At 70.1% G+C, this 110,831-nt stretch carries 111 protein-coding genes, 3 tRNA genes and 1 pseudogene (1 of these 115 only partly in view); 55 read left to right on the forward strand and 60 right to left on the reverse strand.

Features of this window, described 5'->3' with window-relative positions:
• Positions 1-82 precede the first annotated feature (82 nt).
• The 3 genes from LCN96_RS02845 to LCN96_RS02855 form a co-directional block, all read right to left on the reverse strand.
• The gene (locus tag LCN96_RS02845; protein ID WP_225271028.1) at positions 83-466 is read right to left on the reverse strand and encodes an RRQRL motif-containing zinc-binding protein; all 384 of its coding nucleotides are present in this window, start codon (positions 464-466) and stop codon (positions 83-85) included.
• 32 nt (positions 467-498) lie between these two features.
• Positions 499-894 carry a WhiB family transcriptional regulator gene (locus LCN96_RS02850; RefSeq protein WP_225271029.1) on the reverse strand — a complete coding sequence of 132 codons (396 nt, stop codon included), beginning with the start codon at positions 892-894 and terminating at the stop codon, positions 499-501.
• 256 nt (positions 895-1,150) lie between these two features.
• Positions 1,151-1,933 carry a GntR family transcriptional regulator gene (locus LCN96_RS02855; RefSeq protein WP_225271030.1) on the reverse strand — a complete coding sequence of 261 codons (783 nt, stop codon included), beginning with the start codon at positions 1,931-1,933 and terminating at the stop codon, positions 1,151-1,153.
• 77 nt (positions 1,934-2,010) lie between these two features.
• On the opposite strand from LCN96_RS02855, the gene LCN96_RS02860 reads away from it, so the two are divergent.
• From LCN96_RS02860 to LCN96_RS02870, 3 genes are all read left to right on the forward strand, one after another.
• Positions 2,011-2,451, forward strand: a complete 441-nt coding sequence (locus tag LCN96_RS02860; protein ID WP_225271031.1) for an NUDIX hydrolase — start codon at positions 2,011-2,013, stop codon at positions 2,449-2,451.
• A gap of 288 nt (positions 2,452-2,739) precedes the next feature.
• The gene (locus LCN96_RS02865) at positions 2,740-3,825 is read left to right on the forward strand and encodes an MrcB family domain-containing protein (protein WP_225271032.1); all 1,086 of its coding nucleotides are present in this window, start codon (positions 2,740-2,742) and stop codon (positions 3,823-3,825) included.
• Positions 3,826-4,168: 343 nt separating this feature from the next.
• A complete protein-coding gene (locus LCN96_RS02870; protein WP_225271033.1) occupies positions 4,169-5,953 on the forward strand; it encodes a DUF262 domain-containing protein in 1,785 nt (594 codons plus the stop codon).
• 660 nt (positions 5,954-6,613) lie between these two features.
• Here the strand turns inward: LCN96_RS02870 and LCN96_RS02875 are convergent.
• A complete protein-coding gene (locus tag LCN96_RS02875) occupies positions 6,614-7,672 on the reverse strand; it encodes a helix-turn-helix domain-containing protein (RefSeq protein ID WP_225271034.1) in 1,059 nt (352 codons plus the stop codon).
• Between the two features lie 95 nt (positions 7,673-7,767).
• Complete coding sequence (locus tag LCN96_RS02880; protein WP_225271035.1) at positions 7,768-8,499, reverse strand: hypothetical protein; 732 nt, start codon at positions 8,497-8,499, stop codon at positions 7,768-7,770.
• Between the two features lie 339 nt (positions 8,500-8,838).
• Here LCN96_RS02880 and LCN96_RS02885 point away from each other — a divergent pair, with 339 nt between their 5' ends.
• Positions 8,839-9,942: an IS5 family transposase gene (locus LCN96_RS02885; RefSeq protein ID WP_225275909.1), complete on the forward strand. Its 1,104-nt coding sequence runs from the start codon at positions 8,839-8,841 to the stop codon at positions 9,940-9,942.
• Between the two features lie 377 nt (positions 9,943-10,319).
• Here LCN96_RS02885 and LCN96_RS02890 read toward each other — a convergent pair whose 3' ends face one another.
• Positions 10,320-11,444, reverse strand: a complete 1,125-nt coding sequence (locus LCN96_RS02890; protein WP_225268164.1) for an IS5 family transposase — start codon at positions 11,442-11,444, stop codon at positions 10,320-10,322.
• A 616-nt stretch (positions 11,445-12,060) separates the two neighbouring features.
• On the opposite strand from LCN96_RS02890, the gene LCN96_RS02895 reads away from it, so the two are divergent.
• The 3 genes from LCN96_RS02895 to LCN96_RS02905 all read left to right on the forward strand — a co-directional run bounded on the left by LCN96_RS02895 (position 12,061) and on the right by LCN96_RS02905 (position 14,539).
• On the forward strand, positions 12,061-12,936 hold the full coding sequence (locus tag LCN96_RS02895; RefSeq protein WP_225271036.1) for an alpha/beta fold hydrolase: 876 nt from the start codon (positions 12,061-12,063) through the stop codon (positions 12,934-12,936).
• Between the two features lie 98 nt (positions 12,937-13,034).
• On the forward strand, positions 13,035-13,331 hold the full coding sequence (locus LCN96_RS02900) for a CsbD family protein (RefSeq protein ID WP_225271037.1): 297 nt from the start codon (positions 13,035-13,037) through the stop codon (positions 13,329-13,331).
• A gap of 200 nt (positions 13,332-13,531) precedes the next feature.
• On the forward strand, positions 13,532-14,539 hold the full coding sequence (locus LCN96_RS02905) for an RNA polymerase subunit sigma-70 (protein ID WP_225271038.1): 1,008 nt from the start codon (positions 13,532-13,534) through the stop codon (positions 14,537-14,539).
• A gap of 20 nt (positions 14,540-14,559) precedes the next feature.
• Here the strand turns inward: LCN96_RS02905 and LCN96_RS02910 are convergent, their stop codons facing one another.
• A complete protein-coding gene (locus LCN96_RS02910; RefSeq protein ID WP_225271039.1) occupies positions 14,560-15,144 on the reverse strand; it encodes a dihydrofolate reductase family protein in 585 nt (194 codons plus the stop codon).
• Positions 15,145-15,355: 211 nt separating this feature from the next.
• A pseudogene (locus LCN96_RS02915) lies at positions 15,356-15,535 on the reverse strand (DNA-3-methyladenine glycosylase I); the annotation flags it as partial.
• Positions 15,536-15,609: 74 nt separating this feature from the next.
• Between LCN96_RS02915 and LCN96_RS56415 the strand changes: the two are divergent.
• Entirely contained in the window at positions 15,610-15,744 is a 135-nt protein-coding gene (locus LCN96_RS56415) for a hypothetical protein (protein ID WP_263657433.1), read from the forward strand.
• A gap of 107 nt (positions 15,745-15,851) precedes the next feature.
• Entirely contained in the window at positions 15,852-16,250 is a 399-nt protein-coding gene (locus tag LCN96_RS02920; RefSeq protein ID WP_225271040.1) for a helix-turn-helix domain-containing protein, read from the forward strand.
• A gap of 11 nt (positions 16,251-16,261) precedes the next feature.
• On the opposite strand, the gene LCN96_RS02925 is transcribed toward LCN96_RS02920, so the two are convergent.
• The 9 genes from LCN96_RS02925 to LCN96_RS02965 all read right to left on the reverse strand — a co-directional run bounded on the left by LCN96_RS02925 (position 16,262) and on the right by LCN96_RS02965 (position 23,989).
• Entirely contained in the window at positions 16,262-17,365 is a 1,104-nt protein-coding gene (locus tag LCN96_RS02925; RefSeq protein WP_225271041.1) for a 2-oxo acid dehydrogenase subunit E2, read from the reverse strand.
• The gene (locus tag LCN96_RS02930; protein ID WP_225271042.1) at positions 17,362-18,363 is read right to left on the reverse strand and encodes an alpha-ketoacid dehydrogenase subunit beta; all 1,002 of its coding nucleotides are present in this window, start codon (positions 18,361-18,363) and stop codon (positions 17,362-17,364) included. The genes LCN96_RS02925 and LCN96_RS02930 overlap by 4 nt, the downstream gene beginning before the upstream one ends.
• Positions 18,360-19,277: a thiamine pyrophosphate-dependent dehydrogenase E1 component subunit alpha gene (locus LCN96_RS02935; protein ID WP_225271043.1), complete on the reverse strand. Its 918-nt coding sequence runs from the start codon at positions 19,275-19,277 to the stop codon at positions 18,360-18,362. The genes LCN96_RS02930 and LCN96_RS02935 overlap by 4 nt, the downstream gene beginning before the upstream one ends.
• Complete coding sequence (locus tag LCN96_RS02940) at positions 19,274-19,510, reverse strand: acyl carrier protein (RefSeq protein WP_225271044.1); 237 nt, start codon at positions 19,508-19,510, stop codon at positions 19,274-19,276. The genes LCN96_RS02935 and LCN96_RS02940 overlap by 4 nt, the downstream gene beginning before the upstream one ends.
• Before the next feature lie 26 nt (positions 19,511-19,536).
• Complete coding sequence (locus LCN96_RS02945) at positions 19,537-20,643, reverse strand: thioester reductase domain-containing protein (protein WP_225271045.1); 1,107 nt, start codon at positions 20,641-20,643, stop codon at positions 19,537-19,539.
• Positions 20,644-20,670: 27 nt separating this feature from the next.
• Positions 20,671-21,966, reverse strand: a complete 1,296-nt coding sequence (locus LCN96_RS02950) for a M28 family metallopeptidase (RefSeq protein WP_225271046.1) — start codon at positions 21,964-21,966, stop codon at positions 20,671-20,673.
• Positions 21,963-22,154 (reverse strand): hypothetical protein, encoded by a 192-nt coding sequence (locus LCN96_RS02955; protein WP_225271047.1) that lies wholly within the window; start codon positions 22,152-22,154, stop codon positions 21,963-21,965. The genes LCN96_RS02950 and LCN96_RS02955 overlap by 4 nt, the downstream gene beginning before the upstream one ends.
• Positions 22,155-22,231: 77 nt before the next feature.
• Positions 22,232-22,600, reverse strand: a complete 369-nt coding sequence (locus tag LCN96_RS02960) for an ArsR/SmtB family transcription factor (protein ID WP_225271048.1) — start codon at positions 22,598-22,600, stop codon at positions 22,232-22,234.
• Between the two features lie 45 nt (positions 22,601-22,645).
• On the reverse strand, positions 22,646-23,989 hold the full coding sequence (locus tag LCN96_RS02965; protein WP_225271049.1) for an FAD-dependent oxidoreductase: 1,344 nt from the start codon (positions 23,987-23,989) through the stop codon (positions 22,646-22,648).
• A 293-nt stretch (positions 23,990-24,282) separates the two neighbouring features.
• On the opposite strand from LCN96_RS02965, the gene sigZ reads away from it, so the two are divergent.
• The gene (gene sigZ / locus LCN96_RS02970) at positions 24,283-24,849 is read left to right on the forward strand and encodes an RNA polymerase sigma factor SigZ (RefSeq protein WP_225275911.1); all 567 of its coding nucleotides are present in this window, start codon (positions 24,283-24,285) and stop codon (positions 24,847-24,849) included.
• 10 nt (positions 24,850-24,859) lie between these two features.
• On the opposite strand, the gene LCN96_RS02975 is transcribed toward sigZ, so the two are convergent.
• Entirely contained in the window at positions 24,860-25,183 is a 324-nt protein-coding gene (locus tag LCN96_RS02975; RefSeq protein WP_225271050.1) for an ArsR/SmtB family transcription factor, read from the reverse strand.
• Positions 25,184-25,248: 65 nt separating this feature from the next.
• Between LCN96_RS02975 and LCN96_RS02980 the strand changes: the two genes are divergently transcribed.
• The 3 genes from LCN96_RS02980 (at position 25,249) to LCN96_RS02990 (ending at position 27,544) form a co-directional block, all read left to right on the forward strand.
• Positions 25,249-26,316 (forward strand): flavin-containing monooxygenase, encoded by a 1,068-nt coding sequence (locus LCN96_RS02980; RefSeq protein WP_225271051.1) that lies wholly within the window; start codon positions 25,249-25,251, stop codon positions 26,314-26,316.
• A gap of 71 nt (positions 26,317-26,387) precedes the next feature.
• Positions 26,388-26,981 (forward strand): TetR/AcrR family transcriptional regulator, encoded by a 594-nt coding sequence (locus tag LCN96_RS02985; RefSeq protein WP_225271052.1) that lies wholly within the window; start codon positions 26,388-26,390, stop codon positions 26,979-26,981.
• Positions 26,981-27,544, forward strand: a complete 564-nt coding sequence (locus tag LCN96_RS02990) for a carboxymuconolactone decarboxylase family protein (RefSeq protein WP_225271053.1) — start codon at positions 26,981-26,983, stop codon at positions 27,542-27,544. Before LCN96_RS02985 ends, LCN96_RS02990 begins: the two co-directional genes overlap by 1 nt.
• A gap of 55 nt (positions 27,545-27,599) precedes the next feature.
• On the opposite strand, the gene LCN96_RS02995 is transcribed toward LCN96_RS02990, so the two are convergent.
• From LCN96_RS02995 to LCN96_RS03015, 5 genes are all read right to left on the reverse strand, one after another.
• Positions 27,600-27,914 carry an SCO4225 family membrane protein gene (locus LCN96_RS02995; RefSeq protein WP_225271054.1) on the reverse strand — a complete coding sequence of 105 codons (315 nt, stop codon included), beginning with the start codon at positions 27,912-27,914 and terminating at the stop codon, positions 27,600-27,602.
• A 21-nt stretch (positions 27,915-27,935) separates the two neighbouring features.
• Positions 27,936-30,083, reverse strand: coding sequence for an RNA polymerase recycling motor ATPase HelR (gene helR / locus LCN96_RS03000; RefSeq protein ID WP_225271055.1), 2,148 nt, complete (start codon positions 30,081-30,083; stop codon positions 27,936-27,938).
• A gap of 154 nt (positions 30,084-30,237) precedes the next feature.
• A complete protein-coding gene (locus LCN96_RS03005) occupies positions 30,238-31,152 on the reverse strand; it encodes a COG1470 family protein (protein ID WP_225271056.1) in 915 nt (304 codons plus the stop codon).
• Positions 31,153-31,218: 66 nt separating this feature from the next.
• Entirely contained in the window at positions 31,219-32,745 is a 1,527-nt protein-coding gene (locus LCN96_RS03010) for a purple acid phosphatase family protein (RefSeq protein ID WP_225271057.1), read from the reverse strand.
• Between the two features lie 105 nt (positions 32,746-32,850).
• Entirely contained in the window at positions 32,851-34,053 is a 1,203-nt protein-coding gene (locus tag LCN96_RS03015; RefSeq protein ID WP_225271058.1) for a HupE/UreJ family protein, read from the reverse strand.
• Positions 34,054-34,252: 199 nt separating this feature from the next.
• Here LCN96_RS03015 and LCN96_RS03020 point away from each other — a divergent pair, with 199 nt between their 5' ends.
• Positions 34,253-34,912, forward strand: a complete 660-nt coding sequence (locus LCN96_RS03020) for a type 1 periplasmic-binding domain-containing protein (RefSeq protein ID WP_225271059.1) — start codon at positions 34,253-34,255, stop codon at positions 34,910-34,912.
• Positions 34,913-35,036: 124 nt separating this feature from the next.
• Here the strand turns inward: LCN96_RS03020 and LCN96_RS03025 are convergent, their stop codons facing one another.
• Genes LCN96_RS03025 through LCN96_RS03035 form a run of 3 tightly spaced genes read right to left on the reverse strand, consistent with a single transcriptional unit; the run spans position 35,037 to position 37,248 of the window.
• A complete protein-coding gene (locus LCN96_RS03025; protein WP_225271060.1) occupies positions 35,037-35,540 on the reverse strand; it encodes an NUDIX hydrolase in 504 nt (167 codons plus the stop codon).
• A 42-nt stretch (positions 35,541-35,582) separates the two neighbouring features.
• Positions 35,583-36,326: an ABC transporter permease gene (locus tag LCN96_RS03030; protein WP_225271061.1), complete on the reverse strand. Its 744-nt coding sequence runs from the start codon at positions 36,324-36,326 to the stop codon at positions 35,583-35,585.
• The gene (locus tag LCN96_RS03035; RefSeq protein ID WP_225271062.1) at positions 36,307-37,248 is read right to left on the reverse strand and encodes an ATP-binding cassette domain-containing protein; all 942 of its coding nucleotides are present in this window, start codon (positions 37,246-37,248) and stop codon (positions 36,307-36,309) included. Before LCN96_RS03035 ends, LCN96_RS03030 begins: the two co-directional genes overlap by 20 nt.
• 415 nt (positions 37,249-37,663) lie before the next feature.
• On the opposite strand from LCN96_RS03035, the gene LCN96_RS03040 reads away from it, so the two are divergent.
• From LCN96_RS03040 to LCN96_RS03055, 4 genes are all read left to right on the forward strand, one after another.
• Positions 37,664-38,626: a GH25 family lysozyme gene (locus LCN96_RS03040; RefSeq protein ID WP_225271063.1), complete on the forward strand. Its 963-nt coding sequence runs from the start codon at positions 37,664-37,666 to the stop codon at positions 38,624-38,626.
• Between the two features lie 45 nt (positions 38,627-38,671).
• Positions 38,672-39,193 (forward strand): C40 family peptidase, encoded by a 522-nt coding sequence (locus LCN96_RS03045; protein WP_225271064.1) that lies wholly within the window; start codon positions 38,672-38,674, stop codon positions 39,191-39,193.
• Positions 39,194-39,277: 84 nt separating this feature from the next.
• A complete protein-coding gene (locus LCN96_RS03050; RefSeq protein ID WP_225271065.1) occupies positions 39,278-39,508 on the forward strand; it encodes a transposase in 231 nt (76 codons plus the stop codon).
• A gap of 39 nt (positions 39,509-39,547) precedes the next feature.
• Positions 39,548-39,620: transfer RNA gene (locus tag LCN96_RS03055), tRNA-Thr, on the forward strand.
• Between the two features lie 25 nt (positions 39,621-39,645).
• On the opposite strand, the gene LCN96_RS03060 is transcribed toward LCN96_RS03055, so the two are convergent.
• Positions 39,646-39,867, reverse strand: a complete 222-nt coding sequence (locus LCN96_RS03060; protein ID WP_225271066.1) for a hypothetical protein — start codon at positions 39,865-39,867, stop codon at positions 39,646-39,648.
• 160 nt (positions 39,868-40,027) lie between these two features.
• Between LCN96_RS03060 and pstS the strand changes: the two genes are divergently transcribed.
• The 10 genes from pstS to LCN96_RS03110 all read left to right on the forward strand — a co-directional run bounded on the left by pstS (position 40,028) and on the right by LCN96_RS03110 (position 49,368).
• On the forward strand, positions 40,028-41,062 hold the full coding sequence (gene pstS, locus LCN96_RS03065) for a phosphate ABC transporter substrate-binding protein PstS (RefSeq protein ID WP_225271067.1): 1,035 nt from the start codon (positions 40,028-40,030) through the stop codon (positions 41,060-41,062).
• Positions 41,063-41,195: 133 nt separating this feature from the next.
• Complete coding sequence (locus tag LCN96_RS03070) at positions 41,196-43,841, forward strand: hypothetical protein (RefSeq protein ID WP_225271068.1); 2,646 nt, start codon at positions 41,196-41,198, stop codon at positions 43,839-43,841.
• Positions 43,838-44,728, forward strand: coding sequence for a DUF2778 domain-containing protein (locus tag LCN96_RS03075; RefSeq protein WP_225271069.1), 891 nt, complete (start codon positions 43,838-43,840; stop codon positions 44,726-44,728). The genes LCN96_RS03070 and LCN96_RS03075 overlap by 4 nt, the downstream gene beginning before the upstream one ends.
• A 199-nt stretch (positions 44,729-44,927) precedes the next feature.
• Positions 44,928-45,001: transfer RNA gene (locus LCN96_RS03080), tRNA-Met, on the forward strand.
• A gap of 71 nt (positions 45,002-45,072) precedes the next feature.
• Complete coding sequence (gene rpmG / locus LCN96_RS03085) at positions 45,073-45,237, forward strand: 50S ribosomal protein L33 (RefSeq protein ID WP_019632658.1); 165 nt, start codon at positions 45,073-45,075, stop codon at positions 45,235-45,237.
• 205 nt (positions 45,238-45,442) lie between these two features.
• The gene (locus LCN96_RS03090) at positions 45,443-45,892 is read left to right on the forward strand and encodes a MaoC family dehydratase N-terminal domain-containing protein (RefSeq protein ID WP_225271070.1); all 450 of its coding nucleotides are present in this window, start codon (positions 45,443-45,445) and stop codon (positions 45,890-45,892) included.
• A gap of 1 nt (position 45,893) precedes the next feature.
• Positions 45,894-46,322 carry a MaoC family dehydratase gene (locus LCN96_RS03095; protein ID WP_225271071.1) on the forward strand — a complete coding sequence of 143 codons (429 nt, stop codon included), beginning with the start codon at positions 45,894-45,896 and terminating at the stop codon, positions 46,320-46,322.
• 91 nt (positions 46,323-46,413) lie between these two features.
• Positions 46,414-47,484 (forward strand): glycosyltransferase family 2 protein, encoded by a 1,071-nt coding sequence (locus tag LCN96_RS03100; RefSeq protein ID WP_225271072.1) that lies wholly within the window; start codon positions 46,414-46,416, stop codon positions 47,482-47,484.
• Positions 47,485-47,532: 48 nt separating this feature from the next.
• Positions 47,533-48,570 (forward strand): UDP-N-acetylmuramate dehydrogenase, encoded by a 1,038-nt coding sequence (locus LCN96_RS03105; RefSeq protein WP_225271073.1) that lies wholly within the window; start codon positions 47,533-47,535, stop codon positions 48,568-48,570.
• Between the two features lie 228 nt (positions 48,571-48,798).
• A complete protein-coding gene (locus LCN96_RS03110; protein WP_225271074.1) occupies positions 48,799-49,368 on the forward strand; it encodes a TMEM165/GDT1 family protein in 570 nt (189 codons plus the stop codon).
• Here the strand turns inward: LCN96_RS03110 and LCN96_RS57065 are convergent, their stop codons facing one another.
• Positions 49,369-52,224, reverse strand: a complete 2,856-nt coding sequence (locus tag LCN96_RS57065) for an ATP-binding protein (RefSeq protein WP_311132200.1) — start codon at positions 52,222-52,224, stop codon at positions 49,369-49,371.
• A 101-nt stretch (positions 52,225-52,325) separates the two neighbouring features.
• Positions 52,326-52,472: a hypothetical protein gene (locus LCN96_RS03125; protein ID WP_225271075.1), complete on the reverse strand. Its 147-nt coding sequence runs from the start codon at positions 52,470-52,472 to the stop codon at positions 52,326-52,328.
• A 200-nt stretch (positions 52,473-52,672) separates the two neighbouring features.
• On the opposite strand from LCN96_RS03125, the gene deoC reads away from it, so the two are divergent.
• From deoC to LCN96_RS03140, 3 genes are all read left to right on the forward strand, one after another.
• Entirely contained in the window at positions 52,673-53,602 is a 930-nt protein-coding gene (deoC, locus tag LCN96_RS03130; RefSeq protein ID WP_225275913.1) for a deoxyribose-phosphate aldolase, read from the forward strand.
• A 3-nt stretch (positions 53,603-53,605) separates the two neighbouring features.
• Positions 53,606-55,024: an aldehyde dehydrogenase family protein gene (locus LCN96_RS03135; RefSeq protein WP_225271076.1), complete on the forward strand. Its 1,419-nt coding sequence runs from the start codon at positions 53,606-53,608 to the stop codon at positions 55,022-55,024.
• A 179-nt stretch (positions 55,025-55,203) separates the two neighbouring features.
• Positions 55,204-56,049, forward strand: a complete 846-nt coding sequence (locus LCN96_RS03140; protein ID WP_225271077.1) for an aldehyde dehydrogenase family protein — start codon at positions 55,204-55,206, stop codon at positions 56,047-56,049.
• Between the two features lie 15 nt (positions 56,050-56,064).
• Here LCN96_RS03140 and LCN96_RS03145 read toward each other — a convergent pair whose 3' ends face one another.
• Together LCN96_RS03145 and LCN96_RS03150 are read right to left on the reverse strand one after the other, a co-directional pair.
• Positions 56,065-57,414, reverse strand: coding sequence for a leucine-rich repeat domain-containing protein (locus tag LCN96_RS03145; RefSeq protein WP_225271078.1), 1,350 nt, complete (start codon positions 57,412-57,414; stop codon positions 56,065-56,067).
• 27 nt (positions 57,415-57,441) lie between these two features.
• Positions 57,442-58,905, reverse strand: coding sequence for an amidase (locus tag LCN96_RS03150; protein ID WP_225271079.1), 1,464 nt, complete (start codon positions 58,903-58,905; stop codon positions 57,442-57,444).
• 29 nt (positions 58,906-58,934) lie between these two features.
• On the opposite strand from LCN96_RS03150, the gene LCN96_RS03155 reads away from it, so the two are divergent.
• Positions 58,935-60,113 carry a threonine synthase gene (locus LCN96_RS03155; protein ID WP_225271080.1) on the forward strand — a complete coding sequence of 393 codons (1,179 nt, stop codon included), beginning with the start codon at positions 58,935-58,937 and terminating at the stop codon, positions 60,111-60,113.
• Here LCN96_RS03155 and LCN96_RS03160 read toward each other — a convergent pair.
• From LCN96_RS03160 to LCN96_RS03170, 3 genes are read right to left on the reverse strand one after another with little or no spacing between them, the layout of a single operon-like run.
• Positions 60,103-60,726: a hypothetical protein gene (locus LCN96_RS03160; RefSeq protein WP_225271081.1), complete on the reverse strand. Its 624-nt coding sequence runs from the start codon at positions 60,724-60,726 to the stop codon at positions 60,103-60,105. The two genes, LCN96_RS03155 and LCN96_RS03160, sit on opposite strands and share 11 nt — an antisense overlap.
• Positions 60,723-63,200, reverse strand: coding sequence for an ATP-dependent helicase HrpB (gene hrpB / locus LCN96_RS03165; RefSeq protein ID WP_225271082.1), 2,478 nt, complete (start codon positions 63,198-63,200; stop codon positions 60,723-60,725). Before hrpB ends, LCN96_RS03160 begins: the two co-directional genes overlap by 4 nt.
• 1 nt (position 63,201) lies before the next feature.
• Positions 63,202-63,534, reverse strand: coding sequence for an ArsR/SmtB family transcription factor (locus LCN96_RS03170; protein WP_225271083.1), 333 nt, complete (start codon positions 63,532-63,534; stop codon positions 63,202-63,204).
• Positions 63,535-63,622: 88 nt separating this feature from the next.
• On the opposite strand from LCN96_RS03170, the gene LCN96_RS03175 reads away from it, so the two are divergent.
• A complete protein-coding gene (locus LCN96_RS03175; protein ID WP_225271084.1) occupies positions 63,623-64,762 on the forward strand; it encodes an MFS transporter in 1,140 nt (379 codons plus the stop codon).
• Positions 64,763-64,804: 42 nt separating this feature from the next.
• Positions 64,805-65,230, forward strand: a complete 426-nt coding sequence (locus LCN96_RS03180; protein WP_225271085.1) for a hypothetical protein — start codon at positions 64,805-64,807, stop codon at positions 65,228-65,230.
• Here the strand turns inward: LCN96_RS03180 and LCN96_RS03185 are convergent.
• Entirely contained in the window at positions 65,227-65,418 is a 192-nt protein-coding gene (locus LCN96_RS03185; protein WP_225271086.1) for a hypothetical protein, read from the reverse strand. The two genes, LCN96_RS03180 and LCN96_RS03185, sit on opposite strands and share 4 nt — an antisense overlap.
• Before the next feature lie 243 nt (positions 65,419-65,661).
• On the opposite strand from LCN96_RS03185, the gene LCN96_RS03190 reads away from it, so the two are divergent.
• Positions 65,662-66,345, forward strand: coding sequence for a hypothetical protein (locus LCN96_RS03190; RefSeq protein WP_225271087.1), 684 nt, complete (start codon positions 65,662-65,664; stop codon positions 66,343-66,345).
• On the opposite strand, the gene LCN96_RS03195 is transcribed toward LCN96_RS03190, so the two are convergent.
• Together LCN96_RS03195 and LCN96_RS03200 are read right to left on the reverse strand one after the other, a co-directional pair.
• On the reverse strand, positions 66,314-67,144 hold the full coding sequence (locus LCN96_RS03195; protein ID WP_225271088.1) for an undecaprenyl-diphosphate phosphatase: 831 nt from the start codon (positions 67,142-67,144) through the stop codon (positions 66,314-66,316). The genes LCN96_RS03190 and LCN96_RS03195 overlap by 32 nt on opposite strands.
• Positions 67,145-67,559: 415 nt before the next feature.
• Entirely contained in the window at positions 67,560-68,369 is an 810-nt protein-coding gene (locus LCN96_RS03200; protein WP_225271089.1) for an NmrA family NAD(P)-binding protein, read from the reverse strand.
• 75 nt (positions 68,370-68,444) lie between these two features.
• Between LCN96_RS03200 and LCN96_RS03205 the strand changes: the two genes are divergently transcribed.
• The 6 genes from LCN96_RS03205 to LCN96_RS03230 all read left to right on the forward strand — a co-directional run bounded on the left by LCN96_RS03205 (position 68,445) and on the right by LCN96_RS03230 (position 73,133).
• Complete coding sequence (locus tag LCN96_RS03205; protein ID WP_225271090.1) at positions 68,445-69,362, forward strand: AraC family transcriptional regulator; 918 nt, start codon at positions 68,445-68,447, stop codon at positions 69,360-69,362.
• A complete protein-coding gene (locus LCN96_RS03210; RefSeq protein ID WP_225271091.1) occupies positions 69,359-69,874 on the forward strand; it encodes an HAD domain-containing protein in 516 nt (171 codons plus the stop codon). Before LCN96_RS03205 ends, LCN96_RS03210 begins: the two co-directional genes overlap by 4 nt.
• Before the next feature lie 65 nt (positions 69,875-69,939).
• Entirely contained in the window at positions 69,940-70,134 is a 195-nt protein-coding gene (locus tag LCN96_RS03215; protein WP_185110550.1) for a PspC domain-containing protein, read from the forward strand.
• A gap of 100 nt (positions 70,135-70,234) precedes the next feature.
• On the forward strand, positions 70,235-70,816 hold the full coding sequence (locus tag LCN96_RS03220) for a DinB family protein (protein WP_225271092.1): 582 nt from the start codon (positions 70,235-70,237) through the stop codon (positions 70,814-70,816).
• Positions 70,817-70,860: 44 nt separating this feature from the next.
• The gene (gene lipB, locus LCN96_RS03225; RefSeq protein WP_225271093.1) at positions 70,861-71,496 is read left to right on the forward strand and encodes a lipoyl(octanoyl) transferase LipB; all 636 of its coding nucleotides are present in this window, start codon (positions 70,861-70,863) and stop codon (positions 71,494-71,496) included.
• A 164-nt stretch (positions 71,497-71,660) separates the two neighbouring features.
• Positions 71,661-73,133, forward strand: coding sequence for an alpha/beta fold hydrolase (locus tag LCN96_RS03230; protein ID WP_225271094.1), 1,473 nt, complete (start codon positions 71,661-71,663; stop codon positions 73,131-73,133).
• A 40-nt stretch (positions 73,134-73,173) separates the two neighbouring features.
• Here LCN96_RS03230 and LCN96_RS03235 read toward each other — a convergent pair whose 3' ends face one another.
• Positions 73,174-74,703: an amino acid permease gene (locus LCN96_RS03235; RefSeq protein ID WP_225271095.1), complete on the reverse strand. Its 1,530-nt coding sequence runs from the start codon at positions 74,701-74,703 to the stop codon at positions 73,174-73,176.
• 150 nt (positions 74,704-74,853) lie between these two features.
• A complete protein-coding gene (locus LCN96_RS03240; RefSeq protein ID WP_225271096.1) occupies positions 74,854-75,390 on the reverse strand; it encodes a type 1 glutamine amidotransferase domain-containing protein in 537 nt (178 codons plus the stop codon).
• A gap of 112 nt (positions 75,391-75,502) precedes the next feature.
• Here LCN96_RS03240 and LCN96_RS03245 point away from each other — a divergent pair, with 112 nt between their 5' ends.
• Positions 75,503-75,766 (forward strand): heavy-metal-associated domain-containing protein, encoded by a 264-nt coding sequence (locus LCN96_RS03245; RefSeq protein ID WP_225271097.1) that lies wholly within the window; start codon positions 75,503-75,505, stop codon positions 75,764-75,766.
• A gap of 273 nt (positions 75,767-76,039) precedes the next feature.
• Here LCN96_RS03245 and LCN96_RS03250 read toward each other — a convergent pair whose 3' ends face one another.
• A complete protein-coding gene (locus LCN96_RS03250) occupies positions 76,040-76,387 on the reverse strand; it encodes a ribosomal maturation YjgA family protein (RefSeq protein WP_225271098.1) in 348 nt (115 codons plus the stop codon).
• A gap of 289 nt (positions 76,388-76,676) precedes the next feature.
• Between LCN96_RS03250 and LCN96_RS03255 the strand changes: the two genes are divergently transcribed.
• The 5 genes from LCN96_RS03255 to LCN96_RS03275 are packed head-to-tail and all read left to right on the forward strand — an operon-like array spanning position 76,677 to position 82,387.
• Positions 76,677-78,350 carry an ABC transporter substrate-binding protein gene (locus tag LCN96_RS03255; protein WP_225271099.1) on the forward strand — a complete coding sequence of 558 codons (1,674 nt, stop codon included), beginning with the start codon at positions 76,677-76,679 and terminating at the stop codon, positions 78,348-78,350.
• Positions 78,347-79,402: an ABC transporter permease gene (locus LCN96_RS03260; protein WP_225271100.1), complete on the forward strand. Its 1,056-nt coding sequence runs from the start codon at positions 78,347-78,349 to the stop codon at positions 79,400-79,402. Before LCN96_RS03255 ends, LCN96_RS03260 begins: the two co-directional genes overlap by 4 nt.
• Positions 79,399-80,280, forward strand: coding sequence for an ABC transporter permease (locus tag LCN96_RS03265; RefSeq protein ID WP_225271101.1), 882 nt, complete (start codon positions 79,399-79,401; stop codon positions 80,278-80,280). Before LCN96_RS03260 ends, LCN96_RS03265 begins: the two co-directional genes overlap by 4 nt.
• Complete coding sequence (locus LCN96_RS03270; RefSeq protein WP_225271102.1) at positions 80,277-81,383, forward strand: ABC transporter ATP-binding protein; 1,107 nt, start codon at positions 80,277-80,279, stop codon at positions 81,381-81,383. The genes LCN96_RS03265 and LCN96_RS03270 overlap by 4 nt, the downstream gene beginning before the upstream one ends.
• Positions 81,380-82,387 (forward strand): ABC transporter ATP-binding protein, encoded by a 1,008-nt coding sequence (locus LCN96_RS03275; RefSeq protein ID WP_311132201.1) that lies wholly within the window; start codon positions 81,380-81,382, stop codon positions 82,385-82,387. The genes LCN96_RS03270 and LCN96_RS03275 overlap by 4 nt, the downstream gene beginning before the upstream one ends.
• Before the next feature lie 320 nt (positions 82,388-82,707).
• On the opposite strand, the gene LCN96_RS03280 is transcribed toward LCN96_RS03275, so the two are convergent.
• Positions 82,708-83,355 (reverse strand): response regulator, encoded by a 648-nt coding sequence (locus LCN96_RS03280; RefSeq protein WP_225271103.1) that lies wholly within the window; start codon positions 83,353-83,355, stop codon positions 82,708-82,710.
• Positions 83,356-83,581: 226 nt separating this feature from the next.
• A complete protein-coding gene (locus LCN96_RS03285; protein WP_225271104.1) occupies positions 83,582-85,138 on the reverse strand; it encodes a sensor histidine kinase in 1,557 nt (518 codons plus the stop codon).
• A gap of 269 nt (positions 85,139-85,407) precedes the next feature.
• Between LCN96_RS03285 and LCN96_RS03290 the strand changes: the two genes are divergently transcribed.
• Positions 85,408-86,406 (forward strand): alpha/beta hydrolase family protein, encoded by a 999-nt coding sequence (locus LCN96_RS03290; protein ID WP_225271105.1) that lies wholly within the window; start codon positions 85,408-85,410, stop codon positions 86,404-86,406.
• Here LCN96_RS03290 and LCN96_RS03295 read toward each other — a convergent pair.
• Positions 86,387-87,562 carry an FAD-dependent monooxygenase gene (locus LCN96_RS03295; protein WP_225271106.1) on the reverse strand — a complete coding sequence of 392 codons (1,176 nt, stop codon included), beginning with the start codon at positions 87,560-87,562 and terminating at the stop codon, positions 86,387-86,389. The genes LCN96_RS03290 and LCN96_RS03295 overlap by 20 nt on opposite strands.
• Before the next feature lie 60 nt (positions 87,563-87,622).
• Here LCN96_RS03295 and LCN96_RS03300 point away from each other — a divergent pair, with 60 nt between their 5' ends.
• The gene (locus LCN96_RS03300) at positions 87,623-88,192 is read left to right on the forward strand and encodes a TetR/AcrR family transcriptional regulator (protein WP_225271107.1); all 570 of its coding nucleotides are present in this window, start codon (positions 87,623-87,625) and stop codon (positions 88,190-88,192) included.
• A 187-nt stretch (positions 88,193-88,379) separates the two neighbouring features.
• Here the strand turns inward: LCN96_RS03300 and LCN96_RS03305 are convergent, their stop codons facing one another.
• The 4 genes from LCN96_RS03305 to LCN96_RS03320 form a co-directional block, all read right to left on the reverse strand.
• Positions 88,380-89,018, reverse strand: a complete 639-nt coding sequence (locus LCN96_RS03305) for a maleylpyruvate isomerase N-terminal domain-containing protein (RefSeq protein ID WP_225271108.1) — start codon at positions 89,016-89,018, stop codon at positions 88,380-88,382.
• 101 nt (positions 89,019-89,119) lie between these two features.
• Positions 89,120-89,848, reverse strand: coding sequence for a nucleotidyltransferase domain-containing protein (locus tag LCN96_RS03310; RefSeq protein ID WP_225271109.1), 729 nt, complete (start codon positions 89,846-89,848; stop codon positions 89,120-89,122).
• A gap of 178 nt (positions 89,849-90,026) precedes the next feature.
• Positions 90,027-91,091 carry a ribose-phosphate diphosphokinase gene (locus LCN96_RS03315; protein WP_225271110.1) on the reverse strand — a complete coding sequence of 355 codons (1,065 nt, stop codon included), beginning with the start codon at positions 91,089-91,091 and terminating at the stop codon, positions 90,027-90,029.
• Positions 91,092-91,095: 4 nt separating this feature from the next.
• Positions 91,096-91,722 (reverse strand): HAD family hydrolase, encoded by a 627-nt coding sequence (locus LCN96_RS03320; RefSeq protein WP_263657434.1) that lies wholly within the window; start codon positions 91,720-91,722, stop codon positions 91,096-91,098.
• A gap of 129 nt (positions 91,723-91,851) precedes the next feature.
• Here LCN96_RS03320 and LCN96_RS03325 point away from each other — a divergent pair, with 129 nt between their 5' ends.
• Positions 91,852-93,651 (forward strand): alkyl/aryl-sulfatase, encoded by a 1,800-nt coding sequence (locus LCN96_RS03325; RefSeq protein ID WP_225271112.1) that lies wholly within the window; start codon positions 91,852-91,854, stop codon positions 93,649-93,651.
• A gap of 60 nt (positions 93,652-93,711) precedes the next feature.
• Here the strand turns inward: LCN96_RS03325 and LCN96_RS03330 are convergent, their stop codons facing one another.
• Together LCN96_RS03330 and LCN96_RS03335 are read right to left on the reverse strand one after the other, a co-directional pair.
• Positions 93,712-94,179, reverse strand: a complete 468-nt coding sequence (locus LCN96_RS03330; protein ID WP_225271113.1) for a hypothetical protein — start codon at positions 94,177-94,179, stop codon at positions 93,712-93,714.
• The gene (locus tag LCN96_RS03335) at positions 94,179-95,633 is read right to left on the reverse strand and encodes a purine-cytosine permease family protein (protein WP_225271114.1); all 1,455 of its coding nucleotides are present in this window, start codon (positions 95,631-95,633) and stop codon (positions 94,179-94,181) included. Before LCN96_RS03335 ends, LCN96_RS03330 begins: the two co-directional genes overlap by 1 nt.
• Positions 95,634-95,743: 110 nt before the next feature.
• Here LCN96_RS03335 and LCN96_RS03340 point away from each other — a divergent pair, with 110 nt between their 5' ends.
• The gene (locus tag LCN96_RS03340) at positions 95,744-97,153 is read left to right on the forward strand and encodes an MFS transporter (protein ID WP_225271115.1); all 1,410 of its coding nucleotides are present in this window, start codon (positions 95,744-95,746) and stop codon (positions 97,151-97,153) included.
• Between the two features lie 92 nt (positions 97,154-97,245).
• Here the strand turns inward: LCN96_RS03340 and LCN96_RS03345 are convergent, their stop codons facing one another.
• A complete protein-coding gene (locus LCN96_RS03345) occupies positions 97,246-98,229 on the reverse strand; it encodes an NAD-dependent epimerase/dehydratase family protein (protein ID WP_225271116.1) in 984 nt (327 codons plus the stop codon).
• Positions 98,230-98,391: 162 nt separating this feature from the next.
• On the opposite strand from LCN96_RS03345, the gene LCN96_RS03350 reads away from it, so the two are divergent.
• Together LCN96_RS03350 and LCN96_RS03355 are read left to right on the forward strand one after the other, a co-directional pair.
• A complete protein-coding gene (locus LCN96_RS03350) occupies positions 98,392-99,828 on the forward strand; it encodes a sensor histidine kinase (protein ID WP_225271117.1) in 1,437 nt (478 codons plus the stop codon).
• A gap of 22 nt (positions 99,829-99,850) precedes the next feature.
• Positions 99,851-100,156, forward strand: coding sequence for a nucleoside triphosphate pyrophosphohydrolase family protein (locus LCN96_RS03355; RefSeq protein WP_225271118.1), 306 nt, complete (start codon positions 99,851-99,853; stop codon positions 100,154-100,156).
• Positions 100,157-100,202: 46 nt separating this feature from the next.
• Here LCN96_RS03355 and LCN96_RS03360 read toward each other — a convergent pair whose 3' ends face one another.
• Positions 100,203-102,008, reverse strand: a complete 1,806-nt coding sequence (locus tag LCN96_RS03360) for a bifunctional metallophosphatase/5'-nucleotidase (RefSeq protein WP_225271119.1) — start codon at positions 102,006-102,008, stop codon at positions 100,203-100,205.
• Positions 102,009-102,115: 107 nt separating this feature from the next.
• Between LCN96_RS03360 and mshD the strand changes: the two genes are divergently transcribed.
• Positions 102,116-103,024 carry a mycothiol synthase gene (gene mshD / locus LCN96_RS03365; RefSeq protein ID WP_225271120.1) on the forward strand — a complete coding sequence of 303 codons (909 nt, stop codon included), beginning with the start codon at positions 102,116-102,118 and terminating at the stop codon, positions 103,022-103,024.
• On the opposite strand, the gene LCN96_RS03370 is transcribed toward mshD, so the two are convergent.
• The 3 genes from LCN96_RS03370 to dcd all read right to left on the reverse strand — a co-directional run bounded on the left by LCN96_RS03370 (position 103,025) and on the right by dcd (position 105,483).
• On the reverse strand, positions 103,025-104,029 hold the full coding sequence (locus LCN96_RS03370; RefSeq protein WP_225271121.1) for an inorganic phosphate transporter: 1,005 nt from the start codon (positions 104,027-104,029) through the stop codon (positions 103,025-103,027).
• An 8-nt stretch (positions 104,030-104,037) separates the two neighbouring features.
• Complete coding sequence (locus tag LCN96_RS03375) at positions 104,038-104,655, reverse strand: DUF47 domain-containing protein (RefSeq protein WP_043625094.1); 618 nt, start codon at positions 104,653-104,655, stop codon at positions 104,038-104,040.
• 252 nt (positions 104,656-104,907) lie between these two features.
• Entirely contained in the window at positions 104,908-105,483 is a 576-nt protein-coding gene (dcd, locus tag LCN96_RS03380; protein ID WP_225271122.1) for a dCTP deaminase, read from the reverse strand.
• A gap of 100 nt (positions 105,484-105,583) precedes the next feature.
• Here dcd and LCN96_RS03385 point away from each other — a divergent pair.
• Positions 105,584-105,657, forward strand: a tRNA-Gly gene (locus tag LCN96_RS03385).
• A gap of 101 nt (positions 105,658-105,758) precedes the next feature.
• On the opposite strand, the gene LCN96_RS03390 is transcribed toward LCN96_RS03385, so the two are convergent.
• The 6 genes from LCN96_RS03390 to LCN96_RS03415 all read right to left on the reverse strand — a co-directional run.
• Positions 105,759-107,087, reverse strand: coding sequence for a tyrosine-type recombinase/integrase (locus LCN96_RS03390; protein ID WP_225271123.1), 1,329 nt, complete (start codon positions 107,085-107,087; stop codon positions 105,759-105,761).
• Entirely contained in the window at positions 107,087-107,293 is a 207-nt protein-coding gene (locus tag LCN96_RS03395) for a helix-turn-helix domain-containing protein (protein ID WP_225271124.1), read from the reverse strand. The genes LCN96_RS03390 and LCN96_RS03395 overlap by 1 nt, the downstream gene beginning before the upstream one ends.
• Positions 107,294-107,305: 12 nt before the next feature.
• Complete coding sequence (locus tag LCN96_RS03400; protein ID WP_225275915.1) at positions 107,306-108,835, reverse strand: helitron helicase-like domain-containing protein; 1,530 nt, start codon at positions 108,833-108,835, stop codon at positions 107,306-107,308.
• 178 nt (positions 108,836-109,013) lie between these two features.
• Positions 109,014-110,423 carry an FtsK/SpoIIIE domain-containing protein gene (locus LCN96_RS03405; RefSeq protein WP_372513647.1) on the reverse strand — a complete coding sequence of 470 codons (1,410 nt, stop codon included), beginning with the start codon at positions 110,421-110,423 and terminating at the stop codon, positions 109,014-109,016.
• Positions 110,424-110,511: 88 nt separating this feature from the next.
• A complete protein-coding gene (locus LCN96_RS03410; protein ID WP_225271126.1) occupies positions 110,512-110,814 on the reverse strand; it encodes a hypothetical protein in 303 nt (100 codons plus the stop codon).
• A protein-coding gene (locus LCN96_RS03415; protein WP_225271127.1) for a hypothetical protein crosses the window boundary here: on the reverse strand, positions 110,811-110,831 show its 3' portion. Its footprint extends 258 nt past the window's final position; 21 of the gene's 279 nt are visible here — the last part of the coding sequence; the start codon falls outside the window, past its right edge; the stop codon is at positions 110,811-110,813. The genes LCN96_RS03410 and LCN96_RS03415 overlap by 4 nt, the downstream gene beginning before the upstream one ends.

Genomic DNA, 110,831 nt, shown 5'->3' on the forward strand with positions numbered 1-110,831 from the left:
TGAATGCGGGGACGGATTGAGGTCCCCGACCGGTGTTGCGACCACTGGCCGGGGACCGCTGACGAGGTGGACGGCGGCGCGGTCAGGCGGCGGCCTGCTCGGCGCAGTCGTTACAGGTGCCGAGCCGGCCAGACAGCACGTAGCCGACATCGCGCAGGCACTCAGGGCAGGTCCGGCGGGCGGCATTCGCCTTGGCCAGCGCGGCACGCTGCCGGACGGTCGGGACGCGCTTCGGCAGTGCCAGGCGCACGTCATACAGGAAGGCGACCCGAACGCCACCGCGGGCGCGGTAGCGGCGCGAGCTCCACAACACCTGGCCTTGCACGTCCTGTCCGCCGGGCCGAAGCCCAGCGGTGGTGAGCTGTCGCCGGGTGAGCAGGTGCGGCGGCGCCATCCGCCACGGCCACGTAGGCAGTGCGTAGCGCTGGCCGGTCGGGTCCCAGAAACGGGCACGAATGCGGCTCACGAGTCCATCACCGACTTCGCGACGGGGAGCCGTCAGGCCGCTTCGCGCGGCGTGGGCGTCGAGGCGCCCTGCCCGCCGGCCAGCGTCGCGAGCTCGTCAGGCGTCAGGCCCGCCCACACACCCGCCTCGGGGCGCGCGTCGAGGGCGTAGAACAGGCACGAGGCCCACACTGGGCACTCAGCACAAACCTCGCGAGCAACCTGCTCGCGGGCGGCTTTGGCGTCGGCGGGCTCGTCGATGAAGGCATCGGGGCCGGCGTGCAGGTCGGGGTCGAACCGGCATGCCCCCTCTTCCGCCAGCTGGCGTGGCATGCCCTCGGTGACCGAGGCCAGCAATGCCTGATAACCGCGGGCACAGTCCCGAACCAGTCGGGACTGTGCCCTGTCGTAAGCGTGATCTTGCACGGTGAACGTTCCGGGCGGCTTCATTGCGATCCCTTCGGATTGGTGCGCCTGGGGCAGTTGGACTGCAAAGCGTGGGATCGACCCACACGAACCGCCTTTTCGGTGGGAGGCGGTGACCCGATGAAGTTGTCGCAAGCAGCAGGCGCTACAGCCCTCGGCGCGCGGCCTGAGCCGCCTTCCTAGGGATCTTTCGGGCTGTCGCATCGATCTCGCCTAGGCGACTACTCGACTAGAGGAGTTCTGATTCATGTATCGCAGACTCGTCTAGAGGAGTCAAGCGTTATCGCGCAGGAAGTTGGTAAGCGAGAACGTAGGCGTCACTGGACATCACGGTGTCGCAGACCTCCACCGCCCTACCGTCCTCGGTGAAGGCTGTTCGAATGAGGTGGAAAACCGGCGTTCCGGGCGCGAGCTTGAGGGCCTTGGCCTCTTCACGCAGGGGCATGCGCGCCTTGATCTCTTCGTCGAAGTGGTCCAGTCGGTAACCCATCTCCTCCAGTCGGGCATAGATGCCCCCCGGCCCTGTATCGGGCTCGGCGATCCGCGTTCCTGAAGCGATAGCAGCAGGCAGGTATGAGACTGCCGTCTCTACGGGGTGGCCGTTGATCAGATAACGACGGGAGCGTACGAGAATCTTGTCCTGGACGGTCAGGCCTAGTCGCTTCGCCACGTCGGCCGAAGCATCCACCTCGGTGATTCGAATGGAATCGACCGAAGGCTTGCCCCCGGACTCCTCCGTCTCCACGATGAAAGCTGCCTTCCCCCTCTGCCGATGGCGTCGAGCGAAGCGGTCAGACGCGAGTCGGCGAACTGGCGGCCGCGAACGCACGAACACTCCCCGCCCATGCTCTGCAACAGTCAACCCTTCACTCTGGAGGAGTTGGAGGGCGCTCCTGACGGTCATGCGGGCCACACCGTAGTGCGCCATGAGTGTGGCTTCAGACGGCACCTTTGCTCCGGGCGCGAGACGTCCATGCTCGATAGCCTCGCGAAGGTGATCGGCCATCTGTTTGAACACGGGACGATCTGACTCCGGATCCAGGCCCGGCAAGATGAGGTCCATTGCGAGTCAACTCCTCCACTCGTACATACGTGTACTAGCTTGGGAGTCTAGCTAGAGGCAAACCGCGAGAGGCTGCTATGGATCAAGACTCGCGTCATTCGGTAAGCGTCGCGGGCGTCATCGTAGACGACCAGGACAGGGCCCTGCTCATTCAGCGTCGGGACAACAGCCACTGGGAAGCCCCAGGAGGCGTCCTTGAGCTGGACGAGGACATCGTCAGCGGACTGCGGCGGGAGGTTAGGGAGGAGACGGGTCTCGAAGTCGAGCCGGAACTACTTACTGGTGTGTACAAGAACATGAAACGCGGGATCATCGCGCTCGTCTTCCGTTGTCGCGCCATAGGTGGATCTCTGACAGTCACCGATGAGTCACGAGCTTTCCGCTGGATGGCTGCCGACGAAGTGCGTGCATTGGCAGTCGAAGCATTTGCTGTCCGTGTGCTGGACGCTCTGTGCAACGACGGCAAGCCTGCTGTCCGAGGGCACGATGGCGTTCACAACGTCGGACCGAGTTTCTAGGGGACTGATATACCCTCCCTGGACTAGTGCGACGGGTACCCCTTCCCTGCCAGCTGGCGGCGACAGGCTAGCGTCACGTCCTCAGCGGCGTCGCCAGCTCAAGAACCATGTGGCCGGTACGTGATTGGCGCTGGGGTTCGCTTTGCCGTGTGTCAGGGCGGCCGGCGTGCCGCTGGAGTGGGGAACATTCCGCATGCCAAGACGAGAAACGGAAGACCGCATCTGTCAGTGCGCCGTCCTACAGTTGTGGCCTACAGGTCCCCCCAGCCCTCTCAGGAGGCTCTAGCCATGGAACTCAGATCACTCATCGAACGCATCGGCACCAGCTACGACCGGACCATGGGCATGTCCAGCGAAGCGCAGCGCTTGCTACGGCAGGCTGGGACGGAACTACTGCAGTGGCTTCCTGCCGGGTACTTGCCGGTTGGTAGTGGGGGGAAGGGTGCTCCCGCCTTCGTTCCATGGATTTCCGTGTTCGATCCGGATGAAACAGAGACGGCGCGGCACGGGATGTACGTCGTCTATCTCTTCGCTGAGGATATGCAGACGGTCGCGCTCAGCTTGAACCAGGGAGTTACCGAGCTTATCGACCGGTTCAAGACCTCTCGCGGGCGTCAATTGCTGAGGCAACAAGCGGATAGCATCAGGACGGCTCTGCCTCCTGAACTGACGGGCGGGCTGGAGGTAGCCATCGATCTCCGCACCAAGGCGCCCCTGCCAGTCCACTACGAGTTCGGCAACATTCTCGCTACCACGTATAAAATCGCCGATCTGCCGGACGAAGCGACAATGGTGGGTGACCTACAGCGTTTCATTCGGCTCTACCAAGAGGCTCTTGCTGTACGTGAGGAGCTTCGGCAAACGACGCCAGACGCTATCGTCACAACTGTTAAAAGGCAAACCGCCTCCACCTCTGTCAGAACAGGCGAGTTCAAGCCTAAGAACTCCTCTGACTACGTTGCAGAAATCAAGGCACGGACCCTCATAAAAAGCCGTACTCACGAACGCATCGTTGAAGAGTACGGCAAGTATCTGATCTCTCTGGGCTTGGACCCTAAGACTACTGTGGTACACCCGCGGGATATGACCGTTCAGTGCGACGGCATCGAGTGGCTGATCGAAGTAAAAATGGTCAGGCGTGGGAACGCGGTCAGCGCAACTCGCGAGGCAATCGGGCAGCTACTGCAATACCGCCACTTCCTCTATCCAGGAGAACGGGAGTCAGTGCGAATGCTGGCGGTTTTTAATGAGGAGGTCGGCGCGGCATGCGTAGACCTCCTGGAGAGCCTGCATATTGGGAGTGTCTGGCGAGAGCATGGTCAATGGCTAGGCTCGCCACTCGCGCAGCGAGCTAAGCTCTGCCGCTACACGTAACGGTGTGGGCTGAAGGTCGCCGGCCCGCCTCAAACATCAGTTAGACACCTGTGTGGAACAGGCAGCCTCTCGTTCTGGAACCCCGCGTGTCCTGCCATCGCCCCGACCCGTCCCCGGGGCAACATGGTTGTATCGCGGCACCGCGACTTAGAACGCTGCGCCGGAAATGACCGGTTCCCACGCGTTGAGCGGCCAGCTGCTGGCAGTGGGGATTGCTTGCCCCGACTCTAGGCGCGCTGCTCAACAGCATGGCACCCAGGGGGTAGTTGAGAACCCCCTGGGTGCCCCATTCCATGGCGGAGAGCATCGGAGTATGCTTGCTATCCCCTCCGAAGGACGAAATATGGCCATCATCAAGCATGCCGCTCGCCAGACCCTCGGGCAACTAATTGGGGCAAATAACCCGGTCGTAACCGTACCGGATGACAGTCAACGCCAATTCGCATGGACAAAGAAGGAAGTGGACACCTTCTGGACCGATGTCGAGAAGTTCTCTAAGTTGCGAGCAACTGGAAGCGAGGCGTCTTCAGAGTACTTTATTGGGCCGATTGTCACCATCACGGACGAGCAAGGCAAAACTAGGGCGCTTCTGGATGGCCAGCAACGCTTGACGACCTCCACCATTCTACTATCAGCCTTGCGTGACGCGCTATGGGGAATTGGAACGGCGGAGTCCAGATTTCAAGCAACGAACCTTCAGAGAGACTATATCGCGAGGAAAGCAAGTCGCCGTCAGCCGATGGAATATTTTCTGACCCTATCGAGATTCGACAAAGCGTTCTTCCGCGACTACATTCAGAATTGGGATGAAGCCCAAGGGCGCCCCGAAAGAGTAGAGAACCCCATCAATCCATCACACCAACTCATTATACAAGCGCGCTCAAATTTTGATCTCAAGGTAGCCCAGAAGCTCACCGAAATAGATGGAATTGAGAATCAGCTTGATTGGGTTGAGGACTTTTCCAACTGCTTGATCGATGGGCTCGTGTTCGTCGAAATACAGACTCCGACATCCAGCGATGCCAACGAGGTCTTCGAGACTATTAACTCTCGCGGCAAAGACCTATCGACGGTCGATCTCGTGAGAAACTTTCTTATGGCAAAGAGCCGAAATGTAGACGAGAAAGAGCGCGTGAATCAAGCCTGGGATTTCCTTCTGCAAGGCTTCGATAAGCGGGAGGAAATCGAGCGTTTCCTGCGCCACTCATGGGTTGCTCGACATGGAGATGTAAAAGCTCACAGCCTATATTCCACAATCCGAGCCAATCTAGAGAAGAGGTTCGAGAAGAAGGCCCAGTCATATTCTGCTCAAAGCTTTGCCGCCGAGTTACAGTCCGACTCAGAGCGTTACATGGATCTAATCGCCTGCACAACAGGTCACACAGGTTTGGATTCGTATCTCGCAGAAGTTAAGGCTTTAGGCGCAGACGCCCTGTACCCGCTCCTCCTCGCAGCGTCTCAAAATAACCAGTATGGCGATCTACAGCAGCTAGCACAAGTCGCCCTGACCTACTACGTAAGGTGGACGGTAGTGGGCCGACGGGAGTCCACCATTCTCGAAGAGGTCATATTCGAGGCAGCAAAGGAGCTTTCTAGCGGATCGCGCGTGGAGTCTGCCTTGGCGCGCATCAGTGATGCACTTCCGAACGATGAAGCCTTTCAGGCGGACTTCAGTAACGTGTCCATATCAAAAAGCTCTCAGGCTCGCTACTTGCTGACGAAAATCGAACGATTCATGCGGCAAGAGAAGGGTGTTGATGAAGTGGAGGTTGCCGGGAGTAAAATAGTGCACGTTGATCATATCTATCCTCAGCATCCTCCTTACGAATGGATTCTCAAGGATCAACCGGGCGACCGACCGGGGGAGCAGCACAGTAAATGGGTCGCGCGCCTAGGTAATCAGACTTTGCTTCACGGAAAGAAGAATGTAGAGGCTTCCAATCGCCCATATCCAGAGAAAAGTGATCTTTATGAAGAGTCGCTTTTCCAGATAACGAGGTCAACTGGCATTCCGAGGGTATGGGATTCAGCGGCGAACTTCTGGCGCACTGAAGGGATTCGGGAACGTCAAGCATTCCTGGCCACCTTGGCCGTGAAGGTCTGGCCAAACGGCGACTCGTTTAGCTAGGGAGCATCAAGAGCGGAGCTTACGGGGGGCTTGGTGTTGACGACCTGGTTACAAATGCTCACCAGTCTGGTGGCTGCCGTTATAGGAGGCGTGATCGCTCCACAGATCACGCAGGCGAGAGAACGTCGTGCTGCACGTGCCTTGGTGCGCGAGCGCGTAGCTGACGTGGAATCGCTACGATGGCTGGAATATCCATATCCTGAGTACAGGCGCGCGTTGGCGGCGCTGGAGGCTGCTGCGCTCATAGCGAGGGTTCCACGCATTGCGGTACGACGTTACGTGCAGGCCGCTTATGCGGCCCGCAGTGCCATGAGGGAAGCCCCAGGCGCAGGGCCGAATGGCGAAGATGCTAGCTACCTGCCCGAGGGCCCCGAAGCCCGCGCCCATGCCGCAGCTCTAGATCAGCTAAGCGCCAGCCTGTGGCATCCGTGGCTTGTCCGGCTGCCGGGAGCCGCTCGCCGCTTTAAAGATGATTAAGTCATCTGGCCGCTTTACCATCGTCCATCATGCGGCGGTCCCCGTAGTAGGGGGATCGATAGCCGGAATACCTTCGCCGGCTTCCGCCTTCCGGCGAGTCTGACGACCGATCTAAGTGGCGGCTTCGGGAGGACAGCGACAGTGCCGCTGCCCCCCGGGAACCTTTTAGACTTCTGAGGTGACCTAATCTAGGTGCTTGTTATCGATCAACAGATTTATTTTAGGGCGTTCATCGATACCTACGGCCAAGATTTGTTCAACAAGAGCACTCGGCAATCTTGCCGTCTCGGTCAGCATTTCTTTCGAAATGCCGATATCGCGGCACACTTCCATTGCCTTGGTCATGAGTACCGGAGTTTCGCGTGATCCAATGTCGAACGGTTCAGGATCACCCCATTGACTCAAAGTGATCATCGCCCGTCGATAAGTGGTGTCGCGAAATATGCCTAGCGAGTGCGCTCGATAAACGAGGGCTTTTAGCGATATTCCCCATCGTCTCTTAAGTATTGCAAGATGTTCCCAATCTAGAGTTCTTGGGAATTCTTGCACGATTTCCTCCGCGGGGGCAAGAAATTCGGCAGCGAAGTCGTGAGCTTGGTTCTCTATGATGCGACTGCCTGGTTCCAAGTCGCGATGCATGATGAGATGGCCGGCTTCGTGTGCAGCGTCGAAGCGCGATCTAGGCTTATCGTTCTTTAGGGGGTTCATGAACACAGTGGCACGTGATCCGTGCCAATGAGAGAAGGCATCAACTCGGCGCGATGCGTTCGGCAGTTGCAATACCACAACGCCGTACGACTCAAGCAGCCGAATAACGTGCGGTATAGGCCCCGATTCTACTCCTAGCGCCCTCCGGGCACTTTGTGCAATAGCTGCCACATCGGCCTTGGTGGGCTCGTGCGGCAAGTCCTCGCGGGGTAGGTTGACTGCAGGTAGATCCACATAGCGCTCGATCGCCGAAACAAATCGCATGGCAAGTTTGCCGAATGCTATTACCTCATCCCGCTCCAATTGTGTGGTTGCCCGAAGACTTCTAAAATGCGCCGGACTTATTGCTTCCTCAGGATGCCCGATGCGGAAGAAGTCCGCGGGCATTGCCAGAGCTAGGGCAAGCTTACTAACGACACCGGGTGACGGCTTAGCTTGCCCTAGCTCATATTGCGTAATTGCAGCTGGAGTTACTCCTACCTCACGCGCAAGTTCGTTCTTGCGGCGGCGGCGCAACTGGCGTGCAATTGTCAAGGCATGAGGATCAAACGCTTGGGCTGCTAGCACCGAAGAGTTGACTCCACGCCGGGAAATGGTGACCTCCCAAACTTACGACAGGGCCTGCCCCCTTATCGGGTGCCGCTCTGTCCCTCTTTCTCCGTTCGACGAGGGGTGACCTGCGGCTCGGGCGCCGGTAGATCGGAGTGCGCAGGTCCCGACGCGGGCGGCCGCACCGGACGTGGCCCGGGAGCGACAGGAACATCGCTTCCTCTACCGAAGTCTTCGACGTCGCCCCCATCACTCCAGATGCAGCGCACCTCCAACCATGGACTACCGCCCTCGCGATGGTCGCGAGGAATCCCCGCAGAGATCGTTGCCTGGCCGGTCTCGGAACTCCCGCTGTGAACGAAACGAATGTGCCTGAACGGCGGGATGATGGCGGCGAACGCCGGCCCGAGGTTTTCGTCATCGTCGAGAAGGAGTTGAGCGTCGGTGTGGCTGTTCTCTACAGCCCCCCGCAGTTTGGCCTCACTCGTTGTCCAGTCGATCAGCTCGACGCTAACGTTGACCGCTGACCCCGGGAGCTTGTACTGCCGCATGACCAGGCCGTCGCAGCTCACCTCCAGCGCGTTGTTGATCAGCCTGGCGTCCACGGCAGGCAGATCGCGGAGTTCGGCGACGGCACGATTGGCGATGTTGCGCGAGATCGCCATCCCGAACAACGTGGCGTCATCGCCGAGCTCCGGTTCGAACCGGTCGGCGTTGACTCGATAGACCTCCCGTATGAGGCGGACCATCACGTCCAGGACCCCTCTACGGTGAAGGTGCCTCAGCACCTCATCAAGGAAGCTCGTCGTCACGCGAGCAAAGTTAGCAGATAGCCCCTATGTTGTGCGCGAGAATCAAGTGAACCTGTTGTTCTATACGTTCAACATCAAGGTCATCGGAACGCAGGGCTGCTAGAGGGGCGCGGGGACAGGCTTCCATGCCCACTTAAGTCGATCACGGAGGTGATGGCCCCCTCTGAGAGCCTGCTGACAAAGGGATTTGGTGTTGGGGCTCGGGTCAGAAGAGCGCCGTGCTGTGGTCATGATTGGGCTGTTGACCCGTGAACGCGAGCGGGCTCCCGGTAGCTGAGGTGTTGTCTAAGCAGCTCAGCGGCCAGGAGCCCGTGGTTGTCTGTCTACACGCCCGTGGCCGTGAACGCCAGCGGTTGCGCCTCACCGGGGTGCGGATGTCGCGGCCGGAAACCGGCATATCCGTCGGATCTGACCGATGCCGAGTGGTTGGTGCTGGAGGGCGAGGCGCGGGGTGTGATGGCCGAGCTGGTCGCGGTCGCGGGCCGGCCGATGGTGCACGACCTGCGAGCTGTGCTGGACGGGATCGGTTATGTGACCCGGTACGGGATCGAGTGGCGGGCCCTGCCGGTCGACTTCCCGCCGCACGAGGCGGTGTATGCGTTCTTCCTGCGCTGGTCGCGGCGTGGTCTGCCGGAACAGCTGGCCGCGCGGCTGCGCGGGCGGCTGCGTGTCCTGGCCGGCCGGCGTGAGCTGCCGACGGCTGGGTGTGTCGACTCCCAGACCGTCCGGGCGGCCGAGACCATCGGGGCGGCGGCCTGCGGGTACGACGCGGGCAAGAAGCTGAAGGGGCAGAAACGGCACGTCGTGGTAGACACCCTCGGGCTGCTGTTGTGCGTGATCGTCACCGCCGCGTCCGTGCAGGACCGCGACGGCGCGCATCCGGTCCTGGCGCTGCTGCGCGAGAAGTTCTCCACCATCGGCCTGGTCTGGGCCGACGGCGGCTACGCCGGACGGCTGCAGGTCTGGGCCCGGCAGGTCCTCGGCCTGGCGGTCACGATCGTCAAGCGCAGCGACGACCTGCGCGGCTTCGTGGTGCTGCCCCGCAGGTGGGTGGTGGAAAGAACGTTCGCCTGGCTGGTCCGCTACCGCCGCCTGGCGCGGATCTACGAACGCAAGCCTGCCCATCACGAGGCCATGATCTGGTGGGCCACCGTGCACCAGATGACCCGCCGCCTGACACGCGAGCTGGCAGGCCTGCCCTCCCCAAGCCGCTGGAGCGGCCCGCCGCCGCTACCGGTCTTGTCCAGCCCCGACCGGCGCGGCAAGGTCCTGCAACTCCTGGCCGCTCAGCCGTGGCGAGTCTGGCGAGGCAGCGAGCTGGCCGCCATCCTCAAGATCGAGAACGTCAACAGCTTCCGCGTTCAGCTATCCCAATGGTCCCACCAGGGCTACATCAACAAGCTCGGACCGGCTCTCTACGGGCCCACGCCCGCCAGCACTTAAGCCTTTGTCAGCAGGCTCTGAGTGCCCCGCAGACAGGCGTTCGCAGCGAGGTTGGATACCTAAGACCCGCGGCAAGATGGTCTTGTCTACAGGGTTCTCAGTCTTGATCGCTTCCATCTGCGCCGAATACGTGCGGAGTCAGCGGGTTCTTAGGACAAAAGACCAGGTGAGGGCCGATCTCGGAAGTGCCCTGTAAAACCGTCGGCTCAGCCTACGCAAGTTCGAACCTTGCACCTGCCACACCAGCGGGAAGAGGCCCGTCACCAGCGGAAACGCGGTGGCGGGCCTCTCGCGTTGTGCCCGACGTCCACGGGTGGCACCCGCGCCCCACGGCTGATCGTTCTCGGGGCATTCTCTAAGAGCCTGTTGGCAGAGGCTTAAGCCGCTGTCGGCACTGGCCCGTAGAGGGCTGGTCCGATCTTGTTGATGTGGCCCTGGTGGGACCATTGGGACAGTTGGACGCGGAAGCTGTTGACGTTGTCGATGGCGAGGATGGCGGCCAGTTCGGTGCCTTTCCAGGCGCGCCAGGGCTGGGCTGCCAGGAGCTCCAGGACCTTGCCTCGCCTGTCGGGGCTGGTCAAGCACGGGAGCGGTGGCGGGCCGCCCCAACGGCGATTGGGCGGTTGACCTGCGAGTTCTCGGGTGAGGCGGCGGGTCATCTGATGAACGGCCGCCCACCAGATCATCGCTTCGTGATGGGCGGGCCGCCGTTCGTAGCACCGCACCAGGCGGCGGTGCCGCATCAGCCAGGCCAGACTCCGCTCGACGACCCATCTGCGGGGCAGGACGACGAAGCCTTTCATGTCGTCGGTGCGCCTGACGACGGCCACGGTGATCTTCAGGGCCTTGGCTGCCCAGGTCACGAGTCGTCCGGCATAGCCGCCGTCGGCCCACACCAGCGTGATGGTGGAGAACTTCCCCCGCAGGAGGGCCAGGAGCGGGTGAGCGCCATCGCGGTCCTGGACCGAGGCGGCAGTCACCAGCACGGTCAGCAGTAGCCCGAGCGTGTCGACCGCGACGTGCCGCTTCTGCCCCTTGATCTTTTTCCCGCCATCGAAACCGCTGTCGGCGGCACCGATGGTCTCGCTCGCTTTCACACTCTGCGCGTCGATGATCGCGGCCGTCGGTGTCTCCTTCCGTCCCGCGGCGACGCGGATCCGACCGCGGAGCCGATCGGCCAGCCGTGCCGGCAGTCCCCGCTCCGACCAGCGCTCGAAGAACGCATAGACCGCCGTCCAGGGCGGGAAGTCCACCGGCAGCGCCCGCCATTCGATCCCGTACCTGGTCACATAGCCGATCGCATCCACCACCGCCCGAAGATCATGTTTCATCGGGCCGCCTGGACCCTTGCGCAGCTCGGCCATGACAGCCTCGGCCTCGGGCAGCAACACCTCCCACTGCGCATCAGACAGATCAGACGGATAGGGACACGAACGGCTCCAGCAGCCACAACCGGGCACGGCGCAACTGGCGGAGCCCGGCGGAAACCGGTAGACAGTCATCCAAGGGCTTCTGATGGGCGAGAGACGTAGACACTCCCTCAACTATCAGAAGCCCTCTTCCGTCCCCGAAATCGCCACGCATCACACCAAACCCTCTGCTAACAGGCTCTAACGATCATGGCCGGTGAACCACAGCCCTGGGATAGGTCGGTGGCGCAACCCCCACAACGCGCGTCTACCCCCGGGAAGGGACATCACCGACCCCTCCTAAAAACATTCAAGCGCCCTGGGGCGGCAACGCAGCTACTCCGACAGCACCCTCGCCGATCTTCACGCGCTTGGCAGGCGTGTGCCGGCTGGGGAGGCTGCCAGACTGGACAGCAGCTTGAGGCGCTCTACTGGGATGCTGCCAGGTTCGGCGGTGTAGGCGGCGAGGTCCCACCTCTGCGCGGAGGCCCACCCCGCGCGGAGGCCCACGCTTGCCCGATGACCTCCTGCACCGCCCCCACGGGCTCGCCCTGCCGGACCGACAGGGGCAAGGTCGCCGTCCCGAACCACGCCACAGGCGGGCTGCCTGACGTGAGGCCGGATCCTCCTGCGTGCCCTGGCGCCCTGGTCGTCCTCACCCGAGCTGGGTGGTGCTGCCGGAACCGACTTCGAAGGAGGCCCGATAAGCATGCCTGCACTGCCCGCGCCGCTGGCGCACCGCACGATCGACGTCGACGGAGTGGAGATCTTCTATCGGGAGGCCGGGCCGCCGGATGCGCCGGTGTTCCTGCTGCCGCACGGCTACCCCTGCTCCTCCTACGAGTTCCGCAACCTCATGCCCGCCCTCGGTGACCGCTGGCGGCTGCTCGCCCCGGACCTGCCGGGCTTCGGTTACAGCGCCACCCCCGAGGACTTCTCCTACACCTTCGACGGCTATGCCACCTTTCTCGAACGCTTCACCCAGGTGATGAACCTGCCGCGCTACGCCCTCTACCTGCACGACTACGGCTCCCAGTTCGGCTTGCGCCTGGCCCTGCGCGCCCCGGAGAAGGTCACCGCGCTCGTCATCCAGAACGGTGACATCTACGAGGACGAGCTGGGCCCGAAGTACGCCTGGCTCAAGGAGTTCTGGGCCGACCCCACCGACGAGGGCCGGGCCAAGCTGGCGCAGAACGTCTCCGAGGACGGTTTCCGCAGCGAGTTCGTCGGCGAACTACCCGCGCACCTGGCCGAACGCGTCAGCCCGGACCTGTGGAAACTCCACTGGGCCCTGATGGACACCCCCGAGCGCCGCCGCAACATCGCGGGCCTGTTCGAAGATCAGGCGACGACCCTGGGCTGGTTCCCCGCAGAACAGGCGTACCTGCGCGAACACCAGCCTCCCACCCTGATCGTCTGGGGGCCGCACGACGGCTACATGTCCGGAGGATCGGCGCGGGCCTACCTGCGCGACCTGCCGGACGCCGAACTGCACCTGCTCGACGCCGGTCACTGGGCGCTGGAGACCAGCCTCGCGGAGATGGTCCCCCTGATCCGCGACTTCCTCGGCCGCGTCCCGTCCTGAGCGGGCCCCGCGATGGCGGGCGCGCCGTTGATCGTCCTTTCGGCATCAGCTTGACCTGACCGCCGACGGCACACTACTCAAGGTGGTCGACTTCGGCCTTGCCCACCTGCACCAGCCCCGACCCGGCCGACAAGGCACGCAAGAAGATCCGGGACGCCGCCGGCAAGCTCGCCGAAGGGAGAGTCCAGGAAGCCCGCGGGAAGCTGCAGGAACTCGGTGAGGACCTCGCCGAAGCCCGCAGGGGAGGCGAACTCGCCGACGGTCCGCTGACTGCCCTCCTGGCCGGGGCGGGTTTCCGATGGAGGCGTCGCCGGCTCACGAACATCACGGTGCGGATCGCCGTACTGAAGCGGTTCTGGCAGAAGGCCTCCGCGCACTCGGCCCAGCTGCCTTGATCCGTCCACCCGGTTGCGACCACCAGAGCCCGGTGAACGACTGATCGAGGTCGTGCCCGACCCCGAACATGTCCTCTGTATCGACCCGGCCCATCCGGCCCTGGCGAACGCCCCGGTGTCCGTGGCTGCACCGCTCAGAAAATCCCCGCCGCGTCGTCAGTTCTGGCAGTCCCTCGTCACCCGCGGAAGGATGGACGACCATGACCGAGGCCAGACAGCCAGGCGACGACGAGGCCGCGTTCATCGCGGCGGCCCGCTCGAACGATGCGGCCCGGTTCGCGCTCATCACGGAGCGCTACCGGCGTGAGCTGCAGGTGCACTGCTATCGGATGCTCGCCAACTACGACGACGCCCAGGACCTGACGCAGGAGACGTTCCTGCGGGTGTGGCACAGGCGGGAGTCGTTCCAGGGCCGTGCCGCGCTGCGGACCTGGCTGTACCGGATCGCGACGAACGCCTGCCTGGACTTCCTGGACAAGCGCAACGACCGCACGCCCGTGCCCGCCGAGCTGCCGGGTGCGGGCTGGGAGGTGCACTACCTGCAGCCCTATCCGGATCGGATGCTGCCGGAGGATCCGCAGGAGTCGGTGGTGGCGCGGGAGACGATCGAGCTGGCGTTCATCGTCGCCGTCCAGCACCTGCCGGCGCGGCAGCGGGCGGTGTTCATCCTGCGCGACGTCCTGGGCTGGCCGGCGGCGCAGGCCGCCGGCGCCCTCGGGCTGAGCGTCGCCTCGGTGACCAGCGCTCTGCAGCGGGCGCGCGTGACGGTGCGCGGGCAGCTGCCCGGCCGTCGCCTGGACTGGCGCGGCGCTGCCACGTACGAGCTGTCGGACGAGGAGCGCGTCGTGGTGAAGTCGTACATCGACGCCCATGAGCGTAACGATCTCGACGGGTTGATGGCCCTGTTGCGCGCCGACCTGCGCTTCACGATGCTGCCCGAGCCGGGTGCCTTGGTCGTCACGGCCGAGGACGCGGTGGACGGCTGGGTCTCCAGCGGGCTCTTCCGGCGCGGTTACGACGACTGGCGGTGCATCGCCACGACGGTCAACCGCATGCCCGCCGCCGCGCTGTACCTGCGCGGTCCCGGCGATCGGGAGCACCGGTTGTTCAACATCGCGGTCCTGCACATCGTCGAGGGGAAGATCGCCGAGCTCACCGGGTTCGACGCCACCGGCAAGCCCTGGCTGGGCCTGCCCGCGACGTTGTGATCAGAGCAACCGTGGCCTGCTCATCGTCTCGTCTCGTATCGGGTCAGCACCACGCCGCCGGGGAAGGTCCGCGTCTCGATCAGGTTCAGGTTCACCCAGTTGTCCAGGGCGGTGAAGAACGGCGTGCCGCCGCCCACCAGGACCGGCTGGGTGACCAGTGCGTACTCGTCGATCAGGCCGGCCCGCATGGCCGCCCCGGCGAGTGTCGCGCCGGCGATGTCCATCGGGCCGCCGTCCTCTGCCTTGAGCCGGGCGATCTCGGTGATCGCGTCGCCGGTGACCAGGCGGGTGTTCCAGTCGACCTTGTCGATCGTGGAGGAGAACACCACCTTCGGCATGTCCCGCCACAGGCGCGCGTAGGCGATCTCCGCCGGGGTGGCGCCGGGCCGCTGGTCGCCGGTCGGCCAGTGGGAGCTCATCGCCTCCCACAGCTTGCGTCCGTACAGGGTCAGCTCGCTCGCCCGCATCTGGTCGTACCAATACTGGAACAGCTCGGCGCTCGGCGAGGAGTCCGGTCCCTCCCCTCCGCTCCAGCTGATGTCGTCGCCGGGGGCGGCGATGTAGCCGTCCAGGGTCACGTTCATGGCGAAGATCAGTTTGCGCATCGGGCCAGCCTTCCGTGAGTCGGATCTCACAAGTACAGACGGGTGAGGCGCGGAACCCTAATCGGTGCGTGATCTGCGCCGTGGGCGGTCCTCGCGTTCCGGAACCAGCGTCGGCGTAGTCCGTGGGATCGAGCACCATCGGCCGGACCTCGATCTCACCCTCGCGAACGCCTGGATCACGAGAATGCCGCTCGCCCTGCGCCCATGAGGGTCAGGGGCGGACGAACGCTTCGCGGGCCGAGTGGGCCTCCGCCCGGATGACGCACTCCTTGACGTGATCGTTGATCAGCCCCATCGCCTGCAGGAACGCGTACACGGTGGTCGGGCCGACGAACTTCCAGCCCTGCTTACGCAGATCCTTCGACAGCGCGACCGAGGCAGACGACGTCGAGACAGTCTGCGGCCGGGAGGGGCGCGGTGGGCGGCGAACGACGCCGGGGCCGGACCGGGCACTACGCTCGCAGGATGGACGACGATGAGCGCATCATCCGGCTGTGGAGTGACGCCGAGCTCGCTGTCGCGACTGGTCTCATCGTTGTGTTGATCCTCCTGCCCACCGTCATCTGGCTCGCCGTGGTGATGCTGCGCCGCCGCAGATGACCGGCGTCGGGTCCGCTCGCGCCCGTCAGGTGAGACGAGCGGGCCGGGCGGACGGCCGTCGTGGCACCATCGTGCTCCCGGCGGATCAGCATCGTGGAGGTAGGCGAGTGGCTGAGCGAGAGTTCGGCTCCCTGCTGCGGGAGTTGCGCGTGGGTGCGCAGCTGACGATCGAGGAGCTGTCGGAGTCCTCGGGGGTGAGCGTCCGGGCGATCGGCGACATGGAGCGCGGCAAGGTCAGCTCCCCGCAGCGCCGCACCGCGGAGGCTCTGGCGGACGGGCTGCGGCTGGTGGCCGAGGAGCGGGCGAGGTTCCTGGCTACGGTGAAGACCCGGCCGCGAGCAGGGGCGCTGGCGCAGCTGCCGGCCGATCTGCCGGTGTTCACCGGGCGCCGGGACGAGTTGCGGCAGGCTCTGGCGTTCCTGGAGCAGGAGGGGCAGGATGCCCGTGCCGTGGTCATCGCGATCGTCGGGGCTGCCGAGGGCGGGGCGCGTCCAGGTGGTCGCTGATCCGGTCGTGCTCATGGGCGCTGAACCTCCGGTGCGGGCTCCCCGGCGAGGGCGGCGGGTGATTCGAGGACGGTCTTGAGGTCGGTGAGCAGGGCCATCGCGGCCCGGCCTGTGACGGTGCGGTGGTCGTAGACGATGCTGATCGTGGCCACCTTGCGGGCACGTACCTGACCGGTGCTGGTGAGCGTCAGCTCCTGGCGGGTGCCCGCCAGGGTCAGCGCGCAGGTGGTGCCGGGCAGCACGATCGGGCCGGCCAGGACGATGTCCGGGACGTTGTGCAGGGACAACAGGATGTTCGGGTGCCGGAGGTCGGCCTCGGTGAAGCTGCCGTCCATGGCCTTGGCCTTGTGGCGGGTCAGGGCGCGGGCGATGTCCGCGCACGTCAGAGCCTCGGCGTCGGTGATCACCGGGATGTAGAGCCCCTGGCCGAGGTCGAGGGTGACGCCCACGTCGGAGGTCGTCGGCAGGGTCGCGGTGCGTTCGTCGAGGCGCGTGGCGAAGCAGAGCGGGTGTGCCGTGCGGAGCCCGGCGATGGCCTTGATGACCAGCTCGGGCAGCCCGATGTGTCGTTTGCTCACCCTGGAAAGGCGGTGCGCCGTGCTGAGGGCGTCGCCGACGCGGACGGTGATCGCGGCGAACGCCGCCGGGATGTCCCGGTGGGAGAGCGCCACCACGGAGGCCACGGCCTGCTGGTTCCTGGAGAAGCGGTGCACGGGCTGATCGGCCGCGAGCGCTTCGACGTCCCTGCGCTGGATCAGCGGCTTGTCGAGACAGAGCAGGTCGGCTTCCGGGATGCCCAGTTCGAGGGCCAGCGCCCTGGCCGGCTCGGTGATCACGGCGAGCTGCCGGGGCGCCGGCACGGGCGTGACCGGCGGCGACACCGCCGCCGCGAGGACCTGGCCGATGACGTCGCCGCAGCAGCACTCGCCGCCCGCCGCGACGCTCTGGTGCAGGACGCCGTCGCCGGGGCTGAGCAGCTCCTGGGTGGCCTTGGACGTCTCGATCTCGGCGATCGGGTCGCCGGCGGCGACCTCGCTCCCCGGCGGGACGAGCCAGCAGGCCAGCGTGTACGAGCTGTCGTTGTCGTTGAGTTTCGGCACCACGATGTCGCTCATCCGGCGGTCACCTCTTTGACGGCTCTGGCGATGTCGGTGTCCTGGACGAGGACCTCGCGTTCGAGATGGGGCGCGGCGGCGATGACCGCGTCGGCCGAGTGGACCAGGCGGACGGGGGCGCGCAGGTCGTCCCAGAGGGCGGTGTGCAGCTGCTGGGCCAGCTCGCTGCCCCAGGTGCCCCCGGCGGTGCTCTCCTCCACGACGCACACGCGCCCCGCGGCGGCCAGGACGGGCAGCAACGGCTGGAGGTCGAACGGGTACAGGCGCGAGGGGACGAGAACCTCACAGGTGATCTCGTCGGTGAGCAGCACGGAACGGGTGGCGGCCAGGGCCCGCTCGGCGACGCCGCCCGGCGCGACGAGCACGCAGTCGGCCCTGCCCGCCCCCTCGACGGTGAAGCGGGCGCACGGGTCGAGGGTGCCGAGGCCGGTGCGGTGGAAGAGGGTGTCGTGGGCGTGCATGCGCCGCCCGTACAGGACCTTGTCCTCGAAGAGGATGGCGGGGTGGCCGAGTGACAGCATGCGGCGCAGCAGGGTGGTGTGGTCGTGGAACGCGGACGTCTCGAACAACGACAGGCCCGGCACGCCGACGAAGTGCTTCTGCGGGCTGCCGCTGTGGGTCGGGCCGTAACCGCGCCCGCCGCCGACGGGGCAGCGGATCACCAGGTGCAGGGGGACGCGGCGGCCGTACATGGACACGGACCGGCCGGCGAAGCTGACGATCTGGTCGAAGGCCAGGGCGATGAAGTCGCCGAACATGATCTCGACGATCGCCTTGCCGCCCGCCAGCGCGAGCCCGGCGCCGGCGCCCACGATCGCGCCCTCGCTGATCGGGGTGGCGCGGACCCGTCCGGGAAAGGCGCCGCTCAGGCCGCGGGTCGCCTTGAAGGCGCCGCCGTATGGGTCGGCGACGTCCTCACCCAGGAGGTGGAGGTGCTCGTCGGCGGCCATCACCGAGTGCAGCGCCGCGTTGAGGTCCGCCACGACGCGAGCCGTCATCGGCACCCCCGATCCGCCCACACCGACCGCGGCCGGGCGGCCACCTCGCGGGCCACGGCCGCCACCTGCTCGCGGATGCGCTCGTCGGCCTGGCGGAAACGCTCGTCCTGGACGGCGGGGTACCAGTCGTGCTCGGCCGCCGCCGCCAGCACCTCGGCCGGCCGGGTGTCGTCGCCCTTGCTGTGCGGCCCGAGGCGGTGTGTCACGAACTCCACCACCAGCGGCGCCGGCCCGGACCGGGCGGCGGCCAGGAGCGGTTCGAGCAGGGCGCGGATCTCGCCGAGGTCCTGGGAGGTGACGCGCGCGTGCTCGATGCCGAACGCCGCCGCGCGGCCCGCCACCGAGCCGGCCAGCTGCAGCTCGGTGGGCGTGGACTGGGCGATGCCGTTGTGCTCGGCCACCACCAGGAGCGGCAGCCGCCACAGGGCCGCCAGGTTGAGCGCCTCGTAGACCGCGCCCTCCCCCCACGTGCCGTCGCCGATGTGGGCGACGGCCAGCGCGCCCGCCTCGGCACGCGACAGGTGCAGGGCCACGCCGGCCGCCACCGGCAGGCTCTGGCCCTGCACGCCGGTGGACAGGAAGCCGTCGCGCAGGATGTGCTGGCTGCCGCCCACCCCGTTGCACACCGCGCCCTCGCGGCCCATGATCTCCGCCAGCAGCCCCGCCGGGTCCGCGAAGCGGGCCAGGTAGTGGCCGTGGCCGCGGTGGTTGGAGAAGACGAAGTCGTCGGGGCGCAGCAGGGTGCGCAGGGCGACCGGGATGTACTCCTGGCCCAGGCAGGTGTGCGTGGTGCCGCTCAGCTCGCCGGCCGCGAACAGCTCCAGCAGTTGCTGCTCGAAGTGCCGGATGAGGAGCAGCAGCTCCAGGTCCGCCTCGCTCGCGCCGAGCGGGGGCCGCTCCTGGACGGTGGTCACCTGGCCTGCTCGATCGCGGTGGCGAACGCGCCCAGGTGCGGCCCGATCAGCAGCAGCTGCCTGGGCAGGGTGCAGCCGAAGGCGTGCTCGATGGCGCCGAACAACCGCACCTGGGCCAGCGAGTCCCAGCTCTCGGTGTCCTCCGGCAAGGTGTCGAGACCGTTGGCCGGCGGGACGCCCATGACCTTGGCGAAGATCGTGGTGACGCGTTCGGCTGTTGCGGTGTGTTCCATGTGCGTGGTCCTCGGATGTGGATGGGTCATCCCGTGCTCGTCCGGATCGGGGCCGGGAGGAAGCCGGTTGACCGTAGCTGTCGTACGTACTTGCCGAGGAGGGGTGTGTCGACCGGCGGGTAGCGCAGGCCCAGCCGGTCGAGGGCGGTGGTGGTCAGCGGGGCGAGGAAGCGCGGCCTGCCACCCAGGACCCGCTCCACCATCAGGGGGAGCAGCCGGAGGATGGGGTCGCAGTCCGGCCGCTCGCCGTGGTGCCGCAGGGTCGCGGCCCACTCGTCCAGGGGAACGACGCTGACGGGCTCGCCGAGCGCCGCCGCGACCTCCGCCATCCGGACCGGCCGGGGGTGGCGGAGGTGCGCGACGGGCCCGGTCAGGCCGGTCCCGGGGGTGGCCGTGAGGGCGAGGACGGCTTCGGCGGCGAAGTCGACCGGCGTCATGTTCACCGGGGCGTCCGGGAGGACACCGGTGGTCAGCGCCGACCGTACGAGGAGCCAGAAGTCGTCCCCGTCGGGCTGGCACGCGCCGCTGCGGCTGTCACCCGCGACGCGGTCCAGCCGCAGGACGGCCGCCGGCAGCCCGTCCTCCCGTGCCCGCAGGACCAGCAGCTCACCGGCGCGCTTGGTCTGCCCGTAACCGGAGACGGGCTGGAGCGCCCCCTCCGGCGACGTGCTCTCGTCGGCCGTGCCGTCGGCCGGACCGAACACCTCCGACGTCGAGACGTAGACGACGGCGGCCTTGCCTGCGCCCGCCAGCCGGAGGATCTCCCGGGTGCCTGCCACGTTGGTCGCCTGCAGCATGCGGCTCGGACGCAGGAGGTTGACCTCCGCTCCCGAGTGGAGGACGGCGGTGACGGCGCCGGCCAGCTCGTCGAACCGGCTCCGCGCCAGGCCCAGCGCCGGGGCCGCCAGGTCGCCGGGGACGGGCACGATCCTCGACGGGTCCGGCGTGCCCAGGCCGTAGCGGGACTGGGCTGCCTGTAGTCGCCGCAGGACGGCTTCCGCGGTCTCGCCACGGGCCAGGCAGTGGATGCGAGCCTGGGTGCCTTCCAGGAGCTTGTGCAGGAGGAAGGCGCCGATGAAGCCGGTCGCTCCGGTGAGCAGCACGTCGGACCCGAGGCGGTTACTCTCAGTCACAAATCATGACTGTAGCATTACTCACAGTTACCGAGCTAGGGGCTTTTCTTGACCCCGGTCAGGCGGTCCCCAGGGGGTCGTCGATGAGGTGGCGCCACCGGCCCTCCGCGTCCCGCAGGTCGTTTGAAAGGCCAGCCAGGTGGTGGCGACCAGGAGCCGGGCCGCGGCCAGCAGCGTGTCGGGCTGGACGCGCTCGGGCGTCTCGGCGGGCGTCTGGTAGCCGGGCATGCCCATGCCGATGCCCACCGCGGCCAGCCCGGCGGCGGCGTAGCGCCGGTTGTCGGAGGCCATCGCGCCCGCCCGCAACGGCACGCCGGTGAGCCGGGCGGCCTGGTCCAGGACGGCCAGCAGCCGGTGGGCGGGTCCGCCCGCCTCGACGGAGGCGGCCTGGTGCAGCATGGCGGCCCCGTCCAGGTTGATCACCTGCGTGCCGGGCGGCAGCGAGGCGGCATGGTGGGCGGAGCCCCACGCGCCCGCCTCCTCGGCGTCCAGGAACGCCACCGTCACCCCCGCCCGCGACAGGACGCGGGCGGCCTCCAGGACCGCGGCCACGCCGGAGGCGTTGTCGGCGGCTGCGGGCAACCGCCTGTCGGGGTCGTCGCCGACGCCGTCGTAGTGCGCGGTCAGCAGCACCCGCGTCCGGTCCGCGAGCTCGCCGCCGGGGGCCGGGAAGCGGGCGAGGACGTTGTGGCCGTCGACGGTGACCTGCCGCAGCGGCATCGACGCGGTCACCTGCACCGCTTCGCAGGCCAGCAGCTCCCGGTGCAGGTCGGAGCGCAGGGCGAGGACGGGCATCCGGCGGGCGGGCGGCCCGGCGATCATCTTGGGTAGCCACCCCTCGGCGTCGCCGTCGCGGGCGGTGAGTACGCCGGCCGCGCCGTGGGCCTCGGCCCGGTCGCAGGCCCGCACCCAGTCGCCCGGCTCCGCCAGCACCCACCGGTCGCGCAGGTCGGGGTGCGCGGCGGGCACCAGGGGTGCCGTGCGGGCGGTGGGCAACTCGGCGGAGGCGAGGTGCTCGGCGAAGTCGCGGCGATGCTCCAGCCGGCGCGTCACCCCGCCGGTCCGCCACCGCAGCAGCGGCGTGTCGTAGAGCTCCCGCACGCCTGTCACGGTGAAGCCGGACGACTCCACCTCGGCGCCCAGCTCGGCCAGCCGCTCGCCGAGCCAGGCCGCGGCGGCGCGACCGCCGGGCGTGCCCACGCGCCGCCCGGCGTAACGGTCATCGGCCAGCTCGCGGACCGTGGCCTGCATCTGCTCCTTCGAGACGCGCTCCAGCAGGTCTGCCAGGCGCGGGTCCGCGTGCGTCGCCGTGACGGAGGTCATCCACAACATCCGGTGGCGGTGGGCGCGGGCTCCTGGCCGCAGCAGCCGGACTGCTGCGTCGCCGCCGGGCTGCCGCAGCAGCCGGACTCCTGCGTCGCGGCCTGGCTGCCGCAGCAACCTCCGGCCGCGGGCGGCGCGAACGCCTCGTGCGGGTCGCCGAGGAAGCCGCCGCTGCTCTGGTCGGTCATCGTGGACTCCTTCATTGGTTAGATAAATGTCTAATCACGGGGCATGCCGGCACGCTGGTCGCAACCACGTCAGAGCGTCAGGCCGTGACGAGCTGACCGGCCGTCGCCGGCTCGGCCAGCGGGCTGAACAGGGCGCCCAGCTTGGCCACGGTGCCGGGGACGATGCGGTAGTAGACCCAGGTGCCACGGCGTTCGCCGTCGATGAGCCCGGCAGTGCGCAGCACCTTGAGGTGATGGGAGATGGTGGGCGCGGTCAGGTCGAAGGCGTCGGTCAGGTCGCACACGCACGCCTCGCCGCCCGCGTGGGAGCCGATCATCGACAGCAGTCGCAGGCGTACGGGGTCGGCCACCGCCTTGAGCAGGGAGGCCAGCTCGGTGGCGTCGTTCTCGCTGAGCGGCTCCCGGGTGATCGGGGCGCAGCACCTCGCGTTCGCGGTGACGGTCACGGCGACACCTCCTGATTCGACAACTGTCTAAATGATAGGCGATGGTCAGCCGCAGCAGCTTCCGCCGGTGGACACCTCGGCCAGCGGCAGCGGGGTGGACAGCAGGCCGCCGCTGAGGCCGGTCGCCAGGCCGACCCGCTGCTCCTGCGCCTCGGCCAGGCCGGCTGAGCACACGCCGGTCTCGGGCAGTTCGAGCCGTACGTCGCGGGCCGCCTCCCAGTCGCCGGCCAGCGCGGCCACGACGGAGCGGGCCTGCTCGTAGCCGGTGGCCAGCAGGAAGGTGGGGGCGCGGCCGTAGCTCTTGACGCCGATGGCGTAGTAGCCGGGCTCGGGATGGGCCAGCTCGTCGGCGCCGTGGGCCGGGACGGTGCCACAGGAGTGCTGGTTGGGGTCGATGAGCGGGGCCAGGGCGCGGGTGGAGCCGAGGATCGGGTCCAGGTCGAGCCGCAGCTCGGCGGCGATGGTGTGGTCGGGACGGTAGCCGGTGGCGCTCACGATCAGGTCGGCGGTGACCGACTGCTCGTGCCCGGACGGGTCGCGGCTGATCACCTCGACGCCCTCGCCGGTGGGGTGCACGCGGTGGACGAAGAAGCCGGTCAGGAGCTGGATGCGGCCGGAGGTGACCAGGGCGTGCAGGCGGGTGCCGAGCGCGCCGCGAGCGGGGAGCGCGTCGGCGTCGCCGCCCCCGTACGCGCGGCGGGCGTCGCCCGCGCGGATGGCCCAGGTGATCGAGGTGCCGTCGAGCTCGGAGAGGGCGAGCAGGGTGGTGGCCGCCGAGTGGCCGGCGCCGACGACCAGGACGCGCTTGCCCTCGTAACGGTGCCGGTCGGCGCCGAGGACGTCGGGCAGCGCGTGGTCGATGAGGCCGGCGGCGCTCTCCTCGCCGTGGGCGGGCAGGCCGCTGGCGCCGAGCACGTTCGGGCTCAGGTAGGTGCCGGAGGCGTCGATGACGGCGCGGGCCCGCAGCTCGGTGCCGTCGTCCAGGCGGATGAGGAACGGGGCGTGCTCACGGCCGCCGGTGCGGACGCGGTCGTAGCCGAGGCGGCTGATCGCGGTGACCGCGACGCCGGTGCGGACGCGTTCGCCCAGGACCTTGGCCAGCGGGTCGAGGTAGTCGGCGATGAGCTCGGCGCCGGTGGGCAGCCAGTCGGGGTCGGGCGCGGTCCAGCCGTCGGCCTCCAGCAGGCGGCGGGCGGCGGTGTCGATGTCGTACTTCCACGGGCTGAACACCCGCACGTGCCCCCATCGCGCCACCGACGCGGCGACTCGGTCGCCCGACTCCAGGATCACGAAGTCGAGGCCGCGCTCGGCCAGGTGCGCGCCGGCGGCGAGCCCGACCGGGCCCGCGCCGATCACGACGACGGGGCTGCCGCTGTAACTGTCACTCATGAGTGGCCCCTGAATAGATGCCTGTCGAATCAGCTCCGAGTCTGGACCGCCGCTTAGAAGTTTGTCAAATTAGAAGTACATCTAAGCAGCGGGTGCGTCCTTCGCCGGCGAGCAGCGTCTCCTCCATGACACGTTCACCATCGGAAAGGGAAAGATCATGGAGCTCTGCTGCACCCCGGAACAGCTCGCCACCTGCTGCGCGCCCGAGGCCAAGCCTGCCTGCTGCGACGCGGCGGCGACCGAGGACGCCTGCGGTTGCTGACGTAGCCCTGGAGGAAGGAGGCGGGTCGGTGATGGCGCGGACCGATGACCTGATCGAGGTGTGGCAGGCGATGCGCGAGCGGCTGCTCGGCTTCGTCGCCTCGCGGGTGGACGACCTTCAGGACGCGGAGGACATCGTCCAGGAGGTGTTCATCAAGATGAGCAGGGGGGTCGGCGGGCTGCGCGACGAGCAGCGGCTGGAGGCGTGGCTCTACCAGTTGACCCGCAACGCGATCACCGACCACGGCCGCGCCCGCGTCCGCGCCGGGAACCTGCGCGCCCGGCTGGCGGCCGAGCGCGCCGTGCCGCGAGCCGAGGAGCCGTCCGCTCTCTCGGCGCTCACCGGGTGCCTGGCGCCGCTGCTCGACCGGCTGCCCGAGCGTGACCGTCAGGCCATCAGGCTGGTGGAGTACGACGGGCTGACGCAGAGCGAGGCGGCGCGCCGCCTGGGCATCTCCGTGTCGGGGATGAAGTCGCGCGTGCAGCGGGCCCGCGGGCGGCTGCGTGAGCTGCTCATCGGCTGCTGCGCGGTGGCGATGGACGTGCGCGGCGCCGTACGGGACGTACGGGTGGACAGGTCTTGTTCCTGCGCCGACTGAGGGCGGCCGGTCAGCCGCACTCGTCCGCACCCGGCGGGCAGCAGGCGTTGAGGCTGGTGTGCAGGTCCATGAGTGCCTTACGGATCCGCGCGGCGTCGGCGCGGTAGTAGACCGTCTTCCACTCCCGCCGCGAGGTCAGCACCCCGCCGTCGCGCAGCGTCGCCAGGTGGGTGGAGGTGGCCGACTGGGCCAGCGACATGCGCTCGGACACCTCGTTCACGGTCAGCTCGACCCCGCCGGCGAACAGCTCCATGATCTGCTGGCGCGTCTCGCTGGCCAGCGCCTTGAGGAAGCCGCGAGCCTCGGTGCTCAGCTCGATCGCGTTCGTCGCCATGGTCATAGCATCACCCCACCCTCATCATATTGTGATTTCCAGATACGAGGATATGATGCGGCGGCATGGACACCATCGTCATCGGCGCCGGCCAGTCCGGCCTGGCCGCCGCCCGCGCCCTGCTCCAGCGCGGCCTCACCCCCGTGATCCTGGAAGCGGGCGACGAGCCGACCGGCTCCTGGGCGAGCTACTACGACAGCCTCACGCTCTTCTCGCCCGCCGCCTACAGCGCCCTGTCCGGCCAGGCGTTCCCCGGCGACCCCGGCCACTACCCCACCCGGGACGAGGTCGTCGCCTACCTGCGCCGCTACGCCGACAGCCTCGGCGTGGAGATCCGCACCGGCACGCGCGTCAGCGCGGTCGAGCCCGACGGCGCCGGCGGCTTTCTGGTGCATCCCGCGAGCGGCGACACCCTGCGCACCAGAGGCGTCGTGGCCGCCACCGGCTCCTTCGGCAACCCGTACACCCCCGCACTCCCCGGTCAGGACGGCTTCACCGGCCAGGCCCTGCACGTGGCCGGCTATCGCGATCCCAAGCAGCACGCCGGACAGCGGGTCGTGGTGGTGGGCGGCGGCAACTCGGCCGTCCAGGTCGCCTACGAGCTGGCCGAGGTGGCCACCGTCACCATCGCCTCCCGCCGGCCGCTGCAGCTCTTCCCGCAGGTGATCGGCGGCAAGGACGCGCACTACTGGCACACCACCACCGGCTTCGACGCCCTGCCGCCGCACTGGCTGGCCCGCATCGCCACCGGCACCCTCGTGCTCGACACCGGCGACTACGCCGCCTCGCTCTCCGACGGCCGGATGGACCGGCGACCCATGTTCTCCGGCTTCGAGGGGCATCAGGTGGTGTGGGCGGACGGGAGCCGCGAATCCGTGGACGTGGTCATCTACGCCACCGGTTACCTTCCGTGTCTGGGGTATCTGGCCCCGCTCGGCGCCCTGGACGCCCATGGGCTGCCTCTGCACGCCGGCGGGATCTCCATCACTCATCCGGGGCTCGCCTACGTGGGCCTGGAGTTCCAGCGGTCGTTCGCCTCGAACACGTTGCGTGGCGTGCACCGCGACGCCGAGCACATCGCTGCCCCGCTGGCCGCGTACGCCGGGGGCGCCCTGGCCGCCTACGGGCTCTGATCCCGGGGATTGCCCTCACGGGTCATCATCGCTTAACTTGGACCAGTCGTTCCAAGATAAGGAGGTGACGGATGCCCGACATCAAGCATTTCGATCCCGAGGCGACCCTGGACCAGGTGGTGGACCTGTTCTGGCGGCGCGGGGCCGACGCCACCGGCATCGCCGACGTCGTCCAGACGACGGGGCTGAGCCGCTCCAGCCTGTACGCCACCTTCGGCGGCAAGGCCCAGCTCCAGGCCGCCGCGCTGGGCCGGTACCTGGAGCGGCGATCGCGGCCGGTGTTCGAGACGTTGGCCGCCGACGACCGCGGGGTGCCGGCCGTCGCCGCGTTCTTCGAGCGGCTGGTGGCGGCGCGGTGTTCGGGCGAGCACGCCCGCTGGGGGTGCCTGGTCACCAACACCCACGCCACCGCCGGCGGCGAGCTGCCGGAGGTCAGGGAGATCCTGGACCGGCACCACGACGCGCTGCGGGCGGCGCTGCGGGCCGCGCTGGTGGTGGCCCGCGCGAAAGGGCAGCTCCGGGCCGGGGTGGACGTGGAGGCGGCGGCGGAGGCGCTGACTCTGCAGGCCTACGCGGTCAACCTGCGCTCGCGTGCCGGTGCCGAGGCGGGCGTTCTGCTGGCGGGCGTGCGTGCCGTGCTGGATGGGTTGACTGAGGAGAGATGATGAGCGGTTTTCGTACCTACGACGAGAGTGACGCCCCTGAGGCGGCCCGCCCCATGCTGGAGGCGGCCAAGAAGCGGATGGGGTTCGTGACCACGCTGAACGGGGTGATGGCCGAGTCGCCTGAGCTGCTGGCCGGGTACAACGCGCTGGCCGAGCAGTTCGGCAGGTCGTCGTTGCCCGCGGTGGCCAAGCAGGTGGTGCTGATCACGGCCAGTGTGGAGAACGGTTGCGAGTACTGCGTGGCCGCGCACTCCACGCTGGCGTTGCGGGCCCGGGTGCCCGCCGAGGTGGTCGAGGCGCTGCGTGCGGGGCGGCCGCTCGCCGACGAGGCGCTGGAGGCGGTGCGCCGGCTGACGCGTGCGGTGGTGACGCGGCGGGGCTGGGTGGAGGAGGCCGAGATCGAGGCGTTCCTGGCCGCCGGTCACACCCGCCGCCACGTGCTGGACATCGTGCTCGGCGTCGGCATGAAGACCCTGTCGAACTACACCAACCACCTCGCGCACACCCCGCTGGACCCGGCCTGGCAGGGCCAGGAGTGGACCCGGGAGCAGGCGGCGCTCTGATCACCTCGCCTCGGACAGCGCCTTCGCGGCCACCATCCCCCGGGCAGCACCGAGGTCAGGCGGCCCGGCGATCCGGGAGCGCGGGGCCGCGCAGGACCCGCCACAGCACGTACGCCTGCAGCAGCCCCACCCCCGTGAGCAGCACGATCAGCAGGACGGGATCCTCCAGCCCGGGCGGCACCAGCTCCCACCCCCACCAGATGAGCGGCCCGAGGGGAAAGGTCACCAGCATCAGGGCGAGGCCGGACAGCAGGATCGGGTCCTGCACGGTGAGCAGGGTGACCACCGAGACGACGCCGAGCAGCAGCACCAGAGCGGCGTACGCGAGGGCGAGCACCCCCGCGAGCCGGCCGTTCCTGTAACGCCTCATGCGCCCGGCCTCTCCCGACAGTCAGCTCGTGAGGACGACGAGCCGCTGCGTGGCCCGGGTCATCGCGACGTACCGATCGACGGCACCCTCGATGCCGTCGCCGAACGAGTCCGGGTCCACGAGCACGACCAGGTCGAACTCCAGCCCCTTCGACAGCTCCGGCGTCAGCGACCGTACCCGGGGCAGCTCCTCGAACGCGGGATCGCCGATCACGCACGCGGTCCCGTCGGCGTGCGCGGCGAGCCAGGTGTCCAGGATCGAGGTCAGGTCGGAGACGGAGCCGTGGGTGACGGGCACGCCGGTGCTCCGGATGGAGGCCGGGACGTTGGCGTCCGGGAGCGCGGCCCGGATGACGGGCTCGGCCTCCGTCATGATCTCCTCAGGGGTGCGGTAGTTGACGGTGAGCGAGGCCAGGGTGACCTGGTCGAGCCCGATCCGCTTCAGCCGCTCCTGCCACGACTCGGTGAACCCGTGCCTGGCCTGCGCGCGGTCCCCGACGATGGTGAAGCTCCTGGACGGGCAGCGCTGCAGCAACATCTGCCACTGCGCGTCGGTGAGCTCCTGGGCCTCGTCCACGACGATGTGCGCGAACGGGCCGGCGAGCAGGTCCGGGTCGGCGGTGGGCAGGGCGCTCTCGTCCACCAGGCTGCTGCGCAGGTCCTCGCCGCGCAACATCGTGACCAGGCCCTCGCCGTCGTCGTCGGCTTCGAGCAGGTTGTCGACGACGTGCGACATGCGCTCGCGTTCGGCGGCGACGGCGGCCTCCTGCCGGCGCCTGCGCCGGGACTCCTCCGGGTCGCCGAGCCGCTGGCGGGCCGCGTCCAGGAGGGGCAGGTCCGAGACCGTCCACGCCTGCGGCTCGGCGCGCTGCAGCCGCCGGATCTCGTCGGGGCTCAGCCACGGGGCGCACAAGCGCAGGTAGGCGGGCACGGACCAGAGGTCCCCGACGAGGTCGGCGGCCTCGATCAGCGGCCAGGCGCGGTTGAAGGTCGTCAGCAGCTCCCTGTTGCGCAGGAGGGACTTGCGCAGCAGGTCGGGGGAGAGGTCCTCGTCGTCGTGCTTGTCGATGAGGATCGTCAGCAGTTCCTCCCAGATCCGGTCGCGCGCCTCGTTGTGCGGGGTGCCGGGGTCCGGCGCCGCGAACGCCTCGGCCCAGTCTTCGGCGCTCAGCCAGATGTCGGACCAGTGGGTGGTGACCGTCATGCCCTTGGTGGGCGGGTTCTCATAGAACCTGACGGCCGGCTCGATCGCCCGCACGAGGTCCGCTGAGGACTTCAGCCGCGCCACCTCAGGGTCGGGCTCGGCTGTCGCCTCGGCTCCCTCGGCCACGAGGTCGCGCAGCGTGCACGTCTGTACGCCCTCCTCGCCCAGACTGGGCAGGACGTCGGCGACGTAGGCCAGGTAGGGCTGGTGCGGGCCGACGAACAGCACGCCGCCCCTGCGGTGACCGAGGCGGGGGTCGGAGTAGAGGAGGTAGGCGGAGCGGTGCAGCGCGACGACGGTCTTGCCGGTGCCGGGGCCGCCGTCCACGACGAGGGCGCCACGGGAGCCGGCGCGGATGATGGCGTCCTGGTCGGCCTGGATGGTGGCGAGCACGTCGCGCATCCGGGGCGAGCGGCTGCTGCCCAGGCTGGCGATGAACGCGGACTGGTCGTCGAGCGCGGCGTGCCCCTCGACGCCGCCCTCGGTGAACACCTCGTCCCAGTAGTCGCTGATCCGGCCACGGGTCCAGCGGTACCGGCGGCGGCTGGCCAGACCCATGGGGTTGCCGTGGGTGGCGCCGAAGAACGGCTCGGCGGCGGGTGAGCGCCAGTCGAGCAGCAGGCGGCGGCCCTGGCTGTCGGTGAGGCCGAGGCGGCCGATGTAGACGGGCTCGGGGTCGTCCGCGCCGACCATGTGCCCGAGACACAGGTCCAGGCCGAAGCGGCGCAGCGCGCGCAGCCTGGCGGTCAGCCGGTGGATCTCCAGGTCGCGGTCCAGCGCCTGGCGGCCCGCGCCGCCGGGGGCCTTGCGCTCGGCGTCGAGGCGCTCGGACAGCTCGGCGATCGCCTGGGTGAGGCTCTCCTCGATGGCCGCGAAGTGCCGCTCGTCGCGGGCGATCAGCGCCGGGTCGGCCTTGGCGGCGAGGTGGGCGGGAAGGTCGAACGCGCTGGTGGTCAGCGGATTCACGGTCGGCGGCTCCGATCTGGGGTGGTTCGCGGCGGTGGCCTCGGCCGTTGATTCTGCGGCACGACCGGGGTCTTGCCGCAAGCCCCCGGTTGCGCTATACGTTGAGAGTGGCGGGGGAGCGTTTGTTCCCGCGCGCCCTCTTCCCGGGCTCCCATCAGCGCGACGCCCGCCTTCTTCTCAGCGCGACGAACGCGGCCACGAGCCCGCATCCGGCGGCGATCGCCGGCAGCGCCCATCCCCACGAGACGCCCCAGGCCGAGGCCGTGGCCCGCACGGCGGCGAGCGGGGCGATCGAGTTCGAGGCGTCCGTGAGCAGCGGGACGACCTCGATCGTGCCCGTCAGCCGCAGCACGGGCGTGACGCCGTGCACCGGCACGGACACCTTCCAGCTCTCGCCGGGCAGGAGCCGCGGCGAGTCGCCGATCCGACCGGCGCGGACGCCGGAGACCGACACCGCCTGGCGGGCGGCGAGAACGGCGTTGCCGGTGTTGCGGATCGTGTACGTGACGGTGGCGTCCCCGCCGCCCGCGTAGCCGACCCGGGGGTCCTCCACCGACAGGCGGGGCCTGAGCTCGCCACCGACGCGCAGCCTGATCCTGATGCCCCGGCGCTCGCCGCTCCCGGCCGGAGCCGTGACGACGCCGCCGAGGTACTCGCCGGGCGCGGCGCCGGGCGGCAGGGTGAGCGTGAACGGCACCTCGACGCTCCCGCCCGCCGGGACCGTGACGTCGGGGCGGGACGGGCGGACCCACGCGCCCACCGCCGCCGACCGCGCACCCTGGGCGAGCAGGTCGAGCCGGCCGTCCTCCGTGGTGAAGGCGTCGGCGGCGTACACCGACAGGCGCAGCGGCGCGGTGCCGGGATTGGCGATCACGAGCCCGTCGGTGAGGCTGCCGCCGGGGTCGAGGGTGTAGCCGTAGTTCCGCCGGTCGGCGCCGAAGTCGTTGGCGGCGGTGCGTACCGTCCACGCGGTGCCGGCCGCCGCGGGCGCCGCCCCCAGCCCCGCGAGGCCGAGTACGGCGAGCAGCGCCACGGCGGCGGCCCGGCGGGCGGTGGTGGTGAGCGGCATGGGGTGATCCTCGCGAGTGACGGAACGGGTGGCGGGGTGGCTGCGGTCCACCCCACCGGGGGCGCGCTACTGGAGCCAGGAGGACTGGCTCACGCCGGCCTGGTGACCGTGGTGGCCCTTGTCGTCGTACGGGCGGATGACCACCTTGTCGACGGCGGAGCCGACGGGCTGGGCGGCGCTCGCCCCGCTGCCGGGGCCGCACCAGGACTCCTGGCCCAGCTCGACGGCGGCGTTGGGCGCGGCGCAGGTGCCGCTGCGCAGGTTCTCCACGACCAGCTTGTCGTCGCGGACCTGCACCTTCACGTACGTGCGGACGTGCTCCTGGTTCTCGACCGAGTTGGCCCAGTGGCTCTTGGGGTTGAGCGGGTCCGGGCCGTAGTCCGGGTCCTTGGCCGGGTTCGGGGCGGTGAGGTCGTAGTACTTCGAGCCGGAGGCCGAGTTGGCGGTCACGTAGATGACGCCGCCGGGGCCCTGGGTGACCTGGGCGGCGCCGGGCTGCTCGGCCGGGTTCGGCTTCTGGCCGTTCTTGATCAGATAGCTGCGGGTGTAGGCGTGGTCGTGGCCCTGGAGGACCAGGTCGACGCCGAGGCTCGAGAAGGCGGCCGGGAAGTCCTTGCGGCGCTGGATGTTGTCGCCGTCGTTGGCGTGGCTGGCCGGGGAGTAGATCGAGTGGTGGTAGACGAGCACCGTGTACCTGGCGTCGTCGCCGTGCTCGTCGATGACCTTGGTGACGTAGTCGATGTGCGCGGCGTCGGCGCCGCCGGCGTAGGCGTTGCTGTTCAGGTCGATGAACAGGACGTCGTTGTACTCGTACCAGTAGTCGCCGCCGGACCTGGTGGCGGCGTCGCCGTTGTAGTACGCGGTGGAGCGGTCGGTGTTCGGCGTCCAGAAGTGCTGCTCGTAGGCCTTGCCGCCGACGTCGTGGTTGCCGATGGTGGCGGCCCACGGGTACTGGCGCAGCTTGTCGGGGGCGAGGAACGCGTTCCACTGGGTCTCGTTGTTCGCGCTCTCCACCTGGTCGCCGCCGGAGACCAGCAGCGCGGCCGCCGGGTTGGCGGCCAGGGCGACGTTCAGGGTGTCGGCCCAGCCGGCGCCGTCCCTGGCCGTGTCGCCGGAGGCGCCGATCTGCGGGTCGCCGAAGAACAGGAAGTCGAAGTCGCCCTTGAAGTCCTGCGTCTGGAAGGAGTAGGTGGGCGACCAGCTCCCCTCGTGGCCGACGCGGTAGGAGTAGGAGGTCTTCTTCTTCAGGCCGTCGATCGTGGCGTGCGCGTTGTAGCCGCCGTTGACGGTGTTCGCGGTGAGGGTGGCCGCGAAGGTGGTGGCGTGCTTGTCGAACTGGCCGTGCTTCAGCTTGGCGGTCGGTACGACCTGGACCAGTTGCGGGGTGTCGGTCGAGGAGTACCAGGACACGGCGCGCTGCGACTCGTTCGCGCCCACACCGAGGATGATGCCGGTGAGCGTCGTGGAGGTGTCAGCATGAGCGACCGCGCCGCTGCCGAGCACCGCGGTGATGCCCATGACAGCGGCGGTGGCCCCCATGGCCACCCGGCGCCGGACCGATCCCCGGCCCTGTGTCCGATTTTCGAACTTCATCGGGTTCCGTCCATTTAAGGAGTGTTAGAGAGCTTTGTCACGGTTTCGGGAGTCGATGGACCGGAGGTGAACACGTCGTGGCGCCTGGCGGAAGAGGTGATGAGGTCAGCCACCGAGCAGGCGCTGCGCGAACCACACCAGCCCCATCACGGACACCCCGGCCGCGATCGCCCCGGTCGTCCACAGCCCGGCGACGGGCCTGCGCCGCCGCACCACGGCCAGCAGCGGGAAGACGACCACGATGATCGCCAGCTGCACGGCCTCGATGCCCACGTTGAACACCACCAGCGACCACAGCAGCGTCCACGACAGCGGCTGGTCGATGCCCAGCGCCGCGGCGAAGCCCAGGCCGTGCACCAGGCCGAAGCAGAACACCACCGCCAGCCGCGTCCAGCCGGCCCGGTCCAGGCTGAGGTGGCCGGCCCGGCCGAGGTCGGTGGCCTGCGAGCGCCGCCGCCAGAGCCGCCACAGGTGCCAGCCCGCCACGACCGCGATCGACAGCGCGATGACCGGCTCCACGAACGACGCGGGCACCTCCACCAGGCCCAGCGCGGCCAGGACGAACGTCACCGAATGGGCCAGCGTGAACGTGGTCGCCGCCAGCACGATCTCGCGCAGGCGGCGCGAGCCCGCGATGAGCGCCAGCAGGAACAGGAGGTGGTCCAGCCCGGTGAGCAGGTGCTCGGCCCCGAGCACGAAGAACTCACCGAAGCGCTCGGCCCACGACTGCCGCGTCGAGAGCGACGGCCGCCTGGCGTCGAGCGCGGCGCCGCCCGAGGTCAGGTCGAGCTCGTAGGTGACCACCGTCTTGGTGTCGCGGACGTACTCCTCCGTGTCGGGGAACAGCCCGCTGCGCACCTCGTGCGCCTCGGCCGCCGGGCAGCGGTGGTCGAGGACCAGCAGCGCGTACGGGACGCCGTCGCGCTGCTCGACCGTGAAGCCGCCGTCCCTGGCGGGCGGGCACGCCTCGCCTCCGGCGGTGACGGCGTAGCGGGCGGTCACGTACGCCAGGACGGAAGCCGCGTGGGCGTCGAGCGCGGCGGCCTGCCGGGCGGTGTCACCGGACTCGAACGCCGCCGTGCCGTCGCGGAAGAGGGGCTCGTCGTGCTGGGCGTCGGCGGCGGAGACGACGAGCAGGTCGTACTCCAGCGCGAGCGCGGAGCGGACGTGGCCGGTCCCGGGCGAGGTGAGCCCGACGTAGACGGTCGAGGTGAACCCGTGGGCGAGGACGGGGGCGGCGCTGAGCAGGACGGCCACGGCCGCGGCGGCGACGACGGCACAGAGACGACGCCGAGCGGCGTGGAACATGTGACTCCTTCACGTTGGCCCACGCAATCTGCTCGGCCTCGATGAACGAACGCCGACTCGCACGCGAATCATCGATGAACCACGCAGGGCGAAAATAACTCGCATATCTACTGATAGGTCGCAATGGGGTAGAAATTAGGCGCACTTCAGTCGCGCGAGGTCAGGCCCTCGTGCCCGCCATCCCGGAGGACGATCTCCCATGCGCTCCCGGCTGCTGGCCGCGGCAGCCGCGGTCGCCGTACTGACCGGCGGATGCGGCGCGGGCGACGACTGGTCGCGACCGCACGAGAAGCCCACCCCTGCCGGCACGCTCGGCGCCGGGTTCCACGACCCCGCCACCCCGCCCTCGCCGGAGGCCACGATCACGCCGCGCCCCGGCTCCTGGGACGAGGTCGGCCCGCCCTCGGGTTACCGCGTGGTCCTGCTGACCACGGGGCAGGACGCCCAGACCAGGACGCTGGTGGACGCGGTGACGCAGTGGGCGCAGGCCGAGGACGTCAGCCTCAGGACCGTCACGGCGGCGGCGCCGGAGGAGTTCGTCGAGCGCATCACCGACGCGATCGACCTTGAGCCCGATCTCGTCATCAGCGCGGGCAACGCGCTCGTGGACCCGCTGGCCCTGGTCTCCGCCAGCCACCTCGACCAGCAGTTCCTCGTGGTCGGCGCGGAGCTGGCCGAGCCCACGGAGAACGTCACGGCCGCCGACTGGACCGGCGCGTCGTTCCGCGGTGAGGGGCTCGGCATGTCCTCGGCGTACGACCCGGCCACCTTCACCCCCGAGCGCGCGGGCCGCGCCGTCAGGGCGGGCGTGGCGGCCGTGCTGAACGGGCTGACCGGCATCGTCGTCTGGCTCGGCTGACGGTCCTCGCCGCTTCGCCGCTTGACGGCCCGGACGGGCCCACGCTCGGGGCTGACATCGAGGGTTCGCCGGCCGCACCGTACGGGCGGGCGAGGGGCAGCACGCTCTACCGGCGCATCCCCCCTCACCCCGCCAGCAGGCCGAGCCAGGTGCGATCCGGGCAGACGCGCTCGACCTCGGCCCGCGAGAGCCAGCCGGCCCGGGTGCTCTCCGAGCCGGCCGGTGGCCGCGTCGGCGCGCCGGAGCCCGGCAACGCCGCGCGGAACATCGCCATGTACGCCAGCGCCGGATAGCGGTAGCCCGCGGGCGGCGGCTCCAGCAGCTCGATGCGCTGCCACGCGAAGATCGACAGGTCGGCGGCCGGCAGGCGCAGGCCGGTCTCCTCGTGCAGCTCCCTGGCCGCAGCCTCGGCCAGGGACTCGCCCGGCTCCACGTGGCCGCCCGGGATGTCCCAGCCGCGGCCCTCGCGGTCGACGCACGTCATCAGCGTCCGGCCGCCGGCGTCCGACACGAACGCGAACGCCGACGTGGTCCGCTCCGCCGGTGGGAGGGAGTCGGACAGGATCACGTCAAGGCGGTGTGCCACCGGGATCCAGGGCACCGTCCACGTCGACACCACAACAGTCATCGGCCCACTGTGGTGGCGACGGGAAAGGCCTGTCAAAACGGCTCAGACACCCCGGCGCAGGGCCCGGTTGCCCAGGTAGAGGCCGATCGCGGCGATGGCGCAGGCGGTGGCGGTGCCGTACAGGATGGAGGGGTCGGTCAGGTTCCCCGCGAACAGCGCCCGCTGCGCGTCCACGATGTAGGTGACCGGGTTGACCTGGCCGAGCGCCCGCAGCCACCCCGGCGCGGTCTCCAGCGGGAGCAGCACCCCCGAGAGCAGCAGCAGCGGGAACATGATCGACTGGCTGACGACGTAGAACAGGGTGCCGCCCGGAGCCGACTTGATGGCCAGCACGAACGACAGCGCCCCCAGCCCCACGCTGAAGACCAGGAGCTGCGCCAGCGCTCCCAGGACGCCCGCCAGGTGCAGCTCGAAGCCCAGCGGCAGGGCCAGCGTGATGATCAGCACCGCCTGCACGAGCAGGGTGAGCATGGCCTTGACGCTCTTGCCGACCAGCATGGCCGTGCGGTTCAGCGGCGTGACCATCAGGCGCTCCATCGCGCCCCCGATCAGCTCGACCAGCAGCGTGTAGCCGGCGCTCATCGGCCCGGTCAGGCACATCATCACCAGGATCCCGGGCACGAACCACTGCCACGACGAGCCGACCGCCCCGTCCAGCAGCGACCCGAACAGGAACAGGAACAGCAGCGGCTGCCCCATGTCGAACAGCAGCCCTGCCGGGTTGCGCAGGCTGGGCTTGAACTCGCGGGAGAAAACGGTGGTCGTGTCACGCAGGAACGTCGTCATCGGTGAGGCTTCTCCCAGTCAGGGTGAGGAACACGTCGTCGAGGGTCGGGCGGACGGTCTCGGCGGTGACGACCTTGATGCCGGCGGCGTCCAGCGTCCGCAGGTAGTCGGGCAGCGCGGCGGTCGCCTTGGCCACCCGCAGGCGGACGGTGAGGCCGTCGGCGGTGCCGCCGCCGATCCCGGCGGCCGTCTCCGCCTCGCGCTCGGTGCCGGTGGTGATGACGATGTGGTCGCCGGCCAGCTCGTTCTTGAGCTGCTCCGCCGTGCCGTCCGCGATGATCCGGCCGCCGTCGATGATCACCACCCGCTCGGCCATGCTGTCGGCCTCCTCCAGGTAGTGGGTGGTCAGGAACAGGGTGGTCCCGTACGTCTCGCGCAGGCGCAGGATGTGCTCCCAGATCTCCGCGCGGCTCTTGGGGTCGAGCCCGGTCGAGGGCTCGTCCAGGAACAGCAGGTCGGGGCGGTGGATGAGGCCCAGGGCGATGTCCAGGCGGCGGCGCTGGCCGCCCGACAGGGTGCCGGGCAGGCGCTTGGCCATCGGCGCCAGGTCGAGCAGGTCGAGCAGCTCGGCGGCGCGGGCGGCGGCCTCCCTCGGGCGCAGGCCGTAGCAGCGGCCCTGGGTGACGAGCTCGTCCCGGACGAGGAAGTCCTCGCCCGCGCTGTTGCGCTGCCCCACGTACCCGATGCGGCCCCGCACCCCCGCCGGGTCGGTGGCCACGTCGTGGCCGGCCACCGTGGCGCTGCCCGAGGTGGGCGGCAGGAGGGTGGTGAGCATGCGCAGGGTGGTGGACTTGCCCGCGCCGTTCGGCCCCAGGAACGCGACGAGCTGGCCCGCCTCCACATCGAGGTCGATGCCGCGCACGGCCGGCACGCTCTCCTTCTTCACTTTGAACACTCGGGTCAGTCCCCGGGCGTGGATCATGGTCGCCCTCCTCCGGGCATGGCGAAGAAACCCCTGGTCGGGGGCGCTTTCTTGGATCGCACCCAGTTTGTGCAGCTCGGGGGAGGTTTGGCAAACGCGAATGTCGCGTTCATAAACCCGTCTGACCTGCGTGAACGCCGTCGTGAGCGGTGGTGCTGACGTGGCCGTTTTCAGGGTGCTGAAGTGCGGCTTTCCTCCGCCGGCTGAGATTTTTTCCGCCCGGGCGGGCGTCGAGCCGGGCCCGCGCGTGCGCCCCCTGGCGCTCGGGCGGCCCCGTCTTTCGGGTCGGAACCGTCTTTCGGGTCGGAACGTCGCAGGATATTGATATTCCCGGACTTGCGGAATTGTGTACGGCTCCGCAATGATCTCCGGCGTGAAACGTCTCCTGTTATTCGCGGTAATCGCTACGGTCGGCATGACCGGGGTCGCCCAGGCGGCCGACGGAGTGCCCGGTGTGGACGTCAGCAACTGGACGGGCGACATCGACTGGGCGAGCGTTGCCGCAGGAGGCGGGAAATTCGCGTTCGTGCAGGCCACCGAGGGTACCGACTACACCAACCCGCGTTTCGGCGCCCAGTACGACGGCGCCGCGGCGGCCGGGCTCGTCCGGGGCGCGTATCACTTCGCGCAACCGCACGAAACCGATGGGACAGCGCAGGCCGAGTATTTCCTGCAGCACGGCGGCAACTGGGTGAGCGACGGCCGGACGCTGCCCGGGGTGCTCGATATCGAGGACAATCCGTACAAGGACACGAACGGCAAGAACAACTGTTACGACCTGTCCGTCGAGGACATGGTCGGCTGGCTCAAGGCCTTCACGAAGAAGTACTACGAGGCCACCGGGCGGCACGCGATCATCTACACCACCACGAGCTGGTGGCAGACGTGCACGGGGAACTCGACGAAGTTCAAGTCCAACCCCCTCTGGCTGGCCCGCTGGGGCAGCGATCCGGGTGAGCTGCCGAAGAGCTGGAAGAAGTACACGTTCTGGCAGTCGGCCGACAAGGGGCCGCTGGTCGGCGGCGGGAACACGTTCAACGGCTCGGATTCCCAGCTCGCCACCCTGGCCAACCCGCCGGCCTCGGTGAGCGTGTCGGGCCGGGCCAGGAACAGGAAGACGTACACGGTCACCATCAAGAACACGGGGCCGCACCCCGTCAAGGACGTCAAGCTCTCGGGGAAGGCGTTCGGCGGGCAGAGCGTGGTCCGGGCGCCCGGCTGCGACTTCAGCGGCACGGCGGTGCGCTGCACGCTCGCCGAGCTGCCGCGCGGGCAGAGCAAGACCTTCACGATCACCACCAAGCCCAGGAAGTCGACGGGCACCGTCGGCCTGTACGTGGCGGTCGGTACGGTGAAACTCACCCTCAAAGCCCGATAAGAGGCAGGATGAATCCCAGGAGCGGAACTCTTGGGAGGACATGGGATGAGGCGGCGGTTAGCCCTCGCGGCCGTGCTGCTCCTGCTGACCGCCACGGCCTCCGTGCCCCTGGGCCTGTCCATGCCGCCGCTGATCGTGCGGATCGCCTACGAGCTTGAGCAGCGCGACATCGTGTACTCCTGGGGCGGTGGCCACGCCGCCGCCCCCGGGCCCTCCAAGGGCACCTGCAGGGGCTACCGGGGGCGGATCAAGCCCTGCCCGGCGGCCAGGACGCGCGGGCTCGACTGCTCCGGCTTCGCTCGGTGGGTGTACGCGCTGGCGCACGGTCAGGACGTGCTGGGGCCGGGCAACACCGACGACCACGTCCGCAGGATGCGCCGGGTCTCCTCACCCCGGCCGGGGGACCTGGTGTTCTTCGGGAAGATCACCAAGAGGTCGGTCAGGACCCATCACGTGGGCGTCTACCTGGGCGGCGGGAAGATGATGAACGCGCCCGAGACCGGGGCCGTGGTGCGGGTCGACGAGATCGGCCGCAAGAAGGGCTTCGCCGGGTTCTACCGGTACTGACGCCGCCATCCGTGCCGATTCGGTATGCCTGTAACGCCTGTGGCGGGGCAAAAATGAGAGACCCCGCGGCTAATGTGTGCCGCTATGGACAGGCGATGGGTAGGGCTCGACGGCTACGAGGTCGTAGTCGCGGTGCGCGCGGGGCGGCAGGTGCTCCGGGTGCGCAGGAACGGGTGGCTGGTCGCTGACTGCACCTCCGTGGCCGAGGTGGCCAGGCACGTTGACCTGGCGGATCTCTGCGAGGTGGTCGAGCTGCCCGCGCGGCGGCGGGAGGCGGCGGCTGTGGCGGCCGGATCGAGTTCGCATCATCGCTGAGTGCCGTGTATGGTTACACCTGTCCGCAGCGCCGGACAGGCCCCTATAGCTCAGTCGGCAGAGCGTCTCCATGGTAAGGAGAAGGTCAACGGTTCGATTCCGTTTGGGGGCTCGCACTTCACGCCCGGCCCGGGAGATCACGGGGTCGGGCGTTTCGCGTTCCGGGGGTCACTCGGCGGCCGGCGGGTCCGTTTGCGCCACCACTGCACGAGCGCCGAGACGCCGGGCGCGGCCGTGGTGCCGGTGCCGGCCTGAAGGGCCTCGACCACGTCCCACCGCACCAGGAACGCGCCCACCACCAGCACGCTCCAGATGATCGCGGCGGCGAGCGCCCAGCCGAGCAGTTCGACCGGGCTCAAGCGCTGCTCCCCATGGCGGGGGGTGTAGCGATCGGTCCCGCATGGCGGATCTTGCCCGTTCCGGTCCCGAGTTTTGAGCCGCGACTGATCCACCACGCCCCGCCAGGTCCATAGCCTGGGCCCAATGGCAAGGTCAACCTGGATCGCCGCAGCGGCCGTCGTGGCCGCCGTCGCCGTGGCGCTGGGAGTCGCCCTGGCGAGTGGAGCGCTGCTGCTCGGCGGCCACGAGGAGCGCCGGAGCCCGCCGGTCACCGATTCGGTGCGGGGATCGGGCTCGACGGCGCAGAAGGGCGCGATGGACGCCTGGCGGGCCGACTTCGCGCGGATGCACCCCGGGCTGCTCGTGACCTACGACGCCAACGGTTCCGGGGCCGGGATCCGCGACTTCATCGCCGGCCGCAGCGCGTTCGCGGGCTCGGACGTCCCGCTGAGCCGTGAGGAGCAGGCGCTGGCCGACCGGCGTTGCGGTGGTCGTGCCGTGCACCTGCCGATGGTGGTCGGTCCGATCGCGCTGGCCTACAACCTGCCGTCCGTGCCGGAGCTGAAGCTCTCGCCCGCCACCCTGACCGGCATCTTCAGCGGGCGCATCACCCGGTGGGACGCTCCGGAGATCGCCGCGGAGAACCGTGGCAGCAGCCTGCCGGGCGCCTGGATCCGGGTCTTCCACCGTTCCGACGACTCCGGGACCACGCACAACTTCCTGTCCTACCTCAAGGCGGCCGGCCGCTGGCCGCACCAGGCGGCCAGGAGGTGGAACGGCGCGGGGGAAGGGGTGGACAGCTCCAGCGGAATGGCACAGGCCGTCGCGCACAGCCGGCATTCGATCGGATATGTGGAATACGGCTTCGCCAGCAGTGCGCGGTTGAAGGTGGCGGAAATCAAGAATGCGGCGGGGGAGTTCGTGGCGCTTTCGCCCGAGAGCGCGAGCAAGGCGTTGAAAGGGGCGCGGCGGACCGGCCGGGGGGACGATCTCGTGGTGCGCATCGATTATCGGACCAAGGCGGCCGGTGCCTATCCGCTCATCCTCGCGACCTACGAGATCATCTGCGGGCGGGGCAACGATCCGCTGGTGCTCACCTTTCTCGGCTACACCGCGAGTGATGCCGGGCAGTCCTTCCTCTCCTTGTACGGTTACGCGCCGCTGCCCGACGACCTGCTCGTCGAAGTGCGCACGCGGCTCGGCGGCATGTCCTGAGTATTTTCGATATATCCCGCCATGGTGGGGCGAATGGCATAAAAGAATTTGCTGGATTTTGGGTTCCGGCATATTTACCATTGACCAGCGCGGCGCCGTCCGGGGTTCGCCGTGAAAGGGCTGGGAGGGAAATATGGCGACGCACCCGGTGCTGGAGAATTCCGCGAGGGAAGTGCTGAAGGGCACCCTCGTCCCGGTGCGCGTCTCCGCGCCCGGTGACGCGGGCAGCGGTGCCATGGTCAAGCGGGGCGCGCTGCGGCAACTGGAGCTGTCGTCCGGTGACGTGGACGCCGTCCTGGGCCGGCTCCAGCAGGGGGCGGAAAGCGCGCAGGCGGCGGGCTCCGCGCCGGGGCTCTCCGCGACGACGATCGAGGTGCTCAGAGGCGTCGAGTCCGCCGGGCCCGCCGGGGCTGCCGAGGCGGCCGGGCGCCGAGCCGCGACCGAGGCCGCGCGGCTGTCCGAGGCCGACGTCGCGCGCCTGCCCGCGGCCGAGTTGGCGCGCTTCGCCGAGACGCTCGTCGAGGTGCGGGCCGAGCGCCTGCGCGAGGCGCCCGGCGTGCCCGCCGCGCAGGCGCTGAACGCGGCCGTCGTGGCGCTGCGCGGCCTGGTGGCGGCCATCGGCACGCCACCTGTAGGCATGCTCAACCTCGAACGCATCGAGATGGTCCCGATCGGCATCCAGCGCGGCGAGCTGGTCTCCACGATCCCCCTGGCGCCCGGCGAGGAGACGGCGGTCACGCACAAGGAGTGGTCGGTGACCTCGAAGGAGTTCACCACCATCGTCACCGACGCCATGGAGGAGATCAGCGAGACCGGCGTCACCGACAACACCGACCTGGCCCAGTCCACGTCGTCGCAGAGCCAGCACTCCAACCAGTTCAACATCACCGGAACGGTCCAGGGGGGCATCCCGATCATCTCCGGTTCGAGCACGACGGGCTTCACCGCCCAGGACTCCGAGTCCGAGTCCGCCACCGAGAGCATCAAGCACGCGCGGTCCACGACCCAGAAGGCCTCCTCGCGCTCGCGGCGCGAGCACAAGGTGACGATCTCCACGACGACGGTCACCGGCACGTCCGAGACCTCGACGCGGGTGCTGAAGAACACGCAGCGCGACCCGATCCGGATCGACTACTTCAGCCTCATGCGCAAGTGGCGCGTGCGGCTCTACCGCTACGGGCTGCGCCTGACCTACGACCTGGTGGTGCCGGAGCCGGGCGCGGCGATGCGGCGCGCGTACGCCGAGCTCGACCGGCTGCGCGCGCAGCAGGGCCCCTTCGAGTTCACCGTCAAGCTGTCGGAGGTCGACCTGACCCCGGTCGACGCCGAGGGCAGGCCCGCCGAGGAGGGCATGGCGCGCTACCTGTGGCTGGGCGAGCACTTCGGCGTGGCGGTGCGGCGCCACCCCGACGACCCGACGCCGCTGACGCCGAGCGCCCACGTCCTGACCAGCGGCGGGTGGTGGTTCCTCGACCTGGAGTTCGAGGTGCCCGCCGGCACGTGGATCCGCGAGATCCTGCTGAACGCGCAGATCGGCAAGGACGACGAGGACGCCAAGCTGAACTTCGACGTCATCGGCGCCCAGACCGAGCCGTCGTGGAGCGGCAGGGGCGACCCGCTGATCCTGCGCGACCACAGGATCATGGCGGTGGGCGGGCGCGCGCCCTACCTGGAGCACTACACCGGCCGTCAGAAGATGACCTTCTTCACCCACCACGCCGAGGACGTGTACGTCGGCCTCACCGTCCACCGGCAGCCGACGCCCGAGGCGATCGAGCAGTGGCGCGTGGAGGTCTGGAACACCCTCCACAACGCCGCCCAGGCGAGGTACTACGCGCGCCAGGAGGAGATCGCGGCCCGCATCGCGGTCATCGAGGAACGGCTGTCCGGCGTCGACACCCTCACCCTGCGCCGCGAGGAGAGCGACGAGATCATGAAGAGCGTGCTTAGGTTCGTGCTCGGGCCGGAGTTCGACTTCATGCCCGACGACGTGCTCAAGGCGTTCGTCGCGGCCGGGGTGGATCTGGAGCACGGCGTCGGCTTCGACGGCTCGGCCCTGGGGCTGAGCGCCGAGCAGTGGACGACCCTGCGGCGGCACGAGGACGTCGTCCGCTTCGTCAACCAGGCCATCGAGTGGGAGAACGTGGTGACGTTCCTCTACTCCTACTTCTGGGACGTGCCGCCGAGCTGGCCGTTCATCCGGCAGTTGCGCCACGCCGACCCCAGCAGGCAGGCGTTCCTGCGCGCCGGCAGCGCGCGGATCGTGCTGACCGTGCGCAAGGGCTGGGAGGAGCGCTGGATGCGCTTCGCCGAGGGCGGCTCGATCGGCGCGCAGATCCCCGAGGAGTACCTGACGATCGCGCAGGAGATCGCCGCGTACGACGACCGCAACTATCCGGGCATCCCCCCGGCGAACCCGGGCAGGTCGGCCGTGCACCTGGCCGACTCCGTCCACACGACGTCATCCGCCGACCTGGCGCCCAGCACCAAGCCGGTGAACATCAAGATCGCGAGCAGCGCGGGCTTCGTGGCCGGGCTGCCGGTGCTGATCGACGCGCACGACGAGCGGGGGCTGCAGGAGGCGCAGATGGTGACCGCGATCCCCGACGCGACCCACCTCACGGTGGCCCGCCTCGACCACGCCCATCACGGCTCCCGGCAGCCGGTGCCGGTGCTGCAGCCGGGCGAGAAGGGCGCGCTCATCGCCGAGTGGAACGAGTACACCCCCTCGTCCGGCACGGACATCGCGGTCACGTCCAACCTCACCTCGATCGCGTGACCGCCTACTTCTGCTTCCACGGCGAGCCTGCCGTGCGCCTGTCGCGGCTCACCCTGGGCGTCGGTGAGGAGTCGCGCGCCGTGATGTGGCGGGGCGAGGGGCCCGACGACCCCGTGCACAGCGCCTTCTTCTTCTACGACTACGCCAAGCTGCTCATGGACGAGGTGGGCTCCTCGGCGGGGCCGCCGCGCGGGTACTTCCGGCTGCTGCGGTTCACCGGGAGGACGCCGGGGGCCTGGCGGTTCGAGGCGATGCACGTGCCGCGTACCGGCCCCTCCCTCCCGCTCGGCCGGCTCGACATCGACGTGCGCGAGCCGGCCACGCTCGACGCGGACCTGCTCTACACCGGCAAGTACCTGCTCTGGCAGCGATCCGTGCCGCCGGCGCTCGGCGCCAAGGCCCCGCTGCTGTTCCACGCCACCTCGGGGCTGAAGGGGTTGCAGGTCGGCATGTTCCAGTCCAGCAAGGACCAGGGGCCGCTGCCGGAGGGCCTGTACTCCTTCCTCACGCACGTCAACCCGCGCCAGAGCTCCGTCGAGGCGGCGAACAAGCGCGAGGACGCGCTCACCAACAAGGAGGAGGGCATCGAGTTCCTGCCCGTGGGCGGCAACGGGCCGGTCGACACCAACTGGGGCACCATGCGCGTGCGGCTCACGCCGCTGAGCGGCAACATGTACGGCCGCGGCGGCTTCTACCTGCACAACTCCCACAAGGGCCACAGCATGGGCTGCGTGGAGGTGGGCCCGTCCACCGACGGGCTCGACTTCTTCTCCGCGCTGCTCATCCACGCGGGCAGCCCGAGCCGCAAGCCGAGGATGACCCTGAGGGTGAAGTACTCCTTTCCCGAGCAGACGACGCTGGGCAAGACGCTCACCTCCGGCGGATGAGGGGTGATGTGCGCCTGATCGGCGGCGCTGCTACGCTGATGCCCCCTCGTGCGGGGCGGCAGCGGGGGCTGTCGCTGTTTTGATTTCGATTGTCGGGGGTTCCTGAGGCATACTGGGAGCACCCCACCTGACCGGGTGAGTTACGAATGTGCTCACCGTGTCGGGTATCCTCTACGGGCCGGGCCCTTTCCGGCTCAAAGGCGGAGTAGCTCAGTCAGGCAGAGCAAACGGCTCATAATCGTTGTGTCGCCGGTTCAAGTCCGGCCTCCGCTACTGCCCCAACCCAGGTCGCCAGGCCTGGGTACGGGCGTGTCCATGTCCCGAACGTAGAAAGGCACTCCCAAGTGGCTGCCACCGACGTTAGGCCGAAGATCACGCTGGCCTGCCAGGAGTGCAAGCACCGCAACTACATCACGCGGAAGAACCGGCGCAACGACCCGGATCGGCTTGAGCTGAAGAAGTACTGCCCCAACTGCCGCTGCCACCGCGCGCACCGCGAGACCCGATAGGGCCTCCGGGCAGGGCTTCTGCCCTCCTACAGACAGATCGCACAACCGGCGTCCCCTAGCAGGGCGCCGGTTCGTCGTGTTTGCGGGGGTTTCCGCACCGCGCATGTCCCGGGCAAAAAGCAGCCCATCCCCAGCGACAGCCGAACCTTGTTCTGTTAGCGTCGGCCCCATCAGCGCTGGGACGGAGACATGCGAGGGAGCAGCGATGGCCTTGAACCGTGACTTCGTGGGCAGGACCTATCCGCCGAGTGCCCCGTACGAGGTCAGCAGGGTGAAGATCAAGGAGTTCGCGGCGGCGATCGGCGACAACAACCCGCTCTACCGCGACAGGGAGGCCGCCCAGGCCGCCGGGTACCCCGACGTGATCGCGCCGCCCACCTTCCCCATCGTCTTCAGCCTGCAGAGCGGCGGCGAGGCGCTGGTGGACCCCGACCTGGGGCTGAACCTCGCCATGGTGGTCCACGGCGAGCAGCGGTTCGAGTACGTGCGGCCCGTCCACGCCGGCGACGAGCTGGTCATGACGTCCACCATCACCGACATCCGCACGGCCGGGCGCAACGAGCTGCTGACGGTCAGGAGCGAGGTCCGGACGGTGCAGGGCGAGCCGGTGTGCGTGACGTACAACACGATCGTCGAGCGTGGAGGGGCCGGCTGAGATGACTGCCACGGTGCGGTACGACGAGGTGGAGGTCGGGCAGGAGCTGCCGGCCGCGGAGTACAACGTGCGGCGGGTCAACCTGGTGATGTACGCGGGCGCGTCGGGCGACTTCAACCAGATCCACTGGAACGAGCGCTTCGCCAAGATGGTCGGGCTGCCCGACGTGATCGCGCACGGCATGTTCACGATGGCGCAGGCCGGGCGGTTCGTCACCGACTGGGCGGGGGATCCGGGGGCGGTGGTGGACTTCGGGGTGCGCTTCTCCTCGATGGTGGTCGTGCCCGACGACGACCGCGGGGCGACGATCTCGGTGAGCGGGGTGGTGGAGGAGAAGCTGGAGGACAAGCGGGTGGTCGTCGGGCTCACCGCCAGGGCCGGCGACGCGAAGGTGCTGTCCAAGGCGCGGGCCGTGGTGCAGCTCTCGTGATAAGACGGGCGGCTCGCGGGTAGCGCGTGTCGGTATGAGTGATGCTGCGCGACAGGTTTGGCCGACGGTTCGATCGATCCCCGTTTCCGCAGTGACCGATGCCAGGCCGCCCGCCCAGCTGCGGCCCGCGCGGCTCGAAGGCGTGGCGGGCGGCACGGGCACCGGGCGCGACACCGCGGGCGGCGGCGGGCGGGCGCCCGGGGTGGGCACGGCGGGCACCCCGAAGCCCAAGGGGGCCGCAGCCCGGCCCGAGGGCGAGCACGCCAGGATGAACCCCGCCGCCGAGCTGGGCTTCTCTGGCGATCCCGGGCAGCACGGCGACCCGGGCGACCAGATGTTGCACGCCCAGCGCGTCTGGGACGGCACGCTGGCCACCAACCGGCTCGACGAGCTGGGGGTCAACAGCGAGCGGCAGCGCGTGGAGACCAAGGACGTCACGGTCGGCGTGGGGCTGCTGGTGGACGGCTGGCCGGGCGACGTGCGGCGGTGCCTGCAGTCCGTCATCGACCACACGCAGGCGCGGGTCCTCGCCCTCGACCTGGGGAACGTGGACGGCGCCGGAGACGTGCTGCGCGACTTGGCCGAGCGGTACCCGGAGCGGATCACCGCCTGGCACGTCGCCGAGCAGCCGCACTGGCGGGGCGGCACCGCGACCTGGGGCGAGGGCAGGGCCAAGCTGCTGCGGCTGGACGAGTCCGAGGTGCACGTGCTGATGGACACGGACGTGGCGCTGGCGGGCGACGCGCTGACCCCGCTGGTGGCGGCGGTCGTGGAGGGCGCGGTGGCGGCGGGCTGGCAGGGCCTGGAGCCGTCGGACGGCGCCACGGAGCAGACGAGCATCGGCATCATGCCGCAGTGGCGGGAGGGGCCGGGCGGCACGGGGCCGGAGTGGCGGCAGGCGGGCCCTGGCAAGGTGCGGGCGCTGACCGGAGGGCTCGTCGCCGTGCGCCGCGCCCAGGCGATCAACGCGCTGCCCGAGGACGCCTGCTACGGCGCCTACGCCGATCTGGAGCTCTCGCTGGCCCTGCGCGGCGACCTGGTCGTGCCCGACGAGCCGCCGCCCGTCGAGCCGCTGGGCCGGCACGAGGTGCCGTCCGGCTACCTGGACCGGGAGTCCCGGCGCAACTACGACGGGGTGCTGCGCATGCTGAGTGCCTCCTGAGCACGACGGGGTGCTGCGCATGCTGAGTGCCTCCTAAGCTAGTTGCCCATGGAGATGCTCGCGCCGTACACCACGCTGCGCCTGGGCGGGCCCGCCCGTGACTTCGCCGAGGCGACCTCGGCGGAGCAGCTCGTGTCCCTGATCGCCGAGGCCGACATGAACGGCGTCCCCACGCTGGTGCTCGGCGGGGGCAGCAACCTGGTGGTGGCCGACGAGGGCTTCGACGGGCTGGTGATCAAGGTCGCCTCCGAGGGCGTGGCCGTCTCGCGCGACGGCGAGCAGGTCGTGCTCGTCGTCGAGGCGGGCGAGGACTGGGACCGGCTGGTCGCCCGCGCGGTGGCCGAGGGCTGGTCCGGCATCGAGTGCATGTCCGGGGTGCCCGGCCTGGTGGGCTCCACCCCCATCCAGAACGTCGGGGCGTACGGGCAGGAGGTCGCCCAGACCATCAGGTGCGTGCGGGCCTACGACCGGCGCACCCGGCAGGTGATCGACCTGGAGGCGCGGCAGTGCGGCTTCTCCTACCGCGACAGCCTCTTCAAGCGCGACCTGTCCAGGTACGTGGTGCTGGCGGTGACGTACGCGCTGGACCTGTCGGAGCTGTCGGGCCCGCTGGCGTACGAGGAGCTGGCCCGCAGGCTGGGCACCGAGGCGGGCGGCCGGGTGCCGCTCGCCGGGGCCCGTGCGGCCGTCCTGGAGCTGCGCAGGGGCAAGGGCATGGTGCTCGACCCCGGCGACCCCGACACGCGCAGCGCGGGCTCGTTCTTCACCAACCCGGTGCTCACGCCGGAGCAGGCGGCGGAGCTGGCCGTGCGCGCGCCGGGGCATCCGAGCTGGGCGCTGCCCGGCGGGCTGGTCAAGGTGCCCGCGGCGTGGCTGATCGAGCAGGCGGGCTTCCCGAAGGGATACACCCGCGGCCCCGTCCGCATCTCGACCAAGCACACGCTCGCCCTCACCAACCCGGACGGCACCGCCACCGCCGCCGACCTGCTGGCCCTGGCCAGGGAGGTGCGTGACGGGGTGCGCGAGAAGTTCGGGGTCACGCTGGTCAACGAGCCGGTGCTGGTCGGCTGCGACCTCGGGGAATAAGCACCCGGGCGGGGCTGTTATGGTGGTTCGGAATTACCGAAGGGGAGTAGTCCCAATCGCGTGATCGACACACTGGCGCCTCCGGGCGCCCGGTCACGCGGGCCTTCTGAGCGGGCGGACGAGACCTTCGGCCTGGCAGTCATGACTAAGACGCTGCCGGGCCGAAGTCGTGCCCGAAAATCTCTCCCCGGGTGCCTGCTTCCGGCCTGGCCGCGCGGAAGAGGACCGTTGGAAGCGTTCTGGATCAGCACCGTCGCCATCTTCGTGGCCGAACTCGGTGACAAGAGCCAGCTCATGGCGATGACGTTCGCCACCCGTTTCAAGGCGTGGACCGTGATCCTCGGCATCACGATCGCCACGGCCGTGGTGCACCTGCTCAGCGTCGCGCTGGGCGGGCTGGTCGGCGACTGGCTGCCCACCACGGCGATCTCCATCGTGGCGGGCCTGGCCTTCCTCGGCTTCGCCGCGTGGACGTTGCGCGGCGACGAGCTGAGCGAGGACGAGTCCAAGAAGGCCCAGCGCACCACCAGGAACGCCCTGATCGCGGTGACCGTGGCGTTCTTCCTGAGCGAGCTGGGCGACAAGACCATGCTGGCCACCATCACGCTGGCGACCCGCTACGATGACTGGTTCGGCACGTGGATCGGCTCGACGGTGGGCATGGTGGCGGCCGACGCGCTGGCCATCCTGGTGGGACGGCTGCTGGGCAAGCACCTGCCCGAGAAGGCCATCAAGTACGGCGCCGCCACCGCGTTCGCCGTCTTCGGCCTGATCCTGATCGCCGAGGCGATCTTCTAGCTAGGACAGGAGCGAGAGCCGGTGGGCGGCGGCCGCGGCCTCACCGCGCGTGGTGACGCCGAGCTTGGCCAGGATGTTCGACACGTGCACGCTCACCGTCTTCGCCGAGATGAACAGCTCGGCCGCGATGTCCCGGTTGGTGCGCCCCTGGGTGACCAGGCGCAGCACCTCCAGCTCGCGCGGCGTGAGCAGCTCGGACGGCTCCTGCGCCGGCTGGAGCCCGCCGCCCACCCGGCGCGACAGCGCCTCGATCTCGGCGACGAGCGGGGCCGCAGCCAGCGCCTCGGCCAGCGGGAGCGCCGCCTTCAGCCGGGTGGCCGCGCCCTCCCTGTCACCCTCACGGGCGGCCACGCCGGCCGCCCGCAGCAGGGCCTTGGCCTGGTTGTGCGGGCGCCTGAGCCGCTCCCAGGCCGCCGCCGAGGCGTCGAAGTCGCCGGAGTACGACAGCCGGTACGCCTCCACGACCGGCCCGTTGACGGTCAGCCCGGCGGCCACCTCGGCGGCCTGCCTGCGTACCGCCTCGGTACGCGCCGGCTCGACGTCCTGGGCGGCGTCGCAGACCACGCGGAGCAGGGCGAGCAGCCGCCAGCCGAGCATGGCCTTGCTCGGCTGCCGGGGGCGGGTGAGCACCCGCTCCGCCTCGTCCAGCGCGGCCACGGGGTCGCCCGTGGCCAGCCGCCAGCCGATGCGCAGGCGGGCGTTGTTGACCAGGTCCTGGACGAACTCCTCCTGGTGGTCCTTGAACACACCGATCTCCGCCAGCAGGCCCTCGACGAGCTGCAGCTCGCCTCTGGCCATGGCGATGTCGGCGCGCACGCGCAGCAGGGCGAGCCGGTGGCGCAGGACGGGGCCGTGGCTGAGGGCGCTCTCGACGATCTCGATGGCCTCGTCCCAGCGGCCGAGCACCTCCATCGCCTCGGCCCAGTTGTTGGCGATGAACAGGCCGCTGCCGCGCAGCCGGCCGTACTTCTTGGCGATGCCGTAGCCGTCCTCGGCCAGGCGCAGGGCCTCGTCCTCGCGGCCCATGTCGAGCAGGGCGTCGATGGTGTTGGCGATCGCCCGGGTGATCAGGCGCGGGGAGTTCTCCTGCCTGCCGATCTTCAGCGCCTGCTCGTTCAGCGCGACCGTGTTCTCGGTGTCGCCGTTGAAGGAGTGGCCGAGTGCCTGGTTCATCAGCAGGTCGGCTTCGAGGCAGCGGTCGCCGTACTGCCTGGCCAGGCGCAGGCCCTCGACGATGAGCTCGCGGGCCTCCTCGATCTTGCCGCGCAGCATCAGGTGACGGCTCAGCGTCATGACGACGTTGGCCCGTTCGAGGCTGTCGCCGGGGACGAGGCAGAGCGCGTGCCGGAGGTCGTCGATGACGCCGCTCTGGCCCTTGGAGTTCTTGCACGCGGACCGGCGCACGATGAGCTCGGCCACCCGCTCGGGCTCCCGGGTCTCGTCGAGCTGCGACAGCGCGGCCTTGACGAACCTGACGACCTTGTCCACCTCGCCACCGGCGTGCGCGGCCTCGGAGGCGCGCTCCAGCACGGCGGTGTGGTCGGCGCCGATCAGCTCGGCGGCGTCGGGCACCCGGTCCCAGAGCATGAGCACGCGCTCCAGCAGCGGGACGGCCTCGGTGTAGGCGTACGCCTTGAACGACTTCTGCGCCGCCTCCCAGGCCGAGGTCAGGGCCCACTGGTCGTTGCGGGCGCCGTACCAGTGGTGGGCCAGCTCGACGGCGGCCCGGCCGGGCGGCACCAGCCTGCGGTCCTTGGAGATCTCCTCGGCGAACCTGGCGTGCAGGCGCTGGTGCTCCCCGGGCAGCAGCTCGTCGTGCACGGCCTCGCGGATGAGGGAGTGCCGAAAGGCGTAGGCGCGGTTGTCGGCGATCTGCAGCACGTTGCGCGCGATGGCGGGCCGCAGTGCGGCCTCCAGGTCGAGGTCGGACAGGCCGCTGACGGCCGCCAGCAGCGTGTGGCCGACCCGGATGCCGCCGGCGGCGGCCACGCGCAGCACGCGCTGGGTCTCCTCGGGCAGCCGCTCGACGGTGCCGAGGATGAGGTCCTGCATGGAGTCGGGGAAGGTGCAGTCGACGCCGCACTCCAGCAGGGCCTCGACGAACAGGGGGATGCCCTCGCTGCGCTCGTAGACCTTCTCGACGGCGCCGTACTCGGAGGTCTCGCCGAGGATCGCGGTCATCTGCTGGGCGACCTCGTCGCGCGACAGGCGGGGCAGGTCGAGCCGGTGCACGCCGTTGACGCGGCCCAGCTCGGCCAGGACGGGCCTGAGCGGGTGCTGGCGGTGCAGGTCGTCGGAGCGGTAGGTCATGACCATCAGGGCCTGCGGGGCGTGCAGGTTGCGGCTGAGGAAGGCGATGAGGTCGCGGCTGGAGCGGTCGGCCCAGTGGATGTCCTCGATGACGAGGACGGTGGGGCGGCTGTCGGCGAGGCGTTCGAGGAGGGTGAGGAACTGCTCGAACAGGCGCGCGCGGCCGGTGTCGGTCTCGCCGTCGCCGTTGGGCTCCCCGAACTCGGGCAGCAGCCTGGCCAGGTCGCGTTCGGCGCCTTCCGGCAGCAGCGCCGCGACGGCGGCGGGGCCCTGCTCGCGGACGAGCTGACGGAGCGCGGCGGTGAAGGGCGCGTACGCCAGGCCCTCGGTGGACAGCTCCACGCAGCCCCCGAAGAGCACGTGGGCGCCGTCGGCGGCGCACTGCTCGGCGAACCGCTGCACGAGCCTGGTCTTGCCGACGCCGGCCTCGCCCCCTAGCAGGACGGCCGTCGCGGTGCCCTTCCTGGCCTCGGCGAAGCTCTCGGACAGAGCCGCCAGCTCCTCTTCCCGCCCGACGAAGACGGGACTGACAGATCGTCCCCGCATGTCGTCCAGCATGTCATGCCACTTCCGGTGCTTTCGACGGTTTTATGGCGGTCTCGAGGCCCGGCCGCGAGCGAGGGTGCGGCCGGGCTCTCGTGGGGCGGTCATGGCGTACGGCGCTTGCCGAAGAACGAGCGGCGCTCGCTCTTGTTGCCCTGCTCGGCCTCCCGTACGCGGCGGTGGTGCGCGGCGGCCCTGCGCAGCTCGCTCGCCTGACTCTTCATGAGCTCGTATTCCATCTCGGGATTCATGGTGTGTCTCCTAGGTGGTTCGTGTCGTTTTCCGACACCTCTAAGCTTCGGGCTAAGGCCCCGCCCGCCACATCGGGTGGATGCCTTATCTCCGGCGTACGAAGGGGCCGGGCATACCTAGGACCCCGGCCCCCGGTGCCCTAAGGTGGTCCGGTTTGGAGGTAGTGGCCCTGGTCGGCGATGCTGTCTAGGTGTCAACTGTGACTACCTCGCTCGCGGACGTCGCCTCGTCCGACGCGGCGTTGCGAGCATTCCTGCAGGGCCTGCCCGGGGTCGACCGGGTCGGCGCGGACCAGCGGGCGGCGATGCTGGGCACCCGTTCGATCAAGACCACGGCCAAGGCGCAGGCCATTGACCTGGCCATCTCGATGGTCGACCTGACCACGCTGGAAGGAGCCGACACGGCCGGCAAGGTGCGCGCGATGTGCGCCAAGGCCGTGCGGCCCGGCGGCGACGCGCCCTCCGTCGCGGCCGTCTGCGTCTATCCCGACCTCGTCCCCGTCGCGGTCGAGGCACTCAAGGGCACGGGCATCAAGGTGGCCTCGGTGGCCACCGCGTTCCCCAGTGGCCGCACCTCGCTGGAGGTCAAGGTGAGCGACACCGCGCTGGCGGTGGCGGCCGGGGCCGACGAGATCGACATGGTGATCGACCGGGGCGCGTTCCTGTCCGGGCGGTACATGAAGGTCTACGAGGAGATCGTCGCGGTGAAGGCGGCCTGCGGGGCGGCCCACCTGAAGGTGATCCTGGAGACCGGCGAGCTGTCCACCTACGACAACGTGCGGCGCGCGTCCTGGCTGGCGATGCTGGCCGGCGCCGACTTCATCAAGACCTCCACCGGCAAGGTGGCACCGGCCGCGACGCCGCCGGTGACCATGATCATGCTGGCGGCCGTGCGCGACTTCCGCGACGCCACCGGCCGCCAGATCGGCGTGAAGCCGGCCGGCGGCATCCGCACCACCAAGGACGCCATCAAGAACCTCGTGCTGGTCAACGAGACGGCCGGCGACGACTGGCTGACCCCCGACTGGTTCAGGCTCGGCGCCTCCTCGCTGCTCAACGACCTGCTGATGCAGCGCCAGAAGCTGGCCACCGGCCGGTACGCGGGTCCCGACTACTTCACCCTGGACTAGACGATGTTCGAGTATGCACCGGCCCCCGAGTCGCGCGACGTCGTTGACCTGAAGTCCTCCTACGGGCTGTTCATCAACGGTGAGTTCGTCGACGGCTCCGGCCCTTCGTTCAAGACGGTCAACCCGGCCACCGAGGAGACGCTGGCGGAGGTCGCCACCGCCTCCTCCGACGACGTCGATCGTGCCGTGCAGGCGGCGCGCAAGGCGTTCGGGGTGTGGAGCGCCCTGCCCGGCGCCGAGCGCGCCAAGTACCTGTTCCGCATCGCGCGGCTGATCCAGGAGCGGGCCAGGGAGCTGGCCGTGCTGGAGTCGCTCGACAACGGCAAGCCCATCCGCGAGTCGCGCGACGTGGACGTGCCGCTGGTCGCGGCGCACTTCTTCTACTACGCCGGGTGGGCCGACAAGCTGCGGTATGCGGGGTTCGGCACCAAGCCGCTCGGCGTCGCCGGGCAGGTCATCCCGTGGAACTTCCCGCTGCTCATGCTGGCCTGGAAGATCGCACCCGCGCTGGCCTGCGGCAACACCGTGGTGCTCAAGCCGGCCGAGACGACGCCGCTGACCGCGCTGCTGTTCGCCGAGATCTGCCGGCAGGCCGACCTGCCGCCCGGCGTGGTGAACATCGTCACCGGCGCGGGCGAGACCGGCGCCGCCGTGGTGGCCCACCCCGACGTGAACAAGGTGGCCTTCACCGGCTCCACCGAGGTCGGCCGGGTCATCGCCAGGTCCGTGGCGGGCACCGGCAAGAAGCTCACCCTGGAGCTGGGCGGCAAGGCCGCCAACATCGTCTTCGACGACGCCGCCCTCGACCAGGCCGTGGAGGGGATCGTCAACGGGATCTTCTTCAACCAGGGCCACGTGTGCTGCGCCGGCTCCCGCCTGCTGGTCCAGGAGTCGATCCAGGAGGAGCTGCTGGCCGCGCTCAAGCGCCGGCTCGACACGCTGCGCCTGGGCGACCCGCTGGACAAGAACACCGACATCGGCGCGATCAACTCGGCCGAGCAGCTCGCGAAGATCCGGCGGCTGAGCGACCTCGGGGAGTCGGAGGGCGCCGAGCGCTGGTCGCCCGCGTGCGAGCTGCCCGGCAGGGGGTTCTGGTTCCCGCCGACGCTGTTCACCGGGGTGGCGCAGTCGCACAGCATCGCCAGGGAGGAGATCTTCGGGCCGGTGCTGTCGGTGCTGACCTTCCGCACGCCCGCCGAGGCCGTCGAGAAGGCCAACAACACGCCGTACGGGCTGTCGGCGGGGGTGTGGACCGAGAAGGGCTCGCGCATCCTGTGGATGGCCGACAAGCTCAGGGCCGGTGTGGTCTGGGCCAACACCTTCAACAAGTTCGACCCGACCTCGCCCTTCGGCGGCTACAAGGAGTCGGGGTACGGGCGCGAGGGCGGCCTGGCCGGGCTGGAGGCCTACCTTGATGTGTGAGCACCGCCGTGCCCGTCGCCGTCAGCGGCGCGCCGAGGCCACCCGGGGGCACGCCTTCGCCAGGGCCGGCCGGCCCGTACGCACCGGCTGGTACGCCCACCGCTGCGGCGTGAGCCGGTGCGGGCAGGTCTTCGTCCCGGTCCAGATGTCGCAGGAGTCCACGTGGAGGGGGCGGGGCGATGAGTAGGTTGTCCGTCAAGAAGACCTACAAGCTGTACATCGGCGGGGCGTTCCCGCGCTCGGAGAGTGGAAGGTCCTACCCCGTGACCTCGGCCAAGGGCGAGTTCCTCGCCAACGCCTCGCGGGCCTCGCGCAAGGACGCCCGCGACGCCGTGGTGGCCGCGCGCAAGGCGTTCCCCGGCTGGTCGGGCGCGACCCCGTACAACAGGGGGCAGATCCTCTACCGCGTCGCCGAGATGCTGGAGGGGCGGCGCGCGCAGCTCGCCGAGGAGGTCGGCGGCGGCAAGCGCGCCGCGCTGGAGCAGGTGGACGCGGCCGTCGACCGGCTCGTCTGGTACGCGGGCTGGTCCGACAAGATCGCCTCGGTGCACGGCGCGGCGAACCCGGTGGCCGGGCCCTACTTCAACCTGTCCACGCCGGAGCCGACCGGCGTGGTGGCCGTGGTGGCGCCCGCCGATCCGCTGCTCGGGCTGGTGTCCGTGGTCGCGCCGGTGATCGTGACCGGCAACACCTGCGTCGTGGTCGCCTCCGAGCCCGCGCCGCTGGCCGCGATCACCCTGGCCGAGGTGCTGGCCACCTCCGACCTGCCCGGCGGGGTGGTCAACGTCCTGACCGGGCGGCAGGCGGAGCTGGCCCCCTGGCTGGCGGCGCACATGGACGTCAACGCGATCGACCTGACCGGCGTCGCCGACGCCGACCTGGCGCTGAGCTGCGAGCAGGCGGCGGCGGAGAACCTCAAGCGGGTGCTGCGGCCCGTCCAGGAGGACTGGGCGGCCGATCCGGGGATCGGCCGCATGACGCGCTTCCTGGAGACCAAGACCGTCTGGCACCCCATCGGCATCTGACCCGCCCGGGGCCGCTCAGCCGGTGAGCAGGCCCCGGGCCCTCAGGTCCTCCACGAGGTCGTCGGGCAGCGCCCGGCAGCCGGACACGCGGACCTCCCTGAGCGACGGGAAGCCGGTGACCGAGCCGAGGTCGCTCAGCCTGCGGCACTTGAAGAGGTGGAGCGTGCGCAGGGCGGGCAGGCGTTCGAGCTCGCCGAGGGTTCGCAGGTCCTCGGTGCAGGCCACGTGCAGCTCCTCCAGGTGGAGCAGCCCCGAGAACGGGGTGAGGTCGGCGAGCTGCTCCAGCCCCTGGAGGGTCAGCACGCGCAGGGCGGGCATGCGGGCGAGCGCGGAGAAGTCGCTCAGGTCTTCCGCGTAGACCAGCTCGACCTCCTCCAGCGACGGGTGCCCTTCGAGGCCGTCGAGCGAGGTGAGCCGCTGGTCCCGGTCGATGCTGAGCCGTCGCAGCGCGGGCAGCCGCGACAGCGGGCGCAGGTCGGGCAGCGCGGCGGGCGGCAGGCCCAGAGTGGTGAGCCGGGGATGGTGGCCGAAGCCGTCGAGGCTCTTCAGCTTCGTGCTGCCGCCCAGGAAGAGCCTCTCCAGCTCCGTCATGACGCCGATGCCGTCGAGGCCGGTCAAGCGGGTGCTGTGCAGGTGCAGCTCGGTGACGGAGCCGAGGTCGCGTAGCCCTTCCAGGCTGGTGATCTTGGTGCGGCTCAGGTCCAGCTCCCTGAGGTCGCGCAACCCCGACAGGCCGCTCACGTCCTCGAGGTGCCGGCAGCCGCTCAGGTCGAGCGTTTCGAGGTAGGGGAACGCGTCACCGACCCCCGCGACGCTCGCCACCGAGGTGCCCCGCAGGTCGAGCCGGCGCAGGTCGCGCAGGCCGAACAGCGGGGTCAGGCTCGCCACCTGACGGCAGTTGCGGAGCAGGAGACCGCGCAGCCCGGTGAGCCCGGACAGCGGCCGCAGATCGCTGACGGCCGCGCAGCCGTCCAGCTCCAGCGTGCGCAGCTTGCTCAGCGCGGCCACCTCGGACAGGTCCGTCAGCGACTTGCAGTGGTCGAGGGTCAGGCTCTCCAGCATCGTCAGGTGACGCAGCCCCGTGAGCGAGCCGGCCCTGCTCAGCCGCAGCTCGGCACGCCCCTCGGCGTCGAAGGCCGGGGCCAGCACGTGCTGCGCGAAGCCGTCGGGGTCGAGCGCCTCGGGCCAGAGCTTGAGCAGCTTGTCCGTGGATGTCTTGGCCACCTCGGCGTAGTCGGCGGCCAGGATGAGCGCGCCGGGCTCCCGGCTGCCCAGCGCGAGCCGCCGGACGGCCTTCCAGGCGTTGGCCGGCGACGTGGTCGCCAGCTTGGCGCGCAGCGCGATCAGATCTGAGGGGTCGATCATGGCAGGAGACCCTACGGTGCGGCACCGTCAGAACGAGAATCCCGGCGGTCGCAGCGGCGGATGGGCCTCCTGGAGCTGGGCGGCCAGGCCCAGCAGGTGCGGCTCGCCGCCGGGCGGGGCGACGATCTGGACGCCGATGGGCAGCGCGCTGGAGTGCGTCGCCACGGGGACGCTGATGGCGGGCCAGCCGCACATGTTCCAGGGGCCGGCGGTGGGGGCGTAGGTGACGTTCTTCCACGCGTTGCGCACGAAGCCGCGCTCGCCCCAGCGCTCGGCCTTCGGCGGGACGGCGGCCAGGGCGGGCGTGATCAGCGCGTCCGCCTCGCCGAACCACTGGTCGGCGCCGTAACCGCTCCACCGCTCCCGGCCCCGCACCCCGTCCAGCCCGAGCGCGCGCAGCGTCCGCCCCGCGCGGGCCAGCGCCGTCGTGCGGCGCTCCAGCCGGTCCAGGCCCTCCGCGGCCTCGGCGGCCCTGACCAGCCAGGTCGCGATCGTGGCCGGGCCGAGCCACACGGGCAGCCTGCGCTCGTGCTCCACCACGGTGTGCCCGGCCACGCGCAGCGTCTCCGCCGCGCCGCGTACCGCCGCGGCGAACTCCTTGTCCATCCGCATGCCCGGGGGCAGCGGCTGCGGCGCGTACGCCACCCGCAGGTCGAACGGCTCAGGGCTGGCCGGGGGCGGCTGCGGCTCCCACACCTCGTCGTCGTCCGCCCAGACCGAGCGCAGCATGCGCGGCGGCGGCTCCACCCGCCGGCCGCCGCGCCACGCCTCGGCCAGCGCCGGGTCGGCGGCCAGCACGGACAGCGCCAGCGCCAGGTCGGCGGCGGTGGTGGCCAGCGGGCCGTTCTCGGTGAGCCGCTCCCAGTCGTCCGCCGGCGCGGGCACCAGGCCGGTGCCCGGCTTGATGGCCAGCACGCCGCAGCACGCGGCCGGGATGCGCAGCGAGCCCATGCCGTCGTTGCCGAGCGCGATCGGCACCATGCCCGCCGCCACCGCCGCCGCGCTGCCCGACGACGAGCCGCCCGCCGTGCGCCCGGTGTTCCACGGGTTGCGGACGATGCCGTACGCGCTGTCGCCGAGCGCCACCAGCCCCAGCTCCGGCAGGTTGGTCAGGCCCACGATCACCGCGCCGGCCGCCCTGAGCCGCGCCACCGTCGCATGGTCCTCGTGCGCGGGCCTGTCGGGGGTCGCGGCAGAACCGCCGCGCGTGGCCTCGCCCGCCACCTCCAGGTTGTCCTTCACCGCCACGGGCACGCCCGCCAGCGGCAGATCGGCCAGGTCGCGCCGCTTCTGCAGCAGCCGTGCCTCGTGCACGGCCTGCTCCCTGACCCGCCGGAACGCTCCTATCTTCGGGTCCCGCTCCGAGATGACGTGGAGGTGCTCCTCGACGACGGTGGTGGCCTTGACCTCGCCCTGCCGGACGGCCGTCGCGATCTCGATGGCGGACCTGCCTGCCCACAACATGACAAGAGTGTGCAGCTTTTCACTCATCGTTGCGAGGGTCGATAGGGTCGATTCACGTGAACGGACCTTCGCTTGCCCTCCGCCAGCGTTCCCTGGGTGACCCATCGGCCGAGTTCCCCCTGTTCCCCCCGCTGACGAGGGGCTGCCCCAAGACCAGCACCGACGAGCTCGCCTATCCGCTGGACGTCGTCTACGACTACGCGAAGGTGGACCGTGGCCTGTTCGAGCAGGAGCCGGGGCCCGACCTGGCGCGCTGGTCGCCGCTGCTGCCGCAGCTCGACGCCCCCACGCTGGGGGAGGGCGGCACGCCGCTGGTGCGGTTCGGCGACGTCTACGTCAAGGACGAGTCGCGCAACCCGACCTGGTCGCACAAGGACCGGCTCAACCGGGTCGCGGTGAGCGCGGCCGTGGCGTCCGGGGCGCCAGGCGTGGTCGTGGCCTCCTCCGGCAACCACGGGGCCTCCGCCGCCGCCTACGCCGCCCGCGCCGGGCTGCCCGCCATCGTGCTGGCCTCGGCCGACTCGCCGCCCGCCGTGCAGGCGTTCGTGCGGGCGTACGGGGCGAAGGTCGTGTCCGTGCCCGGCGAGAAGCGGTGGCCGCTGCTGCGGGAGATCGTGGACCGGCTGGGCTACCACCCGGTCAGCAACCAGACCGTGACGCACACCGGGCACCCCTTCGGCCCCGAGGGGTACAAGACGATCGCGTACGAGCTGTTCCTGCAGCTCGGTACGGTGCCCGCGGCGGTGTTCACGCCCACCGGCTACGCCGAGCTGCTCTACGGGGTGTGGAAGGGGTTCACCGAGCTGCTGCTGCTCGGGGTGACGGAGCGGACGCCGCGGATGTTCTCCTGCGAGACGGCCGCCGGCGGGCCGCACGCCAAGGCGCTGGCCACGGGTCAGCCCGCCGCCGTCGTCGAGCTGGGGCCCACCGACGCGTACGGCGTGGCAGGGTCGGTCGGCGGGCACCGAGGCGTCGTCGCCGTGCGCGACAGCGGCGGGGAGGCGGTGCTCGTGACCGACGAGGAGATGCGGCGGGCGCAGCGCGAGCTGGCGCGGGCCGGGTTGTGGCAGGAGCTGTCGGGCACCGCGGGCCTGGCCGGGCACCGGCGGCTGCGCAGGGACTTCGACGGGCCCGTGGTGTGCATCGCCACGTCCAGCGGGTTCAAGGACCTGGGCGTGGGCGGCGAGCGCTACCCCGTGCTGGAGGACCCGACGCTGGAGGACCTCAGGCCCTGAGCCAGACGCGCAGCGGGCCGACCGTGGTGAAGCCGTGCCGCAGCGCGGGCGCCGGGTCGCTCTCGTAGCCGACCAGGGGGCGGCCGGGGAACAGCTCGGCCGCCGTCGCCACGACACCGTCCCAGGCGCCGAAGACGTTCGACACGCCCACGGCCGGCCCGGACGCGGTCAGGACGGCGCCGGCGCTCAGGTCGGGGGCGTGCACGAGCCTCGCCTCGGCCAGGAGCGCCGGCCGGAACAGGCCCCGCGTGCCGCACGCCCGCTCCCACGCGGCCAGGCCGGCCTCGTCCTGGACCACCTGCCACGAGGTGGCGCTCCTGGCGGGGGCGTCGCGGTGGATCCACTGGGCCTCGAACAGCACCTCGAAGCCGGGCAGGTCGAGGGTGGCGAAGCTGTCCTTGACCGACGCGCCCGGTCCGGCGTCGATGTGCGGGAGCAGGTCGGCCGCCGTCGCCTCGGGGGAGAGGGTGACGGCGTCCGGGTAGTACATGGGGGTCCTGGACGGGTTCGTCCAGGCCAGGGCCGTGAACGTGCCGGGCAGGCCGTGGGCGCGGCACATCAGGTCGCACCAGCGCGCGTTGTCCAGCGCCGCCTCGGACTGCCAGTCGGTCATGGGGTGCTCCTGTTGGTGCGGCGGGTGGGCCGGGCGGTGAGGGGGTCCTCCGGCCAGGGGTGCTTGGGGTAGCGGCCGCGCATCTCCGCGCGTACGTGGCGGTAGCCCTCGCGCCAGAACGAGGCCAGGTCAGCGGTCACGGCCAGCGGGCGGCCCGCCGGGGAGAGCAGGTGCACCAGGACGGGGACGCCGGCGACGCGCGGGGTCTCCTGCCAGCCGAACAGCTCCTGGAGCTTGACCGCCAGCACGGGCTGGTCGCCCGAGTAGTCCAGGCGGACGTGGGAGCCGGTGGGCACCTCGATGCGCTCGGGGGCCACCGCGTCCAGGCGCTCGCTCCACGGGATCAGGCGTCTCAGCGCCGTGGCGACGTCGATGCGCTCCACGTCGGCGCGGCGGCGGGCCCTGCTCAGCTCGGGCTCCAGCCACTGGTCGGCGAGGGCGACGAGGTCGTCCATCGGGGGCCAGGGGGCGCCGATCGCGCGGTGGCAGAACGCCAGGCGGTCGCGCAGCTCCCTGGCATGCCTGGTCCAGGTGAGGAGGTCCTCGGTGCGCAGGCCGTGCAGGATGGCGGCGCGGACGTCTGCGTCCTTCAGCGGGGTGGCGGACAGCTCGATCGCGCCGAGGCGCTCGACGCGGCGGGCCGAGACGTCGCCGCGGCGTTCGCCCGGTGGGACGCGCCAGGTGATCTCGTCCTCCGTCGTGGTGCCTGTCGCCGCTCTGGCGGTGGCCTCGTCGATGACGACGGCCTGGCGGATGCGGGCCGAGGCGGAGCCGGTGGGGCGGTCGGCGGTCGCGATGGCCAGCCATGGCGCGGTCTGGAGTTTGGAGCCCTCCGGGAGCTGGGCCTGGGTGCCGGAGGCCATGAGGTAGCCGGCGCCGCGACGGCGCGCCACCCGTTCGGGGAACGCCAGCGCGACCGCCATCCCGGCCAGCGCGTCACCGCTCAGCGCCGTCATGGGGGAGGTGCGGGCCTTCGTGGTGGGGCCGGCCTCCGCGGTGGCGTGGGCCTCCGCGGTGGGGTGGGCCTCCGCCGCGGTGCGGGCTGTTGTGGCGGTGCGGCGCAGGCGGGCGGCCTCCTGGCGCCAGCGGGCCGCGAAGCCGGTGCCGCCGCGCCGGGCCGTGCGCCAGACCTCCGCCAGGTCGTCGGAGGCGTCGCGGGGCAGCTGCTCCGACAGCAGGGCCACCACCTCGGCGGCCTCGGGGCCGAGGTCGAGCAGGGCTCTGGCCAGGCGCGGATGCACGCCGGCGAGTGCCATCCGCCGCCCGCGCTCCGTCACCCGCGCGCGCTCCGCCTCCGCAGCCGTGGTGAGGGCGCCGAGCGCTTGCAGGGTGCGCAGGGCGGCGGACAGCGCGGCGGGCGGTGGCGGGTCGAGCAGGGCCAGGCCGGAGGCGTCCGGCGCCCCCCAGCAGGCCGTCTGGAGCGCGAAGCCCGTCAGGTCGGCGAGCGCGATCTCCGGCCGCGCGTGGTCGGCCAGCCGGTCGTGCTCGGCGGCCGGCCAGCAGCGGTAGACCGTGCCGGGAGCCTCCCGGCCCGCGCGGCCGGCGCGCTGGGTGGCCGACGCCTTGGAGACGCGGACCGTGGTGAGCGAGCCCAGGCCCCGGGCGTGGTCCGTACGGGGCTCGCGGGCCAGCCCCGAGTCCACCACCACGCGCACGCCCGGCACGGTCAGGCTCGACTCGGCGACGGACGTGGCCAGCACCACCCGGCGGCCCTGCCCCGGGCTCAGCACGGCGTCCTGGACGTGAGCCGGCGCCTGCCCGTGGACCTGGAGGAGCTGCTCCGCCTCGCCCGCCAGCATCCCCGCCACCTTGGCGATCTCGCCCACGCCCGGCAGGAAGCAGAGCACGTCGCCCGCCCGCTCCGCCAGCGCCCGGCGCACGACCGCGGCCACGTGGGACAGCAGCGCGGGATCGACGCGCAGCCCGTGGGGCGGGACGACCGGGCGCGGCGGCGGGGCCCACACGGTCTCCACGGGGTGGGCGGCGCCGGTGGCGGCGACGATCGGGCCGCCGATCAGGTCGGCCCACGGCTGGGCGTCGGCGGTGGCGGAGGTGGCGAGCAGCCGCAGGTCGGGGCGGAGCGTGTCGCGGACGTCGAGGAGGAAAGCCAGCGCCGTGTCGGCGTCGAGGTGCCGCTCGTGGCACTCGTCGAGGACGACCGCGTCGACCCCGGTCAGCTCCTGGTCGCGCTGGAGGCGCTGGAGCAGCACGCCGGTGGTGACGACCTCGACCATGGGGTTGGCGCCCACGTGGCGCTCGCCCCTGATCGTGTAGCTGACGCCCATGCGGCGGGCGGCGGCGCGTACGGCGAGCCTGCGCGGCTCGGCCACCACGACGCGCAGGCCCGCCTCGGCCAGGGCGAGGGGCACCACGGTGGTCTTGCCGGTGCCGGGCGGGGCGGTCAGGACCGCGCTGCCGTGCCGGTCGAGCACCGAGAGCAGCTCGGGCAGGACGTGCCGGATGGGCAGCACCATGTCAGGCACGGGCTCCGGCGGGCAGGGGCAGCGCGGCGGTCAGCACCGCGTCGAGCAGGCCGGGGAAGCGGCGCTCCAGGTCGTCGCGGCGCAGGCTCATGTACTTCAGCCGGCCCTCCTGCTTGGTCAGCACCACGCCGGCCTCGCGCAGCGTGCGGTAGTGGTGCGAGGCGGTCGACTTGTGCACGCCGAGGTCGTCGCCCGCGACCGTGCACGTCATCTGCCCGGCCGCCGCGAGCCGGATCACGATCTCAAGGCGTACGGGGTCGCTGAGGGCCCGCAGAACCTCCGTGAGCTGGATGTTCTCCGTGGACGGATGTGGCAGCAGGCGCATGCTGAAACCCTACCTCCGTTTCATTGTTTGACAACAATCCAACTATAGGTCAGTTTGATGGGCGTCCAACTAAGTTGCTGGAGGCTCCATGAGTTCGCGGCTCTACCCGATGGCCGCCGGGAATTTCGCGATCGGTACGGGCATGTTCGTGACCGCCGGGCTGCTGCCGCCCATCTCCGCGGACCTGGGGGTCTCCCGGTCCGCCGCGGGGCAGCTCATGACCGTGTTCGCGCTGGCCTACGCCGTCCTGTCGCCGCTGCTCGCCGCGCTGACGGCCCGGCTGTCGCGCAGGACGGTGCTGCTGGTGGCCATGGCGGTGTTCGTGGCGGGCAACACCTTGACCGCGCTGGCGCCCACGTACGCGCTGGTCATGCTGACCCGGGTGATCGCGGCGGCCGGAGCGGCCATGTTCACCCCCACCTCCTCGGCCGTGGCGAACGCGCTGACGGAGCCCGAGCGGCGCGGGCGCGCGCTGGCGCTGGTGATGGGCGGGCTGAGCGTGTCGTCGGCCATCGGGGTGCCGCTCGGCACCTGGCTGGGCGAGGCGGCCGGCTGGCGGGCCACGCTGTGGATGGTCGCCGGGCTCGGGCTGGTCGGGCTGGTGGGGGTCGCGGTGCTGGTGCCCGAGGTGCGGATCCCGGTGTCGGGGCGGTTGCGGGAGCGGTTCGAGCCGCTGGGGGACCGGAGGGTGCTGGCCGTGATGGTGACGCAGCTGCTGATGTTCGCGGCGGGCTTCACCGCCTACACCTACATCGGGTCGCTGTTCGACCTGCCGCTGCCCGCGTTGTTGTGGGCGTGGGGGCTGGGCGGCATCGTGGGCAACACGCTCGGCGGGCGGCTCACCGACGCCTACGGGCCGCGCCGGATGATCATCGGTGGGCTGGCCGCGTCCGTGGTGTTCCTGGCGCTGGCCCCCGTCGCGAATCTGGCCCTGCCCGTCGCGCTGGCCTGGGGCTTCCTGTGGGGCGCGACCGGGTGGCTGGTGGCGCCCGCCCAGCAGTTCAGGACCGTCACGGCGGTGCCGGGCAACGTGCCGATCGGGCTGGGGCTGCTGTCGTCCGCGCAGTACGTCGGGCTGTTCGTGGCGGGGGTGGCCGGTGGCGCGGCGCTCGACGCGTACGGGCGGACGGGGGTGGTCGTGGTGGCCACCGGGTTCGGGCTGGTGGCGCTGCTGTTCACGCTGGTGACGTACCGGGCGCGGCCCAAGGTGAGCGTGCCCGCTACCTAAGTAGGGGCTCGGAACGCCCGGTTGTTCGCAAGAATGTGGGATGTGTCTGACGAGCCCCGTGACGAGTCCCTGTCCGATGACGCGGAGCAGGCGCCCGTGCCGCCGGAGGGCGATCCGCGTGACGAGCCCGCGCCCTTCGAGGCCGTCGTCCTGCTGACGGTCGCCGCGGCGGTGGGCGTCATGGTGCTCGGCGCGCTGGCGCCCTCGGCGCTGAACCTGAAGTTCCTGCTGTTCGGGCCGATCGCGCTGGTGGTGTTCGAGATCGCCGTGCACGAGGTGTGGTGGAAGCGGTGGTGGGGGGCGATCCCCGGCGCGGTGCTGGGGCTCGCGGTGTACTTCGAGGGGCGGGCGGCGCTGGCCGATCTCATGGGGGATGGCTGGGCGCATCCGGTCGCGTACGTCGCCGCCTGGGCGATCTTCGCGGTCGTCTTCGCGGTCGCCAGCCGCTACCCCCGCACTTTCGCTTAGGGGGTCAGCAGGCGGGCTAGGTCGTCCAGGAGCTTGGCGTCGGCGGCGAGGTGGGCCTGGGCGTTGGTGAAGAGCGCGTCGGCCAGCGGTGACAGGCCCGCCTTGGCCGTGCGGCCGGCGGCCAGGGCCACGCGCTGGGCCGCCACCTCGCGTAAGGCCACCGCGACCAGGGCGCCCGCCTCGCCCATGTCCAGCAGGACGTGCCGGCGCAGGGCCGGCGCGAAGTCGGAGCGGGTGGAGTGCGGCGGCGCGGCGAGTGCCTTGCGCAGCAGGTCACGCAGGGTGCGGCGGCCATCGGGGTGATGGCGTAGACCCCGGCGCAGGTCGCCGCCTCCTTGGGCACGACGTGCCGGGTCTCCGCCTCATAGGGGACGGCCGGTCGGCCCGCAGGGGGACGACCCGCGGTGCACCGCCCGCCTACGGTCGGCCGCATGTTCAACGACCAGGTGAAGTTCCGCCGCGTCACGGCGGGCACGCTGCTCGTCGTGGCCCCCCTCCTCCAGGCCGTGGCCGTCGTCGTCGATCCCGGCACGTGGGGCGACGACCGGGAGGCCGTCAGCTTCGGCGACAACCCCGCGCTGGCGCAGACGCAGTCCGTGCTCTACCACTGGAGCTGGATGCTGATGGCCGTGGCCGTCATCGGCCTGATGCATCTGACCAGGCACCGGGCCACGCGGCTCGGCCACGTGTCGGGCGTGCTGGCGGTGCTCGGCTACCTCCAGCTGTCCGGGCTGCTGCTGATCGACCCCGTCGAGTGGTATCTCGGGCAGCACAACACGCCTGAGGAGGCCCAGCGCATCCTCGACGAGATGATGAACCTGCCCGGCGTGACCTTCGGGTTCCAGCTGCCGTGGATGTTCTTCGGCTTCATCGGGCTGCCGCTGCTGACCGTGGCGGTGTGGCGGGCCGGGTTCGTGGGGTGGTGGGTGCCGCTGCTGGTGGCCGCCGGGTATCTGGGCGGGTTCCTGGTGCCGTACGGGCCGCTGACCGTGCCGTTCTGGACGGCGCCCGTCGTCGCCCTGGGCTGGACCGGGGTCCGGATCCTGCGCATGGGCGACGCGGCGTGGGCGGGCTACTACCAGGTCAGCCGATCGCCGGAATCCAGCCTACGGTGACCGCCAGGATGATGAAGAAGCCCAGGATGATCCGGTAGATCACGAAGGGCGTGAAGCGGTGGGTGCTGATGTAGCGCAGGAACCACGCCACCGCCGCGTACCCCACGACGAACGACACGATCGTGGCCACGATCGTGGGCCCCCAGTCGGGCGTGTTCGCGCCGCCGATCTCGAACAGCTCCAGCAGGCCCGAGGCGAAGACGGCGGGCATGGCCAGCAGGAACGAGTACTTCGCCGCGTCCTCGCGCCGGTAGTCGAGCAGCAGGCCGGCCGTCGTCGTGCCGCCCGAGCGCGACACGCCCGGGATGAGGGCGAGGGCCTGGGCGAAGCCGTAGATGAGGGCGTGCGTGATGCTGAGGTGCTTCTCCAGCGTGAGCTTGTTGCGGGCGGTGCGGTCGGCGAACCACAGGATGAGCGCGAAGACGATCAGCGTGGTGCCCACCAGGCGCAGGTCGCGGAAGACGGTCTCGATCTGGTCCTTCAGCACCAGCCCGAGCACGCCGATGGGCAGGGTGCCGATGATGATGTACCAGCCCATGCGGGCCGCCCAGTGGCTGCGCAGCTCCCTGACGAACAGCGAACGCGTCCACGTCGAGATGATCTCCCACAGCTCCTTGCGGAAGTAGATCACCACGGCCAGCTCCGTGCCGATCTGGATGACCGCCGTGAACGCGGCCCCCGGGTCGCGCCAGCCGGCGAAGGCGGAGACCACCCGGATGTGGGCGCTGGAGGAGATCGGCAGGAACTCCGTGAGCCCTTGGACCAACCCCAAGATCACCGCTTCTAGCCAGCCGATCACGACTACACCTCTCGTGCACGCGGGAGTGACGAGGGTGAGGTTAGCGGAATCGAGGGCCGGGCAATCGCTCTGGTAAGGCGTTGACCTGATCGGCCGGCGGACGATTCTCGCAGTTCACCGGAAATTCGCGCGTTGTTCGCCCCGAGCTGCTCGGTGGGGCTGTGTGTAGTTTGCTGGGGAGCGCTGCCGGCCGGTCCAAGGAGCACCATTGAGCCGCATGTCCCTGCCCCTCGTCGAGATCTCCGGCGCGCCGCGCGAGCGCGGGCGCCAGTACGGCGAGCAGGCGAGCGAGCGAGTCCGGCGCGCTCACCTACTACGCCGAAGCGTTCGGGCACTCCACCGGCCTGACGTGGAGCCAGGTCGTGCGGCGCGCGGCCCGCTGGGCCGGGCCGAGCAGGGCGTTCGCGCCCGGCGGTTAGCGCTTCCAGACGTGCGCGCTGGACCGGGCGAAGTCCGTGAAGTCGCGGGCCGGGCGGCCGAGCGCCGCGCGCACGCCGTCCGTCACGCTCGCGTTGCGGCCGTCCAGGATGTCGGTGAACAGGTGCCCGAGGCCCTCGGCCGTCTCGCGGGGCACCCCGTGCGCCACGGCCGCGCCGACGTACTCCTCCGGCGTCACCCGGACGAACGTGATCGGCCTGCCGACGATCTCCGACAGCTCCTCCGCCACGTCCGCGAAGGTCAGCAGCCTCGGCCCCGTCAGCTCGTACAGCCTGTTCGCGTGTCCCTCCTCGGTGAGCGCGGCCACGGCCACGTCCGCGATGTCCTCCACGTCCAGGAACGGCTCGGGCACGTCGGCGGCGGGCAGCGCGATCACGCCGTCGAGCACCGCGCCCTGAAGGAAGTCCTCGCTAAAGTTCTGCATGAACCAGCTGCAGCGCAGCACCGTCCACTGCGCGCCCGACTCCCGCACGACGCGCTCACTGGCCGCGGCCGCCGGCTCGCCCCTGCCGGACAGCAGGACCAGCTTGCGCACGCCGCTGCGCACGGCCAGCTCGGTGAACGCCTCGATGTCGTCGTGCGCGCCGGGGAAGGCCAGGTCGGGATAGTAGGACAGGTAGACGGCGGTGACGCCGTCGAGCGCGGCCTGCCAGGTGCCGCGGTCCTGCCAGTCGAAGGCCGGGCCGGCCGAGCGGGAGCCGATCCGTACAGGCAGGCCGAGCGAGGTGAGCCGGTCAGCGATGCGGCGGCCGGTCTTGCCGGTGCCGCCGAGTACCAAAATCATCATGTATCCAGTAAGCCGCCATATCGATAAGACTCTCCATGGTTGAGAAGCGCGATCCCATATGCGATCGTCTAACCCATGGACCAGCTCGCGGCGCTACTCGACGGCCCGAGAGCCCGCGGCGCCTTCCTGCTCCGCTCGATCCTCGACCCGCCCTGGTCGCTGCGCATCCAGGACGAGGCGCCGCTGTCGGTGATCGCGCAGGTGCGGGGTGAGTCGTGGATCGTCTTCGACGGGGGTGAGCCCGTCCGCCTGGAGCCCGGGCAGGTGGCGATCGCGCGCGGGCCCGAGCCGTACGTCGTGGCCGACGACCCCGCCACCAGGCCGCAGGTCGTCATCCACCCGGGCCAGCACTGCACGACCCTCGACGGCGAGGTGCTCTACGCCTCCCTCGACCTGGGCATCCGTACGTGGGGCAACAGCGCCGACGGCGACACCGTGCTGCTCACCGGCACCTACAACCTGGAGGGCGCGGTCAGCAGGCGGCTGCTCGAAGCGCTGCCCCAGCTCATCGTGGAGCCGGGCGGCCCGATCATCGGGCTGCTCGGCGCCGAGATCGTCAAGGACGAGCCGGGCCAGGAGGCGGTCCTCGACCGGCTGCTGGACCTGCTGCTCATCGCCGTCCTGCGGGCGCACTTCGCCGCGCACGACGCGCCCGGCTGGTACCGCGCGATGAGCGACCCCGTGGTGGGCAAGGCCATGCGCATGCTGCACAACAACCCGGCCCACCCCTGGACGGTCGCCACCCTGGCCGCCGAGGTGGGCGTCTCCCGGGCCGCGCTGGCCAGGCGCTTCACCGAGCTGGTCGGCGAGCCGCCGATGTCCTTCCTCACCGACTGGCGGCTGGCGCTGGCCGCCGACCTGCTGCGCGAGCCCGACGCCACGATCGGCTCGGTGGCCAGGAAGGTCGGCTACGGCAGCCCGTTCGCACTCAGCGCGGCCTTCAAGCGGGTGCGCGGCATCAGCCCGCAGGAACACCGGGCGGCGGCTAAGTGAAACCCCTGCTCCTGATCGACGTGGACGGCGTGCTCAACCCGATGGGCCGGCCCGCGCCGGACTTCCGCCGCTACCGCTGCACCATCGGCACCGACGTCTACACCGTGCACCTCAACCCCCGCCACGGCCGCCGCCTGCTCGAACTGGCCCTGGCCACCGGCTCCGAGCTGGTCTGGGCCACCACCTGGGAGCACCACGCCAACGACTGGATCGCCCCCCGGATCGGCCTGCCGTCCCTGCCCGTCATCACCATGGGCGCCGCCTCGGCCGCGCCCGCGAGCGAGCACGGGGAGATGTTCAAGACCCCGCACGTGGCGGCGTACGCGGGGCAGCGGCCGTTCGTCTGGTTCGACGACCAGGTGTGGGCGGAGGACGAGGAGTATCTCAGGGTGCATCAGGGTCTGGCCGATTTCCTGCTCATCCACGTGGACCCGCGACAGGGACTGACCAGCCGACATCTGGGCATGGCACATGAATGGCTGACCCTTACAGGGTTTTCTCAGGGTTCCTGACGGGAGTCTTGCGGCCACGCTGTCCGTTTTCCAGATAGGTCGCGAAAACCACACGGAGGAACAGCATGTACCGCTCTCGTGAGCACCGGATCATCGCAGGCGTCTGCGGCGGGCTCGCCGACAAGATGGGCCTGCCGCCCACCCTCGTACGGATCCTCTGGCTGCTGCTGTCGCTCATCCCCGGACCGCTCTGGGTCGTCTACGTCGTGATGTGGATCCTCGTCCCGGAAGCGCCGAAGGGTTACCGTACGGCCGCCTGACCTGAGGAGCTCGCCAAGGGGGCGCTGCCGCCTGGCAGCCCCCTCGGGCCGGCGCATATTCGGTTGTGAGCCGTGAGCCGCCTCCCTGATGATGGCCGCCATGACGACGACTCGACGTGCGGACATGTTCACCGAGGACGGCCGGCCCTCCGACGACGACCCCCGCGAGCACGGCCCCCGGCTCGGCGACGAGCGCGGCACGCTGGCCGAATCCCTGCGCTGCCTGCGGCTCACGCTGGAGCTGAAGTGCGCGGGCCTGGACGCGGAGGCCATGGCCCGCCGGGCGGTGGAGCCGTCCACGATGTCGCTGCTGGGCCTGGTGCGGCACCTGGCCGAGGTGGAGCGGGCGACGTTCCGCAGGCTGATGGCGGGGCAGGACGTGCCCAAGCTGTACACCTCCGACACCGACCGTGACGGTGACTTCGACGGTGCCGTCGCCGATCCCGAGGTGGTGGCGCAGGCGTGGCGGGCGTGGCGCGAGGAGGTGGAGTTCTCCACGCGATTCCTGGCCGAGGCGCCGAGCCTGGACATCACCGCCGACGACCCGCAGAACCTGCACGGCAGCGGCGGCGGCGCGATGTCGCTGCGCGAGGTGGTGATCGGCATGATCGAGGAGTACGCCCGCCACATGGGGCACGTGGACCTGCTGCGCGAGCGCATCGACGGGCGGATCGGCCAGTAGGAGGCGGGTGCCGGGGAGGGCGGGCAGCGGCATATCCTCGAAGCATGAGGGCAAGGCCGCTGACGCTCATCCAGGATGAGCTCGTCGAGTACGACCAGGCGATGGAGCGCATGACCGACCTCGTCGGGCAGCGCCAACGGGACGAGCGGCCGGACACGCTCTGGCTGCTGAGCCACCCGTCCGTCTACACCGTCGGGCGCCGCACCCCGCTCGACCACCTGCCCGACCCCACGCGCGGCATCCCGGTCGTCGAGACCGGCCGCGGCGGCCAGCTCACCTACCACGGTCCCGGGCAGCTCGTCGGTTACCTCGTCGTCAAGCTCGACGAGGGCGAGGGCATCGTCGACTACGTGCGCGAGGTCGAGCTGAGGCTGGTCGAGGCGCTGGGCAAGCTGGGGCTGGCGGCCGAGCGGCGGGACACGCCGCCGGGCTCGGAGCTGCTGACCGGGGTCTGGACGGTGGAGACCGGCCGCAAGATCATCTCCATCGGGATGCGGCAGAGCCGGGGCGTCACCAGTCACGGGTTCGCGCTCAACGTCGACGGTGACCTGACGCCGTGGAGCTGGGCCGTGGCCTGCGGGATGCCCGATGTGGACATGACCTCGGTCAAGCGTGAGCTGGGTGACACCGCGATGGCCGACGTGCGCGCGGTCGTGGCGGAGGCGTTCGAAGCGTCCTGACCGGCGGAGGTCATCCTCGGGAGGAAATATTGTCATTCCTCCCCGTTCGTGTCTCTTGATAGGCGATGATCCAGTCTTGGTCGCACGCCCCGACGGGGGGATCGACTGAAGATTGGAGCACAGTGCGAAAGAGGTTCACCCTGCTCGCCGCCGCCTTAATGGCGATGGCGACACTGTCGTCCGTCGCGCCCGCGAACGCGGAGACGACCGAGGCCACGCGGACGATCACCTGGGCACCCTGCGAGGAGGAGCCGACCGCCGAGTGCGGCAAGCTGACCGTCCCGATCGACTGGTCCAAGCCTGACGGGCCGACCGTCGACATCGCCGTGGCCCGGCGCAAGGCCACCGACCCGGCCGCCCGCATCGGCTCGCTCGTGATCAACCCGGGCGGTCCCGGCGGCTCCGGCGTGGAGGCCGCGTACGGCGCCACCTGGTTCACCGACGAGCTGCAGAAGCGGTTCGACATCGTCGGCTTCGACCCCCGGGGCGTGGGGCGCAGCAACCCGGTGATCTGCTCGGCGTCGGTCTACAACCAGATGCCGCACACCGTCATGAAGAGCCAGGCCGACTTCGACGCCTGGAACGCCTTCACCAAGAAGCTGCACGCCGACTGCCGCCAGCGCACCGGCCCGCTGTACGACCACGTCGACTCCAAGGACGTGGCCCGCGACCTGGACGCCCTGCGCGCCGCCCTGGGTGAGGAGAAGCTGACCTACTACGGCATCTCCTACGGCACGCTGATCGGCCAGATGTACGCCGAGCTGTTCCCGGACCGCGTCCGGGCGCTCGGCCTCGACAGCAACATGGACCACAGCCTGGGCGTGGCGGGCTTCCTGTCCACCGAGGCGATCGCGGTCGAGGACGCCTTCGACCAGTTCGTCGGCTGGTGCGAGCAGGAGCCGAGCTGCGTGCTGCACGGCCAGGACGTCCGGGCGATCTGGAAGAGCCTGCTGGACAAGGCGCGCCGGGGCGAGCTCGTCTATCCGAGCACCGGCACCAAGATGACCGAGCTGCAGGTCATCTACAACGCCGCGCTGGGCAACGAGGGCCCCGACTGGGTGACGCTGAGCCAGACGATCAACTGGCTGAACGGCGGCGCCGAGCCGGACTGGGTGCCTCCGCTGCCGGGGCGCGGGCCGGTCGAGGGTGACGTGGCGTACCTGCCGACCGCGATCCTCTGCCAGGACTACAACCTCAAGCTGCGCAACTACACCGAGTACGCCGCGCTGATGAAGGTGTCCGGCAAGCTGGCGCCGGACACGCGGTACCACCCGTACCCGACCGACGACCTGCCGATCTGCATGAACTACCCGACCACCAACCCGCCGCACGAGCTGAACTACACGGGCGACGCCCCGATCCTGCTCGGCAACTCGCTGCACGACCCGGCGACGCCGTGGATCTGGTCGGCCAACGCCGCCCGCCAGCTCGGCTCCAAGGCGGTGCTGCTCACGTACGAGGGCTGGGGTCACCGCATCTACGGCAAGGACAAGTGCCAGACCGACATCTTCGACGAGTACCTGATCTCGCTGAAGGTGCCCGCGAACGGCACGCGCTGCGCCGTGGGCACGCCTGAGGAGACGTTCAAGCTCAGGAGCGCGAAGCCGGCCTGGCCGACGGACAAGCTCTCCTGGTAGGGCCGATGGGTACGGCGTGAGGCCGTACCCATCGTGACGTTCACGCGGCAGGGACCTCGTCGATCGTGCGGCGGGGTCCCGTGAACCAGTGGCGGGCCGACAGGGCCCACCACAGCGCGATCCCGATCAGCACCACGCCGACGGCGATCGGCGCGTAGTTGACCGAGGTCCAGGTGAAGTCGGGGGTGCCCGGCACGCCGGCCGGCGAGAACGGCATGATGAAGTAGATCGAGACGATCACGATCTCGACGCAGGCGATCCAGCACAGCGCCTTGTACTTCTTGCCCAGCGTCCACGGGCCGGTCTGGAAGGCGTCGCCCATCCGCAGCCGGAGCCAGATCGGGATGAGGAAGGCCAGGTAGAGCCCGATGACGGCGATGGAGACGACGGCGTAGAAGGCGACCGGCGTGGTCAGGCCGGGAGGGGCGTAGAGGGCGGGCAACGTGATCAGGGCGGCGGCGACGCAGCCCGCGATGATCGCGTTGACGGGGGTGCGGTTGCGGTCCACCTTCGACCACAGGCGCCAGCCGGGCACGGCGCCGTCGCGCGAGAACGCGTACGTCATCCGGGACATCGAGGTCACGCAGCTCATCCCGCAGAAGAACTGGCCGATCGTGGAGATCGCGAAGATGGCCGTGGCGAGCGGGGACGACAGCGCGGTGTCGAAGATGGTGCCGACGAATCCGGCGTTCTTATTGATCTCGTCCACGTGGGTGGCGGCGAACAGGAACGACAGCAGCAGGATCCAGCCGCCGATGGCCGAGTAGAAGATCGACTGCCACAGGCCGCGGGCCGCGCTCCTGGCCGCGCCCTGGGTCTCCTCCGACACGTGCGCGCAGGCGTCGAAGCCGGTGATCGTGTACTGGGTGAGCAGGAAGCCGAGCGGCAGCACGTACAGCCAGAAGGGCAGTCCCTCCGAGCCGTCGCCGAAGCCCGAGTTGTTGTTGGTGCCGAAGAAGACGAACGAGGCCGACTGGTGGTTCTCCGGGGCGAAGATCAGGATGGCCACGATGATCGCGGCGCCGGCCACGTGCCACCAGACGCTCACGTTCTGCAGGAGCGAGATCAGCTTGTGGCTGTAGATGTTGATCAGCGCGTGCAGCGCGAGGATGATCACGAAGAGGAGGAACGCCTGGGGCAGAGTGCCCTCCCAGGCGCCGCCGGTCAGGCGGTTCAGGGTGATGTTGAGGAAGGTCGCGCAGCCGTAGTCGACCGACGCGGTGACGGCGACGAGGCCGATGAGGTTGAGCCAGCCGGTGAACCAGCCGTGGATCGGCTTGCCCAGCTTGGCGGCCCACCAGTAGATGCCGCCGGCCGTCGGGTACGCCGACACCAGCTCCGACATGCAGAAACCGATGATCAGGATGAACAGGGAGATCAGCGGCCAGCCCCAGGAGATGGCGATGGGGCCGCCGTTGTTCCATGCTTGTCCGAAAGTCGTGAAGCAGCCGGCGAGGATGGAGATGATCGAGAAGGAGATGGCGAAGTTCGAGAAGCCGCTCCAGGTGCGTGCCAGCTCCTGCTTGTAGCCGAGCTCGGCCAGTCGCCTGGAATCCTCTTCAGTGGTCATTGAGGTCTCCCTGGGGGGCGCGGAGGACGCTCCTTTTGGTCTACGTCTAGACCATTTCTTTCCAGGGGACAAGGCGTTACAGCGGGGTTTCGGTCTCGTCAGGTGAGGCGGTGGTCTCCTCGCCGGGCCGGGAGAAGACCACCGCGGGGCTCAGGCGAACGCCTCCGTGGCCGCCTGGCAGAACGCCTTGAGGTCGTCCGGCTTGCGGCTGGTGACCAGGGTGTTGGGTCCGCCGGTGCAGATCATGACCTCCTTGTCGACCCACGTGGCCCCGGCGTTGCGCAGGTCGGTCTGCAGGCTGGGCCAGGACGTCAGGGTCCGGCCGCGCACGACGTCCGCCTCGATCAGGGTCCACGGCGCGTGGCAGATCGCGGCGACCGGTTTGCCCGCGTCGAAGAACGATCGCACGAACCGTACGGCCTCCGGCACCGTGCGCAGGAAGTCCGGGTTCGCGACGCCGCCCGGCAGCACGAGACCGTCGTAGGACGAGGCCTCTTCCACCGTTTCGTCCACGGCGAAGGTGTCCGCCTTGTCCAGGTGGTTGAACCCCTGGATCTGGCCGGGAGAGGTCGAGACGAGCCGGGGCGTGCCGCCCGCCTGCTTGACCGCCTTCCACGGCTCCGTGAGCTCCACCTGCTCGACTCCCTCGGGGGCGACCAGGAAAGCGATGGTCTTGCCGTCCAGCATGTGACTGCCCTCCCTTGTTTCCACCCCTCTTTCCGTGACCGGCGGATGTATGCGTCTTTACCTCTAGGGGGTATATTGGGTGACACGAGAGCCGAGAGTGAGGAGTGTGACCATGACTGTCGCGACGTACCAGGTGGACGGCATGACCTGCGGCCACTGCGTGAGCGCCGTGACCGAGGAGGTCGGCAAGGTGACCGGCGTGAGCGGGGTCGAGGTCGATCTGGCCAGCGGGGCGGTGACCGTGACCAGCGCGGCGCCGATCGATGCCGCGCTGATCGGCGCCGCGGTGTCGGAGGCCGGTTACGAGCTGGGCGGCAAGGTCGACCTGCTGCCCCAGGCGGGCGGGTCGTGCTGCGGCTCCGGCGGCTGCCACTAGTTCACCAGCGCGGCGGCGGCCCGGCTGCGCTCGGCGGCCCGCTTGCGCTCGGCGTCGCGGCTGCGCTCGGCGTCGCGGCTGCCGAGGTGGACGGTGTGGCCGGCCTCGGCGGGCCGGCGGGCGGTCTCGAAGCCGAGGCCCTTGATCGCTCCGGTGGTCAGCGCCGTCGTCGTGCTCCCCGGCGTGCGGCGCGGCTCCCCGAGCAGCCATCCGTCCGGTTTTCCTGGGACTGGCAGTGCCGGGAACGCGGCTGGGCACGCAGCCGATGATGGGCTAGCGCTGCCGGGTGCGCAGTCGATGGTGGACCAGCCAGCAGGCGGCGGCGCCCACGGCGTACCAGAGCAGGTCGGGCGGGTTGAACGTGCTGCCCAGCACCGGTCGCAGCAGCTCGGGGATCTCCCAGAGCTGGGCGAGCTCGATCGCCCAGCTCAGCCCGGCCGACACCGCCGCGGCCACCCAGGGCCGCACCCTGGGCAGGGCGAGCACGACGAGCGCGTAGATCAGTGCGGTGTAGAGGGCGTCACCGGCATACTTCGGCACAGGCCCGTCCCAGAGCGCGCGGACGCCGAGCCCGCACGCGACGATCACCACGCAGGTTAGGGCGGTCAGCAGACGGGGCACCAGCTCAACGTAGTGCCACGTGCGCTGAAAATTTACACCGCCAAAGGAAACGAAGGTGAAACAATTTTCCGCACCTCGTTGACATGCGGACTCCGTATGGTGTGCCTTTCTCTACACAGGAACCCCCCTGCCTGAAGGTGAGGCACTCATGAGGAGATGGTTCGCACGCCTGGCCGCGCTGGGCGTCGCGCTATTAGTGGCCGGTACGGGCACCACGGCCGCCCTTGCCCAAGATCCGGCGGCGGGGAAGAAAGTCTTTCGCGTCGGCGCGACGCAGGCCATGGACTCGATGAACCCCTTCCTCGCGGTCCGCCTGGTCTCGACGTCGATCCACCGCTGGATGTACGGCTACCTGACGGTGCCCGACTCCAAGACGCTGCAGCCCAGCCCCGACCTGGCCGAGTCGTGGACCACGTCCGAGGACGGGCTCACGTGGACGTTCAAGATCCGCGCCGCCAAGTGGTCCGACGGGCAGCCCGTCACGGCCGAGGACGCGGCCTGGACGTTCAACAAGATGATGACCGACGAGGCCGCCAAGACCGCCAACGGCCCCGCGGTGGAGAACTTCGAGAGCGTCACCGCCAGTGGCCAGGACCTGACGATCAAGCTGAAGGCGCCGCAGGCGTCCATGCTGGAGAACCCGGTCCCGATCATGCCCAAGCACGCTTGGGAGTCGGTCACCGACATGGCGAACTACGACGCCGAGAAGTACCCGACCGTCAGCAGCGGTCCGTACATCGCGGTCGAGCACAAGAAGGACCAGTACGTCAAGCTGCAGGCCAACCCCAACTACTGGCGGGGCAAGCCCAAGATCGACGAGCTGCAGGTCATCTTCTACGACAACCCGCAGGCCGCGATCGCCGGTCTGAAGAAGGGTGACATCGACCTGCTCGGCCGGATGACCCCGCAGGAGTTCGAGGCCATCCAGAACGACCCGAACATCGAGGCGTGGAACACCCAGGGCCGCCGCGCGGCGTACCTGCAGATCAACCACGGCGCCACCACCACCGACGACAAGGCTGTCGGCGACGGTCACCCCGCGCTGAAGGACCTCAAGGTGCGCCAGGCGCTGCACTACGCCATCGACAAGCAGAAGCTCGTCGACGAGGTCCAGAACGGCCTGGCCAAGCCCGCCGACGGCTCCATCGTGCCGCCGATGTACAAGGACTTCTTCTGGGAGGCCACCGGCGAGGAGAAGGTCTCCTACGACCCCGCCAAGGCCAACCAGCTCCTCGACGAGGCCGGCTACAAGAAGGGCGCCGACGGCGTCCGCACGATGCCCGACGGTGACCGCAAGCTGGAGTTCCGCTTCACGATCCACACGGAAACCCCGATCGAGGACAAGCTCGCCGAGTACCTGACCGCCTTCTTCAAGGAGGTCGGCATCACGCTGACCACGGTGAAGCTGGAGTCCAGCAAGTTCACCGAGGAGACCGGCGTCACCGGCAACTTCGACATCGCGATCAGCGGCTGGTCGGTCAACCCCGACCCGGAGGAGGTCATGGCCACCCACCTGTGCAGCCGCAGGCCGGCTCCGGGCGGCGAGGGTGGCGGCACCGAGTCGTTCTTCTGCGACGACACCTTCGAGAAGCTCTACCAGGACCAGCTCAAGGAGCTCGACCGCCCCAAGCGCATCGACCTGCTCAAGCAGATGCAGGAGCGGCTCTACACCCAGGCCCCGATCATCGCGATCTACTACACCAACGACCTGGAGGGCTACCGCAAGGACAAGGTCACCAGCATCACCCCCATCCCTGAGGACAAGGGTCTGCTGTACGGCGGCAGCGGCTACTGGCCGTTCTACACCGTGGACGTCAAGGCCGCGGCGGCGGCGAGCGGCGGCACCGGCGGCGGCTCCAACACCGGCCTCATCGCCGGCATCGTGGGCGCCGTGGTGGTCGTCGGAGCGGCGGCCTTCTTCCTGACCAGGCGGCGCAAGAGCACCGCAGACGAGCGCGAATGACGACACCGCTCGAAGCAGCAGAGCCCGCCGCCGTCCAGGCGGCGGGCCCTGGTGACGAACGTTCCGCCGGCCGGGGCACGCTGCGCTACGCGCTGTCCAAGGCCGGTGGGGCGCTGTTCAGCATCGCCATGGTGCTGGTCGGCACGTTCTTCGTGTTCCGGCTGCTGCCCGGCGACCCCGTGCGCAACCTGGCGCAGGGCCGCAACATGACCCCTGCCCAGCTCGACCTCGAACGCCGGCGGCTCGGCCTCGACAAGCCGCTGCTCGACCAGTTCATCGACTTCGTCGGCGACACGCTCAGGCTCGACCTAGGCACCTCCTACGAGTACAAGCGGCCCGTCCTCGACCTCATCGGCGAGCGGCTCGGCCCGACCCTGCTGCTCGCGGGCACCGGCCTGGTGATCGCGGTGAGCCTGGGCATCTGGCAGGGCACGCGGGCCGGCTGGCGGCACGGCACCAGGTTCGACCGCCTGTCCACGGGCGCGTCCCTGCTGCTGTGGTCGGTGCCGACGTTCTGGCTCGGGTTGTTGCTCATGATGGTGTTCGGCGTCGGCATCGGGCCGATCCCGGGCATCTTCCCGTTCCGGGGCATCGAGAGCGTGGACGCGCCCGACGGGTTCGCGTACGTGCTGGACGTGGCCTCGCACATGGTGCTGCCGTGCCTGACGCTGGTGGCCGTGGTCTACGCGCAGTACCTGCTCGTCATGCGCTCGTCGCTGATGGAGGAGGTCAGCCAGGACTACGTCACGGTCGCCCGCGCCAAGGGCCTGCGCGACGACGAGGTACGGCGCCGCCACGCGGTGCCCAACGCCCTGCTGCCCACGGTGACGCTGGTCTTCATGCGCGTCGGCTTCGTGGTCGGCGGCGCGGTCACCGTCGAGACGATCTACACCTGGCCCGGCCTCGGGCAGTTGTTCTATGAGGCGATCAGCGTGCCCGACTTCACGCTCATGCAGGGCACCTTCCTGCTGATCACGGTGGCCGTGATCGTCATGAACACGCTGGCCGACGTGGTCTACCACCTACTCGACCCGAGGGTGAGGTCGGCGTGACCAGTGTCTCCACGGCCCGCAGGCGGCTCGCGCTGAGCCGGTTCTGGGCCGAGTTCCGCCAGCACCGCGGCGGCATGATCGGCCTGGTCGTGCTCGTCGCCGCGGTGCTGCTCGCGCTGGTGGCGCCGCTGTTCATCAGCGAGGAGGTGACCAGTGTCGTCAAGGGCGTCGGCGAGAAGTGGGCGGCGCCGAGCCTGAGCGAGCCGTTCGGCACCGACGAGTCCGGGCGCTCGATCCTGCTGATGGTCTGGTGGGGCTCGCGCACGTCGCTGCTCATCGGCTTCCTCGCGGCGCTGCTCAGCATCGTCATCGGCCTGGTCGTCGGCGTGGCCGCCGGGCACTTCCGCGGCTGGCTGGGCGCCGCGCTGATGCGGGTCACCGACTGGTTCCTGGTGCTGCCCTCGCTGGTCACGGCCCTGGTGCTGGCGGCGGTCCTGGGCGGGAGCACGTTCACGATCATCATGGCCATCGGCATCACCACCTGGCCGTCCACCGCCCGCCTGATCAGGGCGCAGACGCTCGCCGTCGAGGCCAGGCCGTACATCGAGCGCTCCAAGGCGCTCGGCGCCGGGCACTGGCACATCACCACCCGGCACGTGCTGCCGAACGTGGCGCCGCTGCTGCTCGCCAGCACCACGCTGGAGGTCGCCAGCGCGATCGTCACCGAGTCCACGCTGGCCTTCCTCGGCGCCAGCTCCAACAAGACCTCGTGGGGCACCATGCTGCGCGCCTCCTACGACTTCGGCGCCGCCAACGAGGGCGCCTGGTGGTACATCCTCATCCCCGGCCTGGCCATCCTCGTCGTCGTGATGGCGTTCACCCTCGTCGGGCGGGCGCTGGAGGCCGTGCTCAACCCCCGGCTGAGGAGGGCCGCGTGAGTCTGCTCGAACTCGACGACGTGTCGGTGACCTACCGCATCGCCTCGGGCGAGGTGCCCGCCGTACGCGGGGTGTCGCTGAGCCTCGACTCCGGAGCGGCCCTCGGCGTCGCCGGCGAGTCCGGCTCCGGCAAGTCGACGCTGGCCATGGCGCTGCTCCGGCTCCTGCCCCGCGACGCGCACGTCACCGGCCGGATCCTGCTCGACGGCGACGACGTGCTGGCCATGAAGTGGGGCCGGCTGCGCGCCGTCCGCTGGGCCGAGGCGTCGATGGTGTTCCAGGGCGCCCAGCACGGCCTCAACCCCGTGCGCCGGATCGGCGACCAGATCGCCGAGCCGCTGCTCGTGCACGACCTGGCCAAGCCCGATGCCGCCCGCAAGCGAGTGGCCGAGCTGCTCGAACAGGTCGGGCTGCCCGGCTGGCGGGCTCGTAGCTATCCGCACGAATTGTCCGGTGGGCAGCGGCAGCGGGTGATGATCGCGATGGCGCTGGCCTGCTCGCCCCGGCTGATCATCGCCGACGAGCCGACCACTGCGCTGGACGTGATGGTGCAGGCTCAGGTGCTGACCCTGATCAAGGAGCTGGTCGCCGAGCAGGGCATCTCGCTGATCATGATTTCGCACGATCTGTCCGTGCTGGCCGATGTGTGTGATCAGCTCGCGGTGATGTACGCGGGGCGCGTGGTGGAGCATGGGCCGTCCGGTGAGGTGTTCCACGAGGCTCGGCATCCCTACAGCCGGGCGTTGGCCGCTGCGTTCCCGACCGTGGGGGATCCGGTCTCGCGGATGGCGCCCAAGGGGTTGGGGGGTGATCCGCCTGATCCCATGCAGTTGCCGGGAGGGTGTTCGTTCCATCCTCGTTGTCCGGTGGCGTTGGAGGAGTGCTCGACGGTGGATGTTGAGCTGTGGCCGGCGGGGGTGGGGCGGACGGCGGCCTGCGTGCACGTCAAGTCGAACGGGACCTTCGGCGCTGCTGGGACTGAGAGCGGCTCTGCAGGGGTTGAGAGCGGCGCTTCAGGGGTTGAGAGCGGCGCTTCGGGGGCTGGGATCGGCGCTTCAGGGGCTGAGATCGGCTCTGCAGGGGCTGAGGAGGAGAGCGCGTGACCGAGACGCAGACCACCGCCGAGGCGGTCACCACCACCCGGCCGGCCCTGCTGGAGGCCCGCGACCTGCACGTCGAGTTCTCCTCCCGGGGCCGCCGCGCCCGTGCCGTGGACGGCGTGAACCTGGCCGTCGGCGAGGGCGAGATCGTCGCCCTGGTCGGCGAGTCCGGCTGCGGCAAGACCACGCTCGCCCGCACCCTGCTCGGCCTCGAACGCCCCACCTCCGGCGAGGTCCGCTACGACGGCGACCCGCTGGGCTACACCTCCAAGGCGCTCAAGGCGTACCGCCGTCAGGTGCAGCTCGTCCTCCAGGACCCGACCGGCTCGCTCAACCCCAGGCACACCGTGTACGAGGCCGTCGCGGAAGGCCCGCGCATCCACGGCCTGCGGGACGAGCAGGACATCGTGGCCACCGCCCTGTCGCACGCGGGTCTGCGTCCGCCCGAGCGGTTCTTCCTGCGTTACCCGCACGAGCTGTCGGGTGGGCAGCGGCAGCGCGTGGTCATCGCCGGCGCCCTCGCGCTGAACCCGAAGGTGCTGATCGCCGACGAGCCGGTGGCCTCGCTGGACGCCTCCGTACGCGGCGAGATCCTGGCCCTGCTGCTGCGCCTGCGCGCCGAGCTGGGCCTGTCGGCGCTCGTCGTCACCCACGACCTGGGCCTGGCCTGGAACATCGCCGACCGGGTGGCCGTGATGTACCTGGGCAGGATCGTCGAGTCGGGGCCCGTGGAGCAGGTGCTGACGGCGCCGCGGCATCCGTACACGCAGGCTCTGATGTCCGTGCTCCCCGAGTCACCCGAACGGGTGGTCCTCACCGGCGAGCCGCCGGACCCGACCCGCATCCCGGGCGGCTGCCGTTTCCACGCCCGCTGCCAGGTCCTCGCCGCCGGCAAGGCCGCCGAGGCGGGGGTGGACGGGCGGTGCCGTACGGAGCTGCTGGACATCCTGCCTGCTACGGCCGAGGCGCAGGCGGCCTGCTACTACGCGGATGCGGTCGGCCAGTGATTCGGTGATCGGCGGCGGACGAACCCCTTCCGCCGCCGATCTGCGCCAGCTGTCGGGACCTCGGCCAGAAGCGCCACCACTGCCGTTCTCGGGCGCCAGCGGCCACCACCGCCCCTCCCTGGGAAGCAGTCACCACCGCCTGGCGCTGCGGAGTAGCCGCGACCTCTCGGCCCTGGACGGGAGCGGTCACCACTGCCCATCCCTGGAGAGCGGTCACTCCAGGGAGCGGCCACTCCCGCTCAGCCCAGGGAGCGGCCACTCCCGCTCAGCCCAGGGAGCGGCCACTCCCACCGTGCACTGGGCGGAAGCGGTCATCACCGTCAGCCGAGGTCGGCGTCGTGCACCAGGATGGCGGCCTGGACCCGGTTGGCCAGGCCCAGCTTGGCCAGCACCCGGCTGACGTGCGCCTTCACCGTGGCCTCCGTCAGGCGTAGCTCGCGGCCGATCTCGGCGTTGGACAGCCCGCGAGCCAGCGCCCTGACCACATCCCCCTCCCGGCCGGTGAGCCCGTCCAACTGCCTCCGGGCGGCCTCGGCCCGCGACGGTGCGCGGTCGGCGTACCGCGCGATCACCCGCTTGGTGACGGACGGGGAGAGCATCGCCTGACCGTCGGCCACCGTCCGCACGGCAGCCGCCAGCTCCCTCGGCGGGGTGTCCTTGAGCAGAAACCCCACGGCCCCCAGCCGCAGCGCCTCGTGCACGTACTCGTCCACGTCGAACGTGGTCAGCATGACCAGCTTGGGCGCCCGCGGATCCCCGAGAATGCGCGCGGCGGCACTCAGACCGTCCATCCCGGGCATCCGCACATCCATCAGCACCACTTCCGGCCGCAGCCGCCCCACGGCCGCGACCGCCTCGGCACCGTCCCGCGCCTCACCGATCACCGAGATGTCGCCCGCCGCCTCCAGAATCATCCGCAGCCCGGACCGTACGAGCGCCTCGTCGTCCACCACGAGCACCCTGATCACGCGGAGACCTCGCCACCTGCGACGGCACCCGTGGAAGTGAGCGCGCTCATGCCGTGATCGCTCGCGTTGGCACTACTCGCGCGGGGCCCATCCCGCCGTGATCCCCTGTGGCAGTGCCACTCGCTCGACGACCGCCCCACGCCATGATCGCTTGCTGCGCTACTACCTGCACGGAGCCCGTCTCTGCCGCGATCACCTGCGGTGGTGCCGCTCGCGTGAGGCTCGCTCATGCCGGGATCCTGGCGCTGACGAGGAAGCCGCCGCTCTCCTCGGCGGTGGTGCGCAGCGTGCCGCCCAGCAACTCCACGCGCTCCCGCAGGCCCACCAGCCCCCAGCCCGCGCCCGGCAACTCCTCGCGCGGCGCGTGCGGCGCCTGGTTACGCACCTCCACCTGCAGCTCCCCGTCCCCGAACCGCAACAGCACGTCGGTGCGCGCGTCGCCGGCGTGCTTGTGCACGTTGGTGAGCGCCTCCTGGATCACCCGGTACGCGGTCCGCTCCACCGTCTCCTCCACCGGCCGGGGCTCGCCCACGTCGTGCCGGGTCACCGCGATGCCGAGGGCGCGGGACTGGTCGAGCAGCCGGTCGAGGTCGCCGAGCGTCGGCTGCGGCCGGTAGTCGGCATCGAAGTCCGCAGGCCGGTGACCCGTGCCGAGCTCTCCGGGCCGGGGCCGGTAGCCCGCGCCGTGCTCTCCGGGCCGGTGGCCCGTGCCGAGATCTCCGGACCGGTAGCGCATGCTGAGGGTGCCGGGCCGGTGACCCGTTCGGAGGCCCTTCGATCGGTGTCCCGCTGGGCGGTCTCCAACTCCATGGTCCGTGCCGAGGACGCCTGGTCGGTGGTCCGCGTTGGCGTCGATGCGCTGGTGTCTCGCGTCGGGGTCGCCAGGCTGGCGGTCCGCGTCGGCGGCGGGTTGGTCGCTCGCGTCGAGGTCGAGGGTCAGGCGATCCGCGTCAGTGGCGTCGTGCCGGTGGCTCGCGTCAGGGGCGCCCGGCCGGCGGTCTGCATGGGCGGCGGCGGGCTGGTGGGGCGCGTCGGGGCCGAGGAGCCGGTGGTCGGTGTCAGGTGGCTCGGGGCGGGGGGCGCGTAGGACGCCGAGCACGTCGCGCAGGTTGGCCAGGGCTTCTCGGCCGATTCCGCCGATCATGGCGGCCGTCCTGGCCGTCTCCTCGTCGGACGTCCGCACCTCCAGCGCCCCCGCGTGCAGCACCATCAGCGAGACCCGGTGCGCCACGATGTCGTGCATCTCCCTGGCGATCCTGGCGCGCTCCTGCGCCCTGGCCTGCTCGGCCCGCATGACCTGCTCGCGTTCGAGCCGCTGCGCGCGTTCCTTGGCGGCCTCCAGGACCTCGCTCCTGGCGCGCGTCCACAACCCCACGGCGAGAGGCAGGCCGATCATGCCGAGTGCCATGAACAGCGCGTTGCCCAGGCTGGCGGTCAGCACCTCCTGCAGCCCGTCGCGCGCCTCGCCGACCAGCGCCGAGATGCCGCAGACGACCAGGCAGGCGGCGAGGTAGGCGGCGATGCCACGGGTCCTGTCGAGCGTGCGGCCCGCGAAGTAGGAGGCGACCAGCAGCGGTGGCCACACCACCAGCCAGGCGTAGGTGACGGCGCCCACGGCGGCCAGCGGCAGCCAGGAGCGCTTGGCGTGCCAGGCGGCGGTGCCCGCTGCCACGGCGATCGCGATCTGCACGGCGAACGGGAGGCCTGACGGCACCCCCGCCTGACCGCTCATCACGAACAGGGACGCCGCGAAGACGCCCGCGCCGAGCAGGATGAACCGCATGGTCACAGCGTAGGGGGTGGGTGGGGAGGGGGTGTTACGACGAAAGTAGGGGGTGCTGGTCGACGATCGGTGAGGACGCTTCGGCCCGGCCTTGCGGCAGCGTGGTCGGCATGCGAAGCACCGCTGCCGTGGCAGCCCTCTCATCGATCGTCCTCTGCGCCACCCCCGCCCACGCCCAAGCCGCCACCCCGGTTCAAGCGCAGGCTGCCGGTCCGGTTCATGCGCAGGCCGCCGCCCCAGCCCACGCTCAGACCGCCACCCAGGCCCAAGTGTCGGCCGGGCCTGCCCTGCCCGAGCCCACCGGGTCGAAGCCCATCGGCACGACGACCCTGCACCTCATCGACAAGAGCCGCCCCGACCCCTGGAACCCCGAGGCAGACCGGCGCGAGCTGCTGGTCTCACTCTGGTACCCGGCGAAGAAGGCCACCGGCGCGGCGACGGCACCGTACCTGACCGCGCAGGAGTCCGAGCTGGTGCTCAAGGGCCTGCCCGTCGCCCAGAAGGACGTTCTCACCAAGGTCAGGACACACGCCCGCCCGAAAGCCCCCGCAGCCGGAGGCAAGCGCCCCCTGGTCGTCATGTCGCCCGGCTTCAGCTTCCCCCGCGCCACCCTGACCTCGCTCGCCGAGGACTTCGCCAGCAGGGGCTACCTGGTAGCCGCCGTGGAGCACACGTACGAATCCGTAGCCACCACCTTCCCCGACGGCCGCACCACCACCTGCCTGGCCTGCGTGGACGGCCAGGACCACGCGAAGGTCGCCGAGAGCCGGGCGCGGGACGTGCGGTTCGTGCTGGACGAGCTGACCAAGGGCGACTGGGGGCGCAGGATCGACCGGTCGCGGATCGCCATGGTGGGGCACTCGATCGGCGGTTACTCCGCCGCGCAGGCCATGCTCGCCGACGGGCGGATCAAGGCCGGGGTCAACCTGGACGGCACGTTCCGGGTGGAGAAGCCGCTCAAGCGGCCGTTCATGCTGATCGGGGCGCCGAAGTCACACGCTCCCGGCGGCACCGACGAGTCGTGGAAGCAAGCGTGGCCGAACCTGGACGGCTGGAAGCGCTGGATCACGGTGAAGGGCACCGACCACTCGGCGTTCGTCGACTACGCCGTGCTCAGGCCGCAGCTGGGGCTGCCCGCGCAGGAGCTCGACGGCATGCGGGCACTGGAGATCACCCGCGCCCACCTGGCGGGCTTCCTCGACCGGCACCTGCTGGGCAAGCGCACTCCGGTCAAGGACTATCCGGAGGTCACCGTGCATAATCCTTGAGCACGATGGCGTTGGCGGCGCGGAAGATGGGGCCGGTGATGCGCTCGATCATCCGGTTCCTGCCGGGCAGCCGGGGGAGCAGCCGCATCATCCTGAGCTGGAACCACAGGGCCGCCCGCGACCCGATGACCATGCCCTTGACGTTCGCGGGCCCCAGCGCCTGGTTGGCGGCCACGAAGGGGCGCAGCTCGCGCTCGTACCCCTCCGTCCCGCCGCCCGTGGCCAGCTCGCCCGCCAGCACGTACGCCCCCACCAGCGCCAGGCTCGTGCCCTGCCCGGAGGCGGGGGAGGCGCAGTAGCCCGCGTCGCCGACCAGCACGACCCGTCCCTTCGACCAGCGGTCCAGGTGGATCTGGGCGACCGAGTCGAAGTAGAAGTCGTCGGCGTCGCGCACCGCCTCCAGCAGCGCGGGCACCTGCCAGCCGACCCCTCGCATGGCCTGCGCGAGCAGCTTCTTCTGCCGGGCGACGTCGCGGTGGTCGTAGCTGAGCGGCGGCGACGACCACATGAACAGGGCCTTGGCCCTGGTGTCCTGGCGGGTGCTGTAGACGTTCGCGGTCCTGCCGACGGCGGCGTGCACGGCCTCCTCGCGGTCGAGGCCGAGCGTGTTCGGCACGGTGCAGATGGAGATGTAGTGGCCGAGGTCGCGGGTGCAGGCCGGCTCCTCGCCGAAGGTGAGCCGCCGCACGTTGGAGTGGACGCCGTCGGCTCCGACGACGAGATCGAACGTGCGCGGCCGGGAGCGCTCGAACGTCACGGTGCCGTCCTCGGCGATGCCCGTGACCGAGTCGTCGAAGATGTACTCGACCTCGTCGCGGGTCAGGTCGTACAGCAGCTCGTTGAGGTCACCGCGCATGATCTCGGCGTCGTCACCCGTACGCCCGCCGAACAACTCGGCGTCCATGGTGGCCAGCGCACGGCCGGCGGCGTCGTAGTAGGTGGCCAGGCGCATGTCCGTGCCTCTGGCGCGGATCGCGTCCAGCAGCCCCATGCGCTCGACGACCTGCAGCGCCGCACCGCGCACGTCCACCTTGTAACCGCCCATGCGGATGGCCGGAGCCCGCTCGACCACGGTCACGGTGTAGCCGTGCCGCCGCAGCCAGTACGCCGTCGCCGTGCCCGCGATGCTCGCGCCCGAAACGAGGATGTTCGTCATGAGCGAGACAGTACAGACGTCTCAGACGCTTGTCTAGTACGACTGTGTTAGCCTCTGAGCATGGGAAACAGGGAAGATCTGCTGGCCGGGGCGAAGCGGTGCCTGATCGAGAAGGGCTACTCGCGCACGACCGCCCGCGACATCGCGACAGCGTCCGGCGTGAGCCTGGCGGGCATCGGCTACCACTTCAGATCGAAGGAGGCGCTGATGAACGAGGCGCTGTTCGAGGTGATGAAGGAGTGGGGCGAGGAGCTGGCGGCGACCCTGGCGGCCGACGTGCGGCCGGACGTCACGCCGCTGGAACGCTTCGAGGCGGCGTGGGACCGGGTGGTGGAGTCGTTCGAGCGGCTGCGGCCGTTGTGGGTGACGCAGTTCGAGCTGCTCGGGCAGGTCGATCATGCCGCGCCCGAGGTGCGGGAGCAGCTCGCGCGGGCCATCGGGGAGGCGCGGCTGGGGCTGGCCGAGTTGTTCGAGGGGGTCACGCTGGGCACCGATCCCGAGCGGGAGCGGCTCACGGGGACGCTTTACCAGGCCATGTTGACCGGGTTCCTGTCGCAGTGGCTGCTCGACCCGGACAGCGCGTTGTCGGGGCGTGAGGTGGTCGCCGCCCTGCGCATGATCGTGGACTGACCGAGGGCGACGGGCCTACGGTGGTTGCTGCCCTGGTGGTGTGCTCGCCCGCAAGGTGACGTGACACGATGCCGGCCGAGGTGAAGGTGCGCGCTCGCGAAGTCGCAAGGCGCTGATCGAGGCGGAAGCGCGCGCTCGCACGATCACAAGTAGCACTGATCGCGGTGGGAAACGCGCGCTCGCGGCGTCAGAAGGCGCTGATCGTCGCAGGGGCGCGCTCGGCCCTGCTCAGCGTACGGATGACCGCCGTCGGCCCATGACGGTGCACGGCCAGCCGCGCCAGCAGCTCCACCACCGGATCGATCACCGAGGTCGGCAATTCGGGCGTCTTCACCCCCACGCTGGCCGCCAGGTCGTCGGAGTGCACGACCAGCTCCACGAGCCGGGTGAGCAGGAAGTCGTCCAGCCGCAGCGACCAGCCGGACCACGGCAGGAACACGACCCGGTCGGCCGGCTCGGTGGCCAGTGCCGCGCTCTGCATCTCGTACAGTGCCTGCGCCCGCTCGACGAGCACCGCGGGGCCGGCCGCCGCGGCCGCCTCGCCGCCGCGGCGGACGCTCAGGTTGCTCTCGTGGTCGAGGCCCGCCTGCACCCACGGCGAACGCGAGTAGTGCTCGATCAGCGTGACGGGCTCCCCGACCTGCCCGTTGGGCGCCAGCACGTCGCCGACCCGGACGAGCTGGTGGGCCAGGTGCCCGGCCAGCCCGGCGACGCTGAACTCCATCAGCGCGCTCGGCTTGTCCCACGACGCCGCCACGGCCGGGTCGCGCAGGAGCGACACCGCCGACTCCGCGGCCACCAGATAGGACTGCCTGCTCTCCCCCATGTGCCGCCCTTCCCAGGATTCAGGTGGTGATTAGCGCTAACACTACGCACGTAACAAACCACCGGCGCATCGCCGTTCTTCCTGGTGGGATGCGATTCATCTCAGGCGAGCGCCCGCCTGATCGCCGACCTGACGAACGCCCTGGCCAGCCGGCCCCGCCTGAACCGGCTCAGCACCGGCGCCGGCGTGCCGTAGCGGCGGGCGCGGATGTCGGCCACCACCACCTCCGGCGCCTCCAGCTCGGCCAGCACGTCCAGCGCCTCCAGCTTGCTGATCAGGCGTCCCTCCCGCAGCGTGACCGTGGCCCTGGCGACCGTCACCATGCCCAGGTCCACCCAGACGTCCTGCAGCCAGCGCCGCCGCCCCTGCGCCTTGACCAGCCAGTAGTCGCGCAGGTCCGTACGGACGAACCGGGTCAGCTCCTCGTCCGGCACCGGCGGCAGCAGGCCGGCGGGCGGCGGCCCGTGCAGGACCCTGGCCCCGGCGAGCAGCTCGCGCCGGGTGACCGCGCTGACGGGGCGCCGGAAGATCTGGCTGTGCGCCCACGTGATGTGCTCGGCGCCCAGGTCGTCCAGCTCCTGCCGGGACATGTAGGAGCAGTGCAACCGCTCCGCCAGCGGCAGCCGGAGCCTTCGGTGCACGGCCTTGATCCGTCGCCAGTCACCCATCGTGGCCGGCGAGTCGAGCACCGCGATCAGGTCGAGGTCGCTGCGTCCCTCCTGGTAGTCCCCTAACGCGAGCGAGCCGTGCGCCCAGAGCGCGACCAGGGGGACGGCGGGCTCGATGTTGTCGAGGAAATGCCTTAGCAGTCGTTCGGTGGCTGCGTGCATGATGGCAACTATGATCGATTCGCGGCTGTCAGGAAAGGTCGCGCTGATCACAGACGCCCATCACGACATCGCTGCCGTGGGCGCCGCCGTGTCCCTGACTGGTGCACAGCCGGCTCGGCGGCACCTTGACCCCCACCGAGCGCGACAGCTCCGGCCTCGCACCAGGGCGGGCAGGTCCTCAGGAGGTACTGAACAGGGCGCTCACCGACTCGCCGTAGTGGATCCGGCGCATGGCCTCGGCCAGGGCGGACGCGATCGACAGCACGGTGAGCTTGTCGCTGGGCTTGGGCGGCGGGACGGTGTTGGTGCAGACGATCTCCATGACCTCCGGCAGGGCGCTGAGGCGTTCGATGGCCCCGCCGGAGAACAGGCCGTGCGTGCACGCGACCCGTACGGACCGGACGCCTTGCTCGCGCAGGCGGTCGAGCAGCTCGATGACCGTGCTGCCCTTGGCGATCTCGTCGTCCAGGATGATCACGTCCTTGCCGGCCACCTCGCCGATCACGGAGCTGATCACGACGCGGTCGTCGCTGAAGCGCTGCTTGGCGCCCATCGCGACGCCGGTGCCGAGCAGGCGGGCGAAGTGCGCGGCCTCCTTGGCGTTGCCGAGGTCGGGGGAGACGACGACCGCGTTGGACAGGTCGTACTGGCGGAAGTACGCGGCCAGCTCGCGCAGCGCGTGCAGGTGGTCGACCGGGACGCTGAAGAAGCCGTGCACCTGCGGCGAGTGCAGCGTCATCGCCAGCACCCGGCTGGCGCCCGCGGCCACCAGCAGGTCGGCCACCAGCCGCGCGCCGATCGAGATGCGCGGAGCGTCCTTCTTGTCGCTTCTGGCGTAGGCGTAGTGAGGCATCACCACGGTCGTTCTGGCGGCGGAGGCGCCGCGGGCGGCGTCGAGCATGAGCAGCAGCTCGACGAGGTGCTCCTGCACGGGGGGCACGAGCGGCTGGATGAGGAACACGTCGCGCTCGCGGCAGTTGGCCTGGAGCTGGACTTCGAGCACGTCATTGGCGAAGCGGTTGAGCTGGACGGGATGCAGGGGGGTGCCCAGGTGGGCGCAGATCTCCTCGGCCAGGTCGGGGTGGGCGCTGCCGCTGAAAACCGTGATGTCTCGCACGATTCCCACATGGTAGCCAGAGGTGCTGACGTTCCACGAGACCCGGTCCGGGGCCAGCGCGTCCTGCGGGTTCGAGACGACCGTCCCGGACGTCAGCGCGCCGCCACCACCACCTTCAGCAGCCACCCCCTCAGGCGACCAGCTCGGAGGTGAGCGCGTCGAGATCGGGCAGGACGCGCCAGGCCAGGCCGAGCGCGTCGGGCGCGGGCGGGTAGCGGGGGTGCGGCACGGCGATCACCCGCATCCCGGCCGCGTGCGCGGAGCGCAGCCCGTTGCTGGAGTCCTCGACCGCCACGCAGCCGCGCGGGTCCACCCCGATCCGCCGGGCCGCCTCCAGGTAGCCGTCCGGCGCCGGCTTGCCGCGCGGCACCTCCTCGGTGGAGACGGTGGCCGCGAAGCACTCCGTCAGCCCGGCGGCGTCGAGCACCACGTCGATCAGCCGGCGCGGGGACGAGCTGGCCAGCCCCAGCGTGACCTGCCCCGACAGCCGCCGCACCACCTCCACGGCCCCGGGCATCAACGGCACCCCGTCGCGGTAGCGGTCGGCCATCTGCTCGACGACCCCGGCCGCGATCTCGTCCGGCGGCAGCTCGACGCCCAGCTCGTGCAGGTACGCGGCCCACTCGCCGGTGCTCATGCCCATGAGCCTGGACTGCGTGTCCGGCTGCCAGGTGCCGCCGTGGCCCGCGACGAACGCCCGGCGTACCTCCTCCCAGACCGGCTCGCTGTCCACCAGCACCCCATCGAGGTCGAACACGCACGCTTCCATGGCTCCCCCTGAGACGATCAGCTCAGGACCAAGCCAACCACATCGACTTGTCGGAGATTCATCCTATTTAGGGCCTTTATTGAGCTATTTGCCCGGTAAGGGGGGCATGCGCTGAGCATGGCAGACCTTCCCTTCCACGACAGGGCCGACTTCGAGGACGCGGATCGTGGTCTCATCGCGAAGCTCAGCCCAGCAGTGATCAAGACGGTCGACGGCAGGGTCGTGTGGGACAACGACTCCTACGACTTCCTCCTGGAGGACTGTCCCGACACCGCCCATCCCAGCCTCTGGAGGCAGAGCCAGCTCTGCGTCAGACAAGGTCTGTATCAGGTGACGGACGGCATCTACCAGGTCAGGGGCCTGGATCTGTCGAACATGACGCTGGTGGAGGGCGAGCGCGGCGTCATCGTCATCGACCCGCTCATCTCCACCGAGTGCGCCGCCGTCGCGCTCAGGCTGTACCGCGCCCACCGCGGCGACCGCCCCGTCACCGGCGTCGTCTACACCCACGCCCACGCCGACCACTTCGGCGGCGTACGCGGCGTCACCGCCGGTGGGGTGCCGATCCTGGCCCCCTCCGGCTTCATGCGCCACGCCGTGGCTGAGAACTTCTACGCCGGCCCCGCCATGAACCGCCGCGCCGTCTACATGTACGGCCGCTCCCTGCCCCGCTCACCGGCGGGCCAGATCGGCGCAGGGCTGGGCATGACCGCCTCGACGGGCACCATGTCGCTCATCCCGCCCACGGCCGAGATCGCCCGCACGGGCCAGCAGGAGACGATCGACGGCGTCACGATGATCTTCCAGCTCACCCCGGGCGCCGAGGCCCCCGCCGAGATGAACCTCCTCCTGCCCGCCCACCGCGCCCTCTGCCTGGCCGAGAACGCCACCCACAACCAGCACAACCTCCTGCCCCTGCGCGGCGCCGCCGTCCGCGACGTGCGTGCCTGGGCCAGGTACCTGACCGAGGCGATCGCCCTGTTCGCCGGGCGCGCCGACGTCGCCTTCGCCTCGCACCACTGGCCCACCTGGGGCGCCGAGCGCGTGGAGCGCTTCCTGAGTCAGCAGCGCGACCTGTACGCCTACCTGCACGACCAGACCGTGCGCCTGCTCAACAAGGGCCTGACGGCGGCCGAGATCGCCGAGGCCGTGCACCTGCCGCCCGAGCTGGAGCAGGCCTGGCACACGCACGGCTACTCCGGCTCCCTGGTCCACAACGTCAAGGCGATCTACCAGCGCTACCTGGGGTGGTTCGACGGCAACCCGGCGCACCTGTGGGAGCACCCGCCGCGGGAGAGCGCGATCCGGTACGTCGAGTGCCTGGGCGGCGGGGCGGCGGTGGTCGCGTTCGCCAGACGCTACATCGACGAGAACGACCTGCGCTTCGCCGCGCAGCTGCTCAACCACGCCGTCTTCGCCGACGAGGGCAACAAGGCGGCCCGCGACCTGCTGGCCGAGGTCTACACCCGGCTCGGGCACGGCGCCGAGAACGCCACCTGGCGCAACTGCTACCTCATGGGCGCGCTGGAGCTGGCCGACGGCATCGTGCCCGCCACCCTGGACACCGCCTCGCCCGACTTCTTCGCCGCCCTGACCGTGGAGCAGATCTTCGACTCGATCGCCATCCGCGTGGACGGCCCCCGGGCCTGGCACGAGCGGCTGTCCATCGACTGGCACCTGACGGACCTGGGGGAGCGGTACCGTACGACGCTGTCGAACGGCGCGTTCATCCAGCAGCCCGCGCCGCGCGACGGCGCGGCCGACCTGACGCTGCGGCTGACCAAGGCGCAGCTCGTCGGCCTGCTCACGGGCAAGGGGGTGGAGGGGGTGCGGCGCGAGGGGGACACGACGGTGCTGCAGCGGCTGGTGGCCGTGCTCGACCGGCCGGTGCCCGACTTCGCCATCGTGACCGCCTGACCCGCCGTCCCGCCCGCCCGGCCCCGTCCTGCCTGTCACTCCAGGCCCGGCACCGGTGCGTCACTCGCGGTCGGCCTCGGCGCGCAGCGCCTTGCAGGCGAGCGCGAGCAGCGTCACCACGACCGCCGCGACACCGGGCCCGACCAGCAACGGCGTGGTCAGCTCACCCGCGTGCCAGGCCGCCGCCACGATCGCCGCCGACGTCAGCACCGCCACCCCGAACATCGCCCCCCACAAGGGCAACACGCTCAGGTACGCGTACAACAGCGGAAAGGCCACCCACACGAACGCCGGCGCCGCCACGGCCAGCACCACCCACCCGCCGGTCACCAGCCCCAGCCACACCGGTGCCACGACGGCCCTGCCCTGGACGGCGGGGCCCACGGCGTACAGCAGCCCGAGCAGCACACCCCCCACCGCCACCCCGGCACGGTCCTCGCGCAGCATCCCGACCACGGCGATCGCCAGCAGCCCGCAGGCCGTGACATGCACCGCCCATCCCAGCATCCGCAACGGTACGTCAGTCATCAATCACTAAGCGTAACTGCACGGCGAGGCCGCACCACAGCGGTGATCACGAAGTACAGCGATCCCGCCAGCACGAGCGCGATCACCACCCCGATGTTCGCCGTCCCGAACGTGCCGGTCCGCAGCTCGTCGCTCATCAGGAACCCGACGACCCTGGCGATGTTCGGATCCGCCGAGGTGATCAGCCCCAGCCCCGCGATCGACGCCACGACCAGCGACACCAGGCCCTGCCAGTTCAGCGCGGGCGCGCCCGCCCGCAGCAGCCGCTCGTCGTAGGCCCGCCCGCCGGCCCGGAATCGCCACATGTCCACCAGGAAGATCGCGACCCAGGCAGCCATCACCACCCCGACGATCGCCAGGAACGCCTGGAACGTGGCCAGGAAGCTGGTGGAGACGAACAGCAGGTAGTAACCGCCGAGCACCATGAGCAGCCCGTCGATCAGCACCGCGTAGTGCCGCCTGACGGGCACGCCGAGCGCCAGCATCGACAGCCCGGACGAGTAGATGTCCATGATCGCGCCCGCCAGGAAGCCGCCGACGGCGGTCAGCAGGTACGGCACCAGGAACCAGGTCGGCAACGCCCCCGCCAGCGCCGCCACCGGATTGGCCCCCGCCGCCTCGGCCAGCGTGGGATCGCCCCCCACCAGCAGCACCCCGAACACGAGCAGCACCAACGGCGGCAGCGCGCCCCCGAGCGTCGTCCACAGGGCCACCGAGCGCCCCGGGGAGCCGGCCGGCAGGTAGCGGGAGTAGTCGGCGCCGCAGTTGACCCAGCCCAGGCCCAGCAGCGTCATGGCGAAGATGATCCCGCCCGCCCAGCCGCCGGCTCCCGACGTGGTCTCCAGCGCGCCGATGCCGAGCCTGGGGACCATGAGGACCAGGTAGACGACGGTCAGCACGATGAACGCGTACGTCAGGTAGCGCTGCACCACCATGATCATCGCGTGGCCGTACACGCCGACCGCGATCACCACCACCGCCGCGACGGCGAAGCAGATCGCCGTGGCGGTCGTGGGCGGCACGCCGGGCTCCAGGGCCGCCGTCTCCTGGAGCCCCGGCCCGAGCCGTTTGATGATCTCCGCGCCGCTCTGCGCCGCGAGCGTGACGAGCACGATCTCCCAGCCGACATTCGAGACGTACGAGAACAGGGTGGGCAGCTTGTTGCCGTGGAAGCCGAACGGCGCCCGGCCCAGCGTCATCGTCGGCACCCCCGACCTGGTGCCGCCGACGGCGACCAGGCCGACCAGCAGGAACGACAGCGCGTACCCGATCGCCCCGGCCACGATCGCCGGCACCACGCCCAGGCCCAGGCCGACGACGTACACGCCGAACGCCACCCCGAACAGCGACAGGTTCGAGCCCGCCCAGGGCCAGAACAGGTCTCTCGGCCTGCCGTGCCGCTCCCCTTCCGGTACCGCGTTGATCCCGTTCTGCTCGACCGTCATCGTGCCCATGAGCGGACGTTACCCATCCTTGGCGAAGAAGCGCACCTTTCTCCGGCAGCGGGCAAAGAAACGGCTGATGAGCGATATCTCCGGGTCACCGGGGAAACATGTGCGGGGTGATGAAGGAGGAGGAATCCGGCACCGACCCGCGACGGCGTGCGCTCGTCGTGTGCCTGATCTCCGCCTTCATGACCGGGCTCGACGTGAGCATCGTCAACGTCGCGCTGCCCTCCATCCGCGACGGGCTCCATGCCAGCGACGACGGCCTGCAGTGGACGCTGTCCGGCTACGCCCTCACCTTCGGCCTGCTCCTGGTCCCCGCCGGCCGGCTGGGCGACGCCAGGAGCCGCAGGACGATCTTCCTGTGGGCCGTGGTCCTGTTCACGCTCTCCAGCGCGTTCTGCGGCTTCGCCTGGAACATGAACGTGCTGATCGCCGCCCGCCTCGTGCAGGGCATGGCCGCCGGGATGCTCAACCCGCAGGTGTCGGGGCTGATCCAGCAGATGTTCCACGGGTACGAGCGGGGCCGCGCCTTCGGCGCGCTCGGCGCCACCATCGGCGTCTCCACGGCGGCCGGGCCCCTGATCGGCGGGGCGCTGGTGACCGTGTTCGGGGCCGACCACGGCTGGCGGTGGGTGTTCCTGGTGAACCTGCCGATCGGGCTGGTGCTGCTGCCCCTGGCCTACCGGCTGCTGCCGCGCCCGCAACTCGTGCACACGCGGCCGGAGAGCATGGACCTGGTGGGGGTGCTGCTGCTCGGGGTGGGTGTGGCGGGGCTGCTGCTGCCCTTCATCCAGCGGCACCAGTGGGAGGGGGCGGGCAAGTGGCTGCTCGTGCCGGGGGCGGTGGTGGTGCTGGCCGGGTTCGTGACGTGGGAGCGGTTCTACCGGCGTGAGCCGCTGGTGAACCTGGAGCTGTTCCGCAAGCGGTCGTACAGCCTGGGGTCGGTCATCGCGTTGTTCTACTTCGCCGGGTTCACCGGCATCTTCTTCATCTTCACGCTGTACCTGCAGAGCGGCCACGGCTACAGCGCGCTGCTGGCCGGGCTGGCGATCACGCCGTTCGCGCTCGGCTCCGCCTCGGCCGCCATGCTCGGCGGGCACCTCGTGTCGCGCATGGGGCGGCGGCTGGTCGCCATCGGGCTGACCATGGTGATCGTCGGGCTGCTCGCCACCATGGGCGCCACCGCGCTCGTGCCCGGCGCGGGGGTGGGGCTGGCGACCGCGTTGCCGCTGCTGGTCGCGGGCATGGGCAGTGGCCTGGTCATCTCGCCCAACCAGGCCATCACGCTGTCGGAGGTGCCGCCGTCGGAGGGTGGGAGCGCCGCCGGGGTGCTGCAGACGGGGCAGCGCCTCGGGTCGGCCATCGGCATCGCGGCGGCCGGGACGACGTTCTTCGGGTCGCTGGGCGAGGGCTGGGCGACGGCCTTCCGGCACGGGCTGGTCGTGGTGCTGTCGTCGGTCTGCATCGCCCTGGCGGCGGCCCTGTACGACCTCATCCGCAGCCGCCACGACCGCCCGCCGTCCTGAGCCGCCACGACCGCCCGCTGTCATGAGGCGCCCGCCGTCATGAGGCGCGCGCCGTCCTGAGCCGCCCGCCGTCATGGACCGCCCGCGCCGTATCAAGACCCCAGAATCCGCGCCTCCAGCTCCGGATCGAGGCCCTTGAGCGGCCGATCCGCCCGTTGCGGCGCCTTCCCGCCGAGGCCGCGCAGCCAGGCCCAGGTGTCGGCCACCGTCTCCAGCACCGGCCGCAACCGCAGCCCCTGCGCCACCGCCTTGCCGACGTCACCGCCGTGCATGAAGTCGTAGTCGCTGCCCACCAGCCAGAACGGCAGCCCCACCCACGGCTGCACCCCGGCCGCCAGCAACCGCTCGCCCTCGATCCAGCGCAGCTCGGCATCGGAGCCGGTCACCTTCACGCAGGCCTCCAGCACGTCCCGCATCGTCGTCGAGCCCAGCGGGGACACCAGGTTGAACGCCCCGCCGACACCCCGCTCCGCCGCCTCCAGGCACCACACCGCCAGGTCGCGGGCGTCGATGTACTGGATGCCGCGATCCGCCGGCGCGGGCGCCACCACGGGCCCGCCACGGGCGATCCTGGTCAGCCACCACGGCAGCCGCCCGACGTTCTCGTGCGGCCCGATGATCAGCCCCGCCCTGGCCAGCAGCGCCCGGTCGCCGAACGCGGCCACGGCTCCCAACTCGCCGCCCGCCTTGTTGCGCGCGTAGTCGGCCTCGCCGTCGCCGGCCGAGGCCGCCACCACGGGCGCGCTCTCGTCGGCGCCGAACGGCACCGGCTCGGCGTAGACGGACCTGCTGGAGACGTAGACGTAGGAACCGGCCCGGCCGGCCAGCAGCGTGGCGGTGTCCCTCACGGCCGAGGGCGCCCACGACCACGTGTCCACCACGACGTCCCACTCGCCGCCGCGCTCCAGCGCCGCCAGCCCGCCGGGCGCCGTGCGGTCACCCTGTAACACCGTCACCCCGGCGGGCGGCTCCTGCCTGCCCCGGTTGAACGTCGTCACCTCCCACCCCAGCGCCAGCGCCTCCTCGACGAACACCCGGCCCACGAACCCCGTGCCACCCAGCACCAGAACCCTCATGGCACCCCACCCTGCCCGCCGCACCACCCGGCCGGAAGGCGTGCACGCCGTCAGCGGAATCGCCTGGAGCGAAACAAGTACGGAGAGTATCCGTCGGTCATGTTGCGCGCGTCAGGGGCGGGTAAATGTCACAGACAGTGAGGACAGGAAGGCGGGACGGGATTGACACGACGGCTCCATCCGGGCTCGGCCGCAGCGCTCCCGCCGCGCTCGATCGGCGGGTTCCTGCCGCGCTCGATCGGAGCGCTCCTGCCGCGTTCGATCCGGGCGCGGATGACCACGGCGGCGACGCTGGTGGCGGCGGCGGTCTTCCTCGGCGCGTCGGCCCTCACGCTGGCCACCGTGCCGGAGAACCTGCACGGTGCCGTGCATACCAGGGTGGAGCTGGCCATCCGGCGGGTCGCCAGCGACGCGCGTACCGGAACCCTGCCGGCGGAGCTGCGCACGCCGGCGCGCGTCCAGCTCCTGCGCGCGCTGTCGCAGACCGGCGAGGTGCTCGCGAGCAGCACGGCCTTCCCCCAGGACGCCCGGGTCGACGCGTTCAGACCGAAGAGGCCGGAGTCCGTCGAGACCACCGAGCTGGACCTGGCCCGTCACCCGGAGGAGCCCAGGAGCCGCCACCTGCTCATGGCCATCACCGTGCGCTCGCCGCGGGGCCCCGTCACCGTGCAGGCCGCCTCCTCGCTCGCCGACGTGGACAGGGCGCTGATGTGGATCCACCTGATGGTGTTCGTCGGCACGCCGCTCATCCTGGTCATCGTCGCCGTCCTCACCTGGGCCGCGGTCAGCTTCGCGCTGCGGCCCGTCGGGCGCGTGCGCGCCGAGCTGGCCGAGATCACCGGCCAGGACCTCAGCCGGCGCGTCTCCGTACCGCCCACGGGGGACGAGATCGCCGACCTGGCCGACACCACCAACCACACGCTCGACCGCCTGGAACGCTCGGCCGAGACCCAGCGCCGCTTCGTCGCCGACGCCTCGCACGAGCTGCGCAGCCCCATCTCGGCCCTGCGCGCCCAGCTGGAGGTGGCCAACGACTACCCCGACGAGACCGACTGGCCGGCCACGGGCGCGCGGGCGCTGGCCGCCGCCGACCGGCTGACCGGGATCATCGACGAGCTGCTGATGCTGGCCAAGCTCGACGCGGGCGCGGTCACGCAGCGCCGCGTGGTGGACCTGTGCCGGGTGGCCGAGGAGCAGATCAGCCGCCGCGCGGGCGGCCGGGTGCCGATCCACCTGCACGCCTGCGCGTCGGCGCCGGTGTTCGGCTCGCCCGTCCAGCTCGACCGCCTGCTGACGAACCTGCTCGACAACGCCGCGCGCCACGCCGCGTCCAGGATCGACGTCGGGGTGACGGTACGGGGGGACAGCGTGGTCGTGACGGTCACCGACGACGGCGACGGGATCGCGCCGGAGGACAGGGAACGGGTCTTCGAGCGGTTCACCAGGCTGGAGAGCGCCAGGGCCAAGGACAAGGGCGGCAGCGGCCTCGGGCTGCCCCTGTCGCGGGAGATCGCCACGGCGCACGGCGGCAGCCTCATGGTCGCCGACCACGGGCCGGGTGCCCGGTTCGTCGCCGTCCTTCCGCTGCACCGCGGCTGAGCAGCGGCCTAGACTCGGCGGCATGCACCTGCGCGAGCTCTCCGAGGAGATCGAGTCCATCTCACGGCGGTACGCCGATCACCTCGGCATCGAGCGCGACGACACCTGGTTCCTGCTCAAGCTGCAGGAGGAGGTCGGCGAGCTGACGCAGGCGTTCCTCATGCTCACCGGCAGGGCCAGGACGAAAGGGCGCACCGGCGCGCAGCTCGACGCCGACTTCCGGGCGGAGCTGGCCGACGTGATCTGCCACGTGCTGCTCATGGCCCGCCATCACGGGGTGGACCTGGAGACGGAGATCGCGCGCAAGTGGCTGCGCTGGGAGCGTTAGGCACGGCCCCCGCCGCGGCGGGCGGGGGCCTGCGCTCGTCAGCGGGTCACTTGATGAAGGTGATCCGGTCGGCGGGAGAGGGGCTGATGGGCGAGTGGGCGCCCAGGTAGGCCGTGAACGTGTCCAGGTCGATCGGGCCGCTCCACGTGTCGCTGCTCTGCGTGAACACCGAGAAGCCGTCGCCGCCGCCCATGAGGAAGTTGTTCGCAGCGATCTTGATGGACTGGGTGTCCGTGACCGGCGTCCCGTTCAGCTTGATGTCGGACACGCGCGAGCCCACCGGCTTGGTCGTGTCGAAGGTGTAGGTGAGCGAGGACGACACCTGCAGGATGCGGTGCGAGATGGCGCCCGTGGTGGGGTTGGGCGTCCAGACCTGCTGCTCCAGCAGGGCCTTGAGCTGCGCCCCCGTGTACGTCCTGACCTGCACGATGTTGCTGAACGGCTGGACCTCGAACGCCTCGCCGTAGGTGACGACGCCGTCGCCCTCCGAGCCCTTCTGCGCGTACGTCAGCGACGTCCTGATGCCGCCGGGGTTCATCAGCGCGATCTCGGCACCGCCCGCCTTGGCGGCTTCGAGCTGGGAGTCGGCGATGAGGTCGCCGAGCGCCGTCTCCGGCTTCGTGGTCGCGGCAGAGCTGTTGTTGACCACGTTGGAGATGTCAGCTGTGATCGTGCCGAGCTTGCGGTCGGCGACTTCGGCGCTGCGCGCCTTCCACGCCTGGACCTGCTGCTCGACCTGCTGGTCAGGCGTGACCGTCCGCGTGACGACCTTGTTGTCGGCCTGCACCGACGACCGGATCACGTCCTTGGTGCGCTTGTCGATCTGCAGGTCGATCTGGGTGAGCACCCGCCCGAAGGAGGACCCCTGCGTGTAGTAGCGGTCCTGGCCCGCCGGGTCGGCGGTCTTGCAGATGTAGGCCTGGTGCGAGTGGCCGCTGATGACCAGGTCGATCTGCGGGCTCAGCTCCCTGGCGATGCGCGAGCCGGCGTTCGCGGTGTTCACCGAGCAGGCGTCCGGGCTCTGGTTCGGCGTGATCGAGTCGCCCTCGTGCACCAGCACGACCTGCGCCTTGACCCCCTTGCGCGCCAGATGGGCCGAGGCCCTGTTCGCCGCGGCGACCTCCTCGGTGAACTGCAGGCCCTTGATGCCCTCGGCGGTGACGATGGTCGGCGTCGTCGCCGTGACCAGGCCGATGAAGCCCACCTTCACGCCGTTGATCGTCTTGACGTAGTAGGGCGGCAGCGCGTACTGGTCCGTGCCTTCCTTCAGCACGTTGGCGGCGAGGAAGTCGAAGTCGGTGCCCTTCCACTCACCCGCGGGCGAGCAGCCGTCCACGGGGTGACAGCCGCCGTTCATGAGGCGCCGCAGCTCGGTGTAACCCTCGTCGAACTCGTGGTTGCCCGCGGACGTGGTGTCCAGCCCGAGCGAGCCGAGCACCTCCAGCGTGGGCTCGTCGTGGTAGGCGGCGGAGATCAGCGGGGAGGCGCCGATCAGGTCGCCGGCTGCCAACAGCAGCGTGTTCCTGTTCTGCGCCTGCTTGATGTGCGTCGCCAGGTACGAGACGCCGCCGGCGATCGAGTACTTGCCGCCGGCGATGCCGGTCAGGGTGCCGTCCGTGTCGACCAGGGGCCCGTCGGGGTCGAGGATGCGGCTGGAGGAGCCGGACGGGGGCTCCAGGTTGCCGTGCAGGTCGTTGATGCTGAGCAGGCGGACCGGGACGGTCTGCCTGCCGTGCTCGCCGCGGTCGCCGTGGCTGCCGCTGGAGGCGACGGCGGGTGCCACGGCCAGGGCGATCCCGGCCGCGGCCGCGGCTCCGGCCGAGAGCAGCCGGAGGAGGGTGCGTGACGTCATGACAGGAACGTTACGGCGTGACGCTATGCAACAAATGTCTCAAAGGTAACGATTGACGGGAGTACCTGATGGCACTGTTCGCCATTGGTACGCCTAGAGTTCGACCTGTGGGTGCGCACGTGAAGATCAGGGAACGGCTGGGCGACCGTGACGTCGCCGAGGTGCTGGACGTCGTCGAGAAGGCCACCGAGGCGGACGGCGTCCGCCCGCTCAACGAGCACGTGATGCTCCATCTCCGCTACGGCGGTGATCCGCACGCCAGGTCGTTGCTGTTGTCGACCGACGACGGCACGCTGGCGGGCTACGCGCACGTGGACCCGACCGACGAGGTCGAGGGCCCGAGCGTGGAGCTGGTCATCCACCCCGCCCACCGCAGGCAGGGCCATGGCGCGCGGCTGCTGCGTGCCGTGCTGGAGCTGACGGGAGGCACCGTGCGGCTGTGGGCGCACGGCGACCACGCCGGAGCGGGCGCGCTGGCCGCGTCCTTCGGCTTCGAGCGGGTCCGCTCCCTGTGGCAGATGCGCCGCTCCCTGTTCGCCCCGCTGGCGTCCTACACGCTCCCGGACGGGGTGACGCTGCGCGCGTTCGTGCCCGGGCGCGACGAGGAGGCCTGGCTCAAGGTGAACGCCGCCGCCTTCGCCCACCACCCCGAGCAGGGCGCGTGGACGATGGACGACCTGCTGCTGCGCGAGCAGGAGCCCTGGTTCGACCCCGAGGGCTTCATCCTGGCCTTCCGCGGCGACCGGCTGGCCGGCTTCCACTGGACGAAGATCCACGGCTCCTCCGACCACGGCCACGAGCCGCTGGGCGAGGTCTACGTGGTCGGCGTGGACCCCTCCCAGCAGGGCACCGGCCTGGGCCGCTCGCTGACGCTGGCGGGCCTGAACCACCTGCGCTCGCGTGGTCTCGCCCAGGCGATGCTGTACGTGGACGAGACCAACACGGCGGCGATCAGGCTGTACGAGTCCCTCGGGTTCAACCGGTGGGACGTGGACGTGATGTACGCTCCCGCGTGATCACTCGACGATGGCGTGCAGGATGAAGTAGGAGACGGCCGCCACGATCGCGGCGGCGGGGATGGTCAGGATCCAGGCGGTCACGATGTTGCCCGCCACGCCCCACCGCACGGCGCTGAGCCGCTTGGTGGCGCCCACACCCATGATCGCCGAGGTGATCGTGTGCGTGGTAGAGATGGGCGCCCCGAACCCGATGGCGGCCCCGTACAGGACGGTCGCCGCCGCCGACTCCGCGGCGAACCCCTGCGGCGGGTCCAGCGCGATGATCCGCCGCCCCAGCGTGCGCATGATGCGCCAGCCGCCCGCGTACGTCCCGAGCGAGATCGCCCCGGCCGCGGCCAGGATCACCCACTGCGGGATCGGGTCCGTGGGCTGGGCGAACCCGCCGACGACGAGCGCCAGGAAGATGACACCCATCGTCTTCTGCGCGTCCTGCAGGCCGTGCCCGAGCGCCATGGCGGCGGCCGAGACGGTCTGCGCGTAGCGGAAGCCGCGGTTGGTCCGGCCCGGCTGGCTGTTGCGGAAGATCCAATATATTGCGATCATGATCAACGCGGCCAGGGAGAACCCGACCAGCGGTGACAGGATCATCGGGATGACCACCTTCTCCAGGACGCCGTCCCAGTGCACCACGCTGGCCGAGGCCAGCGCGGAGCCCACCAGGCCGCCGATGAGCGCGTGACTGGAGGAGGAGGGCAGGCCGAAGTACCAGGTGATCAGGTTCCAGGTGATCGCCCCGATCAGTCCCGCGGCCACGATGACCAGGCCGTGGGAGCCGTCCGGAGCGTCGATGATGCCCTTGCCCACCGTCTGGGCGACCTGGGTGCCCAGGTGGGCGCCGATGAAGTTCATGGCGGCGGCCATGAACAACGCGGCCCTGGGGGTCAGGGCCCGGGTCGAGACGGAGGTGGCGATCGCGTTCGCCGCGTCGTGGAACCCGTTGGTGTAGTCGAAGACCAGGGCGATGACGACTACACCGATGACGAGGCCGAGCGTGAGGTCCACTGTCGGGCCTAGCTTTCCTTGACCGCGATCGACTCGACGGTGTTGGCCACGTGCTCGAAGGCGTCGGCCGCCTCTTCGAGGGCGTCGACGACCTCCTTCATCTTCATGACGGTGAGAGCGTCGTACTCACCGCTGAACAGCTTGGCCAGCAGCCTCCGATAGACCTGGTCGCCCTGGTTCTCCAGGCGGTTGACCTCGATCCAGTACTCGTTGAGGTTCTTCATCGACCGCAGGCGCGGCATCGCCTCGGCGGTCAGCTCGGCCGCCCGCTCCAGCACCTCCACCTGGCGCACGACGTCCTTGGGGAGGTGGTCGAGCTGGTAGAGGACGATGAGGTCGGAGGCGGCCTCCATGGCGTCCATCACGTCGTCGAGGTTGGAGGCCAGCCGGTAGATGTCCTCGCGGTCGAACGGAGTGATGAAGCTCTCATTGAGCCGGTTCATGATCGCATGGGTGCGTTCGTCGCCGGCGTGCTCGCAGGCGCGCATCTTCTCGGCCAGGGCCTCCCTGTCCGAGCCGTCACTGATGATCTCCACCAGCAGACGGGATGCCGTGACCAGGTTGTTCGCCGAGTCGGCGAACAGGTCGTAGTAGCTGTCCTCACGTGGCGTGAGACGCAGACGCACGTCGTTCTCCAGATGTGCGGGGATGGTCCGTGGAAGAGGGTATGGCTAACCAGGCGAAATGCGAACTTCATGTCCCCTTCGCCTACTGGCTACCCGACGTATGTTGTACGACACCGCTGAACCGCGTAGTTTTAGGCGGTTTTTTGCTGCTAGCGCCTACTTTGGAGCCGCCCGTAACCCCTCACCCGGGCATGAAGAGGCGGGTGAAGACACCCGGGAGTCCCCGAGTGTTCATCTACTGTTCATCTTTGTTCAGATCGTCGTCCGGTGGAAGTTCCGGAACGACCGGGACGGCGTGGGGCCCCGCTGCCCCTGGTAACGCGAGCCGTACTTGCTGGACCCGTACGGGTGCTCGGCGGGAGAGCTGAGCCGGAACACGCACAACTGCCCGATCTTCATCCCGGGCCACAACTTGATCGGCAACGTCGCCACGTTCGACAGCTCCAGCGTCACGTGCCCGGTGAACCCCGGATCGATGAACCCGGCCGTCGAATGCGTCAGCAACCCCAGCCGCCCCAGCGAGCTCTTCCCCTCCAGCCGCGACGCCAGATCGTCGGGCAGACTGACGACCTCGTAGGTGGAGGCCAGCACGAACTCACCCGGATGCAGGATGAACGGCTCGTCCCCCTGCGGCTCCACCATCCGCGTGAGATCCGGCTGCTCGACGGACGGGTCGATGTGCGGGTACCGGTGGTTCTCGAACACCCGGAAGAAGCGGTCGAGCCGTACGTCGATGCTGGACGGCTGGATCATCTCCGGGTCGAACGGGTCGATGCCCAGGCGGCCGGCTTCGATCGCAGCGAGGATGTCACGGTCAGATAGCAACACGGTGAGCAACTTACCGGTCTGGTCCGAAGAGTGTGGGGCTGGGATTGCTGTTGTGGGGCAAGTTTCCGCTACAGTGGGGGGCGCAGCCTTCGTGGTTCGCGCGGGTGTAGTTCAATGGCAGAACATCAGCTTCCCAAGCTGACAGCGCGGGTTCGATTCCCGTCACCCGCTCCAACTGGTGAGGCCCAGGTAGGGACATGAATCCCGACCCGGGCCTTGATTGTTTCCGGACTTGTTCGATCTTCGCGGGCCATTAACGGGCCATTAGCTCTTGATCACCCTGCTGGGACCAGCGCGCCCGCCGTGCCCTCGTCGTCGTCATCGTCCCGTGCTTCGAGTTGCCGATCGATGGCGTTAGTGATCGCCTCGTCGGCTCCTCTGACCGCGTGCTGGTAAATCATGGCCGCCCGTACGTTGTCGTGCCCCATGCGAGCCATGAGGTCCTTGAGGCCCGCGCCGGACTCGGCGGCCAGCATGTTGCCCGTGTGCCGCAGATCGTGGAAGTGGAGTCCCGGCAGGCCCATCTCCGAGACGACGTCCACCCATTGTGTGCGGGTGTTGAAGCCGCTGCGGCGTATCGGGCCGCCCTTGGCCGCTGGGAACATGAGGGCGCCCGGCTCGTCCTGGACGTAGGTGTTCATGTGCTCTTGCAGGACGGGGACGATGCTCTGTGGGATGCCGACCGTCCGGCGTCCGGCCTTGGACTTGGGAGGTCCCAGCACCAGCCCGCTTGCGGAGCGCTCGACGAAGGCGACCCGGACGCGGACCGTACGTGCCTTGAGATCGACGTCCATCCGGCGTAGTGCGCTGACCTCACCCCAACGCAGGCTCGCGAAGGTGGCCAGCAGCACCATCGCACGGAACCTCCGGTCCTGGGTGGAGTCGGCCTTTCCATCCATGGCCATCTTCCACAGTGCACGCTCAGCCGCCGCACGCGCGTGGAAGATCTCCGGATGGGTACGCATCGCGCCGTGCCGTTGGAAGCGCAGCCGGTATGCCCCGTCCTTGATCTTGCGGACATTGCCGATCGGACGTAGCCCGACCCGGTCGGCCAGTTCGAACACCTGGGAGACAGTGAGCACGGGACGCTCTTGTGCGTGCTCGTCGCCTGCTCCGCGGATCCGGCACGGATTCTGTGGGATGACGCGGTCGTCGGCGGCGGTCATCAGTACGGCTCGCAGCAGCCGGTACGCCTTGGCCGCCATGCTCACCGATACTCCGTTGTCGAGCAGGTCAGCCCGCCACTGCCGAACGGCCGAAGTGCTGATCTTGGCTATCGGGACGCTGCCGAGATGTGGCGTGATGTGCTTCTTGAGCAGCCAGCGATAGAGATCGACGGTCCGGGGACGCAGGCCGGGGCGTTGGGCGATCCAAGTTTCGGCGTAGTCGCGCAGCTTGACCTTGCCGCGTTCTGGATCGTTCCATTCGCCCTTGATGATCTGTGCCTCGATGAGTGACAGCGCCCGTTCCGCGTCGGACTTGCGTTCGTAGGTGTCGGTGCCCGTACGCATCCGGCCGTCCGGTGCGGGATAGCGGATCTGGTACCGCCCGGACTCCCGCTTGCGGATGTTGCCGAAACGGCGGTGGTTCTCCTTGTTGGCCATCAGGCGGCCCTCCCGGTTGCGTCGAAGGTCGTCATGGGCGCGACGGTCCCAGCGACGACGAAGGCGATCAGTGCGGACTCTCGGATGCGGACGTGCCGCCCGACCTTGACGAACTCGATCCGGCGTTCGGCGATCAGTCGGCGGACGAAGCGAACCGAGGTGCTGAGCAGTTCGGCCGCTTCCGGGACGGTGAACAGTTGGTCCAAGATCTCCTCCTCTCAGGCTGCCTGCGGAGTTGCCGAAAGTTCTTCGAGCCGCCTCAGGTGAGCGCGCCATCGCTGCCGTTCGGCGATGGACCTGAGGAGCCGGACGCCGATCGGAGCGACCTCGGGATCGCCCGGCCTGACCGGTTGCCAGACGTAGCGGTGTGGGTCGGTGGGTTCGTCGGCCTGGCCGAGCGCTTCCAGAACCCAGGTGCGGCGGTCTTGCTTGTGTTCGGCGAGCGTCTTGTTGCTCCACTTCCGGGAGACGAGGACCCGGCGACCGGCGTAGCCGAGGTGTTCGGGCTTGTGAGCCTTGGACCGGCAGCGGCCGGGAACCATCCCCGGCTTGGCGTTCTTGGGCTGAACGCCGTACCGGAGCCAGTTCGGGCAGGTCGGTGAGCACGGCTCGTAGCGAAGGGCATCGACGAAGCGGGCCGCGTGCTCCCGCTGAGCCTGACCGTCCAGGGTCTCGCCGAGGCTCTTCGTCAGGTACTTGGACAGGTACCGGATGCACTGATCGGCGTCCGGCGACCCGGCGAGCACGCCCTTGACGTCCACCTGATCGCCGAAGCGGATCACGTGCATGGGCTCGTCGCCGAGCTGGTCGAGAGCTTCGTCCCAGGTGGGCAGGACCTCGCCCGTGTCGGGGTCCACGTAGCCGTCGTTCCAGATGGGCAGGTGGTCACCCTCGAAACGGGCTTCATCGGCCTGAGGCCACCAGACCTGGTGATAGGTCGCCGCCGCGATCTGCTTCATCTCGGCGCGCGGCAGAGTGCCCCGGACGGCCATGTGCAGGTGCGGGGCGAGTCGCTTCTGAGGCTCCACCGTGGCGAAGTACTGCACGTCGTAGCCAGCGACCCGGCGAAGGTTCTGCACGAACCGGTCCACGAGCTTGGAGAAGTGCAGCGCGTCACGAGCCGCCCGAACGTAGTCGTACGTGTCCGGATCGACGGGAGCGCCATTCATGATCTTGCCGTAGCTCGGCAGGGTGAGCGTGACGAACAGAGAAGGCCGGTAGGTCTTGCCGTCCGCCCCTTCAAAGGTCCGGCCCAGGGTCGTGCTGGCCATCTTCCGCTTGGGCAGGTCAGGTGCGTCCTGGCGGCGCTTGGTCGAGCGGACCCGCTTGGAGCCCGTGCGGCCCAGCACGTTCCCGCGCATCCCGGCCTCGTTGATCTCGACGTCGAGCCCGGTGAGCACAGCGTCCAAGTCGGAGGTGTCGCCGCCGGCCTTTTCCTCCTCGTCGCGCTTGGCCTGCATGTCGGCCCGGAACTCGACGAGCCAGCGCTGCCCATCGGTCGCCTTGTCGGGCGTGATGATCGGCTCCTCATCGAGGTGCCATCCCTCCCGGCACTGCGCCATCCGAAGCTGCCGGTTGCGCTTGGCGCACGGAGGACACTTGCTATCCAGCGGCGAGCCGCACGGGACATCGACGATCTCTGACTTGCCGGTCGTCATGTCGAGCCGCTTGAGCGCCACGGGACGGATGCAGACGCCGTGAAGCTTGGCGATCTCCTCGGCCACGTCGCGGGCGAGCGGTTGAGCCATGCGGATGGCTCGCGGAGTCTTGCGGTCGATCAACGAACCTCCTCTCCAACCTCGGGGAACGTGAGCGCGATCTGTCCGCACTCGGAGCACTCGACCAGGCCGCGCATCGCGTCGAGCCAGAGGACATTCAGCACGCCGCAGGAGGCGCAGCGGAGGCCGTCGAGAAAGTGAGCCAGTGTCATCGGACCTCACCGACCATCGCGCGGATGTCATCGTCGGAGACGTACGCGGCCCGGACGCGAATCGGATCAGGACTGGTCTCCAGCCGCACGTACCCGACGCCCGCTCCCCGCTCTGGACGAGGAGAGATGCGATCGGCCAGCGCACCGCGATCTCTAGCCCCGTCACCGAGCACCATGTCCACCTGCTCCGATTCGTCGAGCCGTAGAGCGATCTTGTCCGGGAAGAGGTTGCGAATGTTCATGACCTCCTTGCGAGGGTCCTGGAGAGCCGCCAGGACGCCAACGCCGACCGCGCGTCCCTGAGTGGTCAGCGTGGCCAGAGCAGCCGAGATGCGCTGCCTGAGCTGCCTGTCGGACTGGTAGGCGGTCAGGAAGGCCACCTCATCGACCACGACCAGAACGAACGGGTCGTCGAGAGTGGGTGTGTGTGATCGCTGAATCCCGGCGAAGCGAGCGGCACGCTTCTGCATGACACTCACGGCCTCGTCGAGCAGGTCAGCGCAGTCAGCGGGATCAGCCGCGTACCGGCCGCCGAAGAGAGCCCTGCCGTACGACAGCTCCATCAGCTTCGGATCGAGCGCCCAGATCTCGACCAGGCCCGCATGCATGGCAGGCATGAGGCCACGAATCGCTGACCAGATGATCGAGCCCTTGCCCGCCCCCGTGGCCCCGGCGACGAGGACATGAGTCCCGTGCAGCCGGAGGAGCCACGGCGAGCCGTCCTCTTGCCTGCCGATCTCGACCGCCCCGACAGTCGGGGTATCCGGGATCGGTAGCGCTGCAATCGGCGTGGCCAGCGGATCGTGACGTGGGAAGGTCAGCACGAGCTGACCGGCCCTGGCCACCGCGACCCGACAACTTTCCGACCCGAAGCCGTGGGACAGGTTCTCGATCCTGTCGGACCAGTCCTTGACCGCTTGGCCGTCGAGCATGCGGACGGTGAGCCGATCGGCCCAGGAGTCGGAGGTGACCTTGACCAGCCGCGGAACGTACTCTCGTCCGCGTATGTGCCGAGCCAGCCCGGCGACGGTCATGACCGGTTGCCAGTGCCGCCGATAGATCCAGAACCAGCGTGCGAAGGCGACCAGCCGCCAGCCGATGCACCGCGCGAACGTCGGCCTGTCGAGGATCGCCCAGGCGCCCATGGCCACGAGAGCGGGAACGACGAGCAGCAGCGCGACGCGCCAGCCGTACACGAGGCAGAGCCCAGTAGGAACGGCGATCGCCGCCAGCGCGACGGGATGCCGCCAGACCAGACGGAAGAGGCCGGCTACGAACCGGGCGATGAAGATGACCAGAGTGATGATGGCCGGGGTCTGCACCACGGCCGGTTTGAAGACCACCGCCGTGTCAGGGGTGGTCGAGACGATGCGGTGCGGCTCGTCGCCGGGCATTCTCTTGAACATTAGGGTGAAGTCCTTCCATGCATGTCGCGTGTGTGCGGAAGACCGAGGGGCCGCCGGAAGTTGCCGCTTCCTGCGGCCCCGCTGAGCATCAGGCCGCCTCGCCGTCGGTGGCCTTGCCTGACTCGCCGGAGTGCAGCCGCTCGCAGTCAGCCAGATAGCGAGCGGCGGCGTTGAAGATCTCGCGAGCAACGGTCAGGTCGTCGTCGGTCACCGGTCCCGAGGTCGAGACGGTCACCGAGGCGGCCGAGGTGTCGAGGTCGAAGCAGGGCCTGCCGCTCTCTCCGAGCCAGGCGCGCGCCCGCAGTTCCACCGAGCAGAAGGCGATACTGAACCGTGAAGGCTGATCGGGACGTAGGGAGACGGTGACGTAGATGTACGGGCTGAGCGTCATCGACCTGCCACCCCCAG

It is taken from the genome of Nonomuraea gerenzanensis (genome assembly GCF_020215645.1).
Classification (GTDB): Bacteria; Actinomycetota; Actinomycetes; order Streptosporangiales; family Streptosporangiaceae; genus Nonomuraea; species Nonomuraea gerenzanensis.

Excerpts from the sequence above, each read along its gene's own strand:
- LCN96_RS02850 (WP_225271029.1), bottom strand. The coding sequence starts at position 894 with ATGAAGCCGCCCGGAACGTTCACCGTGCAAGATCACGCTTACGACAGG.
- LCN96_RS02855 (WP_225271030.1), bottom strand. The coding sequence starts at position 1,933 with ATGGACCTCATCTTGCCGGGCCTGGATCCGGAGTCAGATCGTCCCGTG.
- LCN96_RS02860 (WP_225271031.1), top strand. The coding sequence starts at position 2,011 with ATGGATCAAGACTCGCGTCATTCGGTAAGCGTCGCGGGCGTCATCGTA.
- LCN96_RS02865 (WP_225271032.1), top strand. The coding sequence starts at position 2,740 with ATGGAACTCAGATCACTCATCGAACGCATCGGCACCAGCTACGACCGG.
- LCN96_RS02870 (WP_225271033.1), top strand. The coding sequence starts at position 4,169 with ATGGCCATCATCAAGCATGCCGCTCGCCAGACCCTCGGGCAACTAATT.
- LCN96_RS02890 (WP_225268164.1), bottom strand. The coding sequence starts at position 11,444 with ATGACTGTCTACCGGTTTCCGCCGGGCTCCGCCAGTTGCGCCGTGCCC.
- LCN96_RS02895 (WP_225271036.1), top strand. The coding sequence starts at position 12,061 with ATGCCTGCACTGCCCGCGCCGCTGGCGCACCGCACGATCGACGTCGAC.
- LCN96_RS02905 (WP_225271038.1), top strand. The coding sequence starts at position 13,532 with ATGACCGAGGCCAGACAGCCAGGCGACGACGAGGCCGCGTTCATCGCG.
- LCN96_RS02910 (WP_225271039.1), bottom strand. The coding sequence starts at position 15,144 with ATGCGCAAACTGATCTTCGCCATGAACGTGACCCTGGACGGCTACATC.
- LCN96_RS56415 (WP_263657433.1), top strand. The coding sequence starts at position 15,610 with ATGGACGACGATGAGCGCATCATCCGGCTGTGGAGTGACGCCGAGCTC.
- LCN96_RS02925 (WP_225271041.1), bottom strand. The coding sequence starts at position 17,365 with ATGAGCGACATCGTGGTGCCGAAACTCAACGACAACGACAGCTCGTAC.
- LCN96_RS02930 (WP_225271042.1), bottom strand. The coding sequence starts at position 18,363 with ATGACGGCTCGCGTCGTGGCGGACCTCAACGCGGCGCTGCACTCGGTG.
- LCN96_RS02940 (WP_225271044.1), bottom strand. The coding sequence starts at position 19,510 with ATGGAACACACCGCAACAGCCGAACGCGTCACCACGATCTTCGCCAAG.
- LCN96_RS02950 (WP_225271046.1), bottom strand. The coding sequence starts at position 21,966 with ATGACCTCCGTCACGGCGACGCACGCGGACCCGCGCCTGGCAGACCTG.
- LCN96_RS02955 (WP_225271047.1), bottom strand. The coding sequence starts at position 22,154 with ATGACCGACCAGAGCAGCGGCGGCTTCCTCGGCGACCCGCACGAGGCG.
- LCN96_RS02965 (WP_225271049.1), bottom strand. The coding sequence starts at position 23,989 with ATGAGTGACAGTTACAGCGGCAGCCCCGTCGTCGTGATCGGCGCGGGC.
- sigZ (WP_225275911.1), top strand. The coding sequence starts at position 24,283 with ATGGCGCGGACCGATGACCTGATCGAGGTGTGGCAGGCGATGCGCGAG.
- LCN96_RS02975 (WP_225271050.1), bottom strand. The coding sequence starts at position 25,183 with ATGGCGACGAACGCGATCGAGCTGAGCACCGAGGCTCGCGGCTTCCTC.
- LCN96_RS02980 (WP_225271051.1), top strand. The coding sequence starts at position 25,249 with ATGGACACCATCGTCATCGGCGCCGGCCAGTCCGGCCTGGCCGCCGCC.
- LCN96_RS02985 (WP_225271052.1), top strand. The coding sequence starts at position 26,388 with ATGCCCGACATCAAGCATTTCGATCCCGAGGCGACCCTGGACCAGGTG.
- LCN96_RS02990 (WP_225271053.1), top strand. The coding sequence starts at position 26,981 with ATGAGCGGTTTTCGTACCTACGACGAGAGTGACGCCCCTGAGGCGGCC.
- LCN96_RS02995 (WP_225271054.1), bottom strand. The coding sequence starts at position 27,914 with ATGAGGCGTTACAGGAACGGCCGGCTCGCGGGGGTGCTCGCCCTCGCG.
- LCN96_RS03005 (WP_225271056.1), bottom strand. The coding sequence starts at position 31,152 with ATGCCGCTCACCACCACCGCCCGCCGGGCCGCCGCCGTGGCGCTGCTC.
- LCN96_RS03010 (WP_225271057.1), bottom strand. The coding sequence starts at position 32,745 with ATGAAGTTCGAAAATCGGACACAGGGCCGGGGATCGGTCCGGCGCCGG.
- LCN96_RS03015 (WP_225271058.1), bottom strand. The coding sequence starts at position 34,053 with ATGTTCCACGCCGCTCGGCGTCGTCTCTGTGCCGTCGTCGCCGCCGCG.
- LCN96_RS03020 (WP_225271059.1), top strand. The coding sequence starts at position 34,253 with ATGCGCTCCCGGCTGCTGGCCGCGGCAGCCGCGGTCGCCGTACTGACC.
- LCN96_RS03025 (WP_225271060.1), bottom strand. The coding sequence starts at position 35,540 with ATGACTGTTGTGGTGTCGACGTGGACGGTGCCCTGGATCCCGGTGGCA.
- LCN96_RS03030 (WP_225271061.1), bottom strand. The coding sequence starts at position 36,326 with ATGACGACGTTCCTGCGTGACACGACCACCGTTTTCTCCCGCGAGTTC.
- LCN96_RS03035 (WP_225271062.1), bottom strand. The coding sequence starts at position 37,248 with ATGATCCACGCCCGGGGACTGACCCGAGTGTTCAAAGTGAAGAAGGAG.
- LCN96_RS03040 (WP_225271063.1), top strand. The coding sequence starts at position 37,664 with ATGACCGGGGTCGCCCAGGCGGCCGACGGAGTGCCCGGTGTGGACGTC.
- LCN96_RS03045 (WP_225271064.1), top strand. The coding sequence starts at position 38,672 with ATGAGGCGGCGGTTAGCCCTCGCGGCCGTGCTGCTCCTGCTGACCGCC.
- LCN96_RS03050 (WP_225271065.1), top strand. The coding sequence starts at position 39,278 with ATGGACAGGCGATGGGTAGGGCTCGACGGCTACGAGGTCGTAGTCGCG.
- LCN96_RS03070 (WP_225271068.1), top strand. The coding sequence starts at position 41,196 with ATGGCGACGCACCCGGTGCTGGAGAATTCCGCGAGGGAAGTGCTGAAG.
- LCN96_RS03090 (WP_225271070.1), top strand. The coding sequence starts at position 45,443 with ATGGCCTTGAACCGTGACTTCGTGGGCAGGACCTATCCGCCGAGTGCC.
- LCN96_RS03095 (WP_225271071.1), top strand. The coding sequence starts at position 45,894 with ATGACTGCCACGGTGCGGTACGACGAGGTGGAGGTCGGGCAGGAGCTG.
- LCN96_RS03105 (WP_225271073.1), top strand. The coding sequence starts at position 47,533 with ATGGAGATGCTCGCGCCGTACACCACGCTGCGCCTGGGCGGGCCCGCC.
- LCN96_RS57065 (WP_311132200.1), bottom strand. The coding sequence starts at position 52,224 with ATGCGGGGACGATCTGTCAGTCCCGTCTTCGTCGGGCGGGAAGAGGAG.
- LCN96_RS03125 (WP_225271075.1), bottom strand. The coding sequence starts at position 52,472 with ATGAATCCCGAGATGGAATACGAGCTCATGAAGAGTCAGGCGAGCGAG.
- LCN96_RS03135 (WP_225271076.1), top strand. The coding sequence starts at position 53,606 with ATGTTCGAGTATGCACCGGCCCCCGAGTCGCGCGACGTCGTTGACCTG.
- LCN96_RS03140 (WP_225271077.1), top strand. The coding sequence starts at position 55,204 with ATGAGTAGGTTGTCCGTCAAGAAGACCTACAAGCTGTACATCGGCGGG.
- LCN96_RS03145 (WP_225271078.1), bottom strand. The coding sequence starts at position 57,414 with ATGATCGACCCCTCAGATCTGATCGCGCTGCGCGCCAAGCTGGCGACC.
- LCN96_RS03150 (WP_225271079.1), bottom strand. The coding sequence starts at position 58,905 with ATGAGTGAAAAGCTGCACACTCTTGTCATGTTGTGGGCAGGCAGGTCC.
- LCN96_RS03160 (WP_225271081.1), bottom strand. The coding sequence starts at position 60,726 with ATGACCGACTGGCAGTCCGAGGCGGCGCTGGACAACGCGCGCTGGTGC.
- hrpB (WP_225271082.1), bottom strand. The coding sequence starts at position 63,200 with ATGGTGCTGCCCATCCGGCACGTCCTGCCCGAGCTGCTCTCGGTGCTC.
- LCN96_RS03170 (WP_225271083.1), bottom strand. The coding sequence starts at position 63,534 with ATGCGCCTGCTGCCACATCCGTCCACGGAGAACATCCAGCTCACGGAG.
- LCN96_RS03175 (WP_225271084.1), top strand. The coding sequence starts at position 63,623 with ATGAGTTCGCGGCTCTACCCGATGGCCGCCGGGAATTTCGCGATCGGT.
- LCN96_RS03185 (WP_225271086.1), bottom strand. The coding sequence starts at position 65,418 with ATGGGCGAGGCGGGCGCCCTGGTCGCGGTGGCCTTACGCGAGGTGGCG.
- LCN96_RS03190 (WP_225271087.1), top strand. The coding sequence starts at position 65,662 with ATGTTCAACGACCAGGTGAAGTTCCGCCGCGTCACGGCGGGCACGCTG.
- LCN96_RS03200 (WP_225271089.1), bottom strand. The coding sequence starts at position 68,369 with ATGATGATTTTGGTACTCGGCGGCACCGGCAAGACCGGCCGCCGCATC.
- LCN96_RS03205 (WP_225271090.1), top strand. The coding sequence starts at position 68,445 with ATGGACCAGCTCGCGGCGCTACTCGACGGCCCGAGAGCCCGCGGCGCC.
- LCN96_RS03215 (WP_185110550.1), top strand. The coding sequence starts at position 69,940 with ATGTACCGCTCTCGTGAGCACCGGATCATCGCAGGCGTCTGCGGCGGG.
- LCN96_RS03220 (WP_225271092.1), top strand. The coding sequence starts at position 70,235 with ATGACGACGACTCGACGTGCGGACATGTTCACCGAGGACGGCCGGCCC.
- lipB (WP_225271093.1), top strand. The coding sequence starts at position 70,861 with ATGAGGGCAAGGCCGCTGACGCTCATCCAGGATGAGCTCGTCGAGTAC.
- LCN96_RS03230 (WP_225271094.1), top strand. The coding sequence starts at position 71,661 with ATGGCGACACTGTCGTCCGTCGCGCCCGCGAACGCGGAGACGACCGAG.
- LCN96_RS03235 (WP_225271095.1), bottom strand. The coding sequence starts at position 74,703 with ATGACCACTGAAGAGGATTCCAGGCGACTGGCCGAGCTCGGCTACAAG.
- LCN96_RS03240 (WP_225271096.1), bottom strand. The coding sequence starts at position 75,390 with ATGCTGGACGGCAAGACCATCGCTTTCCTGGTCGCCCCCGAGGGAGTC.
- LCN96_RS03245 (WP_225271097.1), top strand. The coding sequence starts at position 75,503 with ATGACTGTCGCGACGTACCAGGTGGACGGCATGACCTGCGGCCACTGC.
- LCN96_RS03255 (WP_225271099.1), top strand. The coding sequence starts at position 76,677 with ATGAACCCCTTCCTCGCGGTCCGCCTGGTCTCGACGTCGATCCACCGC.
- LCN96_RS03260 (WP_225271100.1), top strand. The coding sequence starts at position 78,347 with ATGACGACACCGCTCGAAGCAGCAGAGCCCGCCGCCGTCCAGGCGGCG.
- LCN96_RS03285 (WP_225271104.1), bottom strand. The coding sequence starts at position 85,138 with ATGCGGTTCATCCTGCTCGGCGCGGGCGTCTTCGCGGCGTCCCTGTTC.
- LCN96_RS03295 (WP_225271106.1), bottom strand. The coding sequence starts at position 87,562 with ATGACGAACATCCTCGTTTCGGGCGCGAGCATCGCGGGCACGGCGACG.
- LCN96_RS03300 (WP_225271107.1), top strand. The coding sequence starts at position 87,623 with ATGGGAAACAGGGAAGATCTGCTGGCCGGGGCGAAGCGGTGCCTGATC.
- LCN96_RS03305 (WP_225271108.1), bottom strand. The coding sequence starts at position 89,018 with ATGGGGGAGAGCAGGCAGTCCTATCTGGTGGCCGCGGAGTCGGCGGTG.
- LCN96_RS03310 (WP_225271109.1), bottom strand. The coding sequence starts at position 89,848 with ATGCACGCAGCCACCGAACGACTGCTAAGGCATTTCCTCGACAACATC.
- LCN96_RS03325 (WP_225271112.1), top strand. The coding sequence starts at position 91,852 with ATGGCAGACCTTCCCTTCCACGACAGGGCCGACTTCGAGGACGCGGAT.
- LCN96_RS03330 (WP_225271113.1), bottom strand. The coding sequence starts at position 94,179 with ATGACTGACGTACCGTTGCGGATGCTGGGATGGGCGGTGCATGTCACG.
- LCN96_RS03335 (WP_225271114.1), bottom strand. The coding sequence starts at position 95,633 with ATGGGCACGATGACGGTCGAGCAGAACGGGATCAACGCGGTACCGGAA.
- LCN96_RS03340 (WP_225271115.1), top strand. The coding sequence starts at position 95,744 with ATGAAGGAGGAGGAATCCGGCACCGACCCGCGACGGCGTGCGCTCGTC.
- LCN96_RS03345 (WP_225271116.1), bottom strand. The coding sequence starts at position 98,229 with ATGAGGGTTCTGGTGCTGGGTGGCACGGGGTTCGTGGGCCGGGTGTTC.
- LCN96_RS03355 (WP_225271118.1), top strand. The coding sequence starts at position 99,851 with ATGCACCTGCGCGAGCTCTCCGAGGAGATCGAGTCCATCTCACGGCGG.
- LCN96_RS03360 (WP_225271119.1), bottom strand. The coding sequence starts at position 102,008 with ATGACGTCACGCACCCTCCTCCGGCTGCTCTCGGCCGGAGCCGCGGCC.
- LCN96_RS03390 (WP_225271123.1), bottom strand. The coding sequence starts at position 107,087 with ATGGCCAACAAGGAGAACCACCGCCGTTTCGGCAACATCCGCAAGCGG.
- LCN96_RS03400 (WP_225275915.1), bottom strand. The coding sequence starts at position 108,835 with ATGGCTCAACCGCTCGCCCGCGACGTGGCCGAGGAGATCGCCAAGCTT.
- LCN96_RS03405 (WP_372513647.1), bottom strand. The coding sequence starts at position 110,423 with ATGTTCAAGAGAATGCCCGGCGACGAGCCGCACCGCATCGTCTCGACC.
- LCN96_RS03410 (WP_225271126.1), bottom strand. The coding sequence starts at position 110,814 with ATGACGCTCAGCCCGTACATCTACGTCACCGTCTCCCTACGTCCCGAT.